At 60.1% G+C, this 112,243-nt stretch carries 113 protein-coding genes and 1 tRNA gene (2 of these 114 only partly in view); 54 read left to right on the top strand and 60 right to left on the bottom strand.

Features of this window, described 5'->3' with window-relative positions; all coding sequences use genetic code 11:
- The 8 genes from sucC to sdhC form a co-directional block, all read right to left on the bottom strand.
- Positions 1-99 carry the 5' end (the start) of an ADP-forming succinate--CoA ligase subunit beta gene (gene sucC, locus ACR9ZQ_RS27285; RefSeq protein WP_310384986.1) on the bottom strand. The gene continues 1,095 nt to the left of window position 1, outside the view, so only the first 99 of its 1,194 coding nucleotides appear in the window; it begins with the start codon at positions 97-99; its stop codon lies off the left edge, out of view.
- Positions 100-135: 36 nt separating this feature from the next.
- The gene (gene mdh, locus ACR9ZQ_RS27280; RefSeq protein WP_007822364.1) at positions 136-1,098 is read right to left on the bottom strand and encodes a malate dehydrogenase; all 963 of its coding nucleotides are present in this window, start codon (positions 1,096-1,098) and stop codon (positions 136-138) included.
- Positions 1,099-1,272: 174 nt separating this feature from the next.
- Positions 1,273-2,436, bottom strand: coding sequence for a cell division protein ZapE (gene zapE, locus ACR9ZQ_RS27275; protein ID WP_310384991.1), 1,164 nt, complete (start codon positions 2,434-2,436; stop codon positions 1,273-1,275).
- 48 nt (positions 2,437-2,484) lie between these two features.
- Positions 2,485-2,991: a protease inhibitor Inh/omp19 family protein gene (locus tag ACR9ZQ_RS27270; protein WP_113324722.1), complete on the bottom strand. Its 507-nt coding sequence runs from the start codon at positions 2,989-2,991 to the stop codon at positions 2,485-2,487.
- Between the two features lie 278 nt (positions 2,992-3,269).
- Complete coding sequence (locus tag ACR9ZQ_RS27265) at positions 3,270-4,049, bottom strand: succinate dehydrogenase iron-sulfur subunit (protein WP_310384993.1); 780 nt, start codon at positions 4,047-4,049, stop codon at positions 3,270-3,272.
- A gap of 15 nt (positions 4,050-4,064) precedes the next feature.
- Positions 4,065-5,906, bottom strand: coding sequence for a succinate dehydrogenase flavoprotein subunit (sdhA, locus tag ACR9ZQ_RS27260; protein ID WP_037101745.1), 1,842 nt, complete (start codon positions 5,904-5,906; stop codon positions 4,065-4,067).
- Between the two features lie 7 nt (positions 5,907-5,913).
- Positions 5,914-6,294, bottom strand: a complete 381-nt coding sequence (gene sdhD, locus ACR9ZQ_RS27255; protein ID WP_113324704.1) for a succinate dehydrogenase, hydrophobic membrane anchor protein — start codon at positions 6,292-6,294, stop codon at positions 5,914-5,916.
- Positions 6,295-6,305: 11 nt separating this feature from the next.
- Positions 6,306-6,698, bottom strand: coding sequence for a succinate dehydrogenase, cytochrome b556 subunit (gene sdhC, locus ACR9ZQ_RS27250; protein ID WP_310384996.1), 393 nt, complete (start codon positions 6,696-6,698; stop codon positions 6,306-6,308).
- A gap of 303 nt (positions 6,699-7,001) precedes the next feature.
- Between sdhC and ACR9ZQ_RS27245 the strand changes: the two genes are divergently transcribed.
- Positions 7,002-7,496 carry a hypothetical protein gene (locus ACR9ZQ_RS27245; protein ID WP_310384998.1) on the top strand — a complete coding sequence of 165 codons (495 nt, stop codon included), beginning with the start codon at positions 7,002-7,004 and terminating at the stop codon, positions 7,494-7,496.
- Here the strand turns inward: ACR9ZQ_RS27245 and ACR9ZQ_RS27240 are convergent.
- Genes ACR9ZQ_RS27240 through tsaD form a run of 5 tightly spaced genes read right to left on the bottom strand, consistent with a single transcriptional unit; the run spans position 7,493 to position 10,964 of the window.
- Complete coding sequence (locus tag ACR9ZQ_RS27240; RefSeq protein WP_310385000.1) at positions 7,493-8,140, bottom strand: class I SAM-dependent methyltransferase; 648 nt, start codon at positions 8,138-8,140, stop codon at positions 7,493-7,495. The genes ACR9ZQ_RS27245 and ACR9ZQ_RS27240 overlap by 4 nt on opposite strands.
- 6 nt (positions 8,141-8,146) lie before the next feature.
- Positions 8,147-8,578, bottom strand: coding sequence for an EVE domain-containing protein (locus tag ACR9ZQ_RS27235; RefSeq protein ID WP_113319736.1), 432 nt, complete (start codon positions 8,576-8,578; stop codon positions 8,147-8,149).
- Between the two features lie 5 nt (positions 8,579-8,583).
- Positions 8,584-8,877, bottom strand: a complete 294-nt coding sequence (locus tag ACR9ZQ_RS27230; RefSeq protein WP_007814473.1) for a YciI-like protein — start codon at positions 8,875-8,877, stop codon at positions 8,584-8,586.
- A 9-nt stretch (positions 8,878-8,886) separates the two neighbouring features.
- Positions 8,887-9,870 (bottom strand): NAD(P)H-dependent glycerol-3-phosphate dehydrogenase, encoded by a 984-nt coding sequence (locus tag ACR9ZQ_RS27225; RefSeq protein WP_113319737.1) that lies wholly within the window; start codon positions 9,868-9,870, stop codon positions 8,887-8,889.
- On the bottom strand, positions 9,867-10,964 hold the full coding sequence (gene tsaD / locus ACR9ZQ_RS27220; RefSeq protein ID WP_310385004.1) for a tRNA (adenosine(37)-N6)-threonylcarbamoyltransferase complex transferase subunit TsaD: 1,098 nt from the start codon (positions 10,962-10,964) through the stop codon (positions 9,867-9,869). Before tsaD ends, ACR9ZQ_RS27225 begins: the two co-directional genes overlap by 4 nt.
- A gap of 72 nt (positions 10,965-11,036) precedes the next feature.
- On the opposite strand from tsaD, the gene hemC reads away from it, so the two are divergent.
- From hemC to ACR9ZQ_RS27190, 6 genes are read left to right on the top strand one after another with little or no spacing between them, the layout of a single operon-like run.
- A complete protein-coding gene (gene hemC / locus ACR9ZQ_RS27215; RefSeq protein ID WP_310385006.1) occupies positions 11,037-11,966 on the top strand; it encodes a hydroxymethylbilane synthase in 930 nt (309 codons plus the stop codon).
- 5 nt (positions 11,967-11,971) lie between these two features.
- Complete coding sequence (locus ACR9ZQ_RS27210) at positions 11,972-12,688, top strand: uroporphyrinogen-III synthase (protein WP_310385008.1); 717 nt, start codon at positions 11,972-11,974, stop codon at positions 12,686-12,688.
- A gap of 59 nt (positions 12,689-12,747) precedes the next feature.
- On the top strand, positions 12,748-14,022 hold the full coding sequence (locus ACR9ZQ_RS27205) for a COG4223 family protein (protein ID WP_310385010.1): 1,275 nt from the start codon (positions 12,748-12,750) through the stop codon (positions 14,020-14,022).
- Positions 14,023-14,024: 2 nt separating this feature from the next.
- Entirely contained in the window at positions 14,025-15,632 is a 1,608-nt protein-coding gene (locus ACR9ZQ_RS27200) for a heme biosynthesis protein HemY (protein WP_310385013.1), read from the top strand.
- Between the two features lie 18 nt (positions 15,633-15,650).
- Entirely contained in the window at positions 15,651-16,136 is a 486-nt protein-coding gene (locus ACR9ZQ_RS27195; protein WP_310385015.1) for a tellurite resistance TerB family protein, read from the top strand.
- Positions 16,123-16,872 (top strand): glutamine amidotransferase, encoded by a 750-nt coding sequence (locus tag ACR9ZQ_RS27190; protein ID WP_310385017.1) that lies wholly within the window; start codon positions 16,123-16,125, stop codon positions 16,870-16,872. The genes ACR9ZQ_RS27195 and ACR9ZQ_RS27190 overlap by 14 nt, the downstream gene beginning before the upstream one ends.
- On the opposite strand, the gene ACR9ZQ_RS27185 is transcribed toward ACR9ZQ_RS27190, so the two are convergent.
- Positions 16,853-18,097, bottom strand: a complete 1,245-nt coding sequence (locus ACR9ZQ_RS27185; RefSeq protein ID WP_310385019.1) for an MFS transporter — start codon at positions 18,095-18,097, stop codon at positions 16,853-16,855. The two genes, ACR9ZQ_RS27190 and ACR9ZQ_RS27185, sit on opposite strands and share 20 nt — an antisense overlap.
- Positions 18,098-18,161: 64 nt before the next feature.
- Between ACR9ZQ_RS27185 and ACR9ZQ_RS27180 the strand changes: the two genes are divergently transcribed.
- A complete protein-coding gene (locus tag ACR9ZQ_RS27180; protein ID WP_037070792.1) occupies positions 18,162-18,551 on the top strand; it encodes a YggT family protein in 390 nt (129 codons plus the stop codon).
- The gene (locus tag ACR9ZQ_RS27175; protein WP_310385021.1) at positions 18,548-18,859 is read left to right on the top strand and encodes a DUF167 domain-containing protein; all 312 of its coding nucleotides are present in this window, start codon (positions 18,548-18,550) and stop codon (positions 18,857-18,859) included. The genes ACR9ZQ_RS27180 and ACR9ZQ_RS27175 overlap by 4 nt, the downstream gene beginning before the upstream one ends.
- Before the next feature lie 58 nt (positions 18,860-18,917).
- Here ACR9ZQ_RS27175 and ppa read toward each other — a convergent pair whose 3' ends face one another.
- From ppa to ACR9ZQ_RS27155, 4 genes are all read right to left on the bottom strand, one after another.
- Entirely contained in the window at positions 18,918-19,454 is a 537-nt protein-coding gene (ppa, locus tag ACR9ZQ_RS27170; RefSeq protein ID WP_037101776.1) for an inorganic diphosphatase, read from the bottom strand.
- A gap of 148 nt (positions 19,455-19,602) precedes the next feature.
- Positions 19,603-20,109, bottom strand: coding sequence for a GNAT family N-acetyltransferase (locus ACR9ZQ_RS27165; RefSeq protein WP_310385024.1), 507 nt, complete (start codon positions 20,107-20,109; stop codon positions 19,603-19,605).
- A 198-nt stretch (positions 20,110-20,307) separates the two neighbouring features.
- A complete protein-coding gene (gene typA, locus ACR9ZQ_RS27160) occupies positions 20,308-22,128 on the bottom strand; it encodes a translational GTPase TypA (RefSeq protein WP_097617978.1) in 1,821 nt (606 codons plus the stop codon).
- A gap of 159 nt (positions 22,129-22,287) precedes the next feature.
- Positions 22,288-24,375, bottom strand: a complete 2,088-nt coding sequence (locus tag ACR9ZQ_RS27155; protein ID WP_310385029.1) for a M3 family metallopeptidase — start codon at positions 24,373-24,375, stop codon at positions 22,288-22,290.
- Positions 24,376-24,580: 205 nt separating this feature from the next.
- Between ACR9ZQ_RS27155 and ACR9ZQ_RS27150 the strand changes: the two genes are divergently transcribed.
- Entirely contained in the window at positions 24,581-25,027 is a 447-nt protein-coding gene (locus ACR9ZQ_RS27150) for a hypothetical protein (protein WP_310385031.1), read from the top strand.
- On the opposite strand, the gene ACR9ZQ_RS27145 is transcribed toward ACR9ZQ_RS27150, so the two are convergent.
- Both ACR9ZQ_RS27145 and ACR9ZQ_RS27140 read right to left on the bottom strand, forming a co-directional pair.
- Positions 25,028-25,669 (bottom strand): LysE family translocator, encoded by a 642-nt coding sequence (locus tag ACR9ZQ_RS27145; RefSeq protein ID WP_310385033.1) that lies wholly within the window; start codon positions 25,667-25,669, stop codon positions 25,028-25,030.
- 136 nt (positions 25,670-25,805) lie between these two features.
- Positions 25,806-27,029 (bottom strand): argininosuccinate synthase, encoded by a 1,224-nt coding sequence (locus tag ACR9ZQ_RS27140; RefSeq protein ID WP_007814510.1) that lies wholly within the window; start codon positions 27,027-27,029, stop codon positions 25,806-25,808.
- 198 nt (positions 27,030-27,227) lie between these two features.
- Between ACR9ZQ_RS27140 and ACR9ZQ_RS27135 the strand changes: the two genes are divergently transcribed.
- Positions 27,228-28,079, top strand: coding sequence for an SDR family NAD(P)-dependent oxidoreductase (locus tag ACR9ZQ_RS27135; RefSeq protein ID WP_310385035.1), 852 nt, complete (start codon positions 27,228-27,230; stop codon positions 28,077-28,079).
- 84 nt (positions 28,080-28,163) lie between these two features.
- On the top strand, positions 28,164-28,805 hold the full coding sequence (locus tag ACR9ZQ_RS27130; protein WP_310385037.1) for a LysE family translocator: 642 nt from the start codon (positions 28,164-28,166) through the stop codon (positions 28,803-28,805).
- Here the strand turns inward: ACR9ZQ_RS27130 and ACR9ZQ_RS27125 are convergent, their stop codons facing one another.
- The 5 genes from ACR9ZQ_RS27125 to ACR9ZQ_RS27105 form a co-directional block, all read right to left on the bottom strand.
- Positions 28,806-29,600: an ABC transporter ATP-binding protein gene (locus ACR9ZQ_RS27125; protein ID WP_310385039.1), complete on the bottom strand. Its 795-nt coding sequence runs from the start codon at positions 29,598-29,600 to the stop codon at positions 28,806-28,808.
- The gene (locus ACR9ZQ_RS27120) at positions 29,597-30,475 is read right to left on the bottom strand and encodes an ABC transporter permease (protein WP_310385041.1); all 879 of its coding nucleotides are present in this window, start codon (positions 30,473-30,475) and stop codon (positions 29,597-29,599) included. The genes ACR9ZQ_RS27125 and ACR9ZQ_RS27120 overlap by 4 nt, the downstream gene beginning before the upstream one ends.
- Before the next feature lie 223 nt (positions 30,476-30,698).
- A complete protein-coding gene (locus ACR9ZQ_RS27115) occupies positions 30,699-31,652 on the bottom strand; it encodes an ABC transporter substrate-binding protein (protein WP_481429073.1) in 954 nt (317 codons plus the stop codon).
- Between the two features lie 93 nt (positions 31,653-31,745).
- Entirely contained in the window at positions 31,746-32,981 is a 1,236-nt protein-coding gene (rlmN, locus tag ACR9ZQ_RS27110) for a dual-specificity RNA methyltransferase RlmN (protein WP_310385045.1), read from the bottom strand.
- A gap of 245 nt (positions 32,982-33,226) precedes the next feature.
- A complete protein-coding gene (locus tag ACR9ZQ_RS27105; protein WP_113319756.1) occupies positions 33,227-33,736 on the bottom strand; it encodes an invasion associated locus B family protein in 510 nt (169 codons plus the stop codon).
- A 336-nt stretch (positions 33,737-34,072) separates the two neighbouring features.
- Between ACR9ZQ_RS27105 and ACR9ZQ_RS27100 the strand changes: the two genes are divergently transcribed.
- Positions 34,073-34,633 carry a sigma-70 family RNA polymerase sigma factor gene (locus ACR9ZQ_RS27100; RefSeq protein WP_310385048.1) on the top strand — a complete coding sequence of 187 codons (561 nt, stop codon included), beginning with the start codon at positions 34,073-34,075 and terminating at the stop codon, positions 34,631-34,633.
- A gap of 100 nt (positions 34,634-34,733) precedes the next feature.
- On the opposite strand, the gene ACR9ZQ_RS27095 is transcribed toward ACR9ZQ_RS27100, so the two are convergent.
- Both ACR9ZQ_RS27095 and ACR9ZQ_RS27090 read right to left on the bottom strand, forming a co-directional pair.
- On the bottom strand, positions 34,734-35,126 hold the full coding sequence (locus ACR9ZQ_RS27095) for a YkvA family protein (protein WP_481429072.1): 393 nt from the start codon (positions 35,124-35,126) through the stop codon (positions 34,734-34,736).
- 68 nt (positions 35,127-35,194) lie between these two features.
- Complete coding sequence (locus tag ACR9ZQ_RS27090) at positions 35,195-35,497, bottom strand: 4a-hydroxytetrahydrobiopterin dehydratase (RefSeq protein ID WP_113319759.1); 303 nt, start codon at positions 35,495-35,497, stop codon at positions 35,195-35,197.
- Between the two features lie 35 nt (positions 35,498-35,532).
- Between ACR9ZQ_RS27090 and ACR9ZQ_RS27085 the strand changes: the two genes are divergently transcribed.
- Positions 35,533-36,033 (top strand): low molecular weight protein-tyrosine-phosphatase, encoded by a 501-nt coding sequence (locus ACR9ZQ_RS27085; protein WP_310385052.1) that lies wholly within the window; start codon positions 35,533-35,535, stop codon positions 36,031-36,033.
- Here the strand turns inward: ACR9ZQ_RS27085 and thpR are convergent.
- Together thpR and ACR9ZQ_RS27075 are read right to left on the bottom strand one after the other, a co-directional pair.
- Positions 35,940-36,533 carry an RNA 2',3'-cyclic phosphodiesterase gene (gene thpR, locus ACR9ZQ_RS27080; RefSeq protein WP_007814535.1) on the bottom strand — a complete coding sequence of 198 codons (594 nt, stop codon included), beginning with the start codon at positions 36,531-36,533 and terminating at the stop codon, positions 35,940-35,942. The two genes, ACR9ZQ_RS27085 and thpR, sit on opposite strands and share 94 nt — an antisense overlap.
- 68 nt (positions 36,534-36,601) lie before the next feature.
- The gene (locus tag ACR9ZQ_RS27075; RefSeq protein WP_310385055.1) at positions 36,602-37,246 is read right to left on the bottom strand and encodes an arylesterase; all 645 of its coding nucleotides are present in this window, start codon (positions 37,244-37,246) and stop codon (positions 36,602-36,604) included.
- 72 nt (positions 37,247-37,318) lie between these two features.
- Between ACR9ZQ_RS27075 and ACR9ZQ_RS27070 the strand changes: the two genes are divergently transcribed.
- From ACR9ZQ_RS27070 to ACR9ZQ_RS27055, 4 genes are all read left to right on the top strand, one after another.
- The gene (locus tag ACR9ZQ_RS27070; RefSeq protein WP_037101799.1) at positions 37,319-38,026 is read left to right on the top strand and encodes an ABC transporter ATP-binding protein; all 708 of its coding nucleotides are present in this window, start codon (positions 37,319-37,321) and stop codon (positions 38,024-38,026) included.
- Positions 38,023-40,566: an ABC transporter permease gene (locus ACR9ZQ_RS27065; protein ID WP_310385058.1), complete on the top strand. Its 2,544-nt coding sequence runs from the start codon at positions 38,023-38,025 to the stop codon at positions 40,564-40,566. The genes ACR9ZQ_RS27070 and ACR9ZQ_RS27065 overlap by 4 nt, the downstream gene beginning before the upstream one ends.
- Positions 40,567-40,745: 179 nt before the next feature.
- Complete coding sequence (locus ACR9ZQ_RS27060) at positions 40,746-41,474, top strand: Bax inhibitor-1/YccA family protein (RefSeq protein WP_007814543.1); 729 nt, start codon at positions 40,746-40,748, stop codon at positions 41,472-41,474.
- Positions 41,475-41,585: 111 nt separating this feature from the next.
- The gene (locus ACR9ZQ_RS27055; RefSeq protein WP_310385061.1) at positions 41,586-42,143 is read left to right on the top strand and encodes a GNAT family N-acetyltransferase; all 558 of its coding nucleotides are present in this window, start codon (positions 41,586-41,588) and stop codon (positions 42,141-42,143) included.
- Positions 42,144-42,149: 6 nt separating this feature from the next.
- Here the strand turns inward: ACR9ZQ_RS27055 and ACR9ZQ_RS27050 are convergent, their stop codons facing one another.
- The 3 genes from ACR9ZQ_RS27050 to acnA all read right to left on the bottom strand — a co-directional run bounded on the left by ACR9ZQ_RS27050 (position 42,150) and on the right by acnA (position 46,491).
- Positions 42,150-42,551 carry a DUF2794 domain-containing protein gene (locus ACR9ZQ_RS27050; RefSeq protein WP_113319764.1) on the bottom strand — a complete coding sequence of 134 codons (402 nt, stop codon included), beginning with the start codon at positions 42,549-42,551 and terminating at the stop codon, positions 42,150-42,152.
- A 272-nt stretch (positions 42,552-42,823) separates the two neighbouring features.
- Positions 42,824-43,564 (bottom strand): DUF1223 domain-containing protein, encoded by a 741-nt coding sequence (locus ACR9ZQ_RS27045; protein WP_113319765.1) that lies wholly within the window; start codon positions 43,562-43,564, stop codon positions 42,824-42,826.
- Positions 43,565-43,800: 236 nt separating this feature from the next.
- Entirely contained in the window at positions 43,801-46,491 is a 2,691-nt protein-coding gene (acnA, locus tag ACR9ZQ_RS27040) for an aconitate hydratase AcnA (RefSeq protein WP_310385062.1), read from the bottom strand.
- 126 nt (positions 46,492-46,617) lie between these two features.
- On the opposite strand from acnA, the gene ACR9ZQ_RS27035 reads away from it, so the two are divergent.
- Genes ACR9ZQ_RS27035 through ACR9ZQ_RS27010 form a run of 6 tightly spaced genes read left to right on the top strand, consistent with a single transcriptional unit; the run spans position 46,618 to position 49,628 of the window.
- Positions 46,618-46,800 carry a hypothetical protein gene (locus tag ACR9ZQ_RS27035; protein WP_310385480.1) on the top strand — a complete coding sequence of 61 codons (183 nt, stop codon included), beginning with the start codon at positions 46,618-46,620 and terminating at the stop codon, positions 46,798-46,800.
- Positions 46,752-47,396: a heme ABC exporter ATP-binding protein CcmA gene (gene ccmA / locus ACR9ZQ_RS27030; protein WP_481429071.1), complete on the top strand. Its 645-nt coding sequence runs from the start codon at positions 46,752-46,754 to the stop codon at positions 47,394-47,396. Before ACR9ZQ_RS27035 ends, ccmA begins: the two co-directional genes overlap by 49 nt.
- Positions 47,393-48,052, top strand: coding sequence for a heme exporter protein CcmB (gene ccmB, locus ACR9ZQ_RS27025; protein ID WP_310385065.1), 660 nt, complete (start codon positions 47,393-47,395; stop codon positions 48,050-48,052). The genes ccmA and ccmB overlap by 4 nt, the downstream gene beginning before the upstream one ends.
- Positions 48,053-48,100: 48 nt before the next feature.
- Positions 48,101-48,862: a heme ABC transporter permease gene (locus tag ACR9ZQ_RS27020; RefSeq protein ID WP_310385067.1), complete on the top strand. Its 762-nt coding sequence runs from the start codon at positions 48,101-48,103 to the stop codon at positions 48,860-48,862.
- Positions 48,863-48,864: 2 nt separating this feature from the next.
- Entirely contained in the window at positions 48,865-49,035 is a 171-nt protein-coding gene (ccmD, locus tag ACR9ZQ_RS27015) for a heme exporter protein CcmD (RefSeq protein WP_310385068.1), read from the top strand.
- Positions 49,032-49,628 carry a DsbE family thiol:disulfide interchange protein gene (locus ACR9ZQ_RS27010; RefSeq protein ID WP_310385070.1) on the top strand — a complete coding sequence of 199 codons (597 nt, stop codon included), beginning with the start codon at positions 49,032-49,034 and terminating at the stop codon, positions 49,626-49,628. Before ccmD ends, ACR9ZQ_RS27010 begins: the two co-directional genes overlap by 4 nt.
- Here the strand turns inward: ACR9ZQ_RS27010 and ACR9ZQ_RS27005 are convergent.
- The 6 genes from ACR9ZQ_RS27005 to ACR9ZQ_RS26980 all read right to left on the bottom strand — a co-directional run bounded on the left by ACR9ZQ_RS27005 (position 49,625) and on the right by ACR9ZQ_RS26980 (position 55,052).
- Positions 49,625-50,212 (bottom strand): DUF2585 domain-containing protein, encoded by a 588-nt coding sequence (locus ACR9ZQ_RS27005; protein ID WP_310385072.1) that lies wholly within the window; start codon positions 50,210-50,212, stop codon positions 49,625-49,627. The genes ACR9ZQ_RS27010 and ACR9ZQ_RS27005 overlap by 4 nt on opposite strands.
- Positions 50,209-50,853 (bottom strand): septation protein A, encoded by a 645-nt coding sequence (locus ACR9ZQ_RS27000; RefSeq protein ID WP_113319771.1) that lies wholly within the window; start codon positions 50,851-50,853, stop codon positions 50,209-50,211. Before ACR9ZQ_RS27000 ends, ACR9ZQ_RS27005 begins: the two co-directional genes overlap by 4 nt.
- 59 nt (positions 50,854-50,912) lie before the next feature.
- On the bottom strand, positions 50,913-52,469 hold the full coding sequence (ftsY, locus tag ACR9ZQ_RS26995; RefSeq protein WP_310385074.1) for a signal recognition particle-docking protein FtsY: 1,557 nt from the start codon (positions 52,467-52,469) through the stop codon (positions 50,913-50,915).
- A gap of 15 nt (positions 52,470-52,484) precedes the next feature.
- Positions 52,485-53,759 (bottom strand): tRNA (N(6)-L-threonylcarbamoyladenosine(37)-C(2))-methylthiotransferase MtaB, encoded by a 1,275-nt coding sequence (gene mtaB, locus ACR9ZQ_RS26990; protein WP_310385077.1) that lies wholly within the window; start codon positions 53,757-53,759, stop codon positions 52,485-52,487.
- Entirely contained in the window at positions 53,756-54,658 is a 903-nt protein-coding gene (dapF, locus tag ACR9ZQ_RS26985; protein ID WP_310385079.1) for a diaminopimelate epimerase, read from the bottom strand. Before dapF ends, mtaB begins: the two co-directional genes overlap by 4 nt.
- Positions 54,659-54,827: 169 nt before the next feature.
- The gene (locus ACR9ZQ_RS26980) at positions 54,828-55,052 is read right to left on the bottom strand and encodes a hypothetical protein (protein ID WP_310385081.1); all 225 of its coding nucleotides are present in this window, start codon (positions 55,050-55,052) and stop codon (positions 54,828-54,830) included.
- A 501-nt stretch (positions 55,053-55,553) separates the two neighbouring features.
- Here ACR9ZQ_RS26980 and ffh point away from each other — a divergent pair.
- The 10 genes from ffh to ACR9ZQ_RS26930 all read left to right on the top strand — a co-directional run bounded on the left by ffh (position 55,554) and on the right by ACR9ZQ_RS26930 (position 64,241).
- The gene (ffh, locus tag ACR9ZQ_RS26975; protein WP_310385084.1) at positions 55,554-57,137 is read left to right on the top strand and encodes a signal recognition particle protein; all 1,584 of its coding nucleotides are present in this window, start codon (positions 55,554-55,556) and stop codon (positions 57,135-57,137) included.
- Positions 57,138-57,153: 16 nt separating this feature from the next.
- A complete protein-coding gene (locus ACR9ZQ_RS26970) occupies positions 57,154-57,474 on the top strand; it encodes a chorismate mutase (RefSeq protein ID WP_037101839.1) in 321 nt (106 codons plus the stop codon).
- 49 nt (positions 57,475-57,523) lie between these two features.
- Entirely contained in the window at positions 57,524-57,892 is a 369-nt protein-coding gene (rpsP, locus tag ACR9ZQ_RS26965) for a 30S ribosomal protein S16 (protein WP_310385089.1), read from the top strand.
- Between the two features lie 126 nt (positions 57,893-58,018).
- On the top strand, positions 58,019-58,588 hold the full coding sequence (gene rimM / locus ACR9ZQ_RS26960; RefSeq protein ID WP_113319875.1) for a ribosome maturation factor RimM: 570 nt from the start codon (positions 58,019-58,021) through the stop codon (positions 58,586-58,588).
- Positions 58,589-58,593: 5 nt separating this feature from the next.
- Entirely contained in the window at positions 58,594-59,295 is a 702-nt protein-coding gene (gene trmD, locus ACR9ZQ_RS26955) for a tRNA (guanosine(37)-N1)-methyltransferase TrmD (protein WP_310385092.1), read from the top strand.
- Positions 59,296-59,494: 199 nt separating this feature from the next.
- Positions 59,495-60,031, top strand: coding sequence for a 50S ribosomal protein L19 (rplS, locus tag ACR9ZQ_RS26950; RefSeq protein WP_037070794.1), 537 nt, complete (start codon positions 59,495-59,497; stop codon positions 60,029-60,031).
- A gap of 145 nt (positions 60,032-60,176) precedes the next feature.
- Positions 60,177-60,974, top strand: a complete 798-nt coding sequence (locus tag ACR9ZQ_RS26945) for a basic amino acid ABC transporter substrate-binding protein (RefSeq protein WP_310385097.1) — start codon at positions 60,177-60,179, stop codon at positions 60,972-60,974.
- An 18-nt stretch (positions 60,975-60,992) separates the two neighbouring features.
- Positions 60,993-61,811, top strand: a complete 819-nt coding sequence (locus tag ACR9ZQ_RS26940) for an amino acid ABC transporter permease (protein WP_310385100.1) — start codon at positions 60,993-60,995, stop codon at positions 61,809-61,811.
- Positions 61,812-62,055: 244 nt separating this feature from the next.
- Positions 62,056-63,465: a 3-isopropylmalate dehydratase large subunit gene (gene leuC / locus ACR9ZQ_RS26935; protein ID WP_113319781.1), complete on the top strand. Its 1,410-nt coding sequence runs from the start codon at positions 62,056-62,058 to the stop codon at positions 63,463-63,465.
- Positions 63,466-63,857: 392 nt separating this feature from the next.
- Positions 63,858-64,241, top strand: a complete 384-nt coding sequence (locus tag ACR9ZQ_RS26930) for a cell surface protein (RefSeq protein WP_310385102.1) — start codon at positions 63,858-63,860, stop codon at positions 64,239-64,241.
- A 56-nt stretch (positions 64,242-64,297) separates the two neighbouring features.
- Here the strand turns inward: ACR9ZQ_RS26930 and ACR9ZQ_RS26925 are convergent, their stop codons facing one another.
- Both ACR9ZQ_RS26925 and ACR9ZQ_RS26920 read right to left on the bottom strand, forming a co-directional pair.
- Positions 64,298-65,128 (bottom strand): aldo/keto reductase, encoded by an 831-nt coding sequence (locus ACR9ZQ_RS26925; protein ID WP_310385104.1) that lies wholly within the window; start codon positions 65,126-65,128, stop codon positions 64,298-64,300.
- Positions 65,129-65,274: 146 nt separating this feature from the next.
- Complete coding sequence (locus ACR9ZQ_RS26920) at positions 65,275-65,823, bottom strand: L,D-transpeptidase family protein (RefSeq protein ID WP_310385106.1); 549 nt, start codon at positions 65,821-65,823, stop codon at positions 65,275-65,277.
- Positions 65,824-65,964: 141 nt separating this feature from the next.
- Here ACR9ZQ_RS26920 and ACR9ZQ_RS26915 point away from each other — a divergent pair, with 141 nt between their 5' ends.
- Entirely contained in the window at positions 65,965-66,648 is a 684-nt protein-coding gene (locus ACR9ZQ_RS26915; RefSeq protein ID WP_007814583.1) for a response regulator transcription factor, read from the top strand.
- A gap of 1 nt (position 66,649) precedes the next feature.
- Positions 66,650-67,105, top strand: a complete 456-nt coding sequence (locus ACR9ZQ_RS26910) for a cyclic nucleotide-binding domain-containing protein (RefSeq protein WP_037101863.1) — start codon at positions 66,650-66,652, stop codon at positions 67,103-67,105.
- 4 nt (positions 67,106-67,109) lie between these two features.
- Here the strand turns inward: ACR9ZQ_RS26910 and ACR9ZQ_RS26905 are convergent, their stop codons facing one another.
- The 6 genes from ACR9ZQ_RS26905 to tesB form a co-directional block, all read right to left on the bottom strand.
- The gene (locus ACR9ZQ_RS26905) at positions 67,110-67,913 is read right to left on the bottom strand and encodes an exodeoxyribonuclease III (protein ID WP_113319876.1); all 804 of its coding nucleotides are present in this window, start codon (positions 67,911-67,913) and stop codon (positions 67,110-67,112) included.
- Between the two features lie 100 nt (positions 67,914-68,013).
- Positions 68,014-68,697, bottom strand: a complete 684-nt coding sequence (locus tag ACR9ZQ_RS26900) for an outer membrane lipoprotein carrier protein LolA (protein WP_310385111.1) — start codon at positions 68,695-68,697, stop codon at positions 68,014-68,016.
- A 135-nt stretch (positions 68,698-68,832) separates the two neighbouring features.
- On the bottom strand, positions 68,833-71,508 hold the full coding sequence (locus ACR9ZQ_RS26895) for an FtsK/SpoIIIE family DNA translocase (protein WP_310385113.1): 2,676 nt from the start codon (positions 71,506-71,508) through the stop codon (positions 68,833-68,835).
- Between the two features lie 238 nt (positions 71,509-71,746).
- A complete protein-coding gene (locus tag ACR9ZQ_RS26890) occupies positions 71,747-73,180 on the bottom strand; it encodes an ammonium transporter (RefSeq protein WP_310385116.1) in 1,434 nt (477 codons plus the stop codon).
- A 30-nt stretch (positions 73,181-73,210) separates the two neighbouring features.
- A complete protein-coding gene (locus tag ACR9ZQ_RS26885; RefSeq protein WP_007814595.1) occupies positions 73,211-73,561 on the bottom strand; it encodes a P-II family nitrogen regulator in 351 nt (116 codons plus the stop codon).
- 212 nt (positions 73,562-73,773) lie between these two features.
- Positions 73,774-74,658, bottom strand: coding sequence for an acyl-CoA thioesterase II (gene tesB / locus ACR9ZQ_RS26880; RefSeq protein WP_310385118.1), 885 nt, complete (start codon positions 74,656-74,658; stop codon positions 73,774-73,776).
- Positions 74,659-74,742: 84 nt separating this feature from the next.
- On the opposite strand from tesB, the gene ACR9ZQ_RS26875 reads away from it, so the two are divergent.
- On the top strand, positions 74,743-75,957 hold the full coding sequence (locus ACR9ZQ_RS26875; RefSeq protein WP_481429070.1) for a ubiquinone biosynthesis hydroxylase: 1,215 nt from the start codon (positions 74,743-74,745) through the stop codon (positions 75,955-75,957).
- Positions 75,958-76,033: 76 nt separating this feature from the next.
- Here ACR9ZQ_RS26875 and ACR9ZQ_RS26870 read toward each other — a convergent pair whose 3' ends face one another.
- The 4 genes from ACR9ZQ_RS26870 to ACR9ZQ_RS26855 all read right to left on the bottom strand — a co-directional run bounded on the left by ACR9ZQ_RS26870 (position 76,034) and on the right by ACR9ZQ_RS26855 (position 78,542).
- Positions 76,034-76,222 carry a Trm112 family protein gene (locus ACR9ZQ_RS26870; RefSeq protein ID WP_007814601.1) on the bottom strand — a complete coding sequence of 63 codons (189 nt, stop codon included), beginning with the start codon at positions 76,220-76,222 and terminating at the stop codon, positions 76,034-76,036.
- Positions 76,223-76,230: 8 nt separating this feature from the next.
- Positions 76,231-76,902: an LON peptidase substrate-binding domain-containing protein gene (locus ACR9ZQ_RS26865; RefSeq protein WP_007814604.1), complete on the bottom strand. Its 672-nt coding sequence runs from the start codon at positions 76,900-76,902 to the stop codon at positions 76,231-76,233.
- A 102-nt stretch (positions 76,903-77,004) separates the two neighbouring features.
- A complete protein-coding gene (gene trxA / locus ACR9ZQ_RS26860) occupies positions 77,005-77,976 on the bottom strand; it encodes a thioredoxin (RefSeq protein ID WP_310385123.1) in 972 nt (323 codons plus the stop codon).
- 56 nt (positions 77,977-78,032) lie between these two features.
- Complete coding sequence (locus ACR9ZQ_RS26855) at positions 78,033-78,542, bottom strand: prolyl-tRNA synthetase associated domain-containing protein (RefSeq protein ID WP_310385125.1); 510 nt, start codon at positions 78,540-78,542, stop codon at positions 78,033-78,035.
- Between the two features lie 258 nt (positions 78,543-78,800).
- Between ACR9ZQ_RS26855 and ACR9ZQ_RS26850 the strand changes: the two genes are divergently transcribed.
- The 4 genes from ACR9ZQ_RS26850 to ACR9ZQ_RS26835 all read left to right on the top strand — a co-directional run bounded on the left by ACR9ZQ_RS26850 (position 78,801) and on the right by ACR9ZQ_RS26835 (position 83,966).
- Positions 78,801-78,875: transfer RNA gene (locus ACR9ZQ_RS26850), tRNA-Gly, on the top strand.
- Between the two features lie 451 nt (positions 78,876-79,326).
- Positions 79,327-79,998 carry a CBS domain-containing protein gene (locus tag ACR9ZQ_RS26845; protein WP_310385127.1) on the top strand — a complete coding sequence of 224 codons (672 nt, stop codon included), beginning with the start codon at positions 79,327-79,329 and terminating at the stop codon, positions 79,996-79,998.
- 87 nt (positions 79,999-80,085) lie between these two features.
- Positions 80,086-82,548 (top strand): phosphoketolase family protein, encoded by a 2,463-nt coding sequence (locus ACR9ZQ_RS26840; RefSeq protein ID WP_481429069.1) that lies wholly within the window; start codon positions 80,086-80,088, stop codon positions 82,546-82,548.
- 98 nt (positions 82,549-82,646) lie between these two features.
- Entirely contained in the window at positions 82,647-83,966 is a 1,320-nt protein-coding gene (locus tag ACR9ZQ_RS26835; protein ID WP_310385128.1) for a glucoamylase family protein, read from the top strand.
- A gap of 658 nt (positions 83,967-84,624) precedes the next feature.
- Here the strand turns inward: ACR9ZQ_RS26835 and ACR9ZQ_RS26830 are convergent.
- The 3 genes from ACR9ZQ_RS26830 to ACR9ZQ_RS26820 form a co-directional block, all read right to left on the bottom strand.
- Entirely contained in the window at positions 84,625-85,494 is an 870-nt protein-coding gene (locus tag ACR9ZQ_RS26830) for an ABC transporter permease (RefSeq protein WP_310385130.1), read from the bottom strand.
- Positions 85,494-86,414, bottom strand: a complete 921-nt coding sequence (locus tag ACR9ZQ_RS26825; RefSeq protein WP_113319798.1) for an ABC transporter permease — start codon at positions 86,412-86,414, stop codon at positions 85,494-85,496. Before ACR9ZQ_RS26825 ends, ACR9ZQ_RS26830 begins: the two co-directional genes overlap by 1 nt.
- 61 nt (positions 86,415-86,475) lie before the next feature.
- Positions 86,476-88,026, bottom strand: a complete 1,551-nt coding sequence (locus tag ACR9ZQ_RS26820) for an ABC transporter substrate-binding protein (RefSeq protein ID WP_310385134.1) — start codon at positions 88,024-88,026, stop codon at positions 86,476-86,478.
- A gap of 138 nt (positions 88,027-88,164) precedes the next feature.
- On the opposite strand from ACR9ZQ_RS26820, the gene ACR9ZQ_RS26815 reads away from it, so the two are divergent.
- The 10 genes from ACR9ZQ_RS26815 (at position 88,165) to ACR9ZQ_RS26770 (ending at position 101,207) form a co-directional block, all read left to right on the top strand.
- Positions 88,165-89,298, top strand: coding sequence for an ROK family transcriptional regulator (locus ACR9ZQ_RS26815; RefSeq protein ID WP_310385136.1), 1,134 nt, complete (start codon positions 88,165-88,167; stop codon positions 89,296-89,298).
- 8 nt (positions 89,299-89,306) lie between these two features.
- Complete coding sequence (locus tag ACR9ZQ_RS26810; RefSeq protein ID WP_310385138.1) at positions 89,307-90,749, top strand: M81 family metallopeptidase; 1,443 nt, start codon at positions 89,307-89,309, stop codon at positions 90,747-90,749.
- A 207-nt stretch (positions 90,750-90,956) separates the two neighbouring features.
- Positions 90,957-91,682: a FadR/GntR family transcriptional regulator gene (locus tag ACR9ZQ_RS26805; RefSeq protein ID WP_310385140.1), complete on the top strand. Its 726-nt coding sequence runs from the start codon at positions 90,957-90,959 to the stop codon at positions 91,680-91,682.
- A 78-nt stretch (positions 91,683-91,760) separates the two neighbouring features.
- The gene (locus ACR9ZQ_RS26800; RefSeq protein WP_310385142.1) at positions 91,761-93,269 is read left to right on the top strand and encodes an ABC transporter substrate-binding protein; all 1,509 of its coding nucleotides are present in this window, start codon (positions 91,761-91,763) and stop codon (positions 93,267-93,269) included.
- 63 nt (positions 93,270-93,332) lie between these two features.
- Positions 93,333-94,280, top strand: coding sequence for an ABC transporter permease (locus ACR9ZQ_RS26795; RefSeq protein WP_007814628.1), 948 nt, complete (start codon positions 93,333-93,335; stop codon positions 94,278-94,280).
- Positions 94,277-95,161 carry an ABC transporter permease gene (locus ACR9ZQ_RS26790; protein WP_310385146.1) on the top strand — a complete coding sequence of 295 codons (885 nt, stop codon included), beginning with the start codon at positions 94,277-94,279 and terminating at the stop codon, positions 95,159-95,161. The genes ACR9ZQ_RS26795 and ACR9ZQ_RS26790 overlap by 4 nt, the downstream gene beginning before the upstream one ends.
- A gap of 21 nt (positions 95,162-95,182) precedes the next feature.
- Complete coding sequence (locus ACR9ZQ_RS26785; protein WP_310385148.1) at positions 95,183-96,967, top strand: gamma-glutamyltransferase family protein; 1,785 nt, start codon at positions 95,183-95,185, stop codon at positions 96,965-96,967.
- Positions 96,968-96,969: 2 nt separating this feature from the next.
- Positions 96,970-97,725, top strand: coding sequence for a DUF1028 domain-containing protein (locus ACR9ZQ_RS26780; protein WP_310385150.1), 756 nt, complete (start codon positions 96,970-96,972; stop codon positions 97,723-97,725).
- 52 nt (positions 97,726-97,777) lie between these two features.
- The gene (locus tag ACR9ZQ_RS26775; protein ID WP_310385152.1) at positions 97,778-99,616 is read left to right on the top strand and encodes an ABC transporter ATP-binding protein; all 1,839 of its coding nucleotides are present in this window, start codon (positions 97,778-97,780) and stop codon (positions 99,614-99,616) included.
- 259 nt (positions 99,617-99,875) lie between these two features.
- Complete coding sequence (locus tag ACR9ZQ_RS26770; protein WP_310385154.1) at positions 99,876-101,207, top strand: glucoamylase family protein; 1,332 nt, start codon at positions 99,876-99,878, stop codon at positions 101,205-101,207.
- A 2-nt stretch (positions 101,208-101,209) separates the two neighbouring features.
- Here ACR9ZQ_RS26770 and ACR9ZQ_RS26765 read toward each other — a convergent pair whose 3' ends face one another.
- The 6 genes from ACR9ZQ_RS26765 to hglS all read right to left on the bottom strand — a co-directional run bounded on the left by ACR9ZQ_RS26765 (position 101,210) and on the right by hglS (position 109,520).
- The gene (locus tag ACR9ZQ_RS26765) at positions 101,210-102,247 is read right to left on the bottom strand and encodes an ABC transporter ATP-binding protein (RefSeq protein WP_310385156.1); all 1,038 of its coding nucleotides are present in this window, start codon (positions 102,245-102,247) and stop codon (positions 101,210-101,212) included.
- Positions 102,244-103,902, bottom strand: a complete 1,659-nt coding sequence (locus ACR9ZQ_RS26760; RefSeq protein ID WP_310385158.1) for an ABC transporter permease — start codon at positions 103,900-103,902, stop codon at positions 102,244-102,246. Before ACR9ZQ_RS26760 ends, ACR9ZQ_RS26765 begins: the two co-directional genes overlap by 4 nt.
- Before the next feature lie 63 nt (positions 103,903-103,965).
- Entirely contained in the window at positions 103,966-104,991 is a 1,026-nt protein-coding gene (locus ACR9ZQ_RS26755; RefSeq protein ID WP_310385159.1) for an iron ABC transporter substrate-binding protein, read from the bottom strand.
- Positions 104,992-105,196: 205 nt separating this feature from the next.
- On the bottom strand, positions 105,197-106,735 hold the full coding sequence (gene amaB, locus ACR9ZQ_RS26750) for an L-piperidine-6-carboxylate dehydrogenase (RefSeq protein ID WP_310385161.1): 1,539 nt from the start codon (positions 106,733-106,735) through the stop codon (positions 105,197-105,199).
- Between the two features lie 25 nt (positions 106,736-106,760).
- On the bottom strand, positions 106,761-108,044 hold the full coding sequence (locus tag ACR9ZQ_RS26745) for an NAD(P)/FAD-dependent oxidoreductase (protein WP_310385163.1): 1,284 nt from the start codon (positions 108,042-108,044) through the stop codon (positions 106,761-106,763).
- 69 nt (positions 108,045-108,113) lie between these two features.
- Entirely contained in the window at positions 108,114-109,520 is a 1,407-nt protein-coding gene (gene hglS / locus ACR9ZQ_RS26740; RefSeq protein WP_481429068.1) for a 2-oxoadipate dioxygenase/decarboxylase HglS, read from the bottom strand.
- Between the two features lie 103 nt (positions 109,521-109,623).
- On the opposite strand from hglS, the gene ACR9ZQ_RS26735 reads away from it, so the two are divergent.
- The 3 genes from ACR9ZQ_RS26735 (at position 109,624) to ACR9ZQ_RS26725 (ending at position 112,109) form a co-directional block, all read left to right on the top strand.
- Positions 109,624-110,532 (top strand): LysR family transcriptional regulator, encoded by a 909-nt coding sequence (locus ACR9ZQ_RS26735; protein ID WP_481429067.1) that lies wholly within the window; start codon positions 109,624-109,626, stop codon positions 110,530-110,532.
- A 70-nt stretch (positions 110,533-110,602) separates the two neighbouring features.
- Positions 110,603-110,839: an Lrp/AsnC ligand binding domain-containing protein gene (locus tag ACR9ZQ_RS26730; RefSeq protein ID WP_007825394.1), complete on the top strand. Its 237-nt coding sequence runs from the start codon at positions 110,603-110,605 to the stop codon at positions 110,837-110,839.
- A 103-nt stretch (positions 110,840-110,942) separates the two neighbouring features.
- Entirely contained in the window at positions 110,943-112,109 is a 1,167-nt protein-coding gene (locus tag ACR9ZQ_RS26725) for a glycosyltransferase family 4 protein (RefSeq protein WP_310385170.1), read from the top strand.
- 65 nt (positions 112,110-112,174) lie between these two features.
- Here the strand turns inward: ACR9ZQ_RS26725 and ACR9ZQ_RS26720 are convergent, their stop codons facing one another.
- Positions 112,175-112,243, bottom strand: partial view of an oligosaccharide flippase family protein gene (locus ACR9ZQ_RS26720; protein WP_310385172.1) — the final stretch only. 3,243 nt of this gene lie beyond the right edge of the window; only the last 69 of its 3,312 coding nucleotides appear in the window; its start codon lies off the right edge, out of view — the gene reads right to left on this strand; it ends in the stop codon at positions 112,175-112,177.

The following is a 112,243-nucleotide window of genomic DNA, read 5'->3' as shown; positions in this document are numbered from 1 at the left end:
AGCCTCGGCTTCTTCAACCTTGAGGATCGCCACACCCTGCGCGACCGGCGCGCCATAGCCCTTTAGCAGAGCCTTGGCCTGATATTCATGAATGTTCATGGGTTTATCCCTATTTCGATAACTTCAGCGCACCAGTTACTTGAGGGCGGGCGCGATGTTGATGCAGGCTTCGCAGAGACCGGCAACGGCGCCGACGGACTTGTCGAAGGCTTCCTTCTCGGTCTTGTTGAGGTCGATCTCGATGATGCGCTCGACGCCGCCGGCACCGATGACGGTGGGAACGCCGACATACATGTCCTTCACGCCGTACTGGCCCGTGAGGTGGGCAGCGCAGGGCAGAACGCGCTTCTTGTCCTTGAGGTAGGATTCAGCCATTTCGATCGCCGAAGCGGCCGGAGCGTAATAGGCCGAACCGGTCTTGAGCAGGCCGACGATTTCGGCGCCGCCGTCACGGGTGCGCTGGATGATTTCTTCGAGGCGTTCCTTGGTGACCCAGCCCATGGTGACGAGGTCGGTCAGCGGAATGCCGCCAACGGTCGAATAACGGGCGAGCGGCACCATAGTGTCGCCGTGGCCGCCGAGAACGAAGGCCGTGACGTCCTGAACGGAAACGTTGAATTCCTTGGCGAGGAAAAGACGGAAGCGCGAAGAGTCGAGAACGCCGGCCATGCCGACGACCTTGTTGGCCGGGAGGCCGGAGAACTTCTGCAACGCCCAGACCATCGCGTCGAGCGGGTTGGTGATGCAGATCACGAAAGCGTTCGGGGCATACTTCTTGATGCCGGCGCCGACCTGCTCCATGACCTTGAGGTTGATGCCGAGAAGGTCATCGCGGCTCATGCCCGGCTTGCGCGGAACGCCGGCAGTGACGATGCAGACGTCAGCGCCTTCGATCGCGGAATAGTCGCTGGCGCCGGTCAGATTGGCGTCGAAGCCTTCAACCGGGGAGGACTGTGCGATGTCGAGACCCTTGCCCTGGGGAATACCGTCGGCGATGTCGAAGAGGACGATGTCGCCCAGTTCCTTCAGGCCGGCGAGATGCGCCAGCGTGCCACCAATCATGCCAGAACCGATGAGTGCGATCTTGTTACGCGCCATTTCGCTTTTCCTTTGCGATCAAAATCCGTCGGGCGACGCGCGGGCATCGCCCAATGCCGCAATCGCATAGACCTAAAGCCAAAAAATGGCAATCCATTATTTTTGGTGCAGCAATTTCAATCGTTTAGATATTAAAATTCTTACGTAAACGTAAGATCAATTGTCACCAAAGTGTTACTCGGCAGCCCGCCGTTCATGATGCGCCGCAAGATATTCCGCGCTTCTCATCTCAAAAAGACGAGATGCCGTACGATCGAATTCAAAGCCTTCGGTGCCGCGTCTTTCGACGAGCAGATTTTCGGGCATGGCGGCGGCGGAAGCATAGAGGCGGGTGCCATGATCGTAGAACGTATCGATCAGAATGATGAGGCGTTTGATCTGGTTCCGCTTTTCAGGGCCGAGCAAGGGAATGTGATCGAGGAAGATCGTATCGAAGCGTTCGGCGATGGCGAGGAAATCGACTGCACCCAGCGGCTTTTCGCAGAGATCGGAGAAGGAGAAGCGCGCCATGCGGTCGACGGCGAGCGGCACATGGATTGCCCGCCCCTTCATGGCAATGTCCGTCGGCTGCGCCTTGCGGCCGTGCAGCGCCTGCGTCCAGGACGCATCCATCGCCATGTCGGTGCGCTCATCGATCGGGATGAGGTAGACCGGCTGACTGTTCAGCTTCTCCATCCGGTAGTCGGTCGGCGAATCGAGCGAGACGATCTCGACATGTTTTTTGAGGAGACCGACGAAAGGCAGGAAAAGCCCGCGATTGAGGCCGTCCTTGTAGAGATTGTCGGGCTCGACATTCGAGGTCGCCACCAGCACGCAGCCGCGCGCGAAAAGCTCGGAGAACAGCCGCGACAGGATCATCGCATCGGCGATATCGGTGACGGTGAATTCGTCGAAGCAGAGCAGTTCCGCTTCCCCGAAAAGGGCAGCGGCGACCGGCGGCATCGGATCGGCCTGCTTCGTCTCGCCGTTCTTCAGCTTCAGCCGGTGAGCAGCGATGCGATTGTGCACATCGGCCATGAACTCATGGAAATGCGCGCGCCGCTTTTTCCGGCAGGGCGCCATTTGGAAGAACATGTCCATGAGCATCGTCTTGCCGCGCCCGACGCTGCCATGGATATAGAGGCCCTTGATGCCGCTCTCCGTCTTCTTCTTGGATGCAAACAGCCAGCCGAGCGCGCTGCTCTTGGCGGCAGGCCGTTTCTGCTTGAGAGAGGCAAGCACCCGGTCAAGACACTTGGCCACATCCATCTGGGCGGAATCAACCTGCAACGTCTCCGAAGCCGTCAGCGATTTGAGCTGCTCGGTGACGCTGAGCGAATAGTCTGGCATTGGCTGCATGAGGGCTTGTCCGCCTATGCGCAACCGGCGGAACCCCGCCGGATTGACTTACCGGCTGAGGGTGATCGGCTGCCCGGTCGAGGTCTGGCCATTGAAGCTGTTGTCGGCAACCTTGTAGACGGAACCGATCTGGTTGCCGCTGCGGTCCTTGAGCAGAACCTGCTTGCCGGAAACTTCCCAGGAACCCATAGCCGTCAGCTCGCCAACACAACCGCGCGTACCGCCACGCGATCCGCTGCCGAGATTGGTGAGCGTCAGGAACATGTCGCAGGTACCGTTGACACGCCAGCTGCCGACCATCGATTCCTTGGTGACATCAAGAGAGGTCGCGGGTGCTGCGCCACCCGGCTGAACACCAGCCATCGGCGCCGTCGAGGTCGGCGCGGCAGGAAACTGCCCGGCCGGCGGCGGAAGCTGGCCGCCCTGCACGGAGGGTACCGGCTGCGCGGTCAACGGCGGAGGTGCGTTGTTACTGCTGTAATCATATGAGGTGCGCTGGCATCCCGCCAAGGCCAGAGCGGCCGTTAGACCCGTCACCACATATCGCAACTGCATCATCAAGCTCCCGAATGTCCGTCTCAACCGCAGAGATATTTCAATTGTAGGTTCGAATTACCGTATTTCACTTTGGTTAATCAAGTCAGCACAACGCAAATCGGCCTTCGTGACACCTATAGCAAGGCCGGCACAATTCAACCGACCGCTCGCCGGACTTCTTGCTGATAAAATATGTCAGCAAGGTGTTGTGCCCGGCCGTCTCGTTCTTGATTAAGTTCGATCCGTTCAGCGAAGTCGAGATAACGCTCAATTGAATCCGGTAGAGGCGTCGACACTCACACGCGACGCTCGACCATCATCTTCTTGATTTCGGCGATTGCCTTGGCCGGGTTCAGACCCTTCGGGCAGGTCTGCGCGCAGTTCATGATCGTGTGGCAACGATAAAGGCGGAACGGATCCTCGAGATTGTCGAGACGTTCGCCAGTCGCTTCGTCACGGCTATCGATCAGCCAGCGATAGGCCTGCAGCAGGACGGCCGGACCGAGGTAACGGTCGCCGTTCCACCAGTAGCTCGGACAGGAGGTCGAGCAGCAGGCACAGAGGATGCACTCGTAGAGGCCGTCGAGCTTCTGGCGGTCCTCATGGCTCTGCTTCCATTCCTTGGCCGGCGTCGGCGAAACCGTCTTCAGCCAGGGCTCGATGGAGCGATGCTGGGCATAGAAATTGCTGAGGTCAGGAACCAGATCCTTGACAACAGGCATATGCGGCAGCGGGTAGATCTTCACCGTGCCCTTGATGTCGTCCATGCCCTTGGTGCAGGCGAGCGTGTTCGTGCCGTCGATGTTCATCGCGCAGGAACCGCAGATGCCTTCACGACAGGAACGGCGCAGCGTCAGCGTCGGGTCGATCTTGTTCTTGATGTAAAGAAGCGCATCGAGAACCATCGGCCCGCAATCGTCGACATCCACGTAGAAGGTGTCGATCGACGGGTTCTGGCCGTCATCCGGGCTCCAGCGATAGACGCGAAACTCACGAGTGTTCTTGGCACCCGCCGGCTTCGGCCACACCTTGCCTTCGCGCATCTTGGAATTCTTGGGGAGAGCGAGTTCAACCATGTCAGGTTCCTCTGATCAGTATACGCGGGCCTTCGGCTCGATCTTGTGGGGATCGATGCCGTCTGCGATGAGGTCGGTGTGGACAGGCCGGTAATCGAGCTTCACATCACCAGCCTCGTTCACCCAGGCCAGCGTGTGCTTGCGCCAGTTGACGTCGTCGCGACCTGCGAACGGACCTGACGTATAGTCTTCGCGGGCATGCGAGCCGCGGCTTTCCTTGCGGGCTTCGGCGCCGTAGATCGTGGTGATGGCATTGGCCATCAGGTTCTGCAGCTCGAGCGTTTCGACGAGGTCGGAATTCCAGATCATCGAGCGGTCGGTGACCTTGATGTCCTTGAGTTCGCCCCAGATTTCCGAAAGACGACGGCAGCCGGATTCCAGCGATTCCTGCGTACGGAACACCGCCGCATCTTCCTGCATGGCGCGCTGCATCTTCTCGCGCAGCACCGCCGTCGGCGTGCCGCCGCTGGCATGGCGCAGACCGTCGAAACGATCCATGATCTTGTCGCAGGCGGCGATGTTCAGCGCCGGCACCGGCGATGCACGGTCAATGACCTCGCCGGCGCGGATCGCCGCAGCGCGACCGAAGACCACGAGGTCGATCAGCGAATTGGAGCCAAGACGGTTTGCCCCGTGAACCGAGGCGCAGCCGGCTTCACCGACAGCCATCAGGCCGGGGATGATGCGTTCCGGATTGGAGCTGTCAGCATTGAGCACCTCGCCCCAATAGTTCGTCGGAATGCCGCCCATGTTGTAGTGAACGGTCGGCAGAACCGGGATCGGTTCGCGGGTCACATCGACGCCGGCAAAAATCTTGGCGCTCTCGGAAATGCCCGGCAGGCGCTCATGCAGCACGGCCGGATCGAGATGATCGAGGTGCAGGAAGATGTGATCCTTGTTCTTGCCGACACCGCGGCCTTCGCGGATTTCCAGCGTCATGCAGCGCGAAACGACGTCACGCGAGGCCAGATCCTTGGCCGACGGCGCATAGCGCTCCATGAAGCGCTCGCCTTCGGAGTTGACGAGGTAGCCGCCCTCGCCGCGCGCACCCTCGGTGATCAGACAGCCGGAGCCGTAGATGCCGGTCGGGTGGAACTGCACGAATTCCATATCCTGCAGCGGCAGGCCGGCACGGGCAACCATGCCACCGCCGTCGCCGGTGCAGGTATGGGCCGAGGTCGCGGAGAAATAGGCGCGACCGTAACCGCCGGTCGCGAGCACCACCATCTTGGCCGCGAAACGATGGATCGTGCCATCGTCCAGGCACCATGCGATCACGCCGGTGCAACGGCTGCCGTCATCGGACATGATGAGGTCGAGCGCGAAATATTCGACGAAGAATTCGGCATTGTTGCGCAGCGACTGGCCGTAGAGCGTGTGCAGGATGGCGTGGCCGGTACGGTCGGCAACGGCGCAGGTGCGCTGCACCGGCGGGCCTTCACCGAAATTCTGCATGTGGCCGCCGAACGGACGCTGATAGATCTTGCCTTCCTCGTTGCGCGAGAAGGGCACGCCGTAGTGCTCCAGCTCATAGACCGCCTTCGGCGCTTCCATGGTCAGATACTGCATGGCGTCGACGTCGCCGAGCCAGTCGGAACCCTTGACAGTGTCGTAAAGGTGCCACTGCCAGCTGTCAGGCGTCATGTTCTGCAGCGAGGCAGCGATGCCGCCCTGGGCCGCAACCGTGTGCGAGCGGGTCGGGAATACCTTGGTGATGCAGGCCGTGCGGAAGCCCTGTTCGGCCATGCCGAGCGTGGCACGCAGGCCGGCGCCGCCGGCGCCGACGACGATTACGTCATAGGAATGGTCGACATAGGTGTAGGCCTTCCCATTCTGAGCGGGTGAAGACGTTGCCATGATACGGTTATCCTACGAATGCAATTTTCAGAATGGCGAAGAGACAGAGGCCGGCGATCAGAACCGCGAAGAAGGTGTTCAGCATCAGGAGCAGCAGCTTGCCGATCTCGCCGTGAACATAGTCTTCGATGATGACCTGCATGCCGAGCTTCATGTGGATAGTGCCGGATATGATCATCAGGCCCATGATGACGGCGACGAACGGGTTCGAGAGGGCGCGAACCACGTCGGCATAAGGCGCACCCGCATAGACGATCATGAAGATCGCGAAAAAGATGATGAGGGGTACGTTGGCAACGGCCGTCAGGCGCTGGCGCCAAAAGTGATCGGTGCCTTCCTTGGCGGAACCGAGGCCGCGAACCTTGCCCAGAGGAGTGCGCATATCCATGAGTGCGACCTTCAGAAGCGAATGATGAAGCCGATCACCCAGACCAGCACGGTCAGACAGAGCGATCCGATGATATTGGCGATGGCGAGCTTGGTCGAGAATTCTTTCTCGAAACCATGTCCGAGGTCCCACATGAAGTGGCGGAAGCCGCCGAGCAGGTGGTGGATCAGCGCCCAAGTGTAACCGAGCAGGACGAGCTTGCCGATAATACTGCCAAGCACCCAGTTGGCCCAGTCATAATAGCCCTGGCCGCTGGCAGCAGCGATCAGCCACCAGGCAATCAGCAGCGTGCCGAAGTACAGAGCGCCACCGGTGATACGGTGAACGATGGACATGACCATGGTGGGAATTGGCTTGTAAATTTGTAGATGCGGCGACAGGGGCCGGTTTGTCACATTCGCCATCAGAACCTCGCGGCGTCTTCTCTTTGCCCTTGATGTCAGGGGCATTTCTCAGTCAACCACACGAATGACAAAATTCTGTGTGCGTTGCATCATTGTCGACGTTTAATCACCGAAACCCCTGACGACAAGCATAATTGCTGCCTGCTTTTAATTTAATCGATTCGCGTTACCGGGAAGTTTTCAACTCGATGAAACTCGTCTCTTTCGCTCAATTTCTAAGCTGACCGCACGCCTGCGTGGACAAGCCCCGCCTTTTGGCGCAATCTGGCGTTAACGATTTGTTAGCGTTTCGGAGTTTGGTCCATGTTTCGCAGTCTGTCCAAGACCATCCTTGCTCTCCTTGCGGTGCTGACAGCGCTGCCTGCAGCAGCCGGAGAGCGCCACTTCGATCATCGCTTTCCGCGCCATGGCGGCTTTAATGACGGCGTCTTCCTCGGCAGGCGCACCCAGTGGGATAGCGGCTTGCACTTCACACGCGACAACGTCATCCGCTATCGCCCGCGCACCTCTTTTCTGAAGCAGTTCAACTATCCGGGGACAAGCCGCTATGGCCGCGGCAATATCGTCGTCATTGCGTCCCAGCCCCAGAGCTATGACCAGAACTACGGGAGCAATGGCCTCTACGCCGGATCGTCCTATGCCTACCAGACGGATGGCGGAACCTATGTCGGCGGCGACGGGTTCTATCGTCTGGCTACGCCGGAACGTAACCTTGCCCCGAAGGCCAAGGTGATCGATGTCGGCATCGCCGATGACCCCTGCTCTTATGAGGCCAATGTCTGTGTTATCCGGCCCTAGGGCCTGAACCGCCAGACAGTCGTCTTCTTGACCTCGCTGTCTTCGAGCGCCCGGGTGACGGGCACTTCATAGACGGCGCAGAATTCCAGCCTGTCTTTCGGCAAATAGGCGCGTCCGGGATCGCCGACCAGCACGTCCTTGCCCCCGGCCGCGAGCGTCTCGAACCAAGGCACCAGCGCACCGGCTAAGGATTTGTCGTAGAAAACGTCGCCGGCGAGAACCACATCCGCATCGACATTCAGACCGATGAGATCAGCCCCGGTGAAATCCAGCGAGACCGAATTGGCAGCCGTATTCAGCCGCACCGCCGTCTGCGACCACGGGTCGATATCGGAGGCCGTCACCTTGGCTGCGCCAGCCTTGCTTGCGGCAATTCCCACCAATCCGGAACCGCTCGCGAAATCCAGTATGCGCTTTCCCTTGACCGTTTCGCGGTGATCGAGAACATAGCGCGCCAGCCCCTGCCCGCCCGCCCAGGCAAATGCCCAGAAAGGCGGCGGCAGGCCGATCGCCTCCAGCTCTTCTTCCGTCTTCAGCCAGAGCTCATGGGCCTCGCTGGCCAGGTACAGCCGGATCTCCGGTACATGCGGCGGCGCAAGCAGGCTGGTATTGGCGCGGATGAAGGTTTCCGGGTCGGTTTTCAAAGCTGCTCAGCGCGGCGGGTTGTCAAAACCGCCCATGCGGCAGACCTCGGCCCATTCGTCATCCGTCACCGGCTGCACGGAAAGCCGCATCGAGGTGACCAGCGACATCTTGGACAGCTTTTCGTTTGCCTTGATATCCTTCAGCGTCACCGGCTTCGGCACATCCACGACGGCACGGATATCGACACAATCCCAGCGATCGTCGCCCTTCGCCGTCGAATCCGGATGCGAAAGCGCGCAGACCTCGACGATACCGACGATCTCCAGCCCGTCATTGGAATGATAGAAGAACCCCTTGTCGCCGATCTGCATGGCCCGCATATTGTTGCGCGCAAGGTAGTTGCGCACACCGGTCCATTCGGTACCCTTCTCGCCAGCCGCCTTCTGCTTTTCCCAGGACCAGGCTGCGGGCTCGGATTTATAAAGCCAGTGCGCCATCCCGCTTAAGCCTCCGGCTTGTTGAAGACCCAGTTAAAGGGCTTCACCTCGACGCTTTCGAACAGGCCGGCGAGTGCATAGGGATCGGCAGCGCCGAGTGCCTTGGCATCATCAGCTGTTTCGGCATGGACCATCACGAGGCTGCCGTTCGGCTTGCCTTCGGCATCGAGGAACGGGCCGGCCATGGCAAGCTTGCCTTCGGCATTCAGCTTGTTGAGATAATCGAGATGGGTCGAGCGCGTTTCCATGCGCACGTTGAGATGGCCGGGCTTGTCCTTGCAGAGAAGGGCGAAAAGCATGTCTGTCTCCTATTCGGTCGTAATCGGACGTGTCATCAATTGTTCGATGGCTTCGGATATGCCGAGCTTACCTTCAATGATCGCTGAAACCGCATCGGTGATCGGCATCTCGACGCCGAGCTCTTCGGCAAGCCGCGAGGCAACCGCTGCAGCAAAAGCCCCTTCCACCAACTCGCCGCGCGAAGGGTCGACCTTTTCGCCGCGCCCGAGTGCAATGCCGAAACGCAGGTTGCGCGACTGATGGCTGGTTGCCGTCAGCACCAGATCACCGAGGCCGGAAAGCCCCCGCGCCGTATCGGCATTGCCGCCCTTGGCGACGATGAAGCGCGACATCTCGGCAAGCCCGCGGGCAATCAACGCCGCACGCGCCGAATCGCCGATACCGCGGCCTTCGACGATACCGCAGGCAATCGCCAGTACATTCTTCAATGCTCCGCCAAGCTGCACGCCGATGCGGTCTGCCGAGGCATAGAGCCGGAAGGTGCGGCCGGAAATCGCCTGCGCCAGCCGCTCGGCAACCTGCATGTCAGCCGCAGCGATCGCCATGGCTGTCGGCAGCCCCTTGGCGATATCAGCGGCAAAGCCTGGACCCGAGAGCACGCCAACCGGATGATCGGGCAATTCCCGCTCCAGCATGTCGGTCAGAAGCGCACCGGTCTGCCGTTCGATCCCCTTCGCGCAGGTGACCACAATAGCGTCCTTAGCCAGGTAAGGACCATACTGCCGCGCGGCATCCGCCTGCGCCTGTGACGGCATGGCAAAGAGCACGATGCCCGCATCGCCGATTGCATCCGCCTCAGCAGAGAACTCCAGTATTTCCGGCAGTGGGATGCCAGGCAGAACAGCATCATGCAGCCGCTCCGCCTTGAGGTCTTCGATCAGCGACGGATCGCGGCCAACAAGGATCGCCGAATTTCGCCCGGTCAGGGCGACCACGGCCGCAAGCGCCGTTCCGAAAGCACCCGATCCGACGACGGCGATGCGCTCGCTCATGCCTTGGCTCCCCGCTTTCCGGATCCGAGCATGGTCACGGCTCTGGAATCGAGCGGCCAACGCGAACGCGGCTGCACATCGAGATCGTCAGGCGCAACACCCTTCGCCATGCGCTCCAGCCCGGCCCAGGCGATCATCACAGCATTGTCGGTGCAGAGGCGGAGCGGCGGCGCAATGAAGCGGAAGCCATTCTTGTCGCAGAGCGCCTGAAGGGTGCTGCGGATTTCCAGATTGGCTGCGACACCACCAGCCACCACCAGCGCAGGCTTTTCCGGGAGGTTTGGAAATTCCGTCTTGAACCGCTGCAGGCCGCGGCCGATGCGATCCTTCATCGTACGGGAAATCGCCTTCTGGAACGAGGCGCAGATATCGGCGACATCCTGATCCGTCAGCGGCGCAATCTCGGTCGCCGCCTGCCGCACAGCCGTCTTCAGGCCCGAGAACGAAAAATCGAGCCGTGCCTCGCCGACGAGCGGCCGCGGAAAATTGAAACGATCGGCATTGCCACCCTGCGCCATCTGCTCCACTGCCGGCCCGCCGGGATAGGGAAGGCCGAGCAGTTTCGCCGTCTTGTCGAAGGCTTCACCCAGTGCATCGTCGATCGTCGTGCCCCAGCGCTCGTACTCGCCGATGCCGCGCACGAGGATGAGCTGGGTATGGCCACCGGAAACCAGCAGCATGAGATAGGGAAAAGAAAGACCGTCTGTCAGCCGCGCCGTCAGCGCATGGCCTTCGAGATGGTTGACTGCATAAAGCGGCTTGCCGGCTGCCTTGGCGATCGCCTTGCCGGTCATCAGCCCGACAAGCAGCCCCCCGATCAGGCCAGGCCCTGAAGTCGCGGCGATCGCATCGACATCCGAGAGCGACACGTTGGCGCGCTTCAGGGCCTCGTCGATCAACTCGTCCAGCGCTTCGACATGGGCGCGCGCGGCGATCTCCGGCACCACGCCGCCATAGGCACTATGCTCGTCCAGCTGGGAAAGAACGACGTCCGACAGCACGTTGGAGCGGCCTTCCGCATCGCGCTCGACGACCGCAGCGGCGGTCTCGTCGCAGCTTGTCTCGATGCCGAGGATGCGCAGAAAGGGAGCCATGAAACCTGTTCGTTGATTGCGATAGGGTTTAAACCTGTTTACGAGAACTCCGGTAACAACGGATCAAAGCGGATGCAAACAAAACCTTTCCGGATCGGCACACGCGGCAGCCCACTGGCGCTCGCGCAGGCACACGAAGCCCGCGACCGGCTGATGGCAGCCCACAATCTGCCGCAGGAGATGTTCGAGATCGTCGTGCTGACCACCAAGGGCGATAGCATCACCGACCGCTCGCTGGCCGAGATCGGCGGCAAGGGACTTTTCACGGCAGAACTCGAGCAAAAGCTTGTGTCCGGTGACCTCGATTTCGCCGTGCATTCGAGCAAGGACATGGCAACGAACCTGCCGGAAGGCCTCTACCTTTCGGCCTATCTACCGCGCGAAGATATTCGCGATGCCGTGATCGGCCGCACCGCGCCGAAACTGATCGATCTGCCGCATGGCGCGACCGTCGGTTCGTCCTCGCTTCGCCGCCAGGCCCTGATCCGCCGCATGCGGCCGGACATCAACGTCATCACTTTCCGCGGCCTCGTGGACACTCGCCTGCGTAAGCTGCAGGAAGGCGAGGTCGATGCGACGCTTCTGGCGCTTGCCGGCCTCAAGCGCCTCGGCAAGGTCGAGGTGATCACCGATATCCTCGACCCCGACAGCTTCCCACCGGCACCTGCCCAGGGCGCGATCTGCATCGAAAGCCGCATCGGCGACACAAGGATCGACGAGCTGCTGGCGCCGATCAACGATGCGCCGACCTTCGACACAGTCTCCTGCGAGCGCGCCTTCCTTGCCGCCCTCGATGGCTCCTGTCGCACGCCGATCGGCGGTTACGCCGTCTGCGAGGGTGATCAGATCCGCTTCTCGGGCCTCATCCTCACTCCTGACGGCCGCCACCAGCATGCGATCACCATCGACGGCAACCGCCGCGACGCCGCTGCACTTGGCACTCGCGCCGGACAGGACGTGCGCGCAAGGGCCGGTAGCAGCTTCTTCGAGGACTGGAGCTAGCCTGCATGCGCGTGCTCGTCACCCGTCCAGCGCATTCGGGCGAGCGCACCGCTCAACGTTTGCGCGAGCTGGGTCACGAGCCACTATTGCTGCCGCTCACCCGTCCCGTCCACGACATGGCGGCCGCTCGGCAGGCTCTGGAAACAACCACTGGCGCGATAGCCATAACAAGTGCCGAAGCAGTGCGCACCTTGCAGCCTTTGGGGGAGGCGCTAGCACTTCACCTTTCGCGGCGTCTCTTTGCCGTTGGCGAAACGACGGCCGACGAGGCCCGCAAGCTGGGGTTCCATTCTGTCACAGCATCGTCGGGCAGCGGCCGCGAGCTGGCCGAGCTGATCGCGGCAAACAAGGTCGATAGGCTTCTCTATCTCGCCGGCAGTCCGCGCGCCGAGACCTTCGAGACGCGTCTGAGGGAGCTCGGGCGGTATTTCTCGGTGGCCGAGTGTTACCGGATGGAGCCTGTCGCGCCCAGCCCCGAGACCGTCGCAGCTCTCCTGGCGAACAATCCTCCTGATGCTGTTCTTTTCTATTCCCGCCACACGGCCGGAAATTTCTTTCATATCCCGCAGGTAGAGTCCCTTTTGCTGCAGTTGCCGAAAATCCGTCTCATTTGCCTCAGCAATACTGTTGCGGAAGCGGTTCCATCGGTTTTGAGAACAGTCCTGGAGATTTCGCCGATGCCGGATGAAAAAAGCCTTTTGTCGCTGCTTAGAAGGCTTTAGCCGCCCAAATTTGATCTAACCTCTTCCCTTAATTGCCATCCCTGTCTAGTTTCGTTGCAATGCAGGATAATGAGGACCTCATGGTATCGGGAAATCCGCCACGCCACTCGAAGAGCTCCGACAAGCCGGTCACGATTGACCTGGACGCGCAGGAGTTCGCCTCGGCGACTGATCCTGAAAAGCCTGCTGAAGAAGCCGCACAAGCAGCCGATGACGCACCTGTCACCGAAGCCTTAGCCGCTGCGGAAGCCGGCGGTGAACCGCTGTCGGAAGATGAGAGCGACCGCGCTGCCGGCGCGCAGGAAGAGCCCCTCCCGAAGGAGCCCCCGCCATCGGAACCGGTACAGCCGCCTCAGCCACAGAAGGGCGTGGTCACGTCGGGCCTGATTGCCGCCGGCATTTTCGGCGGCCTTGTCGCCCTGCTTGGCGCCGGGGCGATTCAATATGCCGGCTATCTGCCGGGCTCCTCCACCCAGCAGACGAACTCTGCCGACATGGCCGACCTCTCCGGCGAGATCGAAGGCCTCAAGCAATCGGTCGCAAGCCTTGCCGCCAATCCGTCGCCAGCCGTCGATAACAGTGCCCTCGAAAAGCGCATCGCAGCTCTCGAAACGGCCCCTCAGACGCCGGGGTCCGGCACATCGACCGACTCGGCCGATGTCGAAGCACTCAACCAGAAGATTGCAGATCTGACAGCTCAGATTGATCAGTTAAAGACGAGCCTTGCGCAGACCACCGAACAGCAGGCCTCAAACGGCGCCGACATTACGAGCCGCCTTGCCGAAGCCGAAAAGAAGCTGAACGAACCGCGCGAGGATGTCGCCGTTGCCCGCGCCATAGCAGCCGCAGCTCTCAAGGCCGCGATCGACCGTGGCGGCCCCTTCATCGCCGAACTCGATACATTTGCCGGCGTAGCACCCGATGATCCGGCTGCAACTGATCTGCGCGGCTTTGCCGAGACCGGCGTGCCGTCCCGCGCCGAACTGATCCGTCAGGTTCCGGATGTCGCGACCGCCATCGTCGAATCCGTCAACCAGCCCGATCCCAATCAGAGCTGGTCGGACCGGCTGATGTCGAGCGCCAAATCTCTGGTCTCGGTCCGCCCGGTCGGCAATGTCGAAGGCGAAAGCGTTGAAGCGATTGCCGCGCGCATGGAGGACAAGGTGAAGAACGGCGATCTGCCCGGTGCGGCCACCGAATGGAGCAGCCTGCCTGCGACCGCAAAACAGGCTTCCGCCGCATTCAAGCAGTCACTCGAAGCTCGTATCCGCGTCGAGGATCTCGTTGGCGGTGCTCTCTCCAAGGCCATTTCCGGCACCGGCAAGGAAGGATGAGCATGGTCCGCCTGGTTGTCTTCGCGCTCCTCGTCCTCGTTCTCGCCTATGGTTTCTCCTGGCTTGCCGATCGCCCTGGCGATCTGTCGCTGATCTGGGAAGGCCAGATCTACCAGACCAGACTGATCGTCGCGGCAAGCGCCATCATTGCGCTGATCGCTGCCGTCATGGTGGCCTGGTGGTTCGTCCGCCTCATCTGGACCTCTCCGCATTCGGTGACGCGCTTTTTCCGCGCTCGCAAACGCGATCGCGGCTATCAGGCCCTGTCGACCGGCCTCATTGCCGCCGGCGCAGGCAACGCACTGCTCGCGCGCAAGATGGCCGCCCGTTCACGCGGCCTCATCCGCGCCGATCAGGAACCGCTGATCAATCTTCTGGAAGCGCAAGCCGCTCTCATCGAAGGCCGCTACGACGAGGCGCGTTCCAAATTCGAGGCCATGGCCAACGATCCTGAAACGCGCGAACTCGGCCTACGCGGTCTTTATCTGGAGGCCAAACGCCTCGGTGCCAACGAAGCTGCCCGCCAGTACGCCGAAAAGGCCGCAGATAACGCGCCTTACCTGCCATGGGCCGCGCAGGCGACGCTCGAATATCGCAGTCAGTCCGGTCGCTGGGACGACGCCATCCGTCTGCTGGAACAGCAGAAGGCCGCCAAGGTTGTCGAAAAAGCCGAAGCAAACCGCCTGCATGCTCTGCTGCTGACTGCCCGTGCCGATGACAAGCTGGAAAGCAATCCTGCCGGCGCCCGCGACGATGCCCTGCAAGCACTGAAGCTGTCCGCCGATTTTGTACCTGCCGCCCTGATTGCCGCAAAGGCGCTTTTCCGCGAGGGTGGCATCCGCAAGGCTGCCTCCATTCTCGAACAGTCGTGGAAGGCTGGACCGCATCCCGAGATAGGCCGCGTCTATGTCCGCGCCCGCAGCGGCGATTCCACGCTTGATCGTCTGAAGCGCGCCGAGCGACTGGAGAACATGCGGCCGAACAATGTCGAATCTCTCCTCGTCGTCGCACAGGCGGCGCTCGATGCACGGGAATTCTCCAAGGCCCGCGCGAAGGCGGAAGCTGCCGCCCGTATCGAACCCCGCGAGGCGGCCTTCTTGTTGCTTGCGGATATCGAGGAAGCGGAGACTGGCGATCAGGGTCGCGTGCGCCATTGGCTGGCACAGGCGCTGAAGGCGCCGCGCGATCCGGCATGGGTTGCCGATGGTTTCGTTTCCGACAAATGGCTGCCGGTCTCGCCGGTGACCGGCCGTCTCGACGCCTTCGAATGGAAGGCACCTTTCGGCCAGCTCGAAGGACCGGTCGAGGAAAGTTCGACCGCCTCTATCGAAACGGCGCTGAAGACCCTACCGCCACTGCGCGAAACCCGGCCGGAAAGCGTGGTCAACGACCACCGCATCATCGAGCTGGAACGGGCAGCGACGATTGCCGAAGCCGTGCGCCCGGCAACTTCGGCACCCGCACCGGCAAAAGCTGCCGAACCGTCCGCCTCCCGGCCGGCTCCTGCCACATCTGAACCAAAACCCTTCTTTGGCGGCCTGCCGGATGACCCCGGCGTCCGCGATCCCAAGATGGAACCGGAACCCAAGACACGGCTCCGCCTTTTCTGAAATGGAACGAAAAACCGCATGTTCGAACGCTTTCAGGCATTCTTCCAGAATCTGACCGCCGACCGCCCCAAGGCAGGCTTTGCCCCCGATGACCCGCGCATCGCAGTTGCTGCACTCTGTATGCAGGTCATGGAGGCCGACGGCCAGATCAAGGACAGCGAGAAGAAGCGGCTGCGCAAACTCCTGAAGGAGCAATATGCGCTCGACGGCAAACAGCTTGATGCGCTGATGGCCGCGGGGCTGGAAGCCGAAAGCTCGGCGGTTGATTATTTCCGCTTCACCTCCGATCTCAAGAGACATCTCAATACCGAGCAGCGTCTGGAGCTGATCGGTATTCTCTGGGATATCGTCTATGCCGATGGCGAGCGAAGCGAAATGGAAGACCATGTGATCTGGCGGATTGCCGATCTCCTGGGCGTGTCTTCCCGTGAGCGCATTCAGAAGCGGCAGGAGGCGGCCGCCAGGGTTACGGACGCACAGGTGGTGCAGGATGACGCTGACTGACAGAAGCATGAGACGCGACAGGCGCCCTATTCTCATCATTCTTCATCAGGAGCGCTCCAGCCCCGGTCGTGTCGGCCAGCTTCTCGTCGAGAAAGGTTATGATCTCGATATCCGTCGCCCCGTCCTTGGCGATCCCCTGCCTTGCACCCTTGAAAACCATGCCGGTGCGGTGATTTTCGGCGGCCCGATGAGCGCCAATGACCCAGACGAATTCGTCAAGGCGGAGATCGACTGGCTGGAAGTGCCACTCAAGGAAAACCGACCCTATCTCGGTATATGCCTTGGCGCGCAGATGCTGGCGCGCCAGCTCGGCAGCAAGGTTGCGGCCAATTGTGACGGATCGACAGAGATCGGCTGGTATCCGCTGCATACGACCGAAAGAGGCCGGCGGCTGATGCGCTGGCCGAAAATGGTCTACCACTTCCACCGGGAAGGATTCGAACTGCCGCATGGCGCCGAGTTGCTGGCATCCGGCGACGCCTATCCCAACCAGGCCTTCCGCTACAACGACAATGCCTGGGGCCTGCAATTCCATGCGGAGCTGACACGGGTGATGATGCATCGCTGGGTCGTGCACGGCGCACACCGTTTCATCCTGCCGAACGCGCAGCAGGGACGCGAACATCTGGAAGGCCGCATGCTGTTCGATGCGCCGCTTAAAGCGTGGCTCGACGACTTCCTGGATATCGTCTTCGAGGGCAAGACGGCAGCCGCCGCTACACCGCTTCTCGTATAGGCGCGTCGAGCGTATCGATCTTTCTGAGTTTCGGAAAACCGCTTGCCCAGATGGCGGCTACGGCGAGCGTACCGATGCCGCCGATAATGACGGCCGGGACGGCGCCGAAAACCGCTGCCATAGTACCCGCGCGGAATTCCCCGAGTTCGTTTGATGCGCCGACAAAGACCGTATTGACCGCGTTGACGCGGCCGCGCAGATGGTCCGGCGTCCAAAGCGCGATCAGGCTTTCACGGACATAGACCGAGATCATGTCCGCAGCGCCCATGATCGCGAGTGCTGCGATGGAAACCTCGGTATTGGTCGAGAGGCCGAACACGATCGTACCGAGGCCGAAAATCGCCACGCCGATGAACATATACATGCCGGCCTTATGCTTCAGCGGGTAGGCGGCAAGGAAGATCGCCATGATGATGGCGCCAACACCCGGCGCCGAACGAAGCAGGCCGAGGCCCCACGGCCCGAGCGTCAGGATATCGCGCGCAAAGATCGGCATCAGCGCGGTAGCGCCACCGAGGAGAACGGCGAATAGATCGAGCGAGATGGCGCCAAGCACCACCTTTTCTTCCCGGATATAGCGGAAGCCGCCGAGGATCATGTCCCAGTTCCTGGCCTCGCCCATCGTCTTCTGCGGCGGCTTGGGGATCATGTAGAGCAGGATCGCGCCGAGCGCAGAAAAGATGACGGCGACCGTATAGGCCGTCGGAGCGCTGACGCCGTAAAGCAGACCGCCGAGCACAGGGCCGGTGATAGCCGCCAGCTGCCAGGAGGACGAATTCCATGCGATCGCATTGGAGAGATCCTTCTCCGGCACGAGGTTCGGCGCAAGCGACTGCACGGCCGGCGTCATGAACGCCCGCTCGATGCCGAAGACCAAAAGCACGATGAAGACCGGGATCGGTGAAAAGCTGCCGGTGATCGTCATTCCGAGCAGCGCGAGCGTGCAGAGCGCGCTGACGAGCGAGCAGATCGAAGCGATGGCGCGGCGATTATGCCGATCAGCCACCGAGCCGGTGACGAGGATCAGCACAAGAGACGGCAGGAACTGCACAAGCCCGATCAGACCGAGATAGATGGCGCTCCCGGTCTGGTCGTACATTTGCCAGCCAACGGCGACGCTGACGATCTGCTGCGAGAAGGAAAGCAGGAACCGCGCGAAGAAGAAGCGTGTATAGGACGGATGCCGGAACGCGGCAAAACGGTCTCCGGTGGGCGAAAGCGACATGAAGCTTTTCCGAGAAAGCGGGTGCGGAATTGCCTGCGAAGCGACCCGTTAAACATGATTTGCCATGCGTCTCCACACGGCCCTTGCTCGTTTAATCGCCAATGTCTACATATCTGTCAACAACGAACTGGAGACGGTAATGGCGGGAATTCTTCAGGCCATATTTCTAATCATTGATGTGGCCTTGAACCTCTATTGGTACGTGATCATTGCCAGCGCCATTTTCTCGTGGCTGTACGCATTCAACGTCATCAATTCGAACAACCAGTTTGTGAACCAGTTGGGTATGTTCTTCTATAACGCGACTGAACCCGCGTTGCGGCCCATACGTCGCTTTCTGCCCAATCTGGGCGGCATCGACATCTCTCCGATTATCCTGCTGCTGATCATCATATTCATACAGGCCATACTCAACAATCCGATCAAGCCTTTCCTATACTCGCTGGTCGTTTGAACCGCCCCTGGAGGCTTTCCGGTGATCACATCCGTCTCGCCATGCGGCTGACGCCGAATGGCGGGCGGGACGCCATCGACGGCATCGAACCAGATGGCGAAGGCGGCATGCTCTTGAAGGCACGCGTCACCGCCGTCCCGGAAAAGGGAAAAGCCAACAAGGCACTGATAGCGCTCGTCGCCAAGTCTTTGGGCATTCCTAAGTCCTCGGTCAGCCTTGCTTCCGGCGATACGTCGCGCAAAAAAATCCTCCGGATCGATGGCGACCCGGAGGATGTGATGAAAAAGCTCGAAGGGCTGTTCGACTAAAGCAATTCCAGCAAAACTGTGCAGCGGTTTTGCGTCCGACATTGCCTAAAAGCTAGGCTCAGGCCTTTTCCTTCTTGGCGCGTTCGATCGCTTCGAGGATGAGCTCACCGGCTTCCTTGTAATCACCCCAGCCGAAGATCTTTACCCACTTGCCGGGTTCCAGATCCTTGTAGTGCTCGAAGAAGTGTTCGATCTGCTTCAGCGTGATTTCCGGAAGGTCGGTGTAATCCTTGACCTTGTCGTAGCGCTGCGTCAGCTTCGGCGACGGAACGGCAATGATCTTCTCATCCTTGCCCGAATTGTCTTCCATCTTCAAAACGCCGATCGGGCGGACGTTGATGACGCAGCCCGGAACCAGCGGGCGGGTGCTGGCGATCAGCACGTCGATCGGGTCGCCGTCTTCAGAAAGCGTGTGCGGCACGAAGCCGTAGTTACCCGGATAGGTCATCGGGGTATAGAGGAAGCGATCGACAACCAGCGTGCCGGCTTCCTTGTCCATTTCATACTTGATCGGATGACCGCCGACGGGAACTTCGACGATAACGTTGACGTCTTCAGGTGGATTCTTACCGATTGAAACGGCATCGATGCGCATAGGAAACTCCCGGGAGGTTGAATTGCTCGAAGCCAGTTAATCGGTTTCATGACGCAACGCAACATGCCTCGCAAGCAATGCTTAATATGCGAGACGGGCAGAATATATAATTTCTCTAATAAAGGATGCGAGGCTGCGGCACCCGCAATCAGTTCCAGATGAAGCCGATCTTTTTGATCTGCTTATGGTCGAAATTTTCCATGCCTTCGCAGAAATCGATACCGCCATGGTCGCGATAAAAGTCGGCGGCCGTTTCATTTTCTTCCAGGCACCAGACGACCAGGCCGTTGCAGCCCAGAGATTTCAAAAGCCGCCGGGCTTCGCCAAAAAGCAGCTTGCCGAGGCCGATACCCTGATATTCCGGACGCAAATAGAGCTCGTAGATTTCGCCTTCCTGAGGCAGCGCGCGTGCGCGATTAAGGCCGAGGGTCGCGTAACCAGCGACGGTCCCCGCCACATCTAGAACGAGCAATGTCGCCGGGCCGCGAGTTGCCTTGCGCCACCAGTTTTCACCGCGGCGCTCGATCATCTGGTTCAGAGCACGATGCGGAATGATGCCCGCATAAGTATGCTGCCAGGAAAGCCGATGGGCTTCCGAAATGGCTCGGGCATCATGCGGTTCAGCCCGCCGGACATCGATCGACAACGTCTTCATAACGCTTACTCTGGTCCTGCCGGAGGCAATTAACCATATGCGTCGACCGCATTGTGATCAATTGCCCACAGACTTGATATGTGGACGACAGGCAAAATTTAACGCTTTTTTAACGATTGTCACAAGTCGGAATCGACGCAGCGCACAATAAAAAACCCCGGCGCGAAGGCCGGGGTTTTAAAGGAGTAGCCGAGGCTCTTAGAGAGCTGCCTTCGACTTTTCGAAACGCTTGCGGTCGTTGGCATCGAGATACATCTTGCGCAGACGAATGTTCTTCGGCGTCACTTCCATCAGTTCGTCGTCCTGGATCCAGGAGAGCGCGCGATCGAGCGTCATGCGGATCGGCGGCGTCAGCTTCACCGCTTCGTCCTTGCCGGCGGCGCGGATGTTGGTGAGCTGCTTGCCCTTCAGGACGTTCACTTCAAGGTCGTTGTCGCGCGAATGGATGCCGATAATCATGCCGGCATAGACCTTTTCGCCCGGCTCGATGATCATCGGGCCGCGATCTTCCAGGTTGAACATTGCGTAAGCGACGGCTTCGCCGGAAGCGTTGGCGAGCAGCACGCCGTTAACGCGGCCACCGATGACGCCCTTGTAGGGCTGGTAGTCGTGGAACAGGCGGTTCATGATCGCCGTGCCCCGCGTATCCGTCAGTAGCTCCGACTGGTAGCCGATCAGGCCACGGGTCGGTGCGTAGAAACGCAGGCGAAGACGATTGCCGCCCGACGGACGCAGCTCGACCATTTCGGCCTTGCGCTCGGACATCTTCTGCACGACGACACCGGAATGTTCTTCGTCGACGTCGACGACGACTTCCTCGATCGGCTCCAGAAGCTGGCCGCTTTCATCCTTGTGCATCACGACGCGCGGACGCGATACGGCAAGTTCGAAGCCTTCGCGACGCATGGTTTCGATGAGAACGGCGAGCTGAAGTTCGCCGCGGCCGGACACGTAGAACGAATCCTTGCCTTCGGCTTCCTCGATCTTCAGGGCGACGTTGCCTTCGGCTTCCTTGAAGAGACGGTCGCGGATGACGCGGCTCGTCACCTTGTCGCCTTCGGTGCCCGCCAGCGGGCTGTCGTTTACGATGAAGGACATGGTGACCGTCGGCGGATCGATAGGCTGCGCCTTCATGGCTTCCGAGACGGCCGGATCACAGAAAGTGTCGGCGACGGTACCCTTGGAGAGGCCTGCAATCGCGACGATGTCGCCCGCATGCGCTTCTTCGATCGCCGTGCGCTCGATGCCGCGGAAGGCGAGGATTTTGGAAATTCTGCCGGTTTCGATTAGCTTGCCGTCCTGGCCGAGGACCTTGACGGCCTGGTTCGGCTTGATCGAACCCGATGCGATGCGGCCGGTGATGATACGGCCGAGGAAGGGGTTGGCTTCGAGGATCGTGCCGATCATGCGGAACGGACCTTCTTCGACAGTCGGCTCAGGCACATGCTTGAGCACCAGGTCGAGAAGCGGCGCGAGACCCTGATCCTTTGGACCTTCCGGGTTGACGTTCATCCAGCCATCGCGACCGGAACCGTAGAGGATCGGGAAGTCGAGCTGCTCGTCAGTCGCATCGAGATTGGCGAAGAGATCGAAGACTTCGTTGATGACTTCTTCATGGCGGCCATCCGGACGGTCGATCTTGTTGATCGCGACGATCGGACGAAGACCGACCTTCAATGCCTTCGAGACAACGAACTTCGTCTGCGGCATCGGGCCTTCGGAGGAGTCGACGAGAACGATCGCGCCATCCACCATCGAAAGAATGCGCTCGACTTCACCGCCGAAGTCGGCGTGGCCGGGGGTGTCGACGATGTTGATGCGGACACCCTTCCATTCCACCGAGGTCGCCTTGGCGAGAATGGTGATGCCGCGCTCCTTTTCGAGATCGTTCGAGTCCATCACGCGTTCTGCAACGCGCTGGTTCTCGCGGAACGAACCGGACTGTTTCAGGAGCTCGTCGACGAGGGTCGTTTTGCCATGGTCAACGTGCGCGATGATCGCGATGTTGCGAAGTGCCATTTGTCATAATCTCTGAGGCTGGGGCGCTACGCTTAGTGGACGCGCCATTTATGTTTGGCGCGCTCATACCGTTTTTTTCGCGATTGCGAAAGGGGGTGGCACGCGAAAGCTGCGGCATGGCTATCACCATGCCGCTCTGCTCCATGTCATCAAACTGTCTTAAGCGTCGCTGCCTGTCAATTCCTCGAAGGTCGCAAGCCCCTTCTTGACCAGCATCGCGTCCGGGCTCGGCAGCTTGCCGCGGAACGCCTTGTAGGCATCTTCCGGATCGACGGAGCCGCCCGTGGAGTAGATATTGTCCCGAAGCTTCCTGGCCATTTCGCCATTGAAGGCATCGCCCGTCTCCTCGAAGGCGGCGAAGGCATCGGCATCCAGCACTTCCGACCACATGTAGGAGTAATAACCGGCCGAATAGCCGCCGGAGAAGATATGCTGGAAGTGCGGCGTGGCGTGGCGCATGACGATCGATTTCGGCATGCCGATTTCAGCAAGCACTTCCGCCTGCACCGCCATCGGGTCTTCCACCTTGTCGCGGGTATGGAAGGCCATGTCGACCAATGCCGAGGAGGTGAACTCCACCGTGTTGAAGCCGGAATTGAAGGTGCGGGCTGCCAGAACCTTGTCGAGCAATGCTTGCGGCATCGGCTGCCCGGTCTCGAAATGCACGGCATATTCCTTGAGGATGGCGGGAACCGTCAGCCAGTGTTCGTAGAGCTGCGAGGGCAATTCCACAAAATCACGCGAGACGCCTGTACCGGCGACCGAGGGATAGGTGACGTTGGAGAGCATGCCATGCAGCGCATGACCGAACTCGTGAAACAGCGTGCGCGCATCGTCGAGCGAAAGCAGGGCGGGCTTGCCTTCGGCCGGTTTTGCGAAGTTGCAGACATTGTAGATGATCGGCAACTCGCCGTGATGGCCATTCTTCAGCACCAGCTTGTGCTGCGACTGGAAGGAGCTCATCCAGGCGCCTGAGCGTTTCGAGCTGCGAGCGAAATAATCGCCGAGGAAGAGCGCGACCAGCTTGTCGTCCCGATCGCGGATCTCGAAGACGCGCACGTCGGGATGATAGGCAGCAATACCCTTCTTCTCCACCGCGCGAATGCCGAACAGCCGGCCGGCAACGTCAAAGCAGGCATCGATGATCTTTTCGAGCTGCAGATAGGGCTTCAATTCCGCTTCCGAGAAATTGAACCGCTGCGCGCGGATCTTCTCCGCATAATGGCGCCAGTCCCAAGGCATGACCTCGTGGTTCTTGCCCTCAGTAGCGATCAGCCCGGCGATATCGGCTTCTTCCTCATGGGCTCGTTTCACCGCTCTCGCCCAGACGGCGCGCAACAGATCGTTCACAACCTCGGGTGTCTTCGCCATCGTGTTATCGAGCTTCAATTCGGCGAAGTTGCCGTAGCCGAGAAGCTTCGCCACTTCGTCACGCAGGGCCAGCGTCTCTCTGATAATGCCGCGATTGTCGGTCGCACCGACATTCTCCCCGCGCGCCACCCAGGCCTTGAAGGCCTGCTCGCGCAGATCCCGGCGCTCCGAGAAAGTCAGGAAGGGCTCGATGATCGAGCGCGACAGGGTCACGGCATATTTGCTGCCCTCACCGCGCTCACGGGCAGCCGCCGCCATCGCGTCGCGCAGAAAATCAGGAATGCCGGCAAGTTCGTCTCCGCTGGAGAGGATCAGCGACCAGCTCTTCTCGTCGGCGAGCACATTCTGCCCGAAGCCGGTGCTGAGGCCCGCGAGCTTTTCGTTGATCGTGGCAAGTTTCTCCTGCTCGGCCTTCGGCAGTTTGGCGCCCGATTTCACGAAGCCTTTCCAGTGCCGCTCCAGCACACGTGTCTGTTCCAGCGTCAGACCAAGGCTTTCGCGCTTTTCCCAGAGTGTATCAATGCGCCTGAAGAGATCCGCATTCATACCGATCTTCGAATAATGCCGCGACATCTTCGGCGAAATATCCCGCTCCAGCGCCTGGATGACGTCGTTGGTATGGGCACCTGCCCGATTCCAGAAAAGCGCGGAAACGCGCGACAGCTCATCTCCGGCGATTTCGAGCGCGACGACCGTATTGTCGAAACTCGGTTCTTCCTTGTTACTGGCGATCGCGTCGATCTCTCTTTCGTGCGAGGCGAGAGCGGACTCAAAGGCCGCAGCGAAATCGCCATCGGCGACCGCATCGAAACGCGGCAGGCCATGAAGGCCATTCCAGTTGACAAGTGCCTGATTGAATTGACTGGGAGAAGACATATGAAAGTCCTTTATGCCGGCAAGTGGATCGGTAATATAGGGAGGCTATCATGGGATTGATATGTGGCTGACTTGGACTTTTGCCCGCCCGGCTAAATCTTAGGGGCAAGAATTGATACATAAAAATTAACCAATCGTTAACGATTGACGCGAATCAGGCCAAGACGCTAGTTTCTCTTTAATCTTCATGTAAGAGGACATGCGCATGGAAATCTTTTCCGTGCGGTCTTCTCAGAGTTTGCTATTCAAAAATAATCCCAATAATAACGCAAAAAGTTCGAAGACCGCTGATATTACAATTGAGCCGAAGCCCACTCTCGCCCAAGGCTCATTCCAGATCGAAGACTCTGACAACAGGCAGGCGCTCGATTTTACAGCCGTCAGCCCGGGTGAATTGCGCAGCTATGCGCGCCAGGGCTACGATAACGGCCTGATCGATCAGAATACGTTTGCCGCAATATCCGAACCGCTGCCGATGCACGCGATCGATCCGCTCGGCAATGTCATCGACCTGTCCAACGTCACAGACGGCACGAGCTTCAACTTCCTCGACTATTATCGCAACCAGCTTCAGATCGCCATGTCGATCGGCGATCCGAATGAGGTTCAGACGCTGAATTCGGTCGTCGGCTTCCTCGTCAACGAGGCCTGATCAGGCCTTTCGCCAGCCAAGCAGGCCGGGTGTGGCGTGCCACAGCGCCTGTACGGCAAAGCCCATGAAGAGCACACCAGAGCAGCGGACGATCAGCCGCTCATGCGCGCGGTAGAAGCGACGCACGACGCCGGCGCCGATGATGCCGATCAGGATGATGTCAGCCGTGACGAAACCGACGAAGGAAACGCTGAGCAGCATGGGCAGAGCCTCGAAATCGAGCGCGCTTGCCGAGCCCGCGACCAGTGCCGTGAAGGTGGCAAGCGCCACTGGATAGCCCTTCGGATTGGTGACGCCGAAAATCAGTCCTCGGCGGAATGGCCGCTCCACCACCATCAGCGCCTGCCCCTCGGCCTTCGGCTTGGCATTGACGGCACTCCAGCCGATCCAGGCGAGATAGAAACCGCAGGCAAGTCCGAGCAGGTCGAACACGAAGGTGCCGATCGTCTTGGCCCCGACGATCGCAATCAGCGCCAGTCCCGACCAGATGATGTCGCCAACGAGATGACCCATCATGAAGAAGGCACCAGCCTTGCGCCCCTGCCCGGCGCCAATGCCGAGAAGCTGCAGGAAGGCCGGGCCGGGAATGAGTACATAAAAAAGCGCCGCCAGAAAGGCGCCGAGAAGCAGGGAAAGCGGCATGGAAATGCTCCGGTAATGACAACTCAGCTTATGCGATAGCCCTGCCGCGTCAAGACATTACAACCTGCAATCGGTGCGACAAAAAAAGGCCCGCGCAGCGGAGCCGGCGGGCCTTTCAGGATCGGTCTGGCGTGACTTACTTCTTGAGGTTACGTTTGCCGAGCGTGCGAAGACGCAGCGCGTTAAGCTTGATGAAGCCGGCAGCATCCTTCTGATCGTAAGCGCCCTGGTCGTCTTCGAAGGTAACGAGCTTGTCGGAATAGAGCGACTTTTCGCTCTCGCGGCCGATGACCATGACATTGCCCTTGTAGAGCTTCAGCGTCACTTCGCCTTCGACATGCTCCTGGCTCTTGTCGATGAGGGCCTGCAGCATCTCGCGTTCCGGCGAGAACCAGAAACCGTAATAGATGAGCTCGGCATAACGCGGCATCAGCTCGTCCTTGAGATGAGCAGCACCCCGGTCGAGCGTGATCGACTCGATGGCACGATGGGCCGCAAGCAGGATCGTGCCGCCGGGGGTCTCGTAAACACCGCGCGACTTCATGCCGACATAGCGGTTCTCGACGAGATCGAGGCGACCGATGCCGTTGTCACGGCCGTAATTGTTGAGGGTCGCGAGCAGCGTAGCCGGAGACATCTCGACACCATTGATCGAAACGGCGTCGCCCTTGCGGAAACCGACCTTGATGGTGGTCGCCTTGTCGGGGGCCGCTTCCGGCGAGATGGTGCGCATATGCACATATTCGGGGGCTTCCTGTGCCGGATCTTCCAGAACCTTGCCCTCGGAAGAGGAGTGCAGCAGGTTGGCGTCGACGGAGAAAGGCGCTTCGCCCTTCTTGTCCTTTGCGACCGGGATCTGGTGCTTCTCGGCGAATTCGAGCAGGTCGGTACGGCTCTTGAAGGACCAGTCGCGCCATGGTGCGATGATCTTGATATCGGGGTTCAGCGCATAGGCCGAAAGCTCGAAACGGACCTGGTCGTTGCCTTTGCCTGTCGCACCGTGTGCGATCGCATCTGCGCCAGTCTTCCGGGCGATATCGATGAGGTGCTTGGAAATCAGCGGACGGGCAATCGAAGTGCCGAGCAGGTAGACACCTTCATAGACGGCATTGGCACGGAACATTGGGAAGACGAAATCACGCACGAATTCCTCGCGCACGTCCTCGATATAGATCTCCTTGATACCGAGCATCTCAGCCTTCTTGCGCGCCGGCTCCAGCTCTTCGCCCTGGCCGAGATCGGCCGTGAAGGTAACGACTTCGGCGCCGAGTTCGGTCTGCAGCCACTTCAGGATGATCGAGGTATCGAGACCGCCCGAATAGGCGAGCACGACTTTCTTCACGTCTTTGTATGATGCCATGATGATGAGGTCCGTTGCATAGAGGCCGCGGCACACCCGCAAAGCCCGGTATCGCGGCACTTTTAGCGAGATTAGCGCGTGACGCAAGGGCAAGGAGGATAGCAACCGGTCCGATAGGGCGTGATAAGGTTTGACAGCACGGAACCGGAGCCCATATTCGGCATCGTCCGAACAATGCTCTGAGGAGAGGCCCGTCCCGTGACGAATATTCAAGCCATTTTCAAGAAATCCAATGTTGCCGTCATCACCGGCGGTGCTTCCGGCATCGGCCTTGCCGCCGCGAAATACTTTGCAAAGGTCGGTATGAGCGTCGTGATCGCCGACCTTGGCGGCGACAGGCTGGCGGATGCCCGCGCCGAACTCGAGGCAATTACCGGCCAGGAACATGTGATGGCCGTCGAGACCGATGTCTCTCAGAAGGAGCAGATCGAGGCCCTCGAACGCGCCGTCATCCAGCGCTTTGGCCGCGTGCATGTGCTGATGAACAATGCCGGCATCGGCCCGGAAACCTCGATCTTCAGCGCCCAGTCCAATTGGGACAATATCCTCGCCGTCAACCTTCTCGGCGTCATCAACGGCGTCAGAACCTTCGGCCCCGGCATGGTCGCCCATAACGAGCCGGGCCTCATCATCAACACCGGCTCCAAACAGGGCATCACCACGCCGCCCGGCAACCCCGCCTACAATATCTCCAAGGCCGGCGTGAAGGTCTTCACCGAGGCGCTCGAGCACGAGCTGCGCAACACCGAAGGTGCAGGCATTTCCGCGCACTTGCTGATCCCCGGCTTCGTCTTCACCGGCCTCACCAAAGGCGACCGCAGGGAAAAGCCTGCTGGCGCCTGGACGCCGGAACAGACTGTTGATTTCATGGTCGAAAGCCTTGAACGCGGTGATTTCTACATCCTCTGCCCTGATAACGATGTCGCGCGTCCTGTGGACGAGCGGCGCATGGCCTGGGCGATGGGCGATATTATCGAGAACCGCCCGCCGCTATCGCGCTGGCACAAGGACTACGCCGATAAGTTCAAGGCTTTCCTTGAGCAGAAGTAATCGGCACCATCAGAAGGTTTGATTGGTAATTTTCAGAAAGCCGGGTAAGAGATCGTCAGAACTTTCCGGCTTTCAGAGTAGACCATGGATTTCCTGCCGAGCTTTCCGACGCTTCTCGCCTTTGCCGCCGCCACACTGTTGCTTGCGGCGACACCAGGCCCCGACATGACTCTGTCGATCAGCCGTGCGCTTGCGCAGGGCAAGAAGGCAGCGCTTTTCGTGGTGCTCGGCACGAGCCTCGGCATCGTCGTGCACACGATGCTGGTTGCCTTCGGTATTTCGGCGCTGATTACCGCTTCCCCGACCGCCTTTCTGATCCTGAAGACCGGCGGTGCGGCCTATCTTTTCTGGCTGGCCGTGCAGGCGATCCGTTTTGGCTCGAAGCTGACGGTTGCCAAGGTCGACGGCCCGAAGGGCACGATCCTGTCGAACATTTCCTCGGGTTTCTGGGTTAACCTACTGAACCCGAAGGTCATCATCTTCTTCATGACCTTCCTGCCGCAGTTCGTCAGCGCCAACGATCCCGCCGTCACGCACAAGCTGCTCTTCCTCGGCTTCTGCTTTATCGTGATCGGCATGCCGGTCAACGCGGCCGTCGTCATGGCGGCCGACTGGCTGTCGAGCTGGCTGCAGAACAACAGGAAGGTGCTGCGCGGCATGGACTATACCTTCGCCGGCGTCTTCTCGGTCTTTGCCGCCAAGATCCTGCTTACACAGGCACGCTGATCAGCCTATCAGCAAGGCATCGTCATCGAGCGTTTGGCCACGCATCTTGCGGAACATGGCGATCAGGTCTTCAACCTGCAGGTTCTTCCTGTTGTCGCCGGCCACGTCGAGAACGATCTCGCCGCCATGCAGCATGATCGTGCGGTGGCCGTAATCCAGCGCCTGCCGCATGGAATGTGTCACCATCATCGTCGTCAGCTTGCGCTCCGAGACGATCTTCTGCGTGAGGTTCATCACGAACTCCGCCATGCCCGGATCGAGCGCTGCCGTATGTTCATCGAGCAGCAGCACTTCGGAGCCGGCAAGCGTCGCCATGACGAGCGACACGGCCTGCCTCTGGCCGCCCGAGAGAAGATCCATTCGGTCCTTCAGTCGGTTTTCCAGCCCGAGGTTCAGCTCGGCAATCCGCTCCCGGAAATAGTCGCGCCTGTTGCCGCCAAGCGCCGATGCAAGCCCGCGTTTTTCGCCGCGGCGGGCGGCCAGAGCCAGGTTTTCCTCGATTGACAGCGCACCGCAGCTTCCCGTCAGCGGATCCTGGAAGACACGTGCCACCAGACCGGCGCGTGCCGATGTGGACTTGCGCGTCACATCGGTCTTGCCGATCAGAACCGAGCCTTCGCTCGGAATAACATCGCCAGCAAGCACGCCGAGCAATGTCGATTTGCCGGCGCCGTTGGAGCCGATGACGGTCACGAAAGAGCCCTCCTCAATAGTGAGGCTGACACCGTTCAGCGCCTGTTTCTGCAGCGGCGTGCCACGCCCGAAAACAACCTTGATATCCTTGACACTGATCACGATGCGGCACCTCCGCGAAGGCGGGGAAGAATAAGCGCGACCGTCACGAGAACCGCGGTCACGAAATTGAGGTCGGAGGCCTGCAGGCCGATGACATCGCTCGACAGCGCAAGCTGGATGGCGATGCGGTAGATGATCGAGCCGAACACGCATCCGACAAGTGCAATCAGCAGTCCGCGCCGACCGAGCAGCGTCTCACCGATGATGACGGCAGCTAGGCCGACGACGATGGTGCCGACACCAGAAGTGACATCCGCAAAACCGTTGGTCTGCGCAAAGAGCGCGCCGCCAAGCGCCACCAGCGCATTGGAAATCGCCATGCCCAGATAGATCTGCCGGCTGGTATCGACGCCCTGGGCGCGGGCCATGCGGGCATTGGCGCCTGTCGCACGCATCGCAAGCCCGGCATCGCTTTCAAGGAAGCGCCAGACGACGATGACAGCAATGACAACCAGAACGCCAACGAAGAGCGGCCGCACGTAAAAATCCCTGAGCCCATGGCCGAAGAAGGGGCTGATCATCGTATCGGCATTGATGAGCGCGACATTCGGCTTTCCCATCACCCGCAGATTGACGGAAAAAAGCGCAATCATCGTCAGGATCGAGGCGAGAAGGTTGAGGATCTTGAAGCGCACATTGAGGAGTGCCGTCACCATGCCGGCAGCAGCCCCCGCTCCCATCGCGATCAACGCCGCAACCCACGCATTGACGCCGGCGATGATCAATACGGCTGTCACGGCTGCACCGAGCGGAAACGAGCCGTCCACCGTCAGGTCCGGAAAATCGAGGACTCGGAAAGCTAGATAGACGCCGAGAGCGACGAAAGAATAGACCAGGCCGAGCTCGACGGCCCCCCAGAATGCGATTTGGCTCAAGGCTTTCAGCCCCTTTTTGTTTCCGTTCCGCCCGTCGCGAAACCGGAGCCTTTTAGCGCATAACCCCTTAAATCGGAACCGATTTAAGGAAAGGATTATGCGCAGTTTTTGCACTGTTACAGCGTCCTTTGCGCGCCATCTGGCGCGCGGCGCTGTAATGCAACAGCCGCCCCGTGCAGACGGGAGCGGCTGATTGTCACTAAGACCTTGGAACGACGGTCGTTTATTCAATGACCTTGTCGGCGCGTGAAACGACGCTTTCCGGCAAAGTCACGCCCATCTTGGCTGCGGCAGCCTTGTTGATGACGAGGTCGCTGCCAGCTGCGGTCTTCACCGCGATGTCGCCCGGGTTTTCACCCTTCAGCACCCGCACGACGATCTCTCCCGTCTGCTTGCCGACATCATAGTAGTTGAAGCCAAGCGCTGCGATCGAGCCACGCGAAACGGAATCCGTATCAGCGGTAAAGAGCGGCAGCTTGCTTTCTTCCGCAACGGCAACCGCACCTTCGAGCGCCGAGATGATCGTGTTATCGGTCGGGATGTAGATGGCGTCGGCGCGACCGACGAGCGCACGCGCTGCGCCCTGCACTTCGGCGGACTTCGTTGCAGCCGATTCAACAATGGTGATGCCGGCCTTGTCGGCTTCGGCCTTCAGCGCGGCGAGCAGCGAGACGGAGTTCGCCTCGCCGGAATTGTAGAGGTAGCCGATCGTCTTCACGTTCGGCAGGATTTCCTTGATGAGCGCGATATGCTCGCCGACCGGCGACATGTCGGAAAGACCGGTCACGTTGCCACCTGGCTTGTCCATGTTTTTGACAAGCTGCGCGCCGAGCGGATCGGACACGGCGGTAAAGACGACGGGGATATCACGCGTTGAGGAAACGACGGCCTGGGCCGACGGCGTGGAGATCGGCACGATGACATTGGGTTCGTCACCCGCGAACTGGCGAGCGATCTGGGCTGCCGTTGCCGGATTACCCTGCGCGGATTCGAAGACGAACTTGAGGTTCTCGCCTTCCTTGTAGCCGGCAGCGGCCAGCGCATCGCGCACGCCGTTGCGGGCCGCATCGAGCGCCGGATGTTCGACGATCGCAGTTACGGCAACCGTGACATCATCGGCCTTCGCCGGCAGCGTCACGGCCAAAGTTGCGGCAAAAGCCAGTAGAATTGAACGCATGGGTGTCCTCCAGGATGATTTTGAGGGCACTTTTAGGAAAAGCGCCCCCTTTAATCAATCGCGGAGAATTGTAATGAGGATCAAACTTGCTGATCAGTCGTCGGCGCCGTGGTTGGCGATCATCATCGCTTCGAAGGCAAGGCGCTCGGTTTTGCGCATGCGCTCGGATTCTGACTTGAGCTGGCCGCAGGCGGCGAGAATGTCGCGGCCACGCGGCGTGCGGATCGGCGAAGCGTAGCCGGCCGAATTGATGAAATCGGCAAACTTCTCGATCTGCGACCATTCGGAACACTGGTAGTTCGTGCCCGGCCAGGGATTGAAAGGGATGAGATTGATCTTTGCCGGCACGCCCTTCAGAAGCTGGATGAGCCCCTTGGCGTCTTCCAGGCTGTCATTGACGTCCTTCAGCATCACATATTCAAACGTGATGCGCCGTGCATTCGAAAGCCCCGGATAGCTCCGGCAGGCGTCGATCAGTTCCTTCAGCGGATACTTCTTGTTGATCGGCACGAGGATATCGCGCAGGTCGTCGCGCACCGCATGCAGCGAGATCGCCAGCATGACGCCGATTTCATCGCCGGTTCGGAAGATCTCAGGCACGACGCCGGAGGTAGAAAGCGTTACGCGGCGCTTGGACAACGATAGGCCATCACCATCCGTAGCAATCAGCAAGGCCTGCTTCACGGCGTCGAAATTATAGAGCGGCTCGCCCATGCCCATCATCACGATGTTGCTGACCTTGCGGCCCTCGGCGGGCACGACGGCGCCGACCGGCACGTCGCGGTCCGGGAAGTCGCCCAGCCGGTCTCTGGCCAACAGAAGCTGGGAGAGGATTTCCTCGGCCGTCAGGTTGCGCACCAGCCGCTGCGTGCCGGTATGACAGAAGGAACAGGTCAGTGTGCAGCCGACCTGGCTGGAAATGCAGAGCGTGCCGCGCCCTTCCTCGGGAATGTAGACAGCCTCGATCTCGACCGGACGGCCGGCGCCGCGCGGCGGAAAGCGTAGCAGCCACTTGCGCGTACCGTCGTTGGAAATCTGTTCTTCGACGATTTCAGGCCGGGCAATGGTGAAATGCTGCTTCAGCATCTCGCGCATGTCCTTGGCGACATTCGTCATGTGGTCGAAGTCGGAGACGCCGCGCACATAGATCCAGTTCCAGAGCTGCGAAACGCGCATCTTGATCTGCTTGTCCGGCACGCCCGTTTCGCGCAGCACCGCACCCATTTCCTCGCGCGTCAGACCGATCAGCGAGGGCTTTGGCGAAAGCTCCGTGTCGAGAGGCGCCCGCGCAGCGGGCTTGGCAACGGTCATCGCATCCATAACGGACATAATCTTCTAATCCCGAACTCAACATGGCAACCATCCCGGAAAGCCGGAAGACTTACGGGGCCGTTGACGCATGATTGCAGAAATGAATGGGCGGAGCGGCGATAAGATCGCCATCCTTCCGCAGTTGCGCGCCGCTTTAGCATCATTTTTGCCCCACGTCACTATAGATGGAAACGTCACTATAGATGGAAACGACGAAGGCCGGCACAAGGCCGGCCTTCGAAACATTGCCTTCATCAATCAGCTTACTTGCAGCTTTCGATCTGCTTCAGTGCAGCCGAAATGCCCGACAGCGAATAGCTGTAGGAGGTGCCGGTGCCCTTGCGCGAAACCGCGTTGACAGTCATGGAATGACCCGTCTTCATGGCTGCGACGAGCGCCGGCTCCTGAGCGGCGTTCTCGACCCAGGCGGCCTTGTCCTTGGTAAACATCACGAAAGTCTTGTTGTCGATGACCACGTTGACCTTGGAGTTTTCCTGCAGCGAATAGCCCATCATCGCCTGCGGCTCGTAGGAGATGTTCTGGCCCGGGCGCTGCGACACGATGAAGAAATTGTCGCCGTGATCGACACTCGCCGGCTGCTTGGCGGTGGGCACCGAAAGCACGTAGCAGACGGTGGAAGCGCCCGATTTATAGGAATAAGCGCCCCATGCCTGGAACTGCTGGATGCGGGTCGGAGCCGCCTGCTGCGCTGCCGCCACTCCGGTCATAACAACTGTGAGGGCGAAAGCGGATACGATACTTTTTACGAACATGGAATTCCTGCCGGTTCTTGCGGTTCAAGGCCCGAAGCGATCATTGCGGGCGGCGCATAATCACGATCTGCTTTATTTTGACTTAATTCAGGTTACCAAATGGTCAACAATGGCTGCGAATTGTATCTGCCTGTTTCATTTTCGCCCGACTGTTAACTTGCGAACCGACAGCGGCCCGTGGGATTGCGCTCTGTCTTGATGGCCCAGCCCATCGGTTCGGGTGAATTTAAGACACAAAGATTCAGGCAAGAGTTTGACCTTTCTAAAATCCGTTGTAGGTCGTTAAGATAAGGAAATTCAGACCGAAATCTTGACTGCAGGGAGTTCGTGAGAGGGATGGATGCCGAGGAAAGACAGCGTTTCGCTGCCCTCGCAAAGGCCGTTGCCGATGAGCGCGACGAGTCCGCATTCTCCATACTCTTCGACTATTTCGCACCGCGCCTGAAATCATGGCTGATGCGCCAGAAAATGACACCAGGCGAGGCCGAGGAACTGGTGCAGGAAATCATGATCGTTCTCTGGCATAAGGCCGCGCTCTATGACCCGGCCCGATCCTCGCTTTCCACCTGGCTTTTTTGCATCGCCCGCAACCGGCGCATCGATCTGCAGCGCCGCGCTCAGGTTCGTGTTCTCGATGGCGAGGATCCGACGCTGCAGCCGCCGGCGGAATTGCGCGCCGACGAAATCGTCGCCAATGACGACCGCGATGCCCAGGTGCGCGATGCCGTCAGTCAGTTGCCCGAGGAGCAGCGGGCGCTGCTGCAGGCTGCCTTCTTCCTTGGCCAGTCGCATACCGAAATCGCAGATGCGACCGGCCTGCCGCTCGGCACGGTGAAATCACGCATCAGGCTCGCCTTCGGCAAGCTCAGAAACCTGCTGGAGCGGGAAGAGGTCTAAAGCATGTCGCGCAAAAGTGTGCAGCGGTTTTGCGATAACGACATGCGTAAAAACAAAGACCTAAAGCGCGGCGAGCGGATCTGAAAGATAGGGACGCGCTTTAGATCGTCTTCATGCCCTCTTCGGAACGGTCTGCCAGAACGCGATCGGCCGCCTCGTAGTGGCTAGGCCGGATATTGCCCCTCACCATGGCAAAGGCAGCCGACAGGACGGCGACATCGTCCGAAAAGCCGATAACGGCGAAGATATCGGGGATGATATCGACCGGCATGACGAAATAGGCAAGGGCTGCCAGAAGAACGCCGCGCACTCTGGTGGGCGTCTGCGGATCGAGCGCGCAATAAAAACCGGCAGCCACATCGCGGGAGAATGGAATCTGCCGCACGGCGCGGCGAAAGGTCGGCCAGAATTTCTGCCGCACCGTCTTTTCACGACGGTTCTGCGTATCCTCGTCGCCCGGTAACAGAATTTCCCCGTATTTGACGTCGTCCATCCCGATATCCCCTGTGGTCGCTCCGAAAATATGGTGACGGCGCAAGCCGTTTCAATCGGCCGATTCAATCAAGCCCGCCGCGCCGCCGCCTTCTCCATGGCCTTTGCGAGCTTGAAATCCAGCTCCGTCAACCCGCCAGCATCATGCGTGTTGAGCTTCACCTCGACGCGGGAATAGACGTTGAACCATTCCGGATGATGGTTGAGTTTTTCGGCCGCAAGCGCCGATTCCGTCATGAAACCGAAAGCTTCCACGAAATTCGCGAATTTGAATGTCTTCGAAATCGAACCTGCCACATCATCGAGCGTCCAACCCGTGAGTTCGCCAAGCAACTGGTTGATTGCCGGCCTTTCCAGCTTTTCCATTTTCATGCCATGTTCCTTTCATCCTTCCGTCGGATCCTCAGATGAAACGTATCAGCATCCTCTTTGTTTGCATGGGCAATATCTGCCGCTCTCCGCTTGCCGAGGGGATATTTTGCCATGTCGCGGGTGAGGCGGGCCTTGGCGATGCTTTCCGCATCGGTTCCGCCGGTCTCGGCGGCTGGCATCAGGGAGAACTTCCCGACCGACGCTCGATCATCACCGCAAGCGCGCATGGCATCGACATCACCGGGCAGCGCGCCCGGAAGATATTACCTGAGGATTTTGACGATTTCGATCTGATCCTCGCCATGGACCGCTCGAATGTCGCGGAACTGAGCCGGCGCTCATCGTACGCAGACAACATCCATCTCTTCGGCGATTTCGCGCTCGGCACCGGGGAAGATATTCCCGATCCCTATTATGGCGACCGGGAAGACTTCGAGTTCGTTTACGCCAGGCTCTTCAGCGGCTGCAGCACGCTGGTAGAGAGGCTCGGCACCAGCCTTGGCTCGTGGAGCGGGAAGACCTCTTCAGTCAGGTAAGGTCCGCCGCCGACCGATTCGCGCGACGACAGAAGCACGAAGCGCGGCACGGTGAAGGTCGAGGTCTGGAAGTTGCCGCGGCCGGCGAGGTAATGGACGACATCGTCGACGCGCGAATATTTGAGGCGGGCAAGCGTGACATGCGGCGTGAACTTGCGCGGGTCCGGCGGCAGGCCGATGCGCTGGCAGATCCGCTCGATCTCGCCCTGCAAGGCGTACATTTCAGGCGAAGGAGAAACTCCCGCCCAGATCGAATGCGGTTTCTTGGAGCCGAAGGAGCCAATGCCTTCAAGCCGGAGCTGGAATTCCGGCCGGTCGATGCGATCGAGACGCTCGACGATTTCGTCTGCCGTGCGTCCATCGACATCGCCGATGAAGCGAAGTGTGATGTGGTAATTCTCCACATCGATCCATCGTGCTCCGGGAAGACCACCGCGCAACAATGACAGGCTCATCGCCGCATTGCGCGGAATTTCGAGGGCGGTAAAAAGTCTCGGCATAACGAGCACTCCCCGAATCTTTTGCAGGTGCTCACACGGAATCACGCATTACAAACCTGTGCAAGCCCCTATTTCTTCACAGAAGAAATCGTCTCGATGAATTTTGTGACAGCCGGCTCCATCTTATCCACCATCACATCCACGCCCTTGGCATTGGGATGCATGCCATCGTCGAGCTTCAGACCGGCATGCAGGACCACACCGTCGAGAAAAAATGGATAAAGCTCAACCCCATGTTTTTCCGCAAGTTTCTGGTAGATCGGGTTGAAGCGTTCGGCATAGTCCGCACCCATGTTCGGCGGCGCCATCATGCCGGCAAGGAATACAGCAATGCCGCGCTCTTTTAACCGGCTTATCATCTGGTCGAGATTCTTTTCGCTCTGCTCCGGCGGGATGCCGCGAAGCGCATCATTGGCGCCGAGTTCGAGAATCACCCCGTCGGTTCCGTCAGGAATGGACCAGTCGATTCGCGCAAGCCCGCCCGTGGTGGTGTCGCCCGAGACGCCGGCATTGGTGATCGAAACGTCGATCCCTCCGGCCTTCAGTGCAGCCTGCAGCTTCTCGGGAAAGCCGTCGCCTGGCGGCAACTGGTAACCCGCCATCAGGCTGTCGCCAAACCCGACCAGATTGATCGTGCGCGCTTCGGCAACTGTCGAGAAAATCAGCGAGAAGACGATGACAGCGAAGTGAAGGGCGGCAACTTTAAATCTCATAATGCTTTCCCTAGATTGGCTAGGTGCCGTTATGCGGCCATTCGGTTACGGAACTATATAGGGCGATTTCTGTTGGCCAAAACCATCATCGATCTGAAACACGCCGATTTGACGCTCGGTAATGCCGCTGCCTCGGTCCATGTGCTGAAAGGCATTGACCTGGAGATCAGCGCGGGCGAATCCGTCGGCATCGTCGGCCCTTCGGGCTCCGGCAAGTCCACGCTGTTGATGGTGCTTGCAGGCCTGGAAAAGCTCGACAGCGGCGAGATCAACATCAATGACACGCCCCTGCATGCGCTGAGTGAGGATCAGGTCGCCGATTTCCGCGGCCGCAACATCGGCATCGTCTTCCAGTCCTTCCATCTGATCGCCAACATGACGGCGCTGGAAAATGTCGCAGTGCCGCTTGAGCTCGCCAATGTTCCCAACCCCTTCGAGATCGCCGAACGCGAGCTGAATTCCGTCGGTCTTGGTGAACGCCTGAGCCATTATCCCGGCCAGCTCTCGGGTGGCGAGCAGCAGCGTGTGGCGATCGCCCGTGCGCTCGCCCCCTCGCCTGCCCTGTTGATAGCTGACGAGCCGACCGGCAATCTCGACACCGATACCGGCCGGCAAATCGCCGACCTCCTATTTTCCAAACAGGCCGAGCGCGGCATGACCCTGCTGCTGGTGACCCACGATATCGGCCTTGCCAATCGCTGCTCGCGCCAGATCCGCGTCCGCTCCGGGCGCATCGAGGGCGATAGCGCCGTCCGTCAGTCCGAGGCGGCGATTGCATGACGATCGTCACTCCGCGCATCTCGCTCGCCTTCCGTCTGGCCCTTCGCGAGCTGCGCGGCGGCTTGAGGGGTTTCTACATCTTCCTCGCCTGTATCGCGCTCGGCACCGCCGCGATCGCTGCCGTCAACTCTGTCTCACAGTCGATCACCGATACGATCGCCTCGCAGGGGCAGGAACTCTTGGCCGGTGACGTCCGCTTCGAGCTTAACAACCGCGAGGCAACGCCAGAGGAAATGAATTTCCTGCGTGGCCTTGGCGAAGTCTCCGTTTCCACCGGCCTGCGCTCCATGGCTCGCAAGCCGGATGGATCCGATCAAGCGCTGGTCGAGGTCAAGGCCGTCGACGATGCCTATCCGCTCTACGGCACCTTTGAAGCGGAGCCGAACTACCCGCTCGCCTCCCTGCTATCAGGCGAAGGCGGCACCTATGGCGCTGTCGTAGCTCCACTGCTGCTGGAGCGACTGGGATTGCAGATCGGCGACGAACTTCTGCTCGGCAACGTCAAGCTCAGCATCACGGGCACGGTCAAGACCGAGCCGGATGCGCTCTCGGAAGGCTTCGGCTTCGCCCCCCGCATGCTCGTCAGCCGAAACGCACTTCAGGCATCCGGCCTGATCCAGACCGGCAGCCTTGTGGAACATGCCTACAAGATCAAGCTGGAAGACCGCAGCACGATGAGCGGTATCCAAGCCCGCGCCACCACCGAATTCCCTTCGGCCGGTTGGTCCGTCCGCACCAGCGATCGCGCCGCCCCATCGCTGACGGAAAACATAACCCGATTCTCGCAATTCCTCACGCTGGTCGGCCTGACCGCTCTGATCGTCGGCGGCGTCGGCGTCGCCAATGCCGTGCGCGCCTTCCTTGATGCCAAACGTACGACGATCGCGACCTTCAAATGCCTGGGCGCCCCGGCAGCCGTCGTGGTCTGGATCTATCTCTTCCAGATCGCCATCATCGCGGCAGTCGGCATCCTGATCGGTCTTGTGCTCGGCGCCTTGTCCCCGATGCTGGCTGCACAGTTCCTCGCCCAGTTCCTGCCGGTCTCTACCGATCCAACCCTCTATCCCGGCGCTCTAGTGCTTGCGGCCCTCTTCGGCATGCTGACGATGCTTGCCTTTGCCATCCTGCCGCTCGGCCATGCGCGCGAAGTGCCGGCAACCGCACTCTTCCGCGAGCAGGGTTTTGAGGCACGCCACCTGCCCTCCTGGCCCTATGTGTTACTCGCCGCGCTCTTCATGGCTGCGCTCGCAGGCCTTGCCATCTTTACCGCCTATGACCGCTTCATCGCCGTGATCTTCGTCGGCGCCATCATCTTCGCCTTCGTCATCCTGCGCCTCGTCGCAGCCTTGATCGCCTGGCTGGCGCGCAGAAGCCCGCGCGTCAACTCGCCGGCGCTGCGGCTGGCGATCGGCAATATTCATCGCCCCGGAGCACTGACACCCTCCGTCGTCCTCTCGCTCGGTCTCGGCCTTGCGTTGCTGGTCACCCTCACACTAATCGACGGCAACCTGCGCCAGCAGCTAACCGGCCGCATGAACGAGGGTGCGCCGAACTTCTTCTTCGTCGATATCCAGAGCGCCGAGGTCGATGCCTTCCGCAACCTGATCCACACCCAGTCACCGAATGGCAAGCTGGTGGAAGTGCCGATGCTCCGCGGCCGCATCATCGCCTTCAATGGCCAGGATGTGACCAAGATGAATGTGCCGGCAGCGGGCCGCTGGGTGCTGAATGGCGACCGCGGCATTACCTACGAGGAAAGCCCACCGGAGAATTCCGTCCTTACCGAAGGCCAGTGGTGGGGCAAGGACTATAGCGGCGAGCCGCTCGTCTCCTTCTCGAGCGAGGAGGCGCATGAACTGGGCCTCAAGATCGGCGATACCGTCACCGTCAACGTTCTCGGCCGCAACATCACTGCCAAAATTGCCAATCTGCGGCGGGTCGAATGGGAATCGCTGTCGATCAATTTCGTCATGGTGTTCTCGCCGAACACCTTTCGTGGCGCTCCGCATGCATGGCTGGCGACACTGACGGATCCCGCATCGACCGAGACTGAAGACGCCGCGATCCTGAAATCGGTGACCAACGCCTATCCGACGATCACGAGCGTGCGCGTCAAGGACGCGATCGATATCGTCAATCAGCTGGTCGGCGAGCTTGCGACTGCGATCCGCGCCGCAGCTTCCGTTGCACTGATCGCCTCCGTTCTCGTGCTGGCAGGCGCACTTGCCGCCGGAAATCGGGCGCGCACGCATGATGCGGTGGTGCTGAAGACACTTGGTGCGACGAGAACCATGCTGATCCGCGCCTTCAGCTATGAATATCTCATCCTCGGTGTTGCCACCGCCATTTTCGCGCTTTTTGCCGGCAGTGTGGCTGCCTGGTTCATCGTCAGCCGCATCATGCGCCTGCCCTCCAGCTTCATGCCGGATGTCGCAGGTCTCACCCTTGTCACAGCCCTAGTATTGACCGTCGGTATCGGCTTGATCGGCACCTGGCGCATCCTCGGACAGAAGGCAGCACCAGTTTTGCGCGAGCTGTAATGGGTGAAGGCCCCAAATCCCTTCACCTTACGGCGATTTAACCGAACGGCAGATTGCAAAGGCCTTGTTTGAATTGGACGAAAGCCTCATATTGTCAGCAGGCATGCTGGAAGCTCCGCAGCGGCGCCCGGGTCGTAAACCCGACACCGTATTTCCATCGGAGCTTGTAAGAGGAAACTATGGCTGATCTCCGTAACTATCAAAGCCGCGCACAAGCCGGCGAAGTGATTGATCAAGGCCTCCGCGCTTATATGCTCAAGGTCTACAACCTGATGGCGCTGGGTCTGGCGATCACTGGTGTGGCCGCCTATCTGTCATTCCAGTTCGCTTTCGCCAATGGCGAGCTAACTGCATTCGGTCAGGCGATTTATGCAAGCCCGCTTCGGTGGGTTGTGATCCTTGCACCGCTTGCTGCCGTGTTCTTCCTGAGCTTCCGTATTAACCAGATGAGCGTGGCTGCAGCGCAGACCACTTTCTGGGTCTATTCCGCACTGGTTGGATTGTCGCTCTCGTCAATCTTCATAATCTATACGGGCCAGAGCATCGTACAGACCTTCTTCGTGACGGCCGCCTCCTTCGGTGCGCTGTCGCTTTACGGCTACACGACCAAGCGCAACCTGTCGGCAATGGGTTCGTTCCTGATCATGGGCCTCTTCGGCCTGATCATCGCTTCGATCGTCAACATCTTCCTGGCTTCGTCCGCCGTGCAGTTCGCGATCTCCGCGATCGGCGTGCTGATCTTTGCAGGCCTCACCGCCTACGACACGCAGCGCATCAAGGAAATGTATTTCGAAGCAGATGGTTATGACGTCGCCGGCCGCAAGGCCATCATGGGCGCGCTGACGCTCTACCTCGACTTCATCAACCTCTTCATGTTCCTGCTACAGTTCATGGGCAACCGTAAGTAAGCAGGCCGGACTGAAAAACGAAAAGGCGGCTTCGGCCGCCTTTTTTGTTGCGGGCAGTTCGCTGGAGTGCTTCAACGTGAGCCTTCGTTCAACAGTGCCGATCGATCCGAAATGCTCCCTCTCCTACGCGACACCCTTCCTTCCGATCTTCCTGCCATTACTGAAATCTACCGCGAGTCCGTGCTGAACGGCATCTCGAGTTATGAAATCGTGCCGCCAACCGAAGCGGAAATGACGGCTCGCTACTCCGCCATTCGCGAGCAGGGCTATCCCTACATCGCCGCGACAGCCGAGGACGGAAGCCTGCTCGGCTATGCCTATGCCTCGGCATTCCGCACCCGTCCTGCCTATCGCTGGCTGGTCGAGGATTCGATTTATCTGGGCACGGCGGCGCGCGGCAAGGGTATTGGCAAACTACTCCTTGGAGAGTTGATTTCGCGCTGCACCGTCTCTGGCTTCCGCCAGATGACCGCCGTCATCGGCGGTGCAAGCCCGGCTTCTATCTCGCTTCACCGTTCACTGGGTTTTGAAGAGATCGGTCTGATGAAGGGTGCCGGTTACAAGCACGGCCGCTGGCTGGATACGATGCTGATGCAGCGCAGACTGGGCGAAGGAACGGAAACCCATCCCGATCCTGAGGCCTATCCGGGCACGCTGTTCAAGGGGTGATATCGCTTACTTGTCGACGAGCTTCAGCGATTTGTCGAAAACCTTCAGGACTGGCCCAAGCTCGTGGCCGCGCTTCAGGATCATGCCGTTGGTGTTCACGACCGAAAAGGCGCCCTGCTTGGCAGCAAGCTTCGGATTCTTCTCGATGCGGAAGAGCGGCATTTCGCCCGAACGCTTGAAGACGGAGAACACCGCCTTCTCCCCCGTGTGGTCGATGGCATAGTCTTTCCACTCGCCTTCGCCCACCATTCGACCGTAGATCCACAGAATCTGGTCGAGCTCCCGCCGGTGAAATGTCACTGGCATCGGATCTTTATTTTGTCTGTATTCCTTGAGATCAACGACGGTTGAAGAGCTATTGTCGACGGAGCGGCTTTCGCCGTGTCGCAAATCCGGCGTATCTGTCATCAGACTCCCAAGACCTCCACGTGTGACAGGAGAGTGACAGTTTGCCCGAGCCGCGGCAAATTGCAAGGGACCGACTGTCACACTGGGGACGAAACCTGCTTTCTCCGGTGTGCCGCATTTCAGTCAAAACAGCGCCTCATTTCCAAGAGAACTATAGGCTCCAGTTTGGCGCCAGCGCGCCAAAGGGCCCGGCGGAGCGTATCGACCTTAACCCCAGCCCCGAATACGCTTGGCCGGGCCGCCTGACATTCATCCGCAAGCGGATGAAATCCTTAGATGTTTTTCCCTGCCATGACGACTGTTGCGCCGAGGATCGCTCCCGGATCGCCGTTGTCCGTCACGGACTGCAAGAGAATCGCTGATCCTTCGAGATCGGGTTTTTCCATCACGCTGGCCGGCAGAGTCAGCGTCGTCGCCTTGCCATCCCACATGCCGACGGTCTCCACATCGGTCACGCTGTGGAGGTAGGAGATCTTCTGGCCGCTGTTTTCGCCCTTCTCGACGTCGATCGTTTTTTCCTTGTCGAAATAGACGATCACCACATTGGCCTTGCCCTGGCCGGCGCCGAGCTTGATCTCTAATTGGTCGCCGCTCATGCGAGCACTGACGGGCACGGTCAGGCCTTTGCCCTCGTTGGCATAGCCATTTATCTTGCCGTTGATGCCGGCAAGATCGGCGCCTGCGAGATGGTCACGGCCATTGACGATCGCCTGCGGCGTATAGACGTTGCTGCGGCCCATCATCCGGGCATAGCCGTATTGCCGCTCGGTATTTTCCTTCGAGCTCAGCGTGTCGGCCCAGCCGAGATAATTCCAGTAATCGACGTGATAGGCGAGGGCGATGACATTGCCCTGGCTGACGAGCTTGCGGAATGCGGCATCGGCCGGCGGACAGGAGGCGCAGCCCTGCGCCGTGAACAGCTCAACGACGCCTTTCGGCGCGCCATCTTCGGCTAGGAGCGGACTTGCAAAAGCAAGCCCGGCGATCAGCGGGATCATAAAACGCGGGGACATTCACCAGCACCTCTTTTCCAGCGTCAGCAGCGGTCCTGAACTGCCGGCTCTGAGATATGAACGTACGAATAATCCTTCCGGGTCCAAACGGAAAGTCACGAACGGGTGAGACGGAGCCCCAGGCGGATGGCCGCCGAAACACATCACCGTGAGCAGTGAAACAGCCTCGTTTTCCGCAAAGAAAAACCGCCGGAAATTGCTCTCCGGCGGTCATTATCAGGCAAGTATCTTAACAATCAGGCTGCGAGATCGCGCAGAACCGTCTGCAGGATGCCGCCATTGTTGAGGTAGACGACCTCGTCCAGCGTATCGACGCGCGACACCAGCGGAACGTCCTTCACGGTGCCATCGGCGTAGGTGATCTTGGCGATCTTCTTTTCGCGCGGCTTGATGTTTTCGAGGCCCTCGATGGTAACGAGTTCATCGCCCTTCAGGTTGAGGCTCTGCCACGTCGTGCCCTCTTCGAAGACGAAGGGGATGACACCCATGCCGACCAGGTTCGAACGGTGGATACGCTCGAAGCTCTGGGCGATCACGGCCTTGACGCCGAGCAGGTTCGTGCCCTTCGCAGCCCAGTCACGCGAGGAGCCGTTGCCATATTCCACACCGGCGAAGATGACGAGCGGAACGCCTTCGGCCTTGTACTGCATGGCCGCATCGTAGATCGAGGTCTCTTCCTTGGACGGATAGTGGATGGTGTAGCCACCTTCCTTGCCGTTCGCACCGAGCATGAAGTTGCGGATGCGGATATTGGCGAAGGTGCCGCGCATCATCACTTCGTGGTTGCCGCGGCGCGTGCCGTACTGGTTGAAGTCGGCAACTGCGACGTCGTGGCCAAGCAGGTAGGCGCCGGCCGGCGAAGCAGCCTTGATCGAACCGGCCGGAGAAATGTGGTCGGTGGTGATCTTGTCGCCGAAGAGGCCGAGGACGCGTGCGCCCTTGATATCGGAGGTGCCTGTGCCCTTCTTGCCCATGCCGACAAAGTACGGAGGGTTCTGGACATAGGTCGAATCGTCGTCCCAGGCGTAGGTCTGGCCCGGGGGAACCTGAACGGCCTGCCAGTTCTCGTCACCCTTGAACACGTCGGCGTACTTCGTTTCGTAAAGTTCGCGGGTGACGTACTTCAGGATGAATTCCTGAACTTCCTTTGAAGTCGGCCAGATATCCTTGAGATAAATCGGGTTGCCGTTCTGATCTTCGCCGATCGGCTCCTTGGTGAGGTCCTTCTGGACCGTACCGGCAAGAGCGTAGGCGACGACGAGCGGCGGCGAAGCGAGGTAGTTCGCCTGAACGTCCGGCGAGATACGGCCTTCGAAGTTACGGTTGCCGGAGAGCACGCCGGAAACGATCAGGCCCTTGTCGTTGATCGTCTTGGAGATCGGTGCCGGCAGCGGGCCGGAATTGCCGATGCAGGTCGTGCAGCCGAAGCCGACGAGGTTGAAGCCGAGCTTGTCGAGATCAGCCTGCAGGCCGGACTTGGCGAGATATTCGCCGACAACCTGAGATCCCGGAGCAAGCGAGGTCTTGACCCACGGCTTGGTCTTCAGGCCCTTGGCAACGGCATTGCGGGCGAGAAGGCCGGCAGCGATCAGCACCGACGGGTTGGACGTGTTGGTGCAGGAAGTGATGGCGGCAATCGCGACGTCACCATGGCCGAGATCGAAATCCGTGCCTTCGACCGCATAGCGGTTGTTCAGCTGACCGGGCTTCTTGTAGTCGGCATCCATCGAACCGGCAAAGCCGGTAGCGATGTTTTCGAGCGCGATACGGCCTTCCGGACGCTTCGGACCGGCCATCGAGGGTACAACGTCGCCGAGGTCGAGTTCCAGCGTGTCGGTGAAGACAAGGTCGGAACCATCGCCGTCGCGCCACATGCCCTGGGCCTTCGAATAGGCTTCGACGAGCGCGATCCGGTCATGCGTGCGGCCGGACATCGTGAGGTAGTTGATGGTTTCGCCATCGACCGGGAAGAAGCCGCAGGTCGCGCCATATTCCGGACCCATGTTGCCGATCGTCGCGCGATCGGCGAGCGGCATGTTGTCCATGCCCGGGCCGAAGAATTCGACGAACTTGGAAACGACGCCCTTCTTGCGCAGCATCTGCACGACGGTCAGAACGAGGTCGGTCGCGGTTACGCCTTCCTTCAACTTGCCGGTCAGCTTGAAGCCGATAACTTCGGGCAGAAGCATCGAGACCGGCTGGCCGAGCATGGCGGCTTCAGCTTCGATACCACCGACACCCCAGCCGAGAACGCCGAGGCCGTTGATCATCGTCGTATGCGAATCGGTGCCGACGCAGGTGTCCGGATAGGCGATCGTTTCGCCGTCCTCTTCCTTCGTCCAGACGGTCTGGCCGAGATATTCGAGATTGACCTGATGACAGATGCCGGTGCCCGGAGGAACGACGCGGAAATTCTTGAATGCCTGCTGGCCCCACTTCAGGAAGCGGTAACGCTCGCCGTTGCGCTGATATTCCAGCTCGACATTCCTGGCGAAAGCCTGCGGCGTGCCGAATTCGTCGACGATAACGGAGTGGTCGATGACGAGGTCGACGGGAACGAGCGGATTGATCTTTTCCGGGTCGCCGCCGAGCGAGACCATTGCGTCGCGCATTGCGGCAAGGTCGACGACGGCGGGAACGCCGGTGAAGTCCTGCATCAGCACGCGGGCCGGACGATAGGCGATTTCATTCTCGACAGCGCCCTTGTTGTTCAACCATTCGGCGACGGCAAGGATGTGCTCCTTGGTGACCGACTGACCGTCTTCAAAGCGCAGCAGGTTTTCCAGCAGCACCTTCATCGAATAGGGGAGCTTCGATACGCCGGCGAGACCGTTTGCCTCAGCCTTCGGCAGGCTGTAGTAGACGTAGTCCTTTCCGTTCACGGAAAGCGTGGACCGACAATTGAAACTGTCAAGAGATTTAGACACGAGAAACCCCGTTTCTGATAGCCAACACAGTCGTGCGAACGCCTATGCACTTAATGCACATCAGGATGCGGGTACGGCCATTTCCGCTGTCCGCACGTGAGGAAAGACCCCAAGTTCGGCGCAAGGATGAAGTTCACGCCGACCGCTGGCGTGGTTGCAGGTCTTATAGATAATTTCGTAAAGACTTGCCATAGCGACAAAGGTCAAAATCGGACATTTTTTGAGCTTGCCGATGGTGCCAATGAAGAAAGAGCCGATGCATGCATCTCACCGCTGAAAATCTGGCAGCCCGGCGCGGTGAGGATCTGATTTTCGTTAACGTTTCCTTTCACTTGCAGGCCGGCGAAGCGCTGATTCTGACGGGTAAAAACGGATCGGGAAAGTCCACTTTATTGCGCGTCATCGCCGGTCTTTTGAGACCGGAAAAAGGCTCCGTCACCGTCGCTGATTCGGTCGGTGCCGAGAGGCGTCCGGCAGCGGAAGCGAGCCACTACCTTGGCCATCGTAACGCCATGAAGACAGAACTTACGGTTGCAGAGAACCTGGATTTCTGGAGATCCTTCCTTGGACCCGGCAAAGCCGCCGGCATGAGCACCCAGGAAGCCGCCGACGCCGTCGGCCTGCCCAGCATCACCCACCTGCCCTTCGGCTACCTCTCGGCCGGCCAGCAACGCCGCTTCGCCTTCGCCAAGCTTCTGGTCGCGCATCGCCCGGTCTGGATCCTGGACGAGCCGACTGCAGCGCTGGATGCAAGTGCAGACAGGTTGTTCACGGAATTGATTGAAGCGCATCTCAGGGAAGGCGGGATTGTCGTCGCCGCGACGCATCAGCCTCTTGGGCTGGAAGGGACCAGGGAATTGAAAATGACCGGTTTTGCCGGGGTGGACCAGGGAGTGTGGGGATGACCGCCCTCTTCCTGCGTGACCTGAGACTCTCCATCCGCGCCGGCGGCGGTGCCCTGATCGGCATTCTGTTCTTCCTGACGATCGTCGCCGTCATCCCCTTCGGCATCGGGCCTGATCTTGCGCTTCTCTCCGGCATCGGCCCGGCCATTGTCTGGATCGGTGCGCTGCTCGCTGCCCTGCTCGGGCTCGACCGCTTGTTCCAGGCGGAGCGTGACGACGGTTCGCTCGATTTGATGCTGATGCAGGAAACGCCGCTGGTGCTGACCGTGCTCATCAAATGCGCCGCACACTGGACGGCGACAAGCCTGCCGCTCGTCATCGCCTCCCCATTGCTCGGCCTCTTCATGAACATGAACGAAACGGCGATCGGCGCGACCATGCTCACGCTCCTTGTCGGCTCGCCGGCAATCACCTTCATTGGCGCTGTCGGCGCAGCCGTTGCCGTCGCGCTGCCTCGCGGCGGCCTGCTGGTCTCGGTACTGATCCTGCCGCTGACGATCCCCGTGCTGATCTTTGGCGTCAGCGCTACATATGCAGCGGTTGTGGGACCGTCGCCCTTCCTGCCGCCGTTTCTGATCCTCATCGCCCTGACGCTCTTCTTCGCCGTCATCGGTCCGGCAGCGGCAGCCCTTGCGCTCAGAAACACGGCGGATTGATCGGCGCTTCGATTGCGGCTCCCGGCGGATCAAGGTAAGGAAGCGGATATGAGCGAAACGAGCCTTGCCATCAGCAAATTCAGCGATCTCGCCAACCCAACGCGGTTTCTGGCGCTGGCATCGCGCGTCATTCCATGGCTGGCGGGCATCACGGCCCTCTGTTTTATCATCGGGCTCTATCTGAGCTTCTCGACCGAGGGCGACTATCAGCAGGGCGAGACGGTGCGCATCATGTATGTGCATGTGCCTTCCGCCTGGCTCTCCATGATGTGCTATACGATCATGAGCATTTCGGCGATCGGCACGCTCGTCTGGCGCCATCCGCTGGCGGATGTTTCGGCCAAGGCCGCAGCTCCGCTCGGCGCTGCCTTCACGATGCTTGCACTCGTCACCGGCTCACTCTGGGGCAAGCCCATGTGGGGCACATGGTGGGTCTGGGATGCTCGGCTGACCTCCGTCTTCATCCTCTTCCTGATGTATCTCGGCCTCATAGCGCTGAACCGCGCCATGGATGAGCCCTCGAAGGCTGCGCGCGTCACCGCCGTCCTCATTCTCGTCGGCTTCGTCAATATTCCGATCATCAAGTTTTCGGTCGACTGGTGGAACACGCTGCATCAGTCTGCAAGCGTCCTGCGCCTCGATGGACCGGCGATCGATCCGGAATTCCTGCGCCCGCTGCTGATCATGGCGATCGCCTTCACCCTGCTTTTCTTCACGCTGCATCTGATGGCGATGAGAAACGAGATCTGGCGCCGCCGCATCGCCTCCCAGCGCCGCATGGCCGCCCGCATGGCAAGCCGGGAGGACTGACGATGGGCTCCTACGCATTCTACGTCTACGGCTCCTATGGCTTTGCCGCTATTGTGACGATCGCAGTGACGCTCTGGACCTGGACTGACGGGCGTGCACGCCAGAAGGAATTGGCAGCGCTTGAAGCCGCCGGTATCCGCCGCCGGTCCGCCCGACCGAAGGACGGCGAATGACCGAAGCTCAGCAAGACAATAAGCCGAAGAGCCGCTATGCGCTTGCCCTGATCCCGCTGCTCATCTTCGGCGGCATCGCGGCAACGGCAGCCAAAATGCTCTACGATCAGGATTTCCACGGCAAGAATATCGCCGAAATCCCCTCCGCTTTGATCGGCACCAAGGCGCCGTCGCTGAACCTGCCGCCGCTCGAAGGCTCCAATCTGCCGGCGCTGACGGATGAAGCGGTCAAGGGCAAGCTCACCCTCGTCAACGTCTTCGCCTCCTGGTGCATTCCCTGCCGCGATGAGCATCCCCTTCTCAAACAGCTTGCCAAGGATGGGCGGCTGAACATCGTCGCGATCAACTACAAGGACAAGAACGAGAACGCCCTGCGTTTCCTTGGTGAACTCGGCAATCCCTATCACGCCATCGGCATCGACCCGAACGGCAAGGCGGCGATCGACTGGGGTGTCTACGGCATTCCGGAGAGCTATCTCGTCGCACCTGACGGCACGATCATCTACAAGCGTGTCGGCCCCTTCGACGATATCAGCCTGAAAGAGGGCCTCTTCCCGGCGATGGAAAAGGTACTGGGCAAGCCGGTTTCCTAAGCACCGCCCTGCCAGACCTTGATGGCCTCAACCGGCCAGATCAGCATCAGCACATTCAGTGTCAGATTATCCCGGATCATGTAGCCGGTGAAAATCTCGAAGAAGATGGCAATGGCAACGGTCAGCGCCACAGGCGCTCTCGAGGCGAAGAAAAAGCCGACGACCATGAAGATCGTGTCCATGGCCGAATTGATGATGCTGTCGCCGTAATAGTCGAGCGAGATCGTCGCCGTGCGGTAGCGGTCGATGATCAGAGGCGAATTTTCCAGAAGCTCCCAGCCGGATTCGATGAGAACAGCCAGGAGCAGGCGCGCCGCAAACGGCTTGCCGCGTAGCACGAGATGCGCCAGCCCGTAGAACAGGAAACCGTGAATGATATGCGACGGCGTGTACCAGTCGGACAGGTGCTGGGAATTGCCGCTGGAATTGACCGTGCCTTCCCACAGCTTGACATAGCCGCAAGTGCAGATCGGCACCCGGCCCATCAGATATTCGGCAACGATCTGCGCGACCAGCACCGCAAGGCAGGCGGAAAACCAGAAGATCTGATGCCGTGACCGGTCGGTGCCCTCGATAACAGTCACTTCTCGCTTTCAGCCTCGGTGGAAATGCTGTGCTTCAGCACCAGCGGCATCTGCGCCATGGTGAAGATGATGGTGATCGGCATCGTGCCCCAGACCTTGAAGGTAATCCAGAAATTATCCGAGAAATTACGCCAGACGACTTCGTTCAGCACCGCAAGAAATAGGAAGAAGATACCCCAGCGGATCGTCAGCTTGCGCCAGCCTTCGGCATCGAGCTGGAAGGCGGCGTTGAAGACATAGCCGAGCAGCGACTTGCCGAAGGCGAGGCCGCCAAGCAGGGCAAAACCGAAGAGCGCATTGACGATCGTCGGCTTCATCTTGATGAAGGTTTCGTTCTGCAGCCAGATCGACAGAGAACCGAAGATCAACACGACGATGCCCGAAACGAAGGGCATGATCGGCAGATGGCCGAGCATGATCTTGGAAACCACCAGCGAGAGAATAGTTGCGCCCATGAACAGCCCGGTCGCCACGAAGAGCGGACCGCCGAGTTCGGCCAATGCCGGAAAACGCGCGACAAGCCATTCACCACGCAGATTGGCAAAGAAAAAGACCATAAGCGGTCCGAGTTCCAGCGCCAGTTTCAGAAGCGGATGATGCCGGTCTGCGGCGCTGGGAGTAATATCGCTTTCAGTCGTCATGCTTCTTCAAACCTGCTTTTTTGCAATGCATGCAAGCCATCAACGGCTAATCTGTGGCATCATTGGCCAATGCCGGCAATGGCCTGCGCAAAATCCTCTGCCTCGAACGGTTCGAGATCGTCGACCCCTTCCCCGACACCGATGAAATAGACTGGCAGCTTATGCTTGGCGGAGATCGCTACCAGAATGCCGCCGCGCGCCGTGCCGTCAAGCTTGGTCATGATCAGCCCGCTGACGCCGGCGACATTGCGGAAGATTTCCACCTGATTGAGCGCGTTCTGGCCCGTCGTCGCATCGAGCGTCTGGAGAACGGTGTGGGGCGCATCCGGGTCGAGCTTGCCGAGCACGCGCACGATCTTCTCGAGCTCGGCCATCAGCTCCGCCTTGTTTTGCAGCCGGCCAGCCGTATCAATGATCAGCACATCGCATTTCCTAGCCCTCGCCTGCTCAAAAGCGTCATAGGCAAGGCCTGCCGCATCCGCGCCGAGCTTGGTGCCGATGAATTCGGACTTGGTGCGATCGGCCCAGATCTTCAGCTGCTCGATGGCCGCAGCACGGAACGTATCGCCGGCCGCCAGCATCACCTTCAGGCCGGAGCCAGATAGCTTCGCCGCAAGCTTACCGATCGTCGTCGTCTTGCCGGTGCCGTTGACGCCGACAACGAGGATCACATGCGGCTTGTGCGAAAGATCGAGCTGCAGCGGCTTGGCGACCGGCTTCAGCACCTTAGCGATTTCGTTCGCCATGATACGGCTGACATCTTCGCCGGTCACATCCTTGCCGTAACGCTCCGAAGCGAGCGTATCGGTCACCCGCATAGCCGTCTCGACGCCGAGGTCGGCCTGGATGAGCAGGTCTTCGAGATCCTGAAGCGTCTCGTCGTCAAGCTTGCGCTTGGTGAAGAGTGCGGTGATCTGGCCAGTAAGCTGCGAGGAGGTGCGCGCCAGACCATTGCGCAGGCGCTGGAACCAGGAGAGTCTCGGCTGCGGCGCGGCTACCGGTTCCGGTTCAGCGGCCGGTCCGGTGGCGAAGCCTTTGGGAAGGATGGAGTTCGGTGCCGACCTGTCGGAGGTGGCACCCTCCTCTGTCCTGCCGGACATTTCCCCAAGAGGGGAGATCGGCATGGAACGAGAATCCTGCTCTAGCTCAGCCGAAATTTCCAGGGCGTCGCGAGTCGGAATCTCCTCTGGAAATGTCTCAGTTGGCTCGACCCTGCCTTCCGCTCTTACGGCAGCATCATCCTCCAAATGATCTTTCCCCTTGTGGGGGAGATGTCCCGAAGCGACAGAGGGGGGTGCCACTGCGACGTCATCTGCAGCCGCTTCCGCTTCGGCTTCCAGCAGCGACAAGGGCACGACACCCATATCGCTCAGATCATCGGCGATCGGGAGCAGTTCCGGCTCGCCTTCAATAGGCTCCTGTTCTGCTACAGCTTCATCGAGATCGGCCGCAGGTCCGCCAGCCGTGTCCATCTCCTCGGCAAGAACTGGATCGTCAGCAACTGGCAGATCTTCGTCGCGCGAGCGCGGCTCCAGCTCCCTTTCAACTGCCTCCGGCACAGGCTCTTCCGCCGGCTTGCCGAAGGTGAAGACCTTTTTGATGAAACTGAGCGCCATGAGCTGTCCGTGAAGTCAGGCCGCCGCGGCAGCCGTCAATTGCATGTGGAGATGCTTGCCGTTGTGGCCTGATATCGTCGCTTCGACGATATCGCGCGGGCGAAGACCGGGGACAGTGACAAGCGTGAAGTTTTCCGTATGGGCAAGACCGTTATTTTCCACCAGTAGCCATTGCCGCGTTCCGACCATCTTGTCCAGATGGCGCTGGTGCAGCATCTGTCCAGTGGCGCGGAGGCGAGCGGCGCGATCCTTAATGAGCGAGCGATCGAGCTGCGGCATGCGCGCGGCAGGCGTGCCGGGCCGCGGGCTATAGGGGAAGACGTGCAGATGCGCGATGTCGGCTTCTTCGGCGAGGCGCGCCGCGTTCTCGAACATCTCCTCGGTCTCCGTCGGGAAGCCGGCGATCATGTCTGCGCCGAAACTTATCTCCGGCCGCAGCCGGCGCACCTCTTCGATGAAACGCAGAGCATCGGCACGCAGATGGCGGCGCTTCATGCGCTTGAGGATCATGTCATCGCCGTGCTGCAGGGAAAGATGCAGATGCGGCATGAAACGCGGTTCGTCCGCGATGAGGTCCATGAGATGGCGATCGGCCTCGATACTGTCGATCGACGATAGCCGCAGCCTGCGTATGTCAGGCACCTGCTTGAGCAGTGCCTTTGCGAGCAGACCAAGCGTCGGCTCGCCGGGAAGATCTGCGCCATAGCTCGTAGCATCGACGCCGGTCAGAACGATTTCGCGATAGCCGCTGTCAACGAGATTGCGGGCCTGATCGACCACGGCCCCCATCGGCACCGAACGCGAATTGCCGCGGCCATAGGGGATAATGCAGAATGTGCAGCGATGGTCGCAGCCGTTCTGCACCTGGATGAAGGCGCGCACGTGGCCGTCAATATGCTTGACCATCTGTGGCGCGGTGTGGCGCACACTCATGATATCGTTGACACGAAGCTTCTCTTCCGCCGAAACGCCGAAATCCGGAAGCGCGCGATAAGAGGCAGCCTTCAGCTTCTCCTCATTGCCGAGCACGGCATCAACCTCGGCCATTTCCGCGAAGGTCTGCTTTTCAGTCTGGGCGGCACAGCCAGTGACGATGATGCGGGCATGCGGATTGTCGCGGCGCGCGCGGCGGATCGCCTGCCGGGCCTGGCGCACGGCCTCGCCGGTCACGGCGCAGGTATTGACCAGAATGGCATTGTTGAGCCCGGCCGCTTCCGCCTGCGATCTCATGACTTCGGATTCATAGGTATTGAGACGGCAGCCGAAGGTAATGACCTCGACGCCGCTCACCGCGCTTCCGCCCCACGTTCGGCATCGCGAGACCATGTGCCGGTCGAAGGATCGAGCGCACCGGACCATTCCCATTCGGCAGGGCCGGTCATGACGACATGGTCGTCTTCGCGCCAGTCGATGACCAGCGGCTGGCGGATCGGGCTGGAGGCGACGTCGATCGTCACCTTGCGGCCGGTGCGGCCGGTGCGCGCAGCACTGACGGCAGAGGCACAGGCAGCCGAACCGCAGGCAAGCGTCAGGCCGGCGCCGCGCTCCCAGGTGCGTGTCCGCAGCGCCGAATCCGAGATGACCTGCGCCAGCGTGATATTCGCCTTTTCCGGGAACATCGGATGGTTTTCGAGCAGCGGCCCGAAACGTTCGAGATCGAAGCTCATCGGATCGCGGTCGACCCAGAAGATCGCATGCGGATTACCCATCGACATGGCCGAAGGCGAATGCAGCACCGGATTGTCGATCGGCCCGATCTGCAGCTCGATGCGGCTCGTATCGTGAAATTCTTCCGCGAGTGGAATACGATTCCATTCGAAAACCGGCCGGCCCATATCGACGGAGATCGTGCCATCCTCATGCTCGACTGCGTTCAGGATGCCGGCGACCGTCTGGAAGGTGAAGGCCTTCTTGCCGGTCTCGGCGGCCAGCGCCTGCACGACGCAGCGCGTACCATTGCCGCAGGCCTGCGCCTTCGAGCCATCGGAATTGAGGATGTCGATATATGCGTCGGTTCCCTGCGCCTTCGGATCATGGATCGCCATGATCTGATCGAACTGCGTCTCGGCATCGGCATTGAGTGCGATCGCCGCCTGCGGCGTCACCTTGTCGGTCCGCCCACGCATGTCGACAACCAGGATCTTGTTGCCAAGCCCGTTCATCTTCGCGAATTCGACCGTGTTACTCATCTGACTATTTCCGCTGCGTTTTGGCTGTATATGGCGGAAATGCTCGGGGATTACCAGTGGGTGAGCGCCAAGCGAGGTTCGCCCTCTTTCTTACGCATAAAAGCCAGGCCCCGCGAAATCAGACCGGGTACGGCACAGTCAGCCTTTGGAAATCGCGCAAAATCCAGATCTATCGCACCGTGCCCTCGGGATTGAGAGACGCCGCGTGGGCTTCGACGATAGCAGCGGTAATCACCTTTCTGAGCTCGTAGACCAGCAAGCGGGACCGCTTGCGATCCAGGTCTTGTGCCGCCTTCGCCAAATTCAGGCCTTCCCGCAGAACTATATTATGGGCGCGTGCCAACGCCCAGCTTTCTATATCTGGGTTTATCATTTGATATCTCCGCCGATTCATTCGGCATCAAGGATATTCACGAATCATTTTACAGAATTTACTTAAGTAGAAAATAGAATCAGAAGCTGAATATTTTGCAACTGGCATTCAGCGCGAATTCGGCTTGCCGATCAAAATATTCAACTAAATATGGGTGAATTTTAAAGCGGATATGTTAGTATATACAAATATGTACTTCCGTTGCCGCGACCGGCTGCATAGCGGAATATCCGCGCACCGCTCCTGCCGCACGACTTCAGACCACACGACTTCAGAAAAGTCCGCCACGACGTCGTTGAACGCATTCGCCTTGACTTTCCCGCGGCTTTCCTGTTTATCGCGCTAAATCTGCGACGAGTAATAGACTCCGAGCCGCCGACCGGGACTGGATTCCGGAGGTCAACATCCGACAGCGCGCTGCGCCCTCGGGTGCTTTTTGGCTTTGCGTCTTGTTTTCGTCAAGGAAAAGCACGACGTTCCAGGGCATCCAAAAACTCCCCGAAACGTATCAAGGAAGAGCCGATGTTTGAGAACCTCCAGGACCGTCTTGGTTCCATCCTGAATGGACTGACAGGCCGTGGCGCGCTTTCGGAAAGTGATGTTTCCGCAGCGCTGCGGGAGGTTCGCCGTGCGCTTCTGGAAGCCGACGTTTCGCTGGAGGTGGTCCGCTCCTTTACCGACCGCGTGCGTGAAAAGGCCGTTGGCGCCGAGATCCTAAAGTCGATCAAGCCCGGCCAGATGGTCGTCAAGATCGTCCATGACGAGCTCATCGAAATGCTCGGCGGCGAGGGTGTCGGTGTCGACCTTCATGCAGCCGCCCCAGTCGTCATCATGATGGTCGGCCTGCAGGGCTCCGGTAAGACGACGACGACGGCAAAGATCGCCAATCGCCTGACGACGCGCGAGAAGAAGAAGGTGCTGATGGCATCGCTCGACACGCGCCGTCCGGCAGCGCAAGAGCAGCTTCGCCAACTCGGCGCTCAGGCAAACATCGACACCCTGCCTGTTATTGCCGGCCAGTCTCCGACCGATATCGCCGCCCGCGCCGTTCAGGCCGCCAAGCTCGGCGGCCATGACGTCGTCATTCTCGACACCGCCGGCCGTACCCATATCGACGAACCCTTGATGGTCGAAATGGCCGACATCAAGAAGAAGTCGAACCCGCACGAAATCCTGCTGGTCGCCGATAGCCTGACCGGCCAGGACGCCGTCAACCTTGCCCGCAACTTCGATGAACGTGTCGGCATCACCGGCCTCGTACTGACCCGCATGGATGGCGATGGACGCGGCGGTGCGGCCCTTTCCATGCGCGCCGTCACCGGCAAGCCGATCAAACTGATCGGCGTCGGCGAACGAATGGGCGAACTGGAGGAATTCCATCCGCGTCGTATCGCTGACCGTATCCTCGGCATGGGCGATATCATCTCGCTCGTCGAGAAGGCGGCTGAAAACATCGACGCCGAAAAGGCGGCTGCCATGGCCGCCAAGATGGCCAAGGGCAAGTTTGACCTGAACGACCTCGCCGACCAGCTGCGTCAGATGCAGAAGATGGGCGGCATGGGCGGCATTATGGGCCTGATGCCCGGTATGGCCGGCATGAAGGACAAGATGGCCGCCGCCGGCTTGGACGACAAGCTGTTCGGCCGCCAGATCGCCATCATCCAGTCGATGACAAAGGCCGAGCGCGCCAATCCCGACCTGCTCAAGCATTCGCGCAAGAAGCGCATCGCTGCCGGTTCCGGCACCGATGCGGCTGCCATCAACAAGCTTCTGAAGATGCATCGGCAGATGGCCGACATGATGAAGATGATGGGCGGCAAGGGCAAAGGCGGCATGATGAAGCAGATGATGGGCGGCCTTGCCGGCAAAATGGGGCTGGGGGGCCTCGGCGGCATGGGCGGCATGCCTGATCTCTCGAATATCGACCCGAAGCAGCTTGAAGCGCTACAGAAGCAGGCGGAAGCCGTGGGTCTCGGAAAGCCGGGTGGGGGTATGCCCGGTCTAGGCGGAGGCTTGCCGGGCGGATTGCCCGGTCTTGGCGGCGCAAAGCTGCCGGGCCTCGGTGGTGGTTTCCCGGGCCTGCCCGGATTGCCCAAGAAGAAGTGAAAGGATCGCCTGCCCCATGATTGATCCAGACGTCAAAGCCCAGCTTTCGAGCTACCGCCAGTCGATCGACAATATCGACGCGGCGCTCGTCCACATTCTGGCCGAACGCTTTCGCTGCACCAAAGAGGTCGGCGTGCTGAAGGCTAAGTACAAGTTGCCGCCGGCGGATCCGGCGCGCGAGGAATACCAGATCGCTCGTCTTCGTCAGCTTGCCGAAGATGCGCATCTGGACCCGGATTTCGCCGAGAAGTTCCTGAACTTCGTCATCAAGGAAGTCATCCGACATCATGAGCAGATCGCTGCGGACCACGCTGAACAGAGCGCCGCAGCCCGATAACCATGCCGCTCAACGAAGCGGTTCAAGAAAAGCCTAAGGAGTAAAGAATATGGCACTGAAAATTCGTCTCGCACGCGGTGGTTCCAAGAAGCGCCCGTACTACCACGTCGTTCTCGCCGATGCCCGCAGCCCGCGTGACGGCCGCTTCCTTGAGAGCCTCGGTTCCTGGAACCCGATGCTCGCCAAGGACGACGAGAAGCGCGTTCAGCTGAACGGCGAACGCATAAAGCACTGGCTCGACCAGGGCGCGCTGCCGACCGACCGCGTTCTGCGCTTCCTCGACGAAGCCGGCATCTCCAAGCGCGAAACCCGCAACAACCCGGAAAAGGCAAAGCCGGGCAAGAAGGCTCAGGAGCGCGCTGCCGAAAAGGCTCAGAAGGCTGCTGACGCCGCTGAAACTGCTGCTTCCGCCGAATAATAGGTTTCGACCCAATCCGGACGGGCGGCATGGCGACATGCCGCCCGTTTTCGTTTCCATTCCCACGCACTTCGTTTATGAGAAGCGTGATCCCAGCTTCTTGCCTGCGTTCGAATGAAGGAACCCATGACCAAGCTTGAAAATCCGGTGCTGATGGCAACCATCGGCGGCGCGCAGGGCATTCGTGGCGAGGTGCGTGTAAAGGCCTATACGGCCGATCCGACCGCGCTCGGCGACTACGGCCACCTGCACAGCATGGATGGACGCGTTTTCGAAGTTCTCGAACTGCGCGAGATGAAGAACATTGTCGTCGTCCGCTTCCGCGGCGTCAACGACCGCAACGCCGCCGAGGCGTTGAACGGCCTGGAACTCTATATCGAACGCGACAACCTGTCGGATGAGGAACTGGAGGACGACGAGTTCTTCTATGCCGATCTGGAAGGGCTCGAAGCCTTCGACGATCAGGGCATCAGTTACGGCACAGTGACCGGAGTCTTCGATTTCGGCGCCGGCGATCTTCTGGAACTCAAAGGTCCCGGCAAGCGCCCGGTGCTGATCCCCTTTTCGGAAGCCTCCGTGCTGGAAATCGACCTTGAAGCCGGCAAGCTGCTCATTGATCCGCTTGCGGCCGGCCTCGTCGACAATCCCGACGACCTGAAGGGGCTCGCCCCCGGCAAGCCGAAGAAAAAGAAGTAGGCGCCATGGCTTTCCGGGCGACCGTGCTGACACTCTACCCGGAAATGTTTCCGGGCCATCTGGATTTTTCGCTCGCCGGCAAGGCGGCAGAGCGTGGACAATGGTCGCTCGATACCGTGCAGATCCGCGATTTTGCGGCGGATAAGCACCGAACCGTCGATGATACACCGGCCGGCGGCGGCGCCGGCATGGTGCTGAAGCCCGATGTGCTCGCCCGGGCCATCGACAGCGCTTCTGAAAATGACAACCGCCCGCGCCTCCTGATGAGCCCGCGCGGCAAACCGCTGACGCAGGAGCGCGTGCGGCAGCTGGCGGTCGGCGACGGGGTGATCATCGTCTGCGGCCGTTTCGAAGGCGTCGACCAGCGTGTGATCGAGGCACGCGAACTCGAGGAAGTCTCGATCGGCGATTACGTACTGTCAGGCGGCGAGCCGGCAGCGTTGATCCTGCTCGACGCGATCGTGCGCATCCTTCCGGGCGTCATGGGCAATGACCTCTCCGGCCTGCATGAAAGCTTCGAAGGCGGACTTCTGGAACATCCGCATTATACCCGCCCGCAGGAATGGGAAGGCCGCGAGATACCGGCGATCCTCACTTCCGGCAATCACGGCGCCATCGAGAAGTGGCGCCATGAACAATCCGTCTCGCTGACAAAAGAACGGCGGCCAGACCTGATTGGGGCGCAGAAGCCCGAAAAAGCAGGCTGATTTCACAAATTTGTCGCCCAAGGGATGACAGGTGGAAGTCTTTCGTGTAATGGCGCACGCGGAAATGGGGTTTAACCCTGTCTGCCAGCAAACAAAGAATGGCGAATCCGCTCCCGCCCGCAAGGGCAAACTCCGGAGGCATCGACCGAAGGACAGTGTGAGCGCTCTGGCTGTTTCAGAAGAACCAAAGGTTAAGACGATGAACATCATTCAGCAGCTTGAGGCCGAACAGGCCGCCAAGATCGAAGCCAAGCGCACCCTTCCTGAATTCTCCCCGGGCGACACCGTCCGTGTCAACGTGAAGGTCACGGAAGGCAACCGTACCCGCGTTCAGGCCTACGAAGGCGTTTGCATCGCGCGCTCCGGCGGCGGTCTGCAGGAAAACTTCACGGTCCGCAAGATCTCCTACGGCGAAGGCGTCGAGCGCGTATTCCCGGTCTACTCCCCGATGATCGAAAGCGTCGAAGTCGTTCGCCGCGGTAAGGTCCGTCGCGCCAAGCTCTACTACCTGCGCGATCGTCGCGGTAAGTCGGCTCGTATCGTCGAGAACACCGGCACCCGCGCCCGCAAGCTCAACGATGCCGAGCGTCAGGCCCTTGCCGAGGAAAAGGCACGTATCGAAGCTGAAAAGGTTGCAGCAGCTCAGGCTCTCGCCGCCGAAAAGGCAGCAGCAGAAGCCGCTGAAGCAAAGGCCGCCGCAGAAGCTGCAGCCGCTGCTGAAGGTTCGGCTGAATAAGCAGCTCGCGAAAGCGAAATCATTGCATGGGAAAGGCGGTCTTTGGGCCGCCTTTTCTTTTTGCGCCAGTGTGCAGCGCTTGCAGCCTTGCCATATCAGCATCTTCCATGACAATTCTGCCGTTCAAATATTGGGGAGCCACACCATGTTCTTTCGCCGCACTGTTCTTGCCAGCCTGACCGCCGCAATGCTTTCGCCGCTCGCAGCTTTCGCCGGCAGCCTGCCGGACCTTGGCGGCAAGACTGTCGTCGTGGTGACGGAAAACGCCTATCCGCCGCTGCAGTTCGTCGACCCCAAGTCCGGTCAGCAGATCGGCTGGGAATATGACGCGATGAACGAGATTGCCAAGCGGCTGAACTTCCAGGTCGAATACCAGAACACCAGCTGGGACGCGATGATCCAGGCCGTATCCGACGGCCAGTACAATATCGGCATGACCGGCATCACCATCAAGGACGATCGCAAGCAGAAGGTTGATTTCTCCGATCCCTATATGCGCTCGCAGCAATTCATGCTTGTTCGTGGCGATGAGAAGCGTTTCACCGACGCCAAGAGCTTCGGTGCCTTCAACGATGGCCTGATCGGCGCCCAGCCCGGCACTTCGCCTTTCTATACCGCCGTCTATGAAATCCTGGATGGCAACGAACAGAACCCGCGCATCAAGCTCTTCGAAACCTTCGGCGCAACCGTGCAGGCTCTGAAGACCGGCGATGTCGATCTCGTCCTGACCGACAGCGTCGCTGCCAAGGGTTATGTCGATTCTTCGAATGGCGGGCTGAAGGTCGTCGGTGAACCGCTCGGCACCGAGGATTTCGGCTTCATCTTCCCGAAGGGTTCCGATCTCGTCGCTCCCGTCAATGCCGCCATTGCCGACCTGAAGGCGGACGGCACCTTTGATGCACTGAACAAAAAGTGGTTCCTCGACTACAAGATGGGCCAGTAGTCCCCCGAGCGATCGCAGATGGCATTACCACCATCCCCGCGACACGAGAAGGACGACCGTCCCTGGTGGCTGGTCGTCCTTGTTCTGATCGGCGTCGTTCTCGCCGTCGTCATCATTACCAACGATATTTACACGCAGGTCTTCCGGACCGTCGTGAATGGTGCCGGCATTACCGTCTTCGTGACGCTCGTCGCCTTTGTGCTGGCGACCGTACTCGGTCTGGGCATTGCGCTACTTGGCCTCTCCGACAATATCGTGCTGCGCCAGATCGCCCGCTTCTACATCGAGATCATCCGGGGCATTCCAATCCTCGTGCTGCTCTTCTATATCGCCTTCGTCGGCGCGCCGGGCGTTGTCGCAGCCTATAATTTCCTGATCACCCCCCTGGTGAAGGCCGGTATTGCCGAGCCGATCCTCGTGCGTGATCTGTCGCTGATGTGGCGCGCCATCATCGCCCTGATGATCGGCTATTCCTCTTTCATCGCCGAAATCTTTCGCGCCGGTTTCCAGTCGGTCGATATCGGCCAGATCGAGGCGGCCAAGTCGCTCGGCCTGTCGCGCTACCGCCGTTTCAGGCTCGTTGTCTTCCCGCAAGCAATCCGGGTGATCTTCCCGCCGCTCTCCAACGACTTCGTCTCGATGGTGAAGGATTCCTCCCTCGTCTCCGTCCTCGGCGTCGCCGACATCACGCAGATGGGCAAGGTCTATGCCTCCGGCTCCTTCCGCTTCTTCGAGACCTATTCGATCGTCACCTATATCTACCTGATCCTGACAATCGGCCTGTCGCTCTTCCTGCGGCGGATCGAGAAGAAGATGAAGCAGATGCCGCGACGCTAGAGCCGTCGCACGATTCGAATTGCCGTTTCGATCAAAAATCGCTATATCCAGCGCCATGGAATCCAAGTTCAGATGCATCGGTGCGCATATTTTCGTGCTGCAGGACCATTATCGCCTGCCGGCACGTTTCTTTGCGTCCGTTTCCGGTGCGCTCAACAGCCGACTTCGTTGATCGAATGACGGCCGGCGGAGCCTGTCCGCCATATCCTTAAATTCCATGCTCCAGCCAAAACGGACTATAGCCATGAGCGCACCGCGTACCCTTTACGACAAGATCTGGGCCGACCACCTGGTGGATGAACAGCCTGACGGCACCTGTCTTCTCTATATCGACCGTCACCTGGTCCATGAAGTCACCTCGCCGCAGGCCTTCGAAGGCCTGCGCATGACCCACCGCAAGGTTCGCGCGCCTGAAAAGACGCTTGCCGTCGTCGACCATAACGTTCCGACCTCACCCGACCGCCATCTCGGCATCAAGAATGAGGAAAGCCGCATCCAGGTCGAAGCGTTGGCAACCAATGCAGCCGAATTCGGCGTCGAGTATTACTCGGCAAGCGACAAGCGTCAGGGCATCGTTCACATCGTCGGTCCGGAACAGGGTTTCACCTTGCCCGGCATGACCATTGTCTGCGGCGATAGCCACACCTCGACGCACGGCGCCTTCGGCGCGCTGGCGCATGGGATCGGCACCTCCGAGGTCGAACATGTCCTGGCGACCCAGACGCTGATCCAGAAGAAGGCGAAGAACATGCTGGTGCGGGTCGACGGCCTGCTTCCGCCGCATGTAACCGCCAAGGACATCATCCTCGCCATCATCGGCGAGATCGGCACGGCCGGCGGCACCGGCCACGTCATCGAATTTGCGGGCGAAGCTATCCGCGCGCTGTCGATGGAAGGTCGCATGACGATCTGCAACATGACGATCGAAGGCGGAGCCCGCGCTGGTCTGATCGCCCCTGACGAAAAGACCTTCGAATACATCAAGGGCAAGCCGCGTGCGCCGAAGGGCGAGGCGCTGGAACAGGCGATTGCCTACTGGAAGACACTGCAGACCGATGAAGGCGCTCATTACGACCGCGTCGTAGTGCTCGATGCTGCCAACCTGCCGCCGATCGTATCCTGGGGTTCCTCACCCGAGGACGTGATTTCCGTACAGGGTATCGTACCGAACCCTGACGATATCCAGGACGAGACGAAGCGCACCTCCAAATGGCGCGCGCTCGACTATATGGGCCTGAAGCCGGGCACCAAAATGACCGATATCACCCTCGACCGCGTCTTCATCGGCTCCTGCACCAACGGCCGCATCGAGGATCTGCGCGAGGTCGCCAAGGTCGTTGAAGGCAAGACCGTTGCCTCGACCGTCGATGCCATGATCGTACCGGGCTCCGGTCTCGTGAAGGAACAGGCGGAAGCCGAAGGTCTCGACAAGATCTTCAAGGCCGCAGGCTTCGACTGGCGCGAGCCGGGTTGCTCTATGTGCCTTGCCATGAATGACGACCGCCTGAAGCCGGGCGAGCGCTGCGCATCGACCTCGAACCGCAACTTTGAAGGCCGCCAGGGCTTCAAGGGCCGCACGCATCTCGTCTCGCCGGCCATGGCCGCCGCAGCCGCGATTGCCGGTCACTTCGTCGATATCCGCGAGTGGAACTAGGCTCTTTCGGAGGACTGAACCTAAAAAAGCCTGGCGCCTCTGAACTAACTCCCGAAAGTTGGACGACAACCTTCGGGGTCAGTTCACTCCGCGCCGGGCTTTTTATTGGTGAAATAGCGATCACGCTCTTTGGATCGAATATTCTCGCTCCGACCGGCCGCGGCGCCAGCAGGCGCCGTTGTCGGTAGGCATTCTCTAAAGCTGCTATCTTGCTGCTCGATGGTTGAATCGGCGTGAAATCATATGTTTTATGTGACGTTTGGATGAAATTTCATCTGTCGACCGAAAATCCCTGCTTCTTTCCTGCCACTCGCCCGTTAACGAATGACGCCCGCCGTTTCGCAGACAACGACCGGAGGTGGGGTCTCCATTGATTTCAACGGAGAAGAGCTATGAACAAGACACTGATCAAGCGCTTGCCGATAGCCTTCGGCGCAGTCCTTTGCCTCGCAGCAGCCAATGCTGCCCTTGCGGCGCCGGTGCCTATGGGCACGTCGCCTGAAACACCCGGCACTGTGGAACAAGTCGCTACGCGAGAGCACAGCTGGAATGGCTACCGTGGCTACGAGAATCCGCGTGAAGGCTATCGCCGAGGGCCAGACGGCTATTGGTACCCTGCCAAGGCCTTTGGCGTTTCATCTGAAACGACCGGCTCCGTCGGCATGCCAGCCCCGCTCGCCGGGCCCACGCCCTATCGGATGGATAGGAAGCGCCCCTTGGATATGGACTGCAACCTCCGTTTCAATCCAGGGAGCGGCTCGAGCTGCAATTATTGATCGGCTGCAGCATTAGATGACCCTCTCCAGCCCGGTGGGGGCCATCTGTTCAAGGCTTAGAACGTCGCCGTGTACGGATCCGGACCCATGCGAGCGCCGGCGCTATCGAGCTTGGCGATCACTGCCATGTCTTCGCCATCCAGCTTGAAGTCGAAGACGTTGAAATTCTCTTCGATGCGCGAGGGCGTCACCGACTTCGGAATGACGACAAGGCCGGTATCGATGTGCCAGCGGATGATCACCTGCGCCGGCGTCTTGCCATGCTTGGCAGCAATCTGACCGATGATCGGATTGGAAATGAAGCGGCCCTGACCGAGCGGGCTCCAGGATTCCGTGACGATATTCAGCTTCTTATGCGCCTCCTGCGCCGCCTTCTGCTGAAAGTCCGGATGCAGCTCGATCTGGTTGATAACAGGAACCACGCCTGTATCGCCGACGATATGGTCGAGATGGTCTGGATAGAAGTTCGACACGCCGATGGAGCGGACGCGACCTTCTTCCCTCAAGCGCACGAAAGCCTTCCAGGTTTCGCGATAAAGCCCGCGATGCGGCGATGGCCAGTGGATGAGATAGAGATCGATATAATCGCTACCGAGCTTCTGCAGGCTGACCTCGAAGGCACGCAGTGCATTGTCATAGCCCTGGTCGGTATTGCGCAGTTTCGTCGTGACGAAGATATCCTTGCGGTCGATGCCGGAGGAGCGGATGCCTTCGCCGACGCCCTCTTCGTTGTCATAGCCGGACGCCGTATCGATGTGGCGATAGCCGGCGGCCAGTGCGGTGCGCACGGTCGGAGCCGCGATATCTTGGGGCGTCTGCCAGACGCCGAGACCCACCTGGGGAATGGAATGTCCGTCGTGGAAAGTAATGATGGGCTGAGTGGTCACAATATATCTCCGGAAGTTTGAAGGAATGGCCAAAGACACGAATTGAATGGGGCATGAATTGAAGCCGCGAAGCGGTTTTCCCTGGACGCATCGCAGCCCGCGCATCCGGTCGAAAGTCCATATAGGACAGAGAGCCCGCAATACAATCAGAGAACGCGGAGGATCGTTCCCTTTCTGAGGTGAGGCAGAATGCGGCGCATGTCGCGGGCGCTGATCGCTACACAGCCGGCGGTCGGCTCGTATCCTGGCCGGATCAGATGGAAAAAGATCGCTGAGCCGCGATTGCGCGCCCGGGAGGTCATGTTCCAGTCGAGCACCAAGCAGATATCGTAGAGTCCGTCCTTCCGCTTCATTTCTTCATGGCTCGGTTTGAACGGCGCCTTGACCAGCCTGTTGTAATTCGCATCGGTGGGCTGATCGCACCACAGCATGTCGGAGTGGATGCGCTTGATGGGCAGCGCTGTAGGGAGACGGCCGTTTCGTTCGCCGCGCCGGAAACCGTAGAGCAGCCGCATGGCAGCAATCGGCGTCGCCCCGTCGCCTTCCCGCTTGATCACGGTCCGGCCGCTACGGCCGATCGCGGCGGGCAAGGTGAGCGGGCCAAAACGGACGATGGCTCTGTTTGGCTTGCCCGGCGCGGCACGCACCACGAGCGTTGAGGGCTGCCCATTTCGCTCTCGCCTTGCTTTTTCCATTTTTCTCGCATGTTCTTGAATTGCCTTGGGCTTCGATTGAAACCATATGAGACCCTAGGCAGCAACAGCAGCAGATCGCCAATCCTTGCCAAATGTGGAATTTGGCGTAGGAGTATCTGACCAACGCAAGGACGCACCCGCATGACCGCACGCACCATTCTTCTGGTGGATGACGACGACGACCTTCGCCAGACGCTGACGGAGCAATTGTCGTTGTATGAGGAATTCTCGGTCCTGCAGGAAGCGACCGCGGGCAAGGGCGTCCAGGCCGCCCGCTCCAATCCGGTCGATCTGCTGATCATGGACGTCGGCCTGCCCGATATGGACGGCCGCGAGGCGGTAAAGCTGCTGCGCAAGGGTGGCTTCAAGGCGCCGATCATCATGCTGACCGGTCATGACACGGATTCGGACACGATCCTTGGCCTTGAGGCCGGCGCCAACGACTATGTGACAAAACCTTTCCGCTTCGCCGTGCTTTTGGCTCGCATCCGCGTGCAGCTTCGCCAGCACGAGCAGAGCGAAGATGCCACTTTCACTGTCGGCCCTTATCTCTTCAAGCCGAGCCAGAAGCTGCTGACCACAGATAACGGCCAGAAGATCCGTCTGACGGAAAAGGAGGCGGCGATCATCCGCTACCTCTACCGCGCCGAACAGAAGGTCGTGACCCGCGACGTGCTGCTGGAAGAAGTCTGGGGCTACAATTCCGGCGTCACCACGCACACGCTGGAAACCCACGTTTACCGTCTGCGCCAGAAGATCGAGCGGGATCCGTCCAACGCCGAGATCCTCGTGACGGAAAACGGCGGCTACAAGATCATCCCGTAGCATGTCTCTTTCCGACGATATCCATCTGCTGGCGCAGCTTCCGCTCTTCAAGGACATGAACGACGACCAGTTGCGCTTGATTGCCTTCGGCGCAGACCGTCGCGTGATTGCGGCCGGGCAGATGCTGTTCCGTCAGGGATCACCCGCCGAAAGCGCCTATGTGATCACGAGCGGCAGCCTCGAACTCAGCGTGACGGGCTCGGATGGCATGGCACGGACCGAAGCCATCGCTGGCCCCGGTGCATTGATTTCGGAGCTGGCTCTTATAACGCTGGTGGAGCGCAAGTTCACTGCAATTGCCCGCGAAGATACCGGCATCATCCGCATTACGCGGGCGCTGTTCCTTCGCCTGATCGAGGAATATCCCTCGGCGGCGCGCATCATGGAAAACCGTATCCGCGACAGTATTGCCGATCTCGCGGCACAGGCCGCAAGCCAGTTTCACCGTTTCAGCTGACGTTTCAGAGGTTGAGATGTACGGTCACCGGCACATGGTCGGATGGCCGCTCCCAACCGCGTGCTTCCTTCAGTACCTCGATGCGCTGCAGATGCGGACCGAGGTCGGGCGAAGACCAGATATGGTCGAGACGCCGGCCCTTGTCGGCAGCTTCCCAATCCTTCGCGCGGTAACTCCACCACGTATAGAGCTTCTCATTGGCAGGCACATGCTGGCGCATGAGATCGTGCCAGCCGCCACGCTTCATCACCTCGAGCAGCCCGTCGGTTTCGACCGGCGTATGGCTGACGATCTTCAGAAGCTGCTTGTGAGACCAGACATCATGTTCCAGCGGCGCGATATTGAGATCGCCGACGAGAATGGCTGACGTGTTCGGCTCGGCGCTCGCCTTGAGGTTCTTCATCTCCTCGATGAAATCGAGCTTGTGGCCGAATTTCGGATTGATCATGCGGTCCGGCTCGTCGCCGCCGGCAGGAACATAGAAATTGTGCAGGCGGATGCGACGGTTGCCGCGCTCGAAGACCGCCGAGATGTGGCGCGCGTCGCCGACATTGCAGTAGTCCTGCCGGTGGTCTTCGGTCAGCGGCACGCGGGAGGCTATAGCAACGCCATGATAGCCCTTCTGGCCGTGGATGATGATGTGCTCGTAGCCCATGGCGCGCAGCGGTGCCAACGGGAAGAGGTCGTTCGTAACCTTGGTTTCCTGCAGGCAGAGGATATCGGGCCTGTGCTTCAGCACGAGCTGCTCGACGATCGGCATGCGCAGCCGCACCGAATTGATATTCCAGGTGGTAATGGAGAAGCTCATGCCGATGCCCTTTCAGATCCCTCTGAAAAGGCTTTAGAGCAAAGGCGTGAGCGAGAAAACCGGCCGCAGGCAAAAGCGGCCGGCGATCAACCGAAAAGCATCAATCCCGGTTGGCCGAGGTGCCCTTGATATCCTCGTATGGCACGCGGAAGACACGCTCATCGAAGGCAACGCCGGTCTTCACGTTGAAGATCATCACCGACGTGTCCTTGCCCTGGTTGTCGGTGATCGTCCACTGGCGCAGGTCATAAGTCTTCGGGTCGAACATCATCGTGATGGTCGAGTTGCCGAACACCGTATTGTTGCCGAGCGAGATCGTCGTCAAATCGGACTCTTGCTTCACGCCCTTCACCATTCCGGCGGAAAGGTCGATACGCGGCGCAAGTAACAGGCTGAGCGGCGTCTTGGAAAGCGGATAGAGATCCCAGGTCTTCAGCTTCACGTTGCCGATCGCGACGTTCCTGCCGTCGGCAATGACGCGCATCGGCGACGGATCGTCATAGTTGAAGCGCAGCTTGCCGGGACGCTCGATGAAGAATTTGCCGCCGGTCTGTTCGCCACGGGGGCCAAACTGCACGAACTCGCCCTGCATGGTGGCGACGCCCGAGAAATGATCGGCAATCGCCTGTGCCGTGGCGCTGTTGGCAGCGGGTGCTGCCGCCTGGGCGACCTGGGCGAGAGCGGGAAACGGAACGGCGCTTGCAACGGCGGCAACAGCGAAGACGCCAAGAACGTCACGGCGGGTTACCGGCAGGCCGGAAAATATGGACGCGGAGTTGGTCATGTGAACCTCCTGTATGCGGTCTGCATGCCGCCGAAAGGCGGCGTCTTCAAGGCGCCGCGATCGCCCGGTGAAAGGTAACGGATTACATCCTCCGAGGTTTCCACCAGATGGGCTGCGCCATCAAATATTCTTTCCTCAACGGTCGAGGATATCTCCATCCGTCGGCACGAGAATCTCACGTTTGCCGGCATGGTTGGCAGGGCCAATGATGCCCTCCTGCTCCATGCGTTCGATCAGCGATGCCGCACGATTATATCCGATACCGAGCCTGCGCTGAACATAGGAAGTAGAGGCCTTGCCATCGCGCAGCACAATGGCGACGGCCTGATCGTAGGGATCTTCGGAATCGGCAAGATTTGACGTACCTGCCGGACCGCCACCATAATCGCCGTCCTCGTCGTCATCGGCAGTGATGGCATCGAGATATTGCGGCGAACCTTGCGTCTTCAGGTAGGAGACGATCTCTTCGACCTCAACGTCGGACACGAACGGACCATGGACGCGCTGGATGCGGCCGCCCCCTGCCATATAGAGCATATCACCCATACCGAGCAGTTGTTCGGCACCCTGCTCGCCGAGGATCGTGCGGCTGTCGATCTTGGACGTAACCTGGAAGGAGATGCGGGTCGGGAAGTTCGCCTTGATCGTGCCGGTGATGACGTCGACTGACGGACGCTGCGTTGCCATGATGACATGGATACCGGCCGCGCGCGCCATCTGCGCGAGGCGCTGCACGGCACCTTCAATATCCTTGCCGGCGACCATCATCAGGTCGGCCATTTCGTCGATGATGACGACGATATAGGGCATCGGCTGCAGATCGAATTCTTCGGTCTCGTAGACCGCTTCGCCGGTCTGCCGGTCAAAACCGGTCTGCACCGTGCGCGAGATCGTGTCGCCCTTGGCAAGTGCCTGCTCGACGCGCGTATTGAAGCCGTCGATGTTGCGAACACCGATCTTAGACATCTTCTTGTAACGCTCTTCCATCTCGCGGACGGTCCATTTGAGCGCGACGACAGCCTTCTTCGGATCGGTGACGACAGGGGAAAGCAGATGCGGAATGCCGTCGTAGACGGAGAGCTCCAACATCTTCGGATCGATCATGATGAGGCGGCACTGCTCCGGCGTCATACGGTAGAGCAGCGACAGGATCATCGTGTTGATGGCGACGGACTTACCCGAGCCGGTCGTACCGGCCACCAGCAGATGCGGCATCTTCGCGAGATCGGCGATCACGGCTTCGCCGCCGATCGTCTTGCCGAGCGCCATGGCAAGCTTCGCCTTGGAGCCTTCGAAATCACGCGAGGCGATGAGCTCGCGCAGATAGACGGTTTCACGCGTCTGGTTCGGCAGCTCGATGCCGATCGCATTGCGGCCCGGCACGACGGCGACGCGGGCGGCAATAGCACTCATCGAGCGGGCGATATCGTCGGCAAGGCCGATGACGCGGGACGACTTGATGCCGGGTGCCGGCTCCAGTTCATAGAGTGTGACGACCGGACCGGGGCGAACATGGATAATCTCGCCCTTGACCCCGAAATCTTCCAGCACGCCTTCCAGCATGCGGGCATTCTGCTCCAGCGCATCGGCCGAAAGCGTGGAATCGCGCACGACATTCTTCGGCTCCGCAAGCAGATGCATGGAGGGAAGCTGGAAGCCTTCCGGCCGGATGAACGAACCTTGCGCCTCGCGCTCGACGCGGGCGCCGGGCTTTGGGCGGGCGGAGGCAGGAATGACGCGCGGCTCGGGTTTACCGGCCGATTTGGCCGGCGCGCGGATCATCCAATCGTCATCATCGTCATCAGGCAGGATATCGGCCGGACGCGGCGGCATGTCGGTATTGAATGGCGGATCGTCGTCCTCGTCCTCATCGTCGTTGAGCGAGACGGAAGGCGCCGAAACGACCCGACGGCTCGAAGCGGAACGCGGCTCCATGGAAGGATCCATGCGCTCGCCGCGCGCTGCGGGCTTGGCGCGCACCGGCTCGTTCAGCGTACCGAATTCGTCATCGTTGAAGTCATAGGGCGATTCGAAATCGCTCTGGCGGCGCTTGCGCGGTCCCATGCCGAAAAGCCGTCGGAAACGCGCCTGGTTCATATACCAGGCGTGAGTCATGGCACCGCTAAAGGCCATCCAGCGGGACCCATCGTCCTCATCGTCCTCATCGCCGACGACACGCACCTTGCTGCGCGTATCGACATAATCCTCTTCTTCGTTTTCCTCCTCATCGAGCTCGCTGCGTCCGACGATGCCGGCTGCAAAGAGCATCATCCACGCGGTCGGGACGGCGAAGATGCAGCCGACTGCGGTGGCGAAAACGCCGGTCGGATAAGCGCCGACAAAGAGTGCGGGAAAACGCAGGATCATGTCGCCGATAACACCGCCAATACCGTTCGGGATCGGCCAGGTGAGCGGTGGTGGAAAACAGCCGATGACGGCGGAAGAAAGTATGGTGCCCACGAGCCAGGCGCCGGCGCGCGCCGGAATGCGGCTGATGCGACGGCCGGAAATCAGCGCCAGCGCCCAGGCGACGATCGGCAGCATCGAGACGACGCTTGCGAGCCCCAGGAACTGCATGGCGACGTCGGCAAAGGCAGCACCGCTATAACCGAGTATGTTGGTCGGCAGGTTACCGGTGGCGTAGGAATAGCTGGGATCGGTGACGTTCCATGTTGCAAGCGCCGCGACCGCGAGCGCCAAGACCAGGAAGACCGCAAAGCCGGTAAGAGCCTGGATCTGCCGCAGCATGAATGCCGAGAAGGAGAACCGGTCAGGACGACCATCCATCGCCGGCGACGTGCTTCTTGCCATGTGTCTAACCCGTCCAATGCCTGGGGGCACGCGAATCGCCAATGCTTCGCCGCGCCAAATGCGTCCGCTCCACCTAATCAAAGTAGAGTTAAAGCGATGTTAACCATGCATATGCCGGATCACTAAAAAGAAAAGGGCCCGAACCTGTGAAGGTCCGGGCCAAGAGCGGCTTATGGTTAGATAGGCCGCGACGGGCCGTTCAGCGGCGCCCTTGTGTCGGGCGCCGCAAACCCTGCGATCAGGAGTGGTAAGCGGCTTCGCCGTGCGTTGCGAGGTCGAGACCTTCGCGCTCGGCCTCGACCGAAACGCGCAGGCCGATGATGACATCGACGATCTTGTAGAGGATCGCCGAGCCGATGCCCGACCATAGCAGCGTCGTGAGCACGCCCTTGGCCTGGGCCAGGACCTGCGTAGCCGTGCCGGCATAGGAGGCAGCGAAATCAGCCGTCGAATAGTCGACGATACCGGCGCCGCCGAGGGCCGGGTTGACGAGGATGCCGGTACCGAGAGCGCCGATGATGCCGCCGATGCAATGGACACCGAAGACGTCGAGGCTGTCGTCATAGTTGAACTTGTTCTTCACGACGTCGACGAAGAAGTAGCAGACCGGCGAGACGATGAGACCGAGAACGATCGAACCCATCGGGCCGGCAAAGCCTGCCGCCGGAGTGACAGCGACGAGGCCGGCGACGGCGCCGGAAGCGCCGCCGAGCATGGAGGCCTTACCGCGAGCGAAGCTTTCGACGATGCACCAGGACACGGCGGCGGCGGCCGTCGCGACGAAGGTGTTGATCATGGCGAGCGATGCATAGGCATTGGCTTCGAGGTTAGAGCCGGCGTTGAAGCCGAACCAGCCGACCCAGAGCAGCGATGCGCCGACCATGGTGAGCGTCATCGAGTGCGGAGCCATGATCTCCTTCTTATAGCCGGTGCGCTTGCCGAGCATGATCGCGCCGACGAGGCCGGCGATACCGGCATTGATGTGAACGACCGTGCCGCCGGCGAAATCAATTGCGCCATAGGAGAAGATCAGGCCGGCCGGCGAGGTGTAGGAACTCGGACCGCCCCAGAACCAGACCATGTGCGCCATCGGGAAGTAGATAAAGGTAACCCAGAGCACGACGAACAGCATGACGGCCGAGAACTTGATGCGCTCGGCGAATGCGCCGACGATCAGGCCGGGCGTGATGCAGGCGAAGGTCATCTGGAATACGATGAAGGTGTATTCAGGGATGGCGACGCCCTTCGAGAAGGTCTCTGCTAGCGATGAGGTATTAACCCCGGCGAGGAAAGCCTTGGAGAAGCCGCCGACGAAGCTGTTCAGCGAGCCACCGTCGGTGAAGGCGAGCGAATAGCCGTAGGTCACCCAGATCAGCGCCACGACGGCGGTGATCATGAAGACCTGCATCAGCACGGAGAGCATGTTCTTGGCACGCACGAGGCCGCCGTAGAAAAGCGCAAGGCCGGGGATCGTCATCAGGAGGACGAGCGCCGAGGAGACGAGCATCCAGGTATTGTCACCCTTGTCCATGGTGAAGGCCGGAGCAGCGGCGGCTGCAGCATCAGCGGCTGCCGGGGCTGCTTCCTGCGCGAAAGCGACGACCGGCGCCAGGAGAGCGGCCGAAAGGGCGCCTACCCGTGCGATGTTGGAGGAAAACTTCGAAATTGACATTGGAAATAGCTCCTTGATCTGCCGTTCTTTTTACAGCGCTTCTGAATCGGTCTCGCCCGTACGGATGCGCACGGCATGGTCGATCGAGTAGACGAAGATTTTGCCGTCACCGATCTGGCCGGTCTTGGCAGATGCTGCGATGGCCTCTACCGCCTTGTCGACGATTTCGGATGCGACCGCGATTTCGATCTTGAGCTTCGGCAGGAAGCTGACCGCATATTCAGTGCCGCGATAGATTTCAGTGTGCCCCTTCTGGCGACCGTAGCCCTTCACTTCGGTCACAGTCAGGCCCTGAATGCCGATCGCCGTGAGGGCTTCGCGGACCTCATCGAGCTTGAACGGCTTGATAATGGCCATCACAATTTTCATCTGGTTTCCCATCCTTCGTTATCCTCGGCGCGGAGCCGACTCTCCTTGCCGCTGACGGTTTCTTGACCAGCGACCGGCGATAGACATTCAAAGGACGTGCCAGATTCGCGGCAGTCTATAAGTTATTGAAATATAAAGATTATAATTGAAGACGCCAATAAACAGGCAAATGATGGGCCAATAAGCGCACAAATAATGCGCAAATTTATAAATATGCACATTATTTATTCATTTGCCTTTTTCCGAATCAGACCCTCCTGCGCCACCGACGCGATCAGGACACCGGATCGAGTAAAAAGGCTACCGCGAGTCAATCCCCGAGCGCCCGAAGCCGACGGACTGTCCTGCGTATAGAGCAGCCAGTCATCAAGCTTGTCGGGACGGTGGAACCACATGGCATGGTCGAGGCTTGCAACCTGCAGGTTCTGGTCGAAAATGGACGTTCCGTGGGCATGCAGCGATGCATCAAGCAGCGTCATGTCCGAGAGATAGGCAAGCACGGCGGCCTGATAGAGCCTGTTGTCGGGCACGGGACCGGTAGCACGAACCCAGACATCCTGCCGCGGCTCGAGCTTCTCACTCGTAAAATAGTGCTTGAGCGAGATGGGCCGGATTTCGATCGGCCTTTCGCGCTCCCAATATTTGCGCACCGCCGCCGGAGCATGAGCGAGATACTGCTCCTTGATCTGCTGTTCGCCGAGCAGCGTTTCCGGCATCGGCACGGGCGGCATGGGGATCTGATGATCGAAGCCCGGTTCCTCGACCTGGAACGAGGCCGAGAGCGCGAAGATCGCCTTGCCGTGCTGGATCGCGACGGCCCGGCGTGTGTTGAAGCTCGACCCGTCCCGGATGCGCTCGACCTGATAGATGATCGGCACGGAGGGATCGCCGGGACGCATGAAATAGGCGTGCAGCGAGTGAATGAACCGCTCGCCTTCTACAGTGCGCTGCGCCGCCATCAGCGCCTGGGCGATCACCTGCCCGCCGAACACACGCTGCCAGCCGACCTGCGGACTGCGGCCGCGAAAAATATCGACCTCGATCGGCTCGATATCGAGCGTCGAAATCAATGTTTCCATAGCGGTAGGCTTACCCGTTTGTTCCGTCATTTGTTCTGCTCCCGGCGGTAGGAAGTGGTAATATGATGATCTATATAGATCGCATCTAGTCGTAAAAAGTAACAGGAGCGGACGATGCTGGACATGCTGGTTGCAGGTGGGGGTTATGTTGGCCTGTCTGTGGCCGTGGCGGTCAAGCAGGCCGCCCCGCATCTCAATATCGCCGTCGTCGAGGCAGCACCCGAGCATGCCTGGCAAAAGGATATGCGCGCCTCCGCCATCATCGCTGCGGCGTCGAAGATGCTCGAAGTCTTCGGCATCTGGAACGAGATCGAGCCGGAGGCACAGCCGATCACCAAGATGATCGTGACCGATTCCAAGATGTCCGATCCTGTCCGCCCGATCTTCCTGACCTTCGACGGCGAAGTCGCCGATGGCCGGCCGTTTGCCCACATGATCCCAAATGTCGTTATGGTCGGCGCGCTGCGCGGCGCCTGCGAGCGGCTCGGCATCGAAATCCGCCATGGCTTGAGCGCCACCGGCCTGAAGACGGGTGATACCGATATCGAGATCAGCCTGTCCGACGGCAGCACGCTGCAATCGCGCCTGCTGGTTGCCTGCGATGGCGTGCGCTCCAGACTGCGCGATTTTGCAGGGATCAAGACTGTCACCTGGGATTACGGTCAGTCCGGCATCGTCACGACCGTCGAGCACGAGCGCCCGCACCACGGCTGCGCCGAAGAACATTTCCTGCCATCCGGCCCCTTCGCTATCCTGCCGCTGCGCAACAACCGCTCGTCACTAGTCTGGACCGAGCGAACGAATGACGCCAACCGTCTCGTTACCGCCGACGATCTGGTTTTCGAGGAGGAACTTGAACGCCGCTTCGGCCACAAGCTCGGCGCTCTCAAGGTGGTTGGCGACAAGCGCGCCTTCCCGCTCGGCCTCACACTCGCGCGCTCCTTCGTCGCGCCGCGCTTTGCGCTTGCCGGTGATGCCGCACATGGCATCCATCCGATTTCCGGCCAGGGCCTCAATCTCGGCTTCAAGGATGTGGCCGCCCTCGCCGAAACCATCGTGGACGCCGATCGCCTTGGGCTCGACATCGGCGCCATCAATATTCTGGAGCGCTACCAGAGCTGGCGCCGCTTCGATACCTTCCGCATGGGCGTCACGACAGATGTGTTGAACCGGCTGTTTTCCAATGACATGGCGCCGATCCGCATCGCCCGGGACTTTGGCCTCGGCATCGTCGATCGCCTGCCGGGCCTGAAATCCTTCTTCATCGGCCAGGCGGCTGGAACGACCGCCAGAGACAATCCGCGGCTGCTGTCGGGCGAAACGATCTGAATGAGAGCAATTCCAGCAAAAGTGTGCTGCGGTTTTGCGTCCGGAATTGCGTAAAAACAAAGGAACTCTTTAGAGCTCAGTCTTCGAGTGTGCGCGCTTCCGAAACGAGCATGATCGGAATGCCGTCCCTGATCGGATAGGCAAGACGCGCCTTTTCCGAGACCAACTCGTTGTGCTCTCGGTCATAGGAAAGCCGTCCCTTGGTAAGCGGGCAGACGAGAAGTTCGAGAAGTTTGGGATCGACCCGGCTCAGTTTTTCGTCCATCGCGCCCTCTACTGCAGCACGGTATCGGAATCGCCGAAAACGCGGGCAAGCACGATTTCGGTGATGGCGATCAGGGTTTCCGCCCTCGTCTTGAGATCGGGCGCTTCGAGGAGCGCCTGTTTTTCGGCCGGGCCGAAAGGCGACATCATCGCCAGCGAATTGACGAGGGTAAGGTTGCTCGCCCGCTCAACGCTCTCCCAGTCCGCCTCGAGCTTATTGGCATCAAGATAGGCCTTGAAAGCCGTCAGCAGCGCACTGCGGTCAACGGCATCTTCTTCGTTCTCGGCGGAGAGATCTGATATGAACGGCGCGATACGAAAGCTGCGGAATGGTTGGCCATGCGATCTCTCTTCCAGCAGCCGGAAGCGGCACACGCCCGTGAGCGAGACGATATAGCGCCCGTCACCGGTTTCGGCATAAGAGGTAATCCGGCCGAGGCAGCCGACAGCCGCAAGCTCAGGGGCATGCGTCTTGTCTTCATGCTCGCCATGTGCCGGCTGCACCATGCCGATCAGACGGTTTCCAGTCAGTGCGGCATCGAACATCGCAAGATAACGCGGTTCGAAGATATTGAGCGGCAGCTGCCCGGCAGGCAGAAGAAGCGCACCGGTCAAAGGAAAAACTGCAATCTCATCCGGTAGATCGCCGGGCTTCAGATATCTCGCATTGCCGACTTGCATGAAGACTAGTCCCGCGCTCTCTCGGCGCGCGCATCTGCGGCGCCCGTCCTCACGAGAAATGTGGTGTCCTTGCGTAAAAACGCAAGGGCGGATGCGGCAAACTCAGGAAAACAGGATCGATGAAAGCTTGCGGCGGGCCGAAACCGTCGCCGGATCCTTGAAGCCCCAAACCTCGAAGAACTGCAGAAGCTGGCGACGCGCACCATCATCATCGAAGGCGCGATCCTTGCGCATGATGGTGAGCAGGTGTTCGGCCGCCTCCTCGCGCTTGCCTTCGACATTGAGGATCTTGGCTAGTTTCAGGCGAGCTTCATGATGATCGGGGTTCAATGCCAGCTCGCGCTCCAGGGCGACGGGATCGCCGAGCTTGCGGGCTTCCTCGATCTGGTCGAGCTTCTTCAGGACCGCCTGGATGCCGGCATCCTTGCCAAGCTCTTCCGGCAGCTCGCTCAGCATCTGGCGGGCTTCACCGTGCTGGTCGGCTGCGATCAGGCATTCGGCCATGCCGGCAAGCGCCTTGGCATTTTCCGGATCGGCCTGCATGACCGCGCCATAAAGCTGACCCGCTTCGTTGATGTTGCCGGCAGCAAGCAGTTCGCCAGCCTGCGCCAGAGCACCTTCGATTTCGGCAGCCTGATCCGCACCCTCAGGACCTGCAAGACGATCGATGAACTGACGAACCTGGCTTTCCGGCACCGCGCCCATGAAGCCATCCGCCGGGCGGCCGTTGACGAATGCGATGACGGCTGGAATGGACTGGATGCCGAGCTGGCCGGCGATCGAGGGATGATCGTCAATGTTCATCTTGACGAGCTTGACGCGGCCTTGACCCTCATTGACAACCTTTTCCAGGACCGGCGTCAGCTGCTTGCACGGGCCACACCATGGCGCCCAGAAATCGACCAGCACCGGCTGGTTGCGTGATTCCTCGAGAACGTCCTTCGCGAAATTCGCCGTCGTCGTGTCCTTGATATAGCCGCCGCCCGCCGCAGGCTGAGGTACCGCGCCATAACTTGCCGTTGCCGACATCTGGTTGCCAAAGGAACCGTTATAAGGATTGTCGCTGCCGCTCATAGGTATCTCCCGCCGCGCCGATCTGCCGGCGTCTCTGATAGCGCTAAAATCGTATGTCAGGACGTCACTTTCAAGACAAGCGGCTTATGCCCAGTCGCCTCCATGAATCGTATCAGATCGGCGCTGACGATCGAAGTCGTCGCATCGTTGGAAAGCGGATGGCAGTTGATGATCTCGTCATGCATCAGATCCGCATCGAGCACGAAGGTGACATTGTTGCCGGCATCGTTGATCGCGCCGAGTGCGGTGACAGCGCCCGGAATGACACCAAGATATTCCATTAGCTTCTCGGGTTTGCCGAAAGAGACGCGGCCGGAAGCGCCGATAAGAGTATGGACCTGCTTGAGGTCGACGGCGGCATTTTCTTCCACGGTCAGCAGGAAATAACGATCTTTCTTGTCCTTCACGAACAGGTTCTTGGTATGCCCGCCCGGGATCTCATCCCGCAGCGCCACCGATTCGGCCACCGTGAAGACCGGCGCATGGTCCTTGGTGCTGTGGACAATGCCAAGGCCGTCGAGAAAGGCGAGAAGATCCTGGCGAGTCTTGGGCTTGTTTTCGGTCATCGTCATTCCATCAGACAGGAGAAAGGCAGATTGGACTGTCTGCTTACGTCTGCCTCATGAGCTTGGCAATCTTCAGGACCGACGCTTTGCCCTGCATTCGCGGCGTTTCCGAAGCCGGTTTTCCACCGCTAGAACTTTTCTTCGTTTTTCCGTCATTTCCCTGTTGCATTTGAAAATCGTTTGGGCGATATAGCGCCCGTCGCCGCAAGGTGGCGCCCACGGTCCGCTACTTACTACCCCGGACCGGTGCGGATTTGAGCGGGTGTAGCTCAGGGGTAGAGCACAACCTTGCCAAGGTTGGGGTCGAGGGTTCGAATCCCTTCGCCCGCTCCAGTTTCCTTCTCATATCAATGAAGATGTTGGGTTCCATGTGTGGCCACGCTCTCAGGCCTCTTTTGACGTAGCCGATCGGCTACTTCACACCTTTGATGGGATACTGACGGTACCCGCGATCTCGCTAACAGCGTCCGCTTTCAGTCAGACTGATATCCTTCGGGTGCCTTCCTGCCCAACGCTCCGGCTGCACCACCACCGCAGATCGATCCTCATAAAACCATCGGTCACGGTTTCCTTCACAACTTTCGGCCCCGATTGATCCTACTCAATGCAAACGACGGCGGTATCTGGCTAGGTTTTTCCACACCTTGCGCAGGCGGACAGGGTCCGCGTCGTTCTGTCTCCTCACGACGCATGGTGAACGCTTGTTGCCGAACCCAATGATGGATTTAAATTAGCGACAGCTAACTGTAGTATCTTGAGAGGATATAGCCGGAGTTATATCGACATGCTGGTCAAAGATGTAATGACGACAAAGGTCGTCGGATTATCACCTGACCATAGCGTTCGGCATGCAGCCAAGCTGATGTCCGATCAGCACATAAGCGGCGCTCCTGTCGTTGACGACGGTGGGCGCTTGCTGGGCGTCATCAGCGAGGGCGATCTGATCCGCCGAACGGAACTGTCGAGTGGCGCATTCGTCCTGAAGGCGGACATGGGGGTTGGCGCCGATGATAGAGCGAACGCCTTCGTCAAGCGATGCGGCTGGAGAGTGGGTGACGTCATGACGCCCGATCCTGTAACAATTGACGAGGATGCCCCCCTTTCGCGTGTCGCCAGCCTCATGCAGGACCATGGCATCAAGCGCATTCCGGTTCTGCGGGACGGTAAACTGGTCGGCATCGTCAGCCGCGCCGACCTTCTGCAGGTAATCTACTCCGCAAAACCAGACGACACAGCAGCTGGAGACGAAGCCATTCGCCGCAGCATTCTCGTTCGGCTCGGTGAAAATACCGGCCTGGAAGGATTGGACGTGTCCGTCACGGTCGCTGACGGGATCGTGCATTTGTGGGGCAACGTCGAAACGGCGGCTTGCCGCAGGGCCGCGCGGATTCTGGCGGAGGGCGTCAACGGTGTCCACGGCGTGGTGGAGCATTTCCCGGAATCTCCTCCTCAATAGTGCCACAGCGCCGACATGAGACTGCCCCGGCCTTCATGAAAAAGGCCTCATGAGATTCAGCAATGTCATTTTGATTGGGAGACTCAGATGGTTTCGCCCGACACGGCAGTGATGAAAAAAACAGCCTCGGTAGCGTCGCATGGAAAAGCAACGCTCTCAGCCGAGGAACTCCGCCTGATGGATGCTTACTGGCGCGCATCGAACTATCTGTCAGTCGGGCAGATCTACCTGCTCGACAATCCCTTGCTCAAAAAACCCCTCGCACGCGCGCACATCAAGCCGCGGCTGCTCGGCCATTGGGGAACTTCGCCGGGCCTGAACATGCTCTATGTGCACCTTAACAGGGTAATCAAGCGCGACGATCTCAACATGATTTATGTAATCGGCCCCGGCCACGGTGGACCGTCGCTCGTTGCACATGCCTATCTGGAGGGAACCTACAGCGAATTCTACCCGAATATTGGCCAGGACGAGGAGGGCATGAAACGGCTTTTCAAGCAGTTCAGCTTTCCCGGCGGCATCCCGAGCCACGTCGCTCCCGAAACACCGGGGAGCATCCATGAAGGTGGCGAGCTCGGCTATGCACTCAGCCACGCCTATGGCGCAGCCTTCGACAATCCCGATCTGATCGTCGCCTGTGTCGTCGGTGACGGGGAAGCCGAAACCGGCCCCCTCGCCACGGGATGGCATGGCAACAAGTTTCTCAATCCCGCTCGCGACGGATGCGTTCTGCCGATCCTGCATCTCAATGGCTACAAGATCGCCAATCCCTGTTTCCTTGCCCGTATTCCCAGGGAGGAGTTGGAGAAGTTTTTCGAGGGCATGGGATATGCGCCTCTCTTCGTCGAAGGCCATGAGCCCGATCAGGTGCAGCAGCAGCTTGCCGGAGCCATGGACACCGCCGTCGCGACGATCAAGACGATCTGGGCGGAAGCGCGGGACAAGGGGAATGTTACCCGTCCGGCTTGGCCGATGATCGTCTTCCGCACACCGAAGGGCTGGACCTGCCCGTCGGAAATCGACGGCAAGAAATGCGAAGACTATTGGCGCTCGCACCAGGTTCCGATGGGCGATATGGACAAACCGGACCATATCAAGGTGCTTCAACACTGGATGAAGACCTACAGACCCGAAGAACTTTTCGACGGCGACGGAACGCTGCGGGCTGAATTGGCTGCCCTGGCACCGACGGGACATCGCCGGATGAGCGACAATCCGCACGCAAACGGTGGTTTGTTATTACGCGATCTGAAGATGCCGGATTTCCGCGATTATGCCGTCTCGGTGCCCAAGCCCGGATCGGTGACCGCAGAATCCGCTCGCGTCATGGGCAAGTTCCTGCGCGACGTGATGAAGCTGAACCTTCGCAACAAGAACTTCCGGCTATTTAGCCCCGACGAGAACAATTCCAATCGTTGGCAGGACGTGCTGGAGGTCACCGATCGTTGCTATATGGCCGAGATCTATCCCGAGGACGACCACCTTTCCCCTAACGGCCGCATCATGGAGGTCTTAAGCGAGCATCAATGCCAGGGCTGGCTTGAAGGCTATCTGTTGACCGGGCGTCACGGCTTCTTCTCCTGCTACGAGGCGTTCATTCACATCATAGACTCGATGTTCAATCAGCACGCCAAGTGGCTGAAAGTGTGTAACCACATTTCCTGGCGGCGACCGATCGCCTCGCTGAACTACTTCCTGAGTTCGCATGTCTGGAGGCAGGATCACAATGGGTTTTCTCATCAGGATCCGGGCTTCATCGACCATGTGATCAACAAGAAGGCGGAGGTTATCCGGGTCTATCTTCCGCCGGACGCCAATACACTTCTATCCGTTACCGACCACTGTCTGCGCAGCCGCAACTATGTGAATGTGGTTGTGGCCGGCAAGCAGCCCGCGCCCCAATGGCTGACTATGGATGAGGCCATCAAACACTGTGCCGAAGGCCTCGGCATCTGGGAATGGGCCAGCAATGACCGAGGCTCGGAACCGGATGTGGTCATGGCCTGCTGTGGCGATGTGCCGACTCTGGAAACGCTCGCTGCCGTCCAGCTGATCCGAGAACACCTCCCCCAATTGAAGGTGCGGGTCATCAATATAGTCAATCTGATGAAGCTGCAGCCCTCAAGCGAACATCCCCATGGGCTTTCGGACCCTGACTTCGATGCGCTTTTCACAAAGGACAAGCCGATCATCTTCGCGTTCCACGGATATCCCTGGTTGATTCACCGGCTGACTTATCGACGGACCAACCATAAGAATCTGCATGTTCGAGGGTACAAGGAGGAAGGAACAACCACGACACCGTTCGACATGGTCGTTCTGAACCAGCTCGATCGCTTTCATCTCGTAGAAGACGTGATCGATCGGCTGCCGCAACTTGGCGCGCGCGCGGCCTACTTCAAGCAGGCGATCCGCGGCAGGCTGATCGAGCATCGCCAATATATCGAAGCGCACGGTGATGACATGCCGCAGATCAGCGGCTGGACATGGGGCGTCAAGAGTGCGGAGAAAGCGAAGGCTGCGACCTCCACAGAGGGAGACAATGCCTAGGCTACGCGTTGCGCGCAAACGATCATGCCGGCAGGCGTCCTATCGAGGCCGCCTCCAGATGCTCGACGAAACCATCTGATCTCCTCGGTTAACCTATCATGTCGGAGTTACTGTCCACCGATCCCGAACTGAACCGAATGCCGACGGAGGAGGATCTCGGTCGTCTTCAGTTCACGACATTGCTCTACTATCTGCATTGCACGAATCCGGATAACGGATTGGTTCGGGACAAGACACAGGCCGGCGCACCGGCAAGTATTGCTGCCGTCGGCATGGCGCTTGCCACCATTCCTGTCGTCGTGGAGCGCGGCATCGTCATTCGCGAGTTTGCCGCCAAGATCGCCCGGCGTCGACTGGAATTCCTGATGTCCTGCCACCAGGGACCGGAACCTGACGCGTCCGGCTACAAGGGCTTCTTCTACCATTTCCTGGACATTGAGACAGGACGACGGGTTTGGCAGTGCGAGTTGTCAACCATCGACTCGGCCTTCCTGTTCGCAGGTGCTTTGACCGTCGCGGCCTATTTTGACGCAGACACCGAAGACGAGGCAAAGGTTCGCGCACTCGCCAAATCGCTCTATGAGCGCGTGGACTGGAATTGGGCGCGTGACAACGGGGCTACCCTCACCCATGGCTGGCGGCCGGAAAACGGATTTATTCCCTATCGGTGGCGCGGCTATGACGAAGGTCTGCTTCTTTACATTCTCGGACTCGGCTCGCCCAGCCACCCGCTGCCGCCCGAGAGTTACAGGGCCTATACGGAGAGCTACGAATGGCGAAACATCTTTGGTCGCGAACTGCTCTATTCCGGCCCGCTCTTTACGCATCAGCTTTCGCATATGTGGATCGATTTTCGCGAAATTCGCGACACGTTCATGCGCGAGCATGACAGCGACTACTTCCGGAACAGCCGACACGCCACTTTCGTTCAGCAGGAATATGCAATCCGCAATCCGCTGAACTTCGAAGGCTACGGCGAACATTGCTGGGGTTTTACAGCAAGTGATGGACCCGGGTGGACAAAGCGAAACGTGGACGGCATCGACAGGGAATTCTTCGACTACGCTGCGCGTGGCGCACCCTATGGACCGGATGACGGAACCGTATCTCCGTGGGTCGTGGTCGCCTCGCTGCCATTCGCTCCGGAAATCGTTGTCCCAACCGTGCGAAACTTTGCTCGAATGCAGCTTGGCATGACGCGCCTCTATGGATTCAGACCATCGTTCAATCAGACATATACGATGGAAGACAAGGATGAAGGATGGTGGGTCAGCCCCTACCATTTCGGCATCGACCAAGGGCCTGTCGTCCTGATGATCGAGAATTACCGAACCGCCTTGCTGTGGAATATCATGCGTAACTGCGAGCCGATCGTAATCGGATTGAGACGAGCGGGATTTTCAGGCGGCTGGTTGTGACGGCGCTCGCGAGCTCAGCTGTTCAACCTCCGCCACCGGCTCTGATCCGATGGCTCGATGAAGGACGAGTTGATCATGAACAAGGTATCGCCCAGCCCCTGGAATAGTCACTCCTTCCGATTTTGGTCGATCCACTTCCAAGAGCCGTCCGAACGATATTCGAGAACGGCATCATAGGCTGCGCGTGGATCACCCGGTTCGGCGAAGTTGACGCACGCAATCCCTCGTTCCGCCAGGAGCCCGACGATGTCGGGCAGAAGTTCGTGGCCGAAGACGGCATCGGCCTTCTCAGCAGAATATAGGATGGAGCTGTGATAATCGCGCTTGCAAGTGCAACGAGCCTTTGTTCGCGTGGTGACAGCAAAGTGGACCAGTCTTGCTCGCTGTCTAGGTCGCCGGGTGTGAGAGGATGCGCCAAGCCCAACTTTTTCAACAGAGCGAGGATTTTTTCATCTGTTTTCTCCATCGAGCGATTTTGCAATGCCAGGATCTGGCGCAGGGTTCCTGGGCCGGGCGACGGAGAATGATGCGCGAACGGATGAGCACAGCCTTCTCCGTGGCGATGGTGATACATCGCAGGCAGGGCTCCAAACGAGGCTCGACTCCTGGACAATCGGTCCTGCTTACCGCGCAACACATTGCGCATTGCGTTTATTTGCTATTTTCGCGGATCGAGTAGATCGCGCAGGCCATCGCCGAGAATGTTGAAGCCGAGCACGGTGACCATGATCGCGAGACCCGGAAAGAGCGACATGTAGATGTTGAGACCGAGATAGTTGCGGCCGTCGCTCATCATCGCACCCCATTCTGGTAGCGGCGGCTGCGCGCCGAGGCCGAGGAATGACAGGCTTGCGGCCGACAGGATGACGGTGCCTGCCGTCAGCGTCGACTGCACGATGATCGGGCCGATCGCGTTGCGCAGGATGTAATGCGTCATGATTCGATGGCGCGACACGCCGAGCGAGATCGCCGCCTCCACATAATCCATCGCCTTGAGGCCGAGCGTCAGGTTGCGGCTGAGCCGCGCGTAGACTGGGACCGAGAAGATCGCGATGGCGATCAGCAGGTTGACGAGACTGGTGCCGAGCACGCTGACGATCAGGATCGCGAGTACGATGCCCGGAAAGGCGAAGAGAATATCCATGCACCACATGATTGCCTGGTCGACATAGCGCCCCGTCATGCCCGAGACAATGCCAAGCGGCACGCCGACCATGATGGCAAGCCCGACGCTGAGAATGACCTCCAGCAGCGAAATGCGAGCGCCGTAGAGCACGCGGGCGAAAATGTCCCGGCCGTTATCGTCGGTGCCGAAGGGATGTTCCCAGGATGGTTCCAGCATGGTCGAAAGCAGATCCTGCGAATAAGGATCGGCCGAGGTGATGAGTGGCGCAAAGATCGCCATCAGCACAATGATGCCGATAAACCCGCCGCCGATGGTGATGCCCTTATGCGTCGCAAGCCAGCGCAAGGCGCGGCGCAAGCCGCTGTTGCCGGTCGAAACCTTTTCCGCTTCGCTCATTGCCATCAGTCGAACCTTATCTTCGGGTTGAGCGCGGCGATCGCCATTTCCGCCAGGAAATTCATGACGACGACACCCGTGACAGCGACGAGCGTCACACCCTGGATGACCGGATAGTCGCGATAGCGCACCGAATCGACGAGCAAGCGGCCGATGCCAGGCCAGTTGAAGACCGATTCGGTGACGACGGCGCCGCCGATCAGACTGCCGAAATTCAGCCCCACGATAGTGACGATCGGGATCAGCGCGTTTCGCAGCGCATGGCTCCAGTAGATCGAGCTGGGTGCCACACCCTTGGCTCGCGCCGTGCGGATATAATCCTGTGCCAGCACTTCGATCATGCTGGAGCGCGTCATGCGGGCGATGACAGCCATCGGCAGCACCGCGAGTGTGATCGACGGCAGGATGAAGCTCTTCCACGAGGTGGCGCCAAGAAGCGGCAACCAACCGAGGCTGACGGAGAACGTGTTCATCGCCATCAGCGCCAGCCAGAAATTGGCAATGGAAGCGCCGGCGATGGCAAGCAACATCACGGCCTGGTCCGGCCAGCCATGCCGGTAGATCGCGCCGATCATGCCGGCCGGCACGCCGATCGCAATCGCCAGCAGATAGGCGGTGATAGCAAGACCCAGCGTAAAGGGCATCCTCTCGGCGATTTCATCGACGACAGGCAGCTTCGACTTGAGGGACATGCCGAGATCGCCCCTGACGGCGCCATAGGCGAACGAACCATATTGTTCGGCAATGCTGCGATCGAGCCCCAGGCGGGCGCGCATATTATCGACCGCCTCCTGCGTGGCTTCGGGGCCGGCCATCATGCGGGCCGGATCGCCGGGAAGCGCGCGGATGGCGATGAAGATGAGCAGCGACACGCCGATCAGGATCAGCGGCAATGCGAGCAGCTTCTTGAGAATATAGGCTTTCATCGGACCGTCATTGTCAGTGAAGCAGGCGGACGGCGCATTGCGCGGCCCGCCCGGTTACGCATCAGTCCTTGGTGGCTTCCTTGACCACGACCTGGCCTCCCGGGATGACCCAGGCGCCCTTCACATTGTTGCGGGCGGCATAGAGATCCTGCGTCGTATAGAGGAGAACGTGCGGTGCCTGCTCGTTGACCTCCTTTTGGGCATCGACGTAGATCGCATTGCGCGCCGTCTCGTCCAGCGTCGAGGCTGCCTTGTCGATCAACTCATCGAGCTTCGGATCGTTGAAGAAGCCGAGATTGGCGCTGGCAGGCGAAGCACTTGCCGAATAATAGAGCGGACGGAACTGTAGGTCGGCGCCATTGACGCCCGAAGACCACGACGCGATCACCGAACCCGTATTGGCAGCCGCCTTGCCAGCCGGATCGGCAAAGGCCGCCTTCGCCCAGACGCCGCTTTCCATGCGCTGCACGTCAAGCTTCACGCCGGCCTTCGCCCACATGGCCTGCAGCAGTTCGCCGATGCGTCCCTCGGGCTCCTGCACGATGGTTGTCATCGAGAAGCCATCGGGATAGCCGGCATCGGCGAGCAGCTTCTTCGCCTTGTCGACGTCATAGGTGTAGGGCGCAAGCGTCTTGTCATAGCCGGGTGTGACCGGCGCCAACGGCGAATTTGCCGGCATAGCATTGCCCTGCATGATCGCCTTGACGAGACCGTCGCGGTCGGTCGCATAGTTCAGAGCCTGGCGCACGCGCGCATCGTCGAGCGGCTTCAGCTTGGTGTTGAGAGATACCCAGAACACGGCCGAACCGTCTGATTTGTTGACCTTCATGTCCGGATTTGCTGCGAGCTGCTTGGCAAAGGCCGCCGGCAGCGGGTTGACGATATCGGCATCACCCGTCTGCAGCGCCATGTTCATGACCGACGGCTCGGCCGTCCAGGTCCATTTGATCTCGTCGGCACCCTTCGGCGCGCCTCCCCACCAGTCGGTGTTCTTCGTTTCCAGCACATATTCGCCGGACTTGTATTCCTGCAGCTTATAGGGGCCGGTGCCGACGGCCTTGCTGCCGATCGTGCCGGCAGCATCCGCGGACGGGCTGACCATGAGGCAGGCGCCTGTGGTCAGCAGCGCTAGGAAGGCCGGGTAAGGCTTTTTGAGCTTGAATTGCACGGTCGAGGAATCGATGGCCGTAACGCTGTCGATAAAGGTGCGCAGACGACCGCTAGCGGCAAGGCCGCGCTTGGTGTCGAGATGGCGGGCGAAATTCTTCGCCACGGCATCTGCATCGAACGGCGTGCCGTCATGAAATTTCACGCCCGGGCGCAGCTTGAAGGTCCAGACGATGCCGGCGGCATCGCTCGACCATTCCATAGCGAGCGCCGGCTGCAGGCTCAAATCCTTGGCGCGGGAAAGCAGGCCCTCATACATCGGGTCCAGAACCGCGGCTGTAAACGTCGCCGTCTGATCACCCGGATCCATCGAGCGCGGCGCTTCTGTCTGCATGACCGTCAGCGTGGAAGCGAAGGCCGAAAACGGCGCAAACAGCGCTCCGGCAACAGCGCAGCTCAATGCGAAATGGCGAGTACTGATAAATCTCTTGCGAATGATTTCCATTGGTTCACCCTCTTGTTGATTCTTGAAACCGGCTCTCAGGTCGGCTTTGATCAATTTTGTAATTTATTTGGGTTGATTGGTTCATTTTGTAAACTTATTGTCAAGGCAAAATAGCACGTCGGCAGATCGGGAATTTGTATGTTCAATTCGTCGCAGCGCGAGCTCCTGCGGGTCATAAGCGAGTCGGGCCCTTTAAGCCGGACCGATCTTGCTTCCGCGATCGGGCTCAGCAAAGCGGCGATGAGCGGCATTGCCCGCGAGCTTATCGATCGCGGCGTGCTGCACGAGACGGAGACCATCTACGGCCAGGGCCGGCCCTCCGTGCTGCTCGACCTGAAACCCGAATGCGCCTTCTTCATTGGCATCTCGCTTCTTGAAGATCCCGCTCCGATGATCCTCAGCGATCTCAACGGCAATATCATCGCCCGTCAGCAGTTGCCCCATTCCCGTGATCCCAAGGTCATCGCCAATGCCATCGCCTACGGCCTGCCGGAAATCCTGAAGGGCCACCCGCAGGCAAGCTCGAAGCTTGCCGGCATCGGCGTGGCGCTGTCCGGTTTCGTCGATGAAAGGCAGGCAACCTGCGTGCAGTCCACCCTGCTTGGCTGGCAAGATGTGCCGCTTGCCGAAATCATCCGCCACGCAAGCGGCGTCGATACCTTCATCGAAAACGACGCCAAGGCCGTCGCCGTCAGCGAGAAACTGTTCGGTATTGCCCGCGACACGCCGAATTTCTCGGTCGTTTCGCTGGGAGACGGCATCGGCTGTGCCCATTTCATCGACGGCAAGCTCTATCGCGGCAATCATGGCGGTGCGGGCGAAATCGCCCATGCGACGATCGAGCCCGGCGGTGCACCCTGCCGTTGCGGCAAACGCGGTTGCCTGGATACGATCGCCTCCATGAAAGCGATTAAGGAGATGGCCAGAGCCGCCGGCCTGAAATGCACCTCGCTGTCGGAACTGGAAGAGGAAGCATCGCACGGCACGGCCGAAGCGATTTCCATCATCCACAAGGCCGGCGCGGCTCTTGGCCTGGCGATCTCGCATCTGATTCAGATGAACGATCCGGGCATGATCCTCGTCACCCATGTCGAAGGTTCCTTCGAAGGCTTGTTCGGCACGGTCGTGCAGCAGGCGATCGAAGCCAATGTTCTTCCGCGTTATGCCGGCCAGACGCCGATCCGCACCCGTCGCGTCGATAGTGACGTCTGGGCGCGGGGCGCCGCCAGCATCGCCGCCCATAATTTCCTGATTGGTCCCAATTTAAGCTGAGGTTTCCCATGCGCATCGCCGTCGGTGGCATTCACATCGAATGCAGCACATACAATCCCGTCCTGAACGAGGAGAAGGATTTCCGGGTGGTGCGCGGCGAGGGACTGTTGGCAGCCCCCTATTTCGCCTTCCTTGGGGACTACGACGCCGAATTCCTGCCGACGATCCATGCTCGTGCCATTGCCGGCGGCCCGGTCGCGCGCCACACCTATGAGGCCTTCAAGACTGAGTTCCTGGAACGCTTGAAGCCCCTGCTGCCGCTCGACGGCCTCTATCTCGCCATGCACGGCGCCATGTATGTCGAGGGCATGGAGGATGCAGAAGGCGACTGGATCAGTTCTGCTCGCGCGCTTGTTGGCGATCACTGCACGGTTTCGGCCAGTTATGACCTGCATGGCAACGTCACCCAGCGCATCCTCGATGCGCTCGATATGTATTCCACCTATCGCACTGCGCCGCATATCGATGTCGAGGAGACCATGCGACGCTCGGTCTCCATGCTGGTGAAAAGCCTGAAGACCGGCGTGAAGCCCACCTTGCTCTGGGCGCCGATCCCCGCCGTCCTGCCGGGCGAACGCACCAGCACCGTCGATGAACCGGCAAAGAGCCTTTACGCCGAACTGCCCGGCATCGACGCGCTAGACGGCGTCTGGGATGCTTCGCTGATGGTCGGCTACGTCTGGGCTGACGAACCCCGCGCCACCGCTGCCGCCATCATGACCGGCACCGACCGCGCGGTGCTGGAGCGCGAGGCAAAGCGCCTGGCAAAGGCCTATTGGGACGTCCGTGAGGAATTCGTGTTCGGCTGCGAGACCGGCTCGATCGAGGAATGCGTCGCCAAGGCCATCGCTAGTCCCACCGGCCCCGTCGTGCTTGCCGAATCCGGTGACAACCCGACTGGCGGCGGCGTGGGCGACCGAGCCGACGTATTGGCCGAACTGATTGCGAAGGGCGCCACCGGTGTCGTCTTCGCCGGCATCGCCGATAAGGCGGCCACCGAGACCTGCTATGCTGTGGGCGTCGGTGCCGCTCTGGAGCTGACGGTCGGCGCCTCGCTCGATACCAAGGGCAGCAAGCCGGTGACGGGACGCTTCATGGTGAAGTTCCTGCACGAGACCGCTGACGCGGCCGACCGCCAGGCCGTTGTCTCGATCGATGGCATCGATCTGGTGCTCTCCGCCAAGCGCCGCCCCTATCACAACATCGCCGATTTTACCCGCCTCGGTCTTGATCCGCGCACGGCAAAGATCGTCGTCGTCAAGTCGGGTTATCTCTCGCCGGAACTCGCACCGATCGCCAATCCCAATCTCATGGCGCTCTCGGCCGGCGTCGTCGACCAGTTCGTCGAGCGCCTGCCGCGCCTGCGCAAAGAGCACCCGACCTATCCTTTCGACAAGGATTTCAGCTTCGAGCCGCAGGCTTTCCTTTCTGCGCGCTCCGCGAACCGCTGAGGCTTGAAAGACGAACCAATTGATTTTTGGTACCGCACGCTTGCCTGGCGTGCGGTTCTCGTCAAAACGTGCGCCTGCCTTTGGATCTGCCGCAAATCCATGCCATTCGACCAATAAACGGGCAGATATTTATTTGCACAAAAAAGCGCTTGACGATCTGCCGGATTTGGTTTGCATTGAACCAATATTAAATTGGTTCAGTCAATCATGGACGAAACGCAAGGCAATTCGAACTATGCGCTGGAGAAGCTGAGAGCTCTCCTCCAGTCGGATAGTCTCGATGCCGATGGCAAGCTGCCAACCGAGCGTACGCTCTCCGAAATCCTTGGCGTCAGTCGCCGCTCCATCCGGCGCGCGCTGGAAGTGCTGGAAGCCGAAGGCCGCATCTGGCGCCGGCAAGGCTCCGGCACCTTTGCTGGCAAGCGGCCGGACGGTTGGAGCAACCATGTCGATTCCATCATCGCCGACACCGATCTCATGGAAATCATGGAAGTGCGCCTGCGCGTCGAACCGCAGCTTGCACAGCTTGCGGCCATGCGCGCCAAGGCCGCCGACGTCGAGCGCATGTATGATCTGGTGAAAAAGATCTACGAAAGCACGGATGCCGACGGCCGCGAACTCTGGGATGGCGCGCTGCATCGCCAGATCGCCCAATGCGCCGGCAATACATTCTTCCTGACGATCTTCGACGTCATCAACCGAGTGCGCCAGGACGAAGCCTGGCAGACGATCCGCGAGCGCGCCCGCAGCGCCAGCCGCACGCGCGAAGTCACCCATGGCCAGCACACAGCCATCGTCGATGCTATCGCCGCCCGCGATCCGGGAAAAGCCGGCGAGGCCATGCGCCAGCATCTGCTGACGCTGCAGGAAAGCCTCATCCGCATCACCTCTCTCGACCACAGCGAAACGGAGGTCGAGAAGGAATCTACCTGAGCGGGGAAAAGCACGGCGGAGATAACCGCCGGCTCGACACGACAAACGTGAAACAAAAACATAACAGAGGAGAATGAAATGAAATTCGCCAGATTGCTGACCACAGCCACAGCGGCAGCGCTCTTTGCGCTTCCCGCTTTCGCGGTCGAACTGAAGATCGGCCTGCAGGACGATGCAGACGTGCTTGATCCCGCGCAGTCGCGCACCTTCGTCGGCCGCATCGTCTATACCGCAATGTGCGACAAGCTCGTCGACGTCTCGCCCGACCTGAAGATCGTGCCGCAGCTTGCGACGGAATGGAACTGGTCGGCCGACGGCAAGGCGCTCACCATGAAGCTTCGCCAGGGCGTGAAGTTCCAGGACGAAACGCCCTTCAATGCTGAAGCCGTCGTCACCACCATCGAGCGCAACATGACCCTGCCGGAATCGCGTCGCAAGAGCGAGCTGAGCTCCGTCCAGAAGGTCGAGGCGACGGGCGAGTATGAAGTCAAGTTCACGCTGAAGAGCCCCGACGTCACCCTGCTGGCCCAACTTTCCGACCGCGCGGGCATGATCGTCTCGCCGAAGGCCGCAAAGGAACTCGGCGCGAAGTTCGGCGACCATCCCGTCTGCGCAGGCCCCTTCAAATTCGTCGAACGCGTCCAGCAGGACCGTATCGTGCTCGAAAAGTTCCAGGACTACTGGAACAAGGACAATGTCTTCATCGACAAGCTTACCTATCTGCCGATCCCGGATTCGACCGTACGCCTCGCCAACCTGCGCTCCGGCGATCTCGACATGATCGAACGCCTGGCCGCAACCGACGCCGAGACGGTCAAGAGCGATCCGAACCTCGTCTACAAGGATGTCGTCAATACCGGTTGGCTCGGCATCTATGCCAATGTCGGCAATGGTGCGCGCGCCGACAACCCGCTGGGCAAGGACAAGCGTCTGCGCCAGGCCTTCTCGCTGGCAATCGACCGAGATGCTGCCATGCAGATCGTCTTCGAAGGCACCGGCGTTGCCGGCAACCAGCCCTTCCCGCCGAGCAGTCCGTGGTTCGACAAGGATGTCCCGGTTCAGGCTCGCGACGTCGAAAAGGCAAAGGCCCTCGTCAAGGCTGCAGGCTTCGACCGCGTGTCGGTCGAAATGCAGGTTCCGAACAGCCCGGTCACGATGCAGATGATGCAGATCATCCAGTCCATGGTTGCCGAGGCCGGTTTCGATGTCAGCCTGAAAGCGACGGAATTTGCGACCCTGCTCAATGAGCAGACCGCCGGCAACTACCAGCTCAGCCGCTCCGACTGGTCCGGCCGCGTCGATCCTGACGGCAATATCCAGCAGTTCGTCACCTGCGGCGCCGGCCTGAACGACAGCAAATATTGCAATGCTGACGTCGACAAGCTGCTGAACGAGGCTCGCCAGTCCCCTGACGATTCCGTGCGCAAGCAGAAATATGATGCTGCGACCGCAATCCTCAATGACGATTTGCCGATCATCTTCCTTGGCCACCAGTCGTGGATCTGGGCGCTGCACAAGAACATCACCGGCTTCGTTGCTTCGCCCGACGGCATGATCCGCCTCGTCGGCGTGAAGAAGGAAGGCTGATAGCCACACGCTTCAGGAACGCGGCGACCCTCGCCGCGTTCCGTTGATGGTATCGGAGCGCCCATGTACAGGTTTATTGCCAAGCGGCTGTTGGTCGCCATTCCAACTTTGCTGATCATTTCGGTCTTTGTCTTCTCGCTGCAGAAACTTCTACCAGGCGATCCGGTTCTGGCCATGGCCGGCGAAGAGCGCGATCCGCAGGTGTTGGAATTCCTGCGGGAAAAATATCACCTCAACGACCCCGTTCCTTACCAGTATTTCTACTGGCTGGGCTCGGCCCTGAAGGGCGATCTCGGCATTTCGCTGCGCACCAACCAGCCGGTTCTCGAACTGGTGGCCGAAAAACTGCCGGTCACCATCCAGCTCGCCATCATGTCGATGATCTTCGCCTTCGTGATTGGCGTGCCGATGGGCATTCTGGCGGCCGTCAAGAAGAACACGATCATCGATTATCTCGCCAACATCATCGCATTATCCGGCCTGTCGATCCCGAATTTCTGGCTCGGCATCATGCTGATCCTGCTGATCTCGGTGAATCTCGGCTGGTTGCCAGCTTCAGGCTACGAGCCCTTCTTCTCCAATCCGCTGCGCTCGATCCAAACCATGCTGATGCCCTCCTTCGTGCTCGGCAACGCGCTCGCCGCCACGTTGATGCGCCACACGCGTTCGGCAATGCTGAGCGTCTTGAGCGCCGACTACATCCGTACCGCCCGCGCCAAGGGACTTCCGGAAAGCTCCGTCGTGCTGGAACACAGCTTCCGCAACGCGGTTCTGCCGATCGTCACACTGACCGCTCTGCTTTTCGGCGAACTTCTCGCCGGCGCGGTCCTCACCGAGCAGATTTTCACCATTCCAGGCTTCGGAAAACTCATCGTCGATGCCGTCTTCAACCGCGATTATGCTGTCGTCCAGGGCGTCGTCATCTGCACGGCGATCGGCTTTATCCTGATGAACCTCGTAGCCGATGTGCTCTATGTCCTTCTCAATCCGCGCATGAGAGCTTCGCTATGACCGCAATCGATCAAGTCGCAGCCGCGCCCATCACGTCTGCAGAGCAGCGTTCGCCGAGCCGCGCCTGGCGCAAGCTGAAAGCCAACAAGGGTGCGCTCGTCGGCCTCACCATCATCGCCTTCTTCGCAATCCTTGCCATCATCGCGCCGCTCCTGCCGCTCCCCGATCCGAACGCCACGAGCTGGTCGACGATCCGCAAGGCGCCGTCAGCGGCCCATTGGCTCGGCACCGACGACATCGGCCGCGATATTCTCTCCCGCATGATCTGGGGCGCGCAGGCCTCGCTGATGGCCGGCGTCTTTTCCGTGGCGATCGCCGTTTTCGTCGGCGTGCCCTTCGGCCTGATCTCAGGCTATTTCGGCGGCTGGATCGACATGATCATCTCCCGCATCACCGAAGCCTTCCTGGCGATGCCTTTCCTGATCACCGCGATCGCACTTGCCGCCTTCCTCGGCCCGAGCCTCAGCAATGCGATGATCGCGATCGGCCTTTCGGCCATGCCTATCTTCGTGCGGCTGACGCGTGGCCAGGTACTGGCGGTCAAGACCGAAGAATATATCGAAGGCGCGCGTTCCATCGGTCTTCGCCATTTCAGCATCATCACCCGCTACATCCTGCCGAATGTTTTCGCGCCGATCCTCGTGCAGGCGACGCTGACGATAGCAACCGCCATCATCGCCGAAGCCAGCCTCTCCTTCCTCGGCCTCGGCCAGCAGCCGCCGGCGCCAAGCTGGGGCTCGATGCTGAACGTTGCCAAGAACTTCCTGAGCCAGGCGCCGTGGATGGCGATGTGGCCCGGCATTGCCATCTTCCTCGTTGTTATCGGTTTCAATCTCTTGGGCGACGGCCTGCGCGATGCGCTCGATCCGCGCGAAGCATGACTCTTCGAAAGGACATATGAAATGACCGCATTCACGACCCGCCCCGAAATTCTGGGCACATTCGGCGTCGTCACCTCAACGCACTGGATCGCTTCGGCCGTCGGCATGAGCATCCTGGAAAAGGGCGGCAACGCCTTCGATGCGGCGGTTGCTGCCGGCTTCACCCTGCAGATCCTCGAGCCGCACCTCGTCGGCCCCGGCGGCGACATGCCGGCGATCATCTATTCGAAGAAGAAGGACAAGGTCGAGGTCATCTGTGCTCAAGGCCCTGCCCCGGCAGGCGCGACTATCGAGCACTATACGTCCGAGGGCCTGAAGCTGATCCCCGGCGACGGCCTGCTTGCAACCGTCATTCCCGGCTCCTTCGACGGCTGGATGCTGATGCTGCGCGACTACGGCAGGCTGAGCGTGCGCGACGTGCTGGAGCCGGCAATCTATTACGCCGAAAAAGGCCATCCCATGCTGCCGCGCGTCTCCGCCACCATCACGGGTCTTGCCGAATTCTTCGAAAAGGAATGGCCGACCTCCTACGAGACCTGGGTGCCGGGCGGTTCAGTTCCCGAGCCACATTCCAACTTCAAGAACCCGGTTCTCGCCGAAACTTGGAAGCGTATCATTTCCGAAGCGGAAGCAAAGCAGGGCCGCGAGGCGCAGATCGAAGCGGCCCGCGACGCCTTTTATCGCGGCTTCGTTGCCGAAAAGATCGCAAACTATCTGAAGACGGCCGAAGTGATGGATGCAAGCGGCAGTCGCCACAAGGCGGTGCTGATGGCAGACGATATGGCGAACTGGTCGGCGACGATCGAGGAGCCGCTGACCTATGACTATCACGGCTGGACGGTCGCCAAGATCGGCCCCTGGGGCCAGGGTCCTGTCTTCCTGCAGACGCTGTCGCTCCTCAAGGATATGGACATCGCCTCGATGACGCCCGATGGCGCCGATTTCGTCCATACTGTCACCGAGGCCATGAAACTCGCCTTCGCCGACCGTGAAGTCTATTACGGCGATCCCGCCTTCGCCGATATACCGCTCGATCATCTTCTGTCGGACACCTACGCCGCCGCCCGCCGCAAGCTCATCACGGGCGAAGCCTCCTTCGATCTTCGCCCCGGCAAGGTGGCGGGTTTCGAGCAACAATATGATGTGACGATGGACATGCTCGGCGCCGATTCCCAGACCGGCGCCGTCTACGAGCCGACCATGGCGCATCTGACGGAAAAGCGCGGCGACACCGTCCACATCGACGTCATCGACCGTGAAGGCAACATGGTCTCGGTCACCCCCTCGGGCGGCTGGCTGCAGTCCTCGCCGATCGTTCCGGGCCTCGGCTTCTGCTTGAATTCGCGGGCCCAGATGTTCTGGCTGAAGCCCGGACTGCCAACGTCGCTTGCTCCTGGCAAGCGCCCCCGTACCACGCTCACGCCTTCGCTCGGCCTTTATGAAGGACGCCCGACGCTCGCCTTCGGCACGCCCGGCGGCGACCAGCAGGAACAGTGGCAGCTTTCCTTCTTCTTGCGGTATGTGCACCACAAGATGAACCTGCAGGCGGCAATCGACCAGCCGCTCTTCCACACCTCGCATTTCCCCGGCTCCTTCTATCCGCGCACGCGTGAACCGGGCGGCCTGATGGTGGAAGGCAATTTCAGCGCTGCCGTACTCGACAGTCTGCGTGCCCGCGGCCACAAGCTCACCGTCGCCGAGCCTTGGACCATCGGCCGCCTGACGGCAGCCCGCCGCGATGCCGACGGCCTGCTGCGTGCCGCCGCCACGCCGCGCCTCATGCAGGCCTATGCGATCGGGAGGTAGGTATGACCTGGTCCATCGTCGCCCGTGATCCTGAGACAGGCAATCTCGGCATTGCCGTCGCCACCCGCTTCTTTGCGGTCGGCGGGCTGGTGCCGCATATCCGCGGCGGCATCGGCGCAGTCGCGACGCAGGCTTTCGTAAGCCCGCTCTACGGTACGGATGGGCTCGCTTTGCTTGCCACCGGCAAGGCGCCGGATGAGATCATCACCGAACTGACCGCCCATGATGCCGGCCGAGACCAGCGCCAGCTTCACCTGATCGATGCGCGCGGCCGCAACGCCGCCTTCACCGGCGCCCAATGCATCGACTGGGCCGGTCATCTGATCGACGACAATGTTTCCGTCGCCGGCAATATGCTGGCCGGACCCAATGTCGTCGCAGAGACGCTTGCTACCTATAAGAAGGCGTTGGATAAGCCCTTCATCGAGCGCCTGCTCGAAGCCATGCAGGCTGGCGAAGATGCCGGCGGCGACAAGCGTGGCAAGCAGTCTGCCGCTCTCCTCGTCCACCGCGATCAGGATTATCCCTGGCTTAGCATCCGCGCGGACGATCATCCCGACCCGCTCGCCGAACTGCGCCGGCTCTTTGCGGTGGCGCAGGAGCGCTACATGCATGTCGCCGAAACGATGGCGACCAAAGCGAACCCGAACGGAATGATTGACAGGCGCGAGATCGATGAAAAGATCGCGGCGCTGGAAGCGGTGCGCATTGCGGAAGGACGGCCGTCGGCCTCCTTCGCCACGCCTTTGAAGACCTGAAGCCCCTCCGGAAGAAGAACCTGCTTCCGGCACAAAAGAATAAGGGAACGATATGAGTGATCAGCCTGCAGCATCCGTCTCTTCGGTTCTTTCCGTCCGGAATCTGACGACCTCCTTTCTATCTGACGGCGAATGGAGATCCGTCGTCCGCAACGTCTCCTTCGATGTCATGCCGGGGGAAACAGTCGCCATCGTCGGCGAGAGCGGGTCCGGCAAGAGCGTCACCTCGCTTTCCATCATGCGCCTGCTCGCCAAGGGCTCAAGCCGCGTCGAGGGCAGCATCACGCTCAATGGGCGCGATATCCTTTCCCTCTCCGACAAGGAGATGCGTTCCGTGCGCGGCAAGGATGCCGCCATGATCTTTCAGGAACCGATGACCAGCCTGAACCCGATCTTCACCATTGGCCGACAGATTTCCGAGGCACTCACCTGCCACGGCGATATCAGCAAGGCTGACGCGCGAGCCGAAACGATCCGCCTCCTGGAGAAGGTGCGCATTCCGAACGCCGCATCCCGCTTCGATGAATATCCGCACCAGTTTTCCGGCGGCATGCGCCAGCGCGTTATGATTGCCATGGCACTCGCATCAAGGCCGAAGCTTTTGATCGCCGACGAACCGACCACCGCGCTCGACGTCACCATCCAGGGCCAGATCCTTGATCTCATCAAGGTGCTGCAGGAAGAGGAAGGCATGTCCGTTCTCTTCATCACCCATGACATGGGCGTCGTCGCCGAGATCGCCGATCGCACTATCGTCATGTATCGCGGCGAAGCAGTCGAAACCGGCACGACAGACGATATATTCAATCGCGGCAAACATCCCTATACACGCGCCCTGCTCTCTGCCGTGCCGCGGCTCGGTTCGATGGATGGTCGCAAATGGCCGTTGCGTTTCCCGGTGATCGACACCGCGACCGGCGAACGCCGCGAGCCGGTAGAAGTGGCCGAAACCGTCGACCGCCGCAAGACGCCGATCCTCGAAGTGAAGAACCTCGTTACCCGCTTCGATATTCGCGGCGGTTTCCTCGGCCGCAAGACCGGCGCCATCCACGCCGTGGAGGATGTGTCCTTCGAACTCTTCCAGGGCGAGACGCTGTCGCTCGTCGGCGAATCCGGCTGTGGCAAATCCACCACCGGACGTTCGATCACACGCCTGGTGCAGCCGAACGCCGGCTCTGTCAGCCTTGACGGCTATGACGTGCTGAACCTCGACGCGATCAGCCTGCGTCAGATGCGCCGCAGCATCCAGATGATCTTCCAGGACCCCTTCGCCAGCCTCAATCCGCGCATGACGATAGGGGCTGCCGTCGCCGAACCCATTGTCGAACATGGTCTAGGCACCCGTCTTCAGGCCCGCGAAAAAGCCGCCGACCTGCTCGAACGCGTCGGCCTGAAGCCGGACATGATGAAGCGTTACCCGCATGAATTTTCCGGCGGCCAGCGCCAGCGCATCTGCATCGCCCGCGCTCTTGCGCTCGACCCGAAGGTGATCGTCGCAGATGAAAGCGTGTCCGCCCTCGACGTTTCGATCAAGGCGCAGGTCTGCAATCTGCTGATGGATCTGCAGCAGAGCCTCAACCTCGCCTTCCTTTTCATCTCCCACGACATGGCGGTGGTCGAACGCGTCAGCCACCGCGTTGCGGTCATGTATCTCGGCGAGATCGTCGAGATCGGCCCGCGCGAAGAGCTCTTCCGCAATCCGCAGCATCCCTACACCAGGAAGCTGATGGCGGCTGTTCCGGTGCCCGATCCCGCCCGCCGCGGCATCCGCCGCAACCTCGGCACCGACGAACTGAAAAGCCCCGTCCGCCCCGTGGGTTACGTGCCTCCGAAGCGTCAGTTCCGCGAGGTCGTAGCAGGCCATATGGTGCGGATGGAGGAAGCCGCCTGAGCTAGTCCAGGAGGCTCAACCGACAGTTTAAGGATGGTGGGTATTGCAAGGGATTAAACCACATCCCCGGGGGGTGCGGTTTAATCCCTTTTGCTGCATCGCTTATATCATTTATTCCAGATATTATTTCACTGGGAATTATTAACGCCAATCGGCGACGTTTGTGTTCTCTTATCCTTGCGAATCAAAAAGGTTTGATTTGCCTGGGGGCAGCCACCATGTTGAAGCATGGGGCGATAGAACAGTTGGGCAGGAGCACATGCTGCAACGGATTGAAGACATTGATGCCGCGCTAGTCGACAGGCTGCAGCATTCAGCGTTCAAATATTTCCTGAAATACTCCAATCCTGAAAACGGCCTTGTGCCGGATACGTCGATCCCCGGCGTGCCGGCGAGCATCGCCGCGGTCGGCTTCGGACTTTCCTCCTATCCCGTCGGCGTCGAGCGCGGCTGGATCAGCCGCGCGGAAGCTGCCGAACGCGTCTTCAACACGCTGCATTTTTTCGCCAACGCCAAGCAGGGCACGGAACGCCACGCGACCGGGCATCGCGGTTTCTTCTACCACTTCCTGCACGTGGATACCGGCAACCGCGCCTGGAACAGCGAGCTTTCGACCATCGATACTGCTCTGCTCGTCGCCGGTATCCTGACCGCCGCGCAATATTTCGACGGCGAGGATCAAACCGAGACCGAGATTCGCGCGCTCGCAAAATTCATCTATGAGCGCGTCGACTGGCGCTGGGCGCTGAACAAGGGCGATTGTATCTCGATGGGCTGGAAGCCCTCTTCGGGCTTTCTGCGCTGGCGCTACCATGGCTTCGATGAAGCGATCATTCTCTACACACTGGCGCTGGCATCACCGACCTACCCGATCCCGCAATCGAGTTATGACGCCTTCACGGCAAGCTATTCGTGGATGATTTTCAACGAGCAGCCCTATCTCTATGCCGGCCCGCTCTTCATCCATCTCTTCTCCCATGCCTGGATCGATTTCCGAGGCATCCAGGACAAGCCGATGGTCGAGCGGAACTGGGACTATTTCCGCAACACGCAGGTCGTCATCAACGTCCAGCGCGACTACGCGGAACGCAATCCCGGCCAGTTCGTCGGCTACAGCAAGGATATCTGGGGCTTCACGGCTTGCGATGGCCCGCCGCCGACGCGGCGCATGCGCGGTGGCCGCAGCCCGAAAGTACTGGGTTATGCCGCCCGCGGTGCTCCGCTCGGCCCCGATGACGGCACGATCGCGCCCTGGGCAGCGCTCGGCTGCCTGCCCTACGACCGGCAGGCTGCCCTGGACGGCACCAAGGCGCTGCTGACGACCTATCCGAACCTGCTCCTGGAAGGCGGCTTCCCTGGCGGCTTCAACCCGACAGTCCAGACCAAGCGGCCTGAGGGTTGGGTCGATGACCGAACCGTGGCCATAGACCAGGGCCTCCTCGTCATGACGGTCGAGAACGACCGCTCAGACTTCATCTGGAAGCTGATGCGCAAGTCGCCGGTCATCCGCCTCGGCCTCGAGCGCGCTGGCTTCACCGGCGGCTGGCTGGCCGGCGAAGAGCCGCAGGAGCTGGTTCTGAAGGCAGGCTGAACTTACCGCGAAAAGACATGCGCCTTGCCGGCGATATCGAGGCGAACGAGATCGCCCCGCGCCGGCAACGCCACGCTCGATGTCTTGATGAGGATCGGCGGCAGGGCGACAGCGGCAAGCGACACCGCCACCGTGCAGGTCGCGCCGCCGAATTCTACATCCACGACACGCCCGCCATATTTCGCGTTGTCCTCACCGACAACGACGCGGATCTGCTCCGGCCGCAGCATGATTTCCGCCTTGCCCTGATGGGCTCCCTCAACCGGCACGCTGCCGAGCGCACAATCGGCAAAACCATTCTTGATGATCGCCGGCAGCATCACCGCATCGCCAAGGAAAAGCGCCGTCTCGCGATCCCGCGGCTTGAGATAGAGCGTCTGCGGCGTGCCGGCCTGCACAAGCCTCCCCTCGCGCAATACCGCAACCTGATCGGCAAAGGACAGGGCCTCACCCTGATCGTGGGTCACGAGGACGGCGGTGATGCCGGCGGCCTGCAACACGCGGGCCACGGCCTTTCGCATGTTTTCGCGCAGCCCCGTATCCAGGGCCGAAAACGGCTCATCCAGCAGCATCAGGCGCGGCCGGCGGCCGAGCGCACGGGCAAGCGCCACACGCTGCTGCTGGCCGCCCGAAAGCTGGTGCGGGCGGCGATCCAGCATACTGTTTTCCAGCTCCACCATTTCCAGAAGGTCGCGAATTCGCTTTTCGCGATCCGGCGCGCCGCGCTCGAAACCGAAGCCGATATTTTCTGCGACACTTAGATGCGGAAAGAGCGCGCCATCCTGCGAGACGATGCCGATGCCGCGCTTGTGGGCGGGAACGCACGCCGGCCCGTCAGCGAGCACCTCACCATCGAGCGTTACCCGGCCGGCGTCAGGCTGTTCGAAGCCGGCAATGATGCGCAGCAGCGTCGTCTTGCCGGAACCGGAGGGACCGACAACCGCCGTACGGCTGCCCGCCTGCACTTCAAGCGAGATATCCTTCAGGGCCTGAACCGGCCCATAACGCTTGCTGATAGCGTCGATCGTAAGCAGCGTCATTGGCCGGCAGTCCGTTTCGATTGGGCATAGAGCATGAGGGTGAGTGGCAGCGACAGCACGACCATCATGAAGGCATAGGGTGCTGCAGAGACATAATCGATCTCGCTGGTCATCGACCAAAATTTCGTCGCCAGCGTATCGACGCCGTTTGGCGACAACATCAGCGTCGCCGTCAGTTCATTGGTGATGCCGAGTGCTGCGAGCGCCACGCTGGCGGCGGCCCCCGGCGCTGCGAGCCGCATGGTGATCTGGCGCACGGCCTGTCCCGGCGTGCGGCCAAGCCCCATTGCCGCCCGCTCCAGCTCGACAGGCGCCTGCGCAATGCTGGCGCGCAGGCCGACCATGGCGCGCGGCAGGAAGAGCAGTACATAGGCGACGAGCAGCGTTGCAAAGGTCTGGTAGAGCGGCAGGATGAGACGGACGGTGATCGAGACAAGCGCAAGCGCCACGACGACACCGGGCAGCGAACCGACATAATAGTGGCAGGCTTCGAGGATGCGCTGGAGGCGGCCCGGCGCGCGCACCGAGAGCCAGGCCATAGGGGCAGCAGCGATCGTCGTCAGCACGCCACCGGCGACGGCGAGAACGATCGTCTGTGCAAAGGCACTCGCCACCTCGATGCGCCAGATGCCGAGCCCGCCGAGATAGAGCCAACGCCCGAGCGTGATCAGCGGCACGCCGAGCGTCAGCGCTGCGAGGACGATCGGCAGCGCCACGGCGGGCACTACGAACCAGCCGAGCCGGCGACGGCCTGCCGGGCGCGCTGAGCCGGAGCCAACGCGTGCATATCGCTCATTGCCGCGCAGCAGGATCTCGAGGCCGAGCAGGAACAGGCAGCAGGCGACGAGCACGCCGCCGAGCATGTTGGAAGCCGGGCTGTTGTAGGAAGACTGGAACTGGTCGACGATCGCGGTTGCAAACGTGTCGAAGCGGATCATCACGAACAGACCGTATTCCGACAGCAGGTGCAGCGCGATCAGCAGCGAGCCGCCGCAGATGGCCAGGCGAAGCTGCGGCAGGACCGCGCGGAAGAAGACCCGCCACGGATCGAGGCCAAGCGAAGCAGCGGCATCCTCGATGGCCGGATCGAGCCGGCGCAGTGCCGCGGCAACCGGCAGATAGAGGAAGGGGTAATAGGCAAGCACCGAAACAAAGACGCCGCTCTGCAACCCGCGCATGCCTGGAAGCAGGCTGACCCAGGCATAGGAATGCACGAAGGCCGGCACGGCAAGCGGGGCAATAGCGAGCCACGCCCAGAGCCGTGCGAACGGGATATCCGTCCGCTCTGTCAGCCAGGCGAGTGTGACGGCAAGCGCGATAGACAGCGGAACGGTGATCGATTCCAAAAGAACCGTATTGATGAGAAGCTCGCCGACGCGCGGGCGAAAGACCAGCGTTTTTACCGTTTCCCAGCCGACATCATAGGTCACCCAGCCGATGAAGCCGAGCGGCACGAGGCTGAAGATCGCTACGATTGATGCGACGAGAACGACGGAAGCGTGCGGCATGCGCCAGCGCGGCAAAACCATTCGCGAGGCCCTTGGCGCCTCGTTGCTGGATGCGAGCAATCTATTGTCCTGCAGCAAGGCCGATGCCTTCACACGCTGAAAAAGGAAGGCAACCGCCTTTGAGGAGCGGTTGCCAGATTTCGTCATGCCCTAAGGTTTTCTTGAGCCAAAAGCAATAGTTTTGGCTGGAAGAAGACTGCGGCAGAAAGGTTAGATAAGGCCGGCGGCCGTCATCAGCTCCACGACCTTCTTGCTGTCGAGCGTCGAGGCTTCAACCTTTGGGGCGTTAAGGTCGGCAAGCGGTACCAGCTTGTCGTTGGAGGCTGCATCCTTGCCGATGGCGTATTCAAAGGAATCGCCGTCCTTGAGCACGGTCTGGCCAGCCTTGCTGGTGAGGTACTTCAGGAAAGCCTGAGCTTCCTTCATGTGTTGCGTGGACTTCAGGATACCGCCGCCCGAAACGCTGACGAAGGCGCCCGGATCCTGGTTCTTGAAATAGTGCAGGCCGATATTCTTGCTGTTCTCACCGGTCTTGGCCTGATCGCCGAACCAGTAATAGTGATAGATGATCGCGCCTTCGACTTCACCGGCATTAACCGCCTTCATGGCAACGCTGTTGCCCTTGTAGGGGGTGGCATTGTCCTTGAGTCCCTTCAGCCAGGCCTTGGTGGCGTCTTCACCCTTCAGCTGCAGGAGGGCGGCAACGATTGCCTGGAAGTCGGCGCCTGCGGGAGCCGCGCCCCAGCGACCCTTCCAGGCCGGGTCCTGCAGGTCGAGCATCGACTTCGGCAGTTTGTCTTCGGTCAGCTTCGTCTTGTCATAGGCAAAAACCGTGGTGCGCGCGGCAATGCCGGTCCACATGCCGTCGGCCGGGCGATACTGCTCCGGAACCTGCTCCAGCGTGTCCTTATCGACGGGCGCAAACAGGCCGGCACCATCGACCAGCGTCATGGCCGGCGAGTTTTCGGTGAGGAAAACGTCGGCGGGCGAAGCATCGCCTTCCTGGATGATCTGGTTGGCGAACTGCATATCGCTGCCCTGGCGCATGGTGACCTTGATGCCGGTCTCCTTGGTGAAGGCATCGATCCATTCGCGGCCGAGGCTTTCGTGCTGGGCATTATAGACGACGATGCCTTCAGACTGCTGCGCATTGGCACTGCCTGCGAGCGCGGTGGCTGCGAGAAGTGAAGCGGCAAGCGCAAGCGCGCCGGAAAGACGGTTAAGAGCAATTTTCATGATGGCCTCCGTGGCGATGTCACCCGAGCTCCCAAGGGTGATGGCAGGCGTATATTTTTGTTGACTGATTACTTCAAGTTTCGAGGTCAAAAATAACATCACATTATCTTGACTCAATCTTTCATCTTCGCGGGGAATAAATCCGGATTTCGTCAAAAAAAACGACGCCGGCGAGGCGTCGCTTCTTAGATTCCAATGCGTTAGCTTATTCGACGTCGAACTTGACGCCCTGCGCCAGCGGCAGCGTCTTGCCGTAATTGACGGTGTTGGTGGAGCGTCGCATGTAAGCCTTCCAGGCATCCGAACCGGATTCACGGCCGCCGCCTGTCTCCTTCTCGCCGCCAAAGGCTCCGCCGATCTCAGCACCGGACGGACCAATATTGACATTGGCGATGCCGCAATCCGAACCGCGCGAAGACAGGAAGGTCTCAGCTTCGCGCATATTGTTGGTGAAGATCGAGGACGACAGGCCCTGCGGCACAGCGTTGTGCAGCTCCAGCACAGCGTCGAAATCGCTATACTTCATGACGTAGAGGATTGGCGCGAAGGTTTCCTGCTCGACCGGGCCGGTTTGCTCAGACATTTCGACGAGTGCGGGGCGAACATAGAAGGCTTCTGCCGAACCGTTCTCGACGCGCTCACCACCTACGACAGCGCCGCCGGCGGCCTTTGCCTGGCCGAGAGCCGTCTGCATCTTGTCAAAGGCCTGCCCGTCGATCAGCGGGCCAACCAGCGTGCCTGTTTCCAGCGGGTTGCCGATCGTCACCGAACCATAGGCCTTCTTCAACCGCGGAACGAGCTGGTCGTAGACGCTCTCATGCACGAAGAGACGGCGCAGCGTCGTGCAGCGCTGGCCGGCCGTGCCCATAGCCGCGAAGGCAACGCCCCGCAGCGTCAGATCAAGATCGGCCGTCGGGCAGACGATTGCGGCATTGTTGCCGCCAAGCTCCAGGATTGCGCGGGCAAAGCGCTGCGACAGGCGCGGACCTACGGCGCGGCCCATGGCCGTGGAGCCGGTGGCCGAAACGAGCGGGATCTTCGGATGGTCGACCAGCACTTCGCCAACCTCGCGGCCACCGATCAGGAGCGTCGAGAGATTTGCCGGCGCCTTGCCGCCTTCAGCAACAAAACGCTTCAGCGCCTTCTCGAACAGCGCCTGGACGGCAAGCGCCGTCAGCGGCGTCTTTTCCGAAGGCTTCCAGACCGTGGAATTGCCGCAGACGATGGCGAGTGCCGCATTCCACGACCAGACAGCCACAGGGAAATTGAACGCCGAGATGATGCCGATGGCGCCAAGCGGATGCCAGCTTTCCATCATCCGGTGCTCTGCGCGCTCGGTGGCGATCGTCAGGCCATAGAGCTGGCGGGAAAGGCCGACTGCGAAATCGCAGATATCGATCATTTCCTGCACTTCGCCGAGGCCCTCAGAGGTGATCTTGCCGACTTCGATCGAGACCAGGCGGCCGAGTGCAACCTTGGAGGCCCGCAGCTCTTCGCCGAGCAGGCGGATCAGCTCGCCGCGCTTCGGCGCCGGAACGGCACGCCATTCGAGGAAAGCCTTGTGCGCCGCGTCGATCGCCTCCTTGGCGTCCGCAACAGAATGCTCCTTCAGCTTTCCGATTTCCTTGCCCGTGATCGGTGATGTCACCGAAAGCGTACCGCCGGTATATCTGTTGGCATCGACGCCGAGATCGGCGAGCAGCTTGGCGGTTTCGGTGGCGAGATCGAGGACGGCGATGGTCATTGTCTTGGTTCCATTCTTGTTGTTCTCAGAAACGGGCATCGGCGAAATGGGCGACCTGAGCGCCGGCTTCGTACCATAATTCCTTGAGTGCGCGGAAGCTCGGCTCGCGAGGATCGGTCAGCGGCAAAGGCAGATCCGCTTCGGCCATCCGGCCAAGAATATGCTCCGCCAAAGTGCGGCCGAACACTGTCCCGGGCGCGATCCCACGGCCATTATAGCCCGAAAAGCCGATGACATTGGGAGCGAATTTGTGGAAGCGCGGCAGTGCATTGTCGGTCATGCCAATCTGCCCGTACCATTCGCACTCGAATTCGATATCGCCGATCTCGGGGAAAAGCCGCTTCAGCGAGCGCTTCGCCCAGCCTTTGTGCACGGAAAGGCCAGTATTGCGCAACGCCCCGACACTGCCGAAGACCAGGCGGCCGGCCTGATCCATCCGGAAGGAGGAGAGGATTTCCTTTGTATCCCACGCACCCTCGCGATTGGGCAGGATCGACTGGCGCAGATTGTGGCCGAGCGGCACGGTGGCAAAATTGAAATAGGGCAGAAACACCTGCTCGTTGCGCACCTGCTCCCAGGGGCCGGTGCTGTAGGCGTCGGTCGCCACGATGATCCAGTGGGCGCTCACCTGTCCGCGCGCCGTCTTTACCACCCAGCGGCTGCCCTGCCGCTCGGTTGCGATAACAGGGCTTGCCGTATGCAACACGACACCCGCCTTCTGCGCCGCATGGGCAAGCCCGCGCGCATAGGCAAGTGGCTGCAGCGTGCCGGCCCGCATATCGAGCAGCGATCCGGCATAGGCATTCGTACCGATGCGTTTTGCCGTCTCATCCGCATTGAGCAATGTGACGGGCGCGCCGCGCGCCGACCATTGCTTGTAGCGCTCCTCGACTTCCTTCAACCCATCCGGACCGACGGCGCAATGCAGCGTACCCTGCTTTTCGAGCTCGCAAGCAATGCCATGCTTTTCGATCAGTTCCATCACCAGCCGTGGCGCGTTGCCAAGCAGGTCGAGCAGACGCTCGCCATAAACCGGGCCGAGCACACCGGGCAGGTCATCAGGCATGACCCACATGCCGGCATTGATGAGGCCGACATTGCGACCTGCGCCGCCGAAGCCGATCTCCTTGGCCTCGAGCAGCACGACCCGCGATCCGGCTTCGGCCAGATGCAGGCCGGAAGAAAGACCCGTATAGCCGCCACCGACGATGACGACGTCGGCCTCGATAGCGCCTTCCAGCACAGAGGTGACGGGTGGCTGGGGAGCAGTCTTTTCCCACAGGCCGTGGGAGCGCGGATCATTGAGCATCGGACAGTCCAGTCAGGATCGAAATCGGCACTCTAGCGCCGCCTCCGCCCTTGCGGAAGCGGCCAAATATCAGGCGACCGTCTTTAGCTCCAGGCCGGAAAGGCAGAGCTTTTCCATGGCCATGTCGAGCGAGGCGGCCTGCCGCTCGGCATAGAGCGCGAGCTCGTCCTGGACCTTCGCGCCGAGCGCCTCCTCGAAGGCATCCCGATTCGAGCGTGTCGCATAATTCTGCTGCTGGTCCGTGCCGAGGTTCGACTGGAAGATACCGGCCGCGCTGACCGGCAGGAAATCCTCGTAGATGATGGGATCGAACCGCAGATAGCCCCTAGCGATCAACGCGTCCGGATCGGAGGGCAGCTGTCCCTTGGCCGCAATACCTTCGGGCGTCGCCGAATAATGGAAGAAGGCAAACCCCTCGCGCCGCAGCTCGTCCCAGCTGTCCGGCAGTGCTTTGAAACGCCCGGCAAGTTCGGCATCGTAGTCGCCGGCCTTAGCGCCGGATGCGCCGACCTGCACTTCGCCTCGCACCGAGGCAAGCAGCCGATCATAGAGCGCCCGCCCCTTGGCCGTCAGCGCCACGCCGCGCTGTTCGATCTCGCCGAAGCGGGCCGTATGCGTGCCTGATGTCGTCCCGGCCTCGCCGGCAAAAGCAATCGGCTCTTCCAGAGCCTTGAAGCTCGTCTGCCGCAGCAGGATATCGCAATTGCGTCGCGGCGGGCCTTCGATGACGGCCTTGGGCGTGATGCCGCGCTCCGGCATGCGCCGTTGCACTTCATCAATATCGAGCGTGCGCGGCGTCAGATGGTTGATATGCGGCCCCTTGAAACTGACGACGTCTGCAATGAGGCGGTGGGCATCATGCAGACGCTTGTAGGTCTCGGCGCTGACCGTCGCCTCGCCGTGCCAGCGGAAGGTTTCCAGCGCCTCGGCAACGAATTCCGCAGCTTCCGCTTCCGTCAGACCGCCGGCCTTTTCATGCTGTTCGATGAGGGCGATGGCACGCGGTGTGTAGATGCGCCGTCTGGCGAGGATTGCCGCGGCTTCAGCGCGCAACTCTTCGTCTTCGATCAGTTCCAAGCGCAACAACGAGGTGAAGACGCGGAACGGATTGACCTTCAGCGCCGCCTCATCCACCGGCCGGAAGCAGGTGGAATGTACGGGAACGCCGGCGACGGACAGATCGTAATAACCGACCGACTGCATCCCCATGACGGCAAAGAGCCGCCGGATCGTAAACAGCTCTTCGGCCGTTCCGAGACGGATCGCGCCATGGCGCTCGACATCGATGCGCTCAAGTTCGCCTGCACGCCGAAGCCGCCCGCTCAGTTCCTGGTCTCTCGCGAGGACTTCGGCGTTGACCTCCCCCACGAGCTCGATCAACGTTCCGTATTGCAGCACCTCCGTCCGGTACATCTGCGACATGGCTTCGGTGAAAAGCGAACGGATGCGATCTGTGGAGACGAAAGCGCCGGGCATGAGAAAACTCCGCGTTCATTCCGATTTTGCAGGATGAAGTTCTTTACAAGGCCGCTGAAGCGGTGAATATCGACGTTTCGGAAATAGTTTATTCTGAAATGGAATGATCATGCTCTCACCAAGACGTTTTTTGCCGTCGATCTCGCACCTCGCCGCCTTCGAAGCGGTCGCCCGCACCGGCAGCGTTACGTCAGCCGCCCGCGAACTCGACCTGACGCAGAGCGCCGTGAGCCGCCAGATCAAGGCGCTGGAGGAACAACTCGGCGTCGAGCTTTTCCTACGCGAACGCCAGACCGTGCGACTTACTCTTGCCGGAGACGCCTACGCGCGTGAGATCCGCGAGGCACTCCGGCGTATCTCCAGCGCCTCGCTAAATCTGCGCGCTAACCCGCATGGCGGTACTTTGAACCTCGCCATTCTGCCGACCTTCGGCACGCGCTGGCTGGCGCCGCGCCTCGGCCGCTTCCTTGCCACCAATCCGGGCGTCACGATCAACCTCGTGACTCGGCTCTCCTCCTTCGATTTCCGCCTTGATTCTATCGATGCTGCCATCCACTTCGGTCATCCCCACTGGCCGGGCGCGGAACTCGCCTTTCTGATGTCGGAACGCACGCTGCCCGCCTGCAGCCCGGATTTCCTCAAACGCAACGCGATTTCCCGCGCGGAAGACCTGCTGACAGCGCCCCTCCTGCATCTGACAACCCGGCCCGACGCCTGGGAACGCTGGTTTGCCGACAACGGCGTCGTCTTCGAAAGCGTGCACGGCATGCTGTTCGACCAGTTTGCGACGGCAGCGCAAGCGGCAATCGCCGGCCTCGGTGTTGCCCTGCTGCCGACTTTCCTCATCCAGGAAGAACTGAAGCGCGGCGATCTCATCCCCGCCGTCGACCGCGAGATGGAAAGCCGCGAACGCTATTATCTCGCTTTTCCGCCGGAACGCGCAGATTACGCTCCGCTTGCCGCCTTCCGCGACTGGATTGTCTCCGAAGCCCGTTCGGGTTCTGAAATGTAAGGAAGGCTTGCATCGCAGCAGCGGTTTCGACCATTATGCGCGCCATCAGAATTCGATGCAGGAAATTCCCATGAAGCCGATCTTCGTCCAGCTCCAGTGCGCCCCCGGCAAGACCTACGAGGTCGCCGACGCCATCTACAAGACCGAACTGGTCTCGGAGCTCTACTCGACATCAGGCAATTACGACCTGCTGCTCAAGGTCTACATCGAAGAAGGCCAGGATATCGGCAAGTTCATCAATGACAACATCGCCAACATCCCGGGCATCGTCCGTTCGCTGACGACATTGACCTTCAAGGCGTTCTGAACCGGTTAACCCTTTTGCAAATAAAGCCGTTCGAGGTGCATCTTCATATACCGCACCTTAACGGCCGGCGTGGCTGGTCATTCCCACAGAGAATAGGTGGGAAATGTCCGTCTCCATGACAGAGACCGTCGAAAAAAGGCCGCAGCTTGATGCTGCGCCTCTCATCGTGCATGTCGTGCGCCAGTTTCTGCCGAACCGCGGCGGCCTGGAAGATGTGGTCGCAAATCTCGCCCGCCAGACCCTGAAACGCGGATATCGTGTTCGCGTCGTCACGCTCAATTCCCTCTTTACGGCACTTGAAAACAAGCTGCCGGCGCACGAAACCATCGACGGCATCGAGATCGTGCGCATCCCCTGGTCGGGCAGCAGCCGCTATCCGCTGGCGCCGCAGGTGTTCCGTCATATCGGCGATGCCGACCTTATCCATGTCCATGCGATCGACTTCTTCTTCGACGCACTCGCCTGGGGCAGGTTCCTGCATCGCAAGCCCATGGTCGTCACGACCCATGGCGGCTTCTTTCACACGAAGAAATTCCTGGCCATCAAGAAGGTTTGGTTCAGGACGCTGACACGGCGCTCGGCACTGGCTTATAGCCGCGTTGTCTGCTGCAGCGCGTCAGATCTCAGCCAGTTCATCCAGATCGTCCCCGATGGCATTACCATCGAGAATGGTGCCGATATCGGCAAATTCGCCAATGCCTCCTCGCGCACCCCTGAACGGCGCGTCGTCACTATCGGGCGCTTCTCGGTAAACAAACGGCTCGATCTGCTACTGGATGCAACGGCAGCGCTCGTCAAACGCAATCCCGACTGGCGTCTCGATATCATCGGCGCCGAATCCGATCTCAACGCCGCCGATCTCAGGCGCGAGATCACCGCAAGGTCGCTGGACACAGCGATCACCCTGACTATTTCGCCGGATAATCAATCGATCCGCGAGATCATCGCAAAAGCATCCCTCTTCGCTTCCGCCTCGGAATATGAAGGTTTCGGCCTCGTTGCGCTGGAAGCGATGAGTGCCGGCCTGCAGCCGGTCCTGAACTCCAATGAGGCTTACCGCGTACTTGCCGGACGGCACGAGGAGATCATTCTCGCCGACTTCATGAAGCCGGATCGGGCCGCTGACGCGATCGAGGAAGCTTACCGGAAAGTAAGCGCCGAGGGTGCAGCGCTGCGGGAGAGCCTTGTTCAGGCCGCGCACGCTTATTCGTGGGACGCAGTCGCCGAACGCTATATCGACCTCTACCGGTCGATCGGCATTGCCACCTAGAGCATTTCCGAACACAAAACCGCTGCACGGTTTTGCGGGAATTGCTCCAACAAATCAGGAAATTCTCAAGCCTTCGCAAGCCGGACGATCTCGTCCAGCACCAGCTTGCGCGATTCCGGCGGTGTCAGGTTGTG

This window comes from Rhizobium sp. KNZ14-9A (assembly GCF_056755015.1).
This window is presented reverse-complemented; position numbering and strand designations above follow the sequence as displayed.

Coding starts and splice junctions, on each gene's coding strand:
- ACR9ZQ_RS27145 (WP_310385033.1), bottom strand. CDS start 25,669: ATGCCGCTTTCCCTGCTTCTCGGCGCCTTTCTGGCGGCGCTTTTTTAT.
- ACR9ZQ_RS26870 (WP_007814601.1), bottom strand. CDS start 76,222: ATGGACGAAAAACTGAGCCGGGTCGATCCCAAACTTCTCGAACTTCTC.
- ACR9ZQ_RS26805 (WP_310385140.1), top strand. CDS start 90,957: ATGGACGAAACGCAAGGCAATTCGAACTATGCGCTGGAGAAGCTGAGA.
- ACR9ZQ_RS26840 (WP_481429069.1), top strand. CDS start 80,086: ATGGTTTCGCCCGACACGGCAGTGATGAAAAAAACAGCCTCGGTAGCG.
- ACR9ZQ_RS26790 (WP_310385146.1), top strand. CDS start 94,277: ATGACCGCAATCGATCAAGTCGCAGCCGCGCCCATCACGTCTGCAGAG.
- ACR9ZQ_RS26725 (WP_310385170.1), top strand. CDS start 110,943: ATGTCCGTCTCCATGACAGAGACCGTCGAAAAAAGGCCGCAGCTTGAT.
- ACR9ZQ_RS27035 (WP_310385480.1), top strand. CDS start 46,618: ATGAAGTTCACGCCGACCGCTGGCGTGGTTGCAGGTCTTATAGATAAT.
- ACR9ZQ_RS26820 (WP_310385134.1), bottom strand. CDS start 88,026: ATGGAAATCATTCGCAAGAGATTTATCAGTACTCGCCATTTCGCATTG.
- ffh (WP_310385084.1), top strand. CDS start 55,554: ATGTTTGAGAACCTCCAGGACCGTCTTGGTTCCATCCTGAATGGACTG.
- ACR9ZQ_RS26795 (WP_007814628.1), top strand. CDS start 93,333: ATGTACAGGTTTATTGCCAAGCGGCTGTTGGTCGCCATTCCAACTTTG.
- ACR9ZQ_RS27190 (WP_310385017.1), top strand. CDS start 16,123: ATGACGCTGACTGACAGAAGCATGAGACGCGACAGGCGCCCTATTCTC.
- ACR9ZQ_RS27180 (WP_037070792.1), top strand. CDS start 18,162: ATGCGTCTCCACACGGCCCTTGCTCGTTTAATCGCCAATGTCTACATA.
- ACR9ZQ_RS27165 (WP_310385024.1), bottom strand. CDS start 20,109: ATGAAGACGTTGTCGATCGATGTCCGGCGGGCTGAACCGCATGATGCC.
- ACR9ZQ_RS27205 (WP_310385010.1), top strand. CDS start 12,748: ATGCAGGATAATGAGGACCTCATGGTATCGGGAAATCCGCCACGCCAC.
- rplS (WP_037070794.1), top strand. CDS start 59,495: ATGAACATCATTCAGCAGCTTGAGGCCGAACAGGCCGCCAAGATCGAA.
- ACR9ZQ_RS27045 (WP_113319765.1), bottom strand. CDS start 43,564: ATGTCCCCGCGTTTTATGATCCCGCTGATCGCCGGGCTTGCTTTTGCA.
- hglS (WP_481429068.1), bottom strand. CDS start 109,520: ATGCCCGGCGCTTTCGTCTCCACAGATCGCATCCGTTCGCTTTTCACC.
- hemC (WP_310385006.1), top strand. CDS start 11,037: ATGCAAACAAAACCTTTCCGGATCGGCACACGCGGCAGCCCACTGGCG.
- ACR9ZQ_RS26855 (WP_310385125.1), bottom strand. CDS start 78,542: ATGACCGAAAACAAGCCCAAGACTCGCCAGGATCTTCTCGCCTTTCTC.
- amaB (WP_310385161.1), bottom strand. CDS start 106,735: ATGACCATCGCCGTCCTCGATCTCGCCACCGAAACCGCCAAGCTGCTC.
- ACR9ZQ_RS26945 (WP_310385097.1), top strand. CDS start 60,177: ATGTTCTTTCGCCGCACTGTTCTTGCCAGCCTGACCGCCGCAATGCTT.
- ACR9ZQ_RS27150 (WP_310385031.1), top strand. CDS start 24,581: ATGGAAATCTTTTCCGTGCGGTCTTCTCAGAGTTTGCTATTCAAAAAT.
- ACR9ZQ_RS27095 (WP_481429072.1), bottom strand. CDS start 35,126: ATGGACGACGTCAAATACGGGGAAATTCTGTTACCGGGCGACGAGGAT.
- ACR9ZQ_RS27085 (WP_310385052.1), top strand. CDS start 35,533: ATGAAACGTATCAGCATCCTCTTTGTTTGCATGGGCAATATCTGCCGC.
- ACR9ZQ_RS27230 (WP_007814473.1), bottom strand. CDS start 8,877: ATGCTTTTCGCCCTTCTCTGCAAGGACAAGCCCGGCCATCTCAACGTG.
- typA (WP_097617978.1), bottom strand. CDS start 22,128: ATGGCACTTCGCAACATCGCGATCATCGCGCACGTTGACCATGGCAAA.
- ACR9ZQ_RS26745 (WP_310385163.1), bottom strand. CDS start 108,044: ATGCTCAATGATCCGCGCTCCCACGGCCTGTGGGAAAAGACTGCTCCC.
- tsaD (WP_310385004.1), bottom strand. CDS start 10,964: ATGGCTCCCTTTCTGCGCATCCTCGGCATCGAGACAAGCTGCGACGAG.
- ACR9ZQ_RS26760 (WP_310385158.1), bottom strand. CDS start 103,902: ATGACGAAATCTGGCAACCGCTCCTCAAAGGCGGTTGCCTTCCTTTTT.
- ACR9ZQ_RS27050 (WP_113319764.1), bottom strand. CDS start 42,551: ATGACAGATACGCCGGATTTGCGACACGGCGAAAGCCGCTCCGTCGAC.
- ACR9ZQ_RS27270 (WP_113324722.1), bottom strand. CDS start 2,991: ATGCAGTTGCGATATGTGGTGACGGGTCTAACGGCCGCTCTGGCCTTG.
- rimM (WP_113319875.1), top strand. CDS start 58,019: ATGACCAAGCTTGAAAATCCGGTGCTGATGGCAACCATCGGCGGCGCG.
- ACR9ZQ_RS26930 (WP_310385102.1), top strand. CDS start 63,858: ATGAACAAGACACTGATCAAGCGCTTGCCGATAGCCTTCGGCGCAGTC.
- ACR9ZQ_RS26845 (WP_310385127.1), top strand. CDS start 79,327: ATGCTGGTCAAAGATGTAATGACGACAAAGGTCGTCGGATTATCACCT.
- rpsP (WP_310385089.1), top strand. CDS start 57,524: ATGGCACTGAAAATTCGTCTCGCACGCGGTGGTTCCAAGAAGCGCCCG.
- ACR9ZQ_RS27000 (WP_113319771.1), bottom strand. CDS start 50,853: ATGACGACTGAAAGCGATATTACTCCCAGCGCCGCAGACCGGCATCAT.
- ACR9ZQ_RS26910 (WP_037101863.1), top strand. CDS start 66,650: ATGTCTCTTTCCGACGATATCCATCTGCTGGCGCAGCTTCCGCTCTTC.
- ACR9ZQ_RS26895 (WP_310385113.1), bottom strand. CDS start 71,508: ATGGCAAGAAGCACGTCGCCGGCGATGGATGGTCGTCCTGACCGGTTC.
- mdh (WP_007822364.1), bottom strand. CDS start 1,098: ATGGCGCGTAACAAGATCGCACTCATCGGTTCTGGCATGATTGGTGGC.
- ACR9ZQ_RS27130 (WP_310385037.1), top strand. CDS start 28,164: ATGGATTTCCTGCCGAGCTTTCCGACGCTTCTCGCCTTTGCCGCCGCC.
- tesB (WP_310385118.1), bottom strand. CDS start 74,658: ATGACGGAACAAACGGGTAAGCCTACCGCTATGGAAACATTGATTTCG.
- sdhC (WP_310384996.1), bottom strand. CDS start 6,698: ATGGCGAATGTGACAAACCGGCCCCTGTCGCCGCATCTACAAATTTAC.
- ACR9ZQ_RS27055 (WP_310385061.1), top strand. CDS start 41,586: ATGCTCCCTCTCCTACGCGACACCCTTCCTTCCGATCTTCCTGCCATT.
- ftsY (WP_310385074.1), bottom strand. CDS start 52,469: ATGGCGCTCAGTTTCATCAAAAAGGTCTTCACCTTCGGCAAGCCGGCG.
- ACR9ZQ_RS27245 (WP_310384998.1), top strand. CDS start 7,002: ATGTTTCGCAGTCTGTCCAAGACCATCCTTGCTCTCCTTGCGGTGCTG.
- rlmN (WP_310385045.1), bottom strand. CDS start 32,981: ATGTCCGTTATGGATGCGATGACCGTTGCCAAGCCCGCTGCGCGGGCG.
- ACR9ZQ_RS26875 (WP_481429070.1), top strand. CDS start 74,743: ATGCTGGACATGCTGGTTGCAGGTGGGGGTTATGTTGGCCTGTCTGTG.
- ACR9ZQ_RS27115 (WP_481429073.1), bottom strand. CDS start 31,652: ATGCGTTCAATTCTACTGGCTTTTGCCGCAACTTTGGCCGTGACGCTG.
- ACR9ZQ_RS26735 (WP_481429067.1), top strand. CDS start 109,624: ATGATCATGCTCTCACCAAGACGTTTTTTGCCGTCGATCTCGCACCTC.
- ACR9ZQ_RS27090 (WP_113319759.1), bottom strand. CDS start 35,497: ATGAAAATGGAAAAGCTGGAAAGGCCGGCAATCAACCAGTTGCTTGGC.
- ACR9ZQ_RS26770 (WP_310385154.1), top strand. CDS start 99,876: ATGCTGCAACGGATTGAAGACATTGATGCCGCGCTAGTCGACAGGCTG.
- dapF (WP_310385079.1), bottom strand. CDS start 54,658: ATGAGTAACACGGTCGAATTCGCGAAGATGAACGGGCTTGGCAACAAG.
- ACR9ZQ_RS26785 (WP_310385148.1), top strand. CDS start 95,183: ATGACCGCATTCACGACCCGCCCCGAAATTCTGGGCACATTCGGCGTC.
- ccmD (WP_310385068.1), top strand. CDS start 48,865: ATGGGCTCCTACGCATTCTACGTCTACGGCTCCTATGGCTTTGCCGCT.
- ACR9ZQ_RS26900 (WP_310385111.1), bottom strand. CDS start 68,697: ATGACCAACTCCGCGTCCATATTTTCCGGCCTGCCGGTAACCCGCCGT.
- ACR9ZQ_RS27140 (WP_007814510.1), bottom strand. CDS start 27,029: ATGGCATCATACAAAGACGTGAAGAAAGTCGTGCTCGCCTATTCGGGC.
- thpR (WP_007814535.1), bottom strand. CDS start 36,533: ATGCCGAGACTTTTTACCGCCCTCGAAATTCCGCGCAATGCGGCGATG.
- ACR9ZQ_RS26915 (WP_007814583.1), top strand. CDS start 65,965: ATGACCGCACGCACCATTCTTCTGGTGGATGACGACGACGACCTTCGC.
- ACR9ZQ_RS26815 (WP_310385136.1), top strand. CDS start 88,165: ATGTTCAATTCGTCGCAGCGCGAGCTCCTGCGGGTCATAAGCGAGTCG.
- ACR9ZQ_RS27020 (WP_310385067.1), top strand. CDS start 48,101: ATGAGCGAAACGAGCCTTGCCATCAGCAAATTCAGCGATCTCGCCAAC.
- ACR9ZQ_RS26890 (WP_310385116.1), bottom strand. CDS start 73,180: ATGTCAATTTCGAAGTTTTCCTCCAACATCGCACGGGTAGGCGCCCTT.
- trmD (WP_310385092.1), top strand. CDS start 58,594: ATGGCTTTCCGGGCGACCGTGCTGACACTCTACCCGGAAATGTTTCCG.
- ACR9ZQ_RS27235 (WP_113319736.1), bottom strand. CDS start 8,578: ATGGCGCACTGGCTTTATAAATCCGAGCCCGCAGCCTGGTCCTGGGAA.
- ACR9ZQ_RS27105 (WP_113319756.1), bottom strand. CDS start 33,736: ATGTTCGTAAAAAGTATCGTATCCGCTTTCGCCCTCACAGTTGTTATG.
- ccmB (WP_310385065.1), top strand. CDS start 47,393: ATGACCGCCCTCTTCCTGCGTGACCTGAGACTCTCCATCCGCGCCGGC.
- ACR9ZQ_RS26755 (WP_310385159.1), bottom strand. CDS start 104,991: ATGAAAATTGCTCTTAACCGTCTTTCCGGCGCGCTTGCGCTTGCCGCT.
- ACR9ZQ_RS27195 (WP_310385015.1), top strand. CDS start 15,651: ATGTTCGAACGCTTTCAGGCATTCTTCCAGAATCTGACCGCCGACCGC.
- ACR9ZQ_RS26775 (WP_310385152.1), top strand. CDS start 97,778: ATGAGTGATCAGCCTGCAGCATCCGTCTCTTCGGTTCTTTCCGTCCGG.
- ACR9ZQ_RS27010 (WP_310385070.1), top strand. CDS start 49,032: ATGACCGAAGCTCAGCAAGACAATAAGCCGAAGAGCCGCTATGCGCTT.
- ACR9ZQ_RS26920 (WP_310385106.1), bottom strand. CDS start 65,823: ATGGAAAAAGCAAGGCGAGAGCGAAATGGGCAGCCCTCAACGCTCGTG.
- ACR9ZQ_RS26980 (WP_310385081.1), bottom strand. CDS start 55,052: ATGAATCGGCGGAGATATCAAATGATAAACCCAGATATAGAAAGCTGG.
- ACR9ZQ_RS27265 (WP_310384993.1), bottom strand. CDS start 4,049: ATGGTTGAACTCGCTCTCCCCAAGAATTCCAAGATGCGCGAAGGCAAG.
- ACR9ZQ_RS27155 (WP_310385029.1), bottom strand. CDS start 24,375: ATGTCTTCTCCCAGTCAATTCAATCAGGCACTTGTCAACTGGAATGGC.
- ACR9ZQ_RS26865 (WP_007814604.1), bottom strand. CDS start 76,902: ATGCAAGTCGGCAATGCGAGATATCTGAAGCCCGGCGATCTACCGGAT.
- ACR9ZQ_RS26940 (WP_310385100.1), top strand. CDS start 60,993: ATGGCATTACCACCATCCCCGCGACACGAGAAGGACGACCGTCCCTGG.
- ACR9ZQ_RS26905 (WP_113319876.1), bottom strand. CDS start 67,913: ATGAGCTTCTCCATTACCACCTGGAATATCAATTCGGTGCGGCTGCGC.
- ACR9ZQ_RS26830 (WP_310385130.1), bottom strand. CDS start 85,494: ATGGCAATGAGCGAAGCGGAAAAGGTTTCGACCGGCAACAGCGGCTTG.
- ACR9ZQ_RS26885 (WP_007814595.1), bottom strand. CDS start 73,561: ATGGGAAACCAGATGAAAATTGTGATGGCCATTATCAAGCCGTTCAAG.
- ACR9ZQ_RS26825 (WP_113319798.1), bottom strand. CDS start 86,414: ATGAAAGCCTATATTCTCAAGAAGCTGCTCGCATTGCCGCTGATCCTG.
- ACR9ZQ_RS27100 (WP_310385048.1), top strand. CDS start 34,073: ATGGATGCCGAGGAAAGACAGCGTTTCGCTGCCCTCGCAAAGGCCGTT.
- ACR9ZQ_RS27060 (WP_007814543.1), top strand. CDS start 40,746: ATGGCTGATCTCCGTAACTATCAAAGCCGCGCACAAGCCGGCGAAGTG.
- ACR9ZQ_RS27075 (WP_310385055.1), bottom strand. CDS start 37,246: ATGAGATTTAAAGTTGCCGCCCTTCACTTCGCTGTCATCGTCTTCTCG.
- ppa (WP_037101776.1), bottom strand. CDS start 19,454: ATGCGCATCGATGCCGTTTCAATCGGTAAGAATCCACCTGAAGACGTC.
- trxA (WP_310385123.1), bottom strand. CDS start 77,976: ATGAGCGGCAGCGACAATCCTTATAACGGTTCCTTTGGCAACCAGATG.
- ACR9ZQ_RS27225 (WP_113319737.1), bottom strand. CDS start 9,870: ATGAGCGAGCGCATCGCCGTCGTCGGATCGGGTGCTTTCGGAACGGCG.
- ACR9ZQ_RS27200 (WP_310385013.1), top strand. CDS start 14,025: ATGGTCCGCCTGGTTGTCTTCGCGCTCCTCGTCCTCGTTCTCGCCTAT.
- ccmA (WP_481429071.1), top strand. CDS start 46,752: ATGCATCTCACCGCTGAAAATCTGGCAGCCCGGCGCGGTGAGGATCTG.
- ACR9ZQ_RS26730 (WP_007825394.1), top strand. CDS start 110,603: ATGAAGCCGATCTTCGTCCAGCTCCAGTGCGCCCCCGGCAAGACCTAC.
- ACR9ZQ_RS26835 (WP_310385128.1), top strand. CDS start 82,647: ATGTCGGAGTTACTGTCCACCGATCCCGAACTGAACCGAATGCCGACG.
- leuC (WP_113319781.1), top strand. CDS start 62,056: ATGAGCGCACCGCGTACCCTTTACGACAAGATCTGGGCCGACCACCTG.
- ACR9ZQ_RS26970 (WP_037101839.1), top strand. CDS start 57,154: ATGATTGATCCAGACGTCAAAGCCCAGCTTTCGAGCTACCGCCAGTCG.
- ACR9ZQ_RS26800 (WP_310385142.1), top strand. CDS start 91,761: ATGAAATTCGCCAGATTGCTGACCACAGCCACAGCGGCAGCGCTCTTT.
- ACR9ZQ_RS26765 (WP_310385156.1), bottom strand. CDS start 102,247: ATGACGCTGCTTACGATCGACGCTATCAGCAAGCGTTATGGGCCGGTT.
- ACR9ZQ_RS27065 (WP_310385058.1), top strand. CDS start 38,023: ATGACGATCGTCACTCCGCGCATCTCGCTCGCCTTCCGTCTGGCCCTT.
- ACR9ZQ_RS27210 (WP_310385008.1), top strand. CDS start 11,972: ATGCGCGTGCTCGTCACCCGTCCAGCGCATTCGGGCGAGCGCACCGCT.
- ACR9ZQ_RS26780 (WP_310385150.1), top strand. CDS start 96,970: ATGACCTGGTCCATCGTCGCCCGTGATCCTGAGACAGGCAATCTCGGC.
- zapE (WP_310384991.1), bottom strand. CDS start 2,436: ATGCAGCCAATGCCAGACTATTCGCTCAGCGTCACCGAGCAGCTCAAA.
- sdhD (WP_113324704.1), bottom strand. CDS start 6,294: ATGGATATGCGCACTCCTCTGGGCAAGGTTCGCGGCCTCGGTTCCGCC.
- sdhA (WP_037101745.1), bottom strand. CDS start 5,906: ATGGCAACGTCTTCACCCGCTCAGAATGGGAAGGCCTACACCTATGTC.
- ACR9ZQ_RS27185 (WP_310385019.1), bottom strand. CDS start 18,097: ATGTCGCTTTCGCCCACCGGAGACCGTTTTGCCGCGTTCCGGCATCCG.
- ACR9ZQ_RS26810 (WP_310385138.1), top strand. CDS start 89,307: ATGCGCATCGCCGTCGGTGGCATTCACATCGAATGCAGCACATACAAT.